The sequence below is a fragment of the Paenibacillus psychroresistens genome, assembly GCF_009728935.1.
Lineage (GTDB): Bacteria > Bacillota > Bacilli > Paenibacillales > NBRC-103111 > Paenibacillus_AC > Paenibacillus_AC psychroresistens.
The window spans coordinates 3,033,370-3,148,712 of sequence record NZ_CP034235.1 but is presented as its reverse complement, the minus strand read 5'-3'; the positions used below and the strand labels follow the sequence as shown (position 1 = coordinate 3,148,712).

Sequence of the window (115,343 nt, the reverse complement as noted above, 5' to 3'; positions counted from 1 at the left end):
GTAGTAAAAATAATTGTTGATCGACATATAAGGCATTGGATAAAAGGTAGTTGAATTCGCATAAGTTCTTGTTTCAATCTGCTCTACAATCGGCATTACACTCGAGGTTGCATTCTGAATATAGGAGATACTCTGTGTAGGTGCAATGGCAAGTCGATATGCATGGTACAAGCCATGCTTCATGACTAGCTGCTTGAGATTACTCCAATCCGCAAGCGTAGGAATCTGAATCCCTTCGAAAAGTGCCTTAACCTTATCCGTTGTTGGGCTATAATCGTTTAGCTCATATTTAGTGAAATAAGTCCCCTTGGCATACTCAGACAGCTCAAAATCCTTAAAACGGATATCTCGCTCTCTAGCAATTTCCATGCTCTTCTCAAGGGAATGATAGTTCAGCATCATGAAGAAGGCTCTTGCAAATTCTTTAGCCTCATCACTTTCATAGGCAATTAAGTTTTTAGCTAAATAACCATGAAGATTCATCGCACCAAGCCCAACTGAATGCAGTTCGGAATTGGCTTTAACAACTCCAGGTGCGTTAGCAACACGTGTCATATCGCTGACTGCTGTTAGAGCAATCATTCCTTCATGTACGGATTCCTTGATCTTCTTATGCTCCATTACATTGGTAATGTTCAGTGAAGCCAGGTTGCAGCTTATATCTCGACGGATTAAATCGGGCTGACCATAATCACCGATCTCCGAAACTTCCTGTAGTTGAAAAATCTCTGTGCATAGATTGGACATTTTGACTGTACCAATATCTTTAAGCGCATGATCTTTATTCGCATTCGATTTATTCATGATATATGGATAGCCTGATTCTAGCTGAATCGTTGCGATTTTGGTTAGCATATCACGTGCACTCATGATGATTTTTTTCTTCACTAGGGTGTTGGCTAGTAGTTCTTCATACATTTCATCTAAATCTAAATCATCCAAATGCTTGCCGTAAGCGGAATATACAGTATGAGGTGCAAAAATGTACAAAGGCTGATTCTCTTCAGCAAGCTTGTAGAAACGATTAGGTACGATTAGTCCTATAGATAACGTTTTAATCCGATTCTTCTCATCTGCATTGATTTTCTTACAATCTAGAAACTCAAGTACATCCCAGCCGAAAATATTATAATAAGCCGCTCCAGAGCCTTTGCGTTGGCCCATTTGATCCGCGTAGGAGAAAGCATCCTCCATCAGCTTCAAGATCGGCATAACACCCTTTGCAGCGCCTTCTACACCCTTAATAGATTCGCCACGGCCACGAAGCTTGGACAAATTGACGGCAACACCGCCACCTATCTTGGAAAGCTGCATACAAGTACCTAATCCGTAATTAATAGAGTTGAGCGAATCATCCACTTCTAGTAAATAACAGGAAACCATCTCACCGCGACGGCTCTTGCCTGCATTAAGAAAAGTAGGTGTGGCTGGCTGTACACGTTGCTCCATCATGGATCGTGTCAGTGTCTTAGCAACCTCAACCTCTCCACGTGCTAGATGCAGTGCTGTAATCGAAACACGATCTGCATAATGCTCAAGATAGGTCGACTGATCATTACTCTTCAAGGCATAATCTGTATAAAATTTCGATGCTGCCATGTACGATTGGAATTGAAAATCATAGCTGTTGGCAGTTGCATAGACGTCTTCAATCTCTGCTAATGTATATTTATCATAAAGATTTTCGTAAAAATCATTATCGATCATAAAGTTTACCTTTTGCTTCGTATCCGTGAAAGCTTTGCTTTTGCTATAGACGTCCTCCATGAAAACCACTACTGCTTCGCGATCCTTCTCTAGCTTGAAAAATCCGTTCTCATGTCTTTGCATCAATTCATTATTTAATTCAATATACCGCAACCGCGCTCACCTCTCTCCGAAAATATTCCACATCTGATGATGTCCCAGACAATTCAAATTTGCTTATTATAGGCACATTGAACATTTGCGCAATTCGATCTGCGCTTTTAGCGAATCCATCTCCCCAGTTGCGATTGCCGCTAGCCGACACACCTTTTAACTGGTTGTAATTCTTATGTAGGAAAGCTAAAACTTTATCTGGTATTTGACCAAATCCAGTTGTGTATGTAATTAAAACGAACGGTTCCGCTATAGCGATAACCTCATCAATCTTCACAGTACGCATTGCTAATTTATCAACAAACCTACTAACATTGCCTGTTCGTGAATCATAAGCTACCAACAAACCGCCCAACTCCTATCAGAATCTTCTTCGACAAATCATGCTGGCCATTACGTCTATATATAGTCGATAGACTCAAATTTATATCAATATATGGTGATTGTCAATGGGTCTCAAGGTAAATTTCTTTACAGAAAATTAATAACTAAAAGAAGAATTGCACAGCAAAAAAAGCCGTCCCTGTCAACTAGGGACGACCAGAAAAAAAGGTTAATTATCTTAATTATTAGGAGGGTTATCAGCCAATCGCTGCTTCCCAAATCTCAGCATTTGTCGCTTTCAGCTTGTCATAAACAATATTCTCACGAATGGAACCGGAGAATAAGAAAACATCCTGCTGCACTATTTCGATCTGCCCCTGCAATGAAGCCAGCTTAATTTGACTAATATCAATGTCGTCAATGGTAATTGTACCCGAGTCTATTTGGTAAAAGCGCGGTAATAAACAGCACAAGGTCGTTTTGCCTGCTCCAGACGGACCTACAAAGGCTATAGTTTCTCCAGTATGGATCTACAGGTCAACCTTCGTCAATATCTTAGCTTCATTCTCATAGCCAAACACAAACAAGCACGAACAACATAATTAACCTCATTAATAAATAACTATTCGAGCAATTTTGTGCTTGAATTTTATAGGAAATAAACTTGGTTTGCCGATACTGTTCATTGCTTTGTACGAATAACGCTTTTTCATGAGTTTCATTAGCAATTCATTCGGCGGAAGGCTATCATCATTTTACGATGACGATGAGCAATAAATGTATATCGATGAATTGTTCAGGAAACAACTCCGATCTCTAAAGTCTGGATACCCGAAAAATAAGTAGCCATATAGAGCTTATCCTGATAAATATCAATATCTGCAACTAAACAATCATTTTTAACTGAAATCAGTTGAATCTCACCATCTATGAATCCCAATCGGAACAAACCTTTATTTGTACAGAGGAATACATCATTTCCTTTAGAAATTAAATGGCTGGCAAAACATCTCTCCAAAACGCAATGCTTCGAAATGATCTCTGCTAGTCCCGACAATGAATTCTCCCTGATCTGTTGTTGCAATTAACTGATTATAGAAAACAGCTAAACTCGTTATCGAATGACCTTCATATAATTTTCCCCAGTCAAAGGTATCACGCTTATAAAAGAAAATCCCTTCCGATAAGCCAACGATCAGAAAATGCGGTAAGCTAATAAAATCATAAACAGTCTTGCCTGCGAATGCCGAGCATTTCCACTGGTGTCCGGATCCACACCATAAACCCGAAGCAGTAGCAGCAAAACCAAATCCCCCATTCTCGCGAATTTGATAACATGGAATTTGAATCTCCGTTGCTTTCCATTCTTGATTGCGATACAAGAATAAACCTTGAGATGTGCAAGCATAAAGTGTGTTATTGTACATTTGCAGTCGATTGACTGTGGTATTAGGCGGCCAGCCCTCAAGTAGCAAATCCTGTTTACCCGATTCCGCCACCTTTACTATCCCTCTTGAAACAATTGCTGCATAGACGGTAGCATCTGGACCTACAAGAATGGAATTATATTGAGAAACAAGTATTTCTCCTGTGTCCTGTTTGGTATTATGTAACATCGTAAAACTCCCTTCACTTTCCTAACTGATCTAAATGGGGGATAAAGCTTCATTTTTCATTGTAAATGATAATCATTCTCAATGCAAATCATTTTTACAATCCACAAAAAAGCCCCTCAACCAAAGTTGAAGAGCAAATTTTGAATATATGATTTTAACATGATTTATAGTTTAGCCTGCGATAATTAAGATACGGCTTTAGATTTACGCTTGCAATCGCCGCTTGTGCAATTATTGAAAGAGCCTGTGAAATCTAGCCGATGGTCTGTAACCTTAAAGCCAAACTCATTTTCGATCCGTTTTTCAATCTCCGATAACCAATCGTCCTTAATCTCTTTAACCAAACCACAATCTGTACATATTAAATGATGATGCATATGCGCATGGCTATCGTCCCTAAGGTCAAATCGAGCTACTCCATCGCCAAAATTCATCTTTTCGACTATATGAAGCTCACTTAACAATTCTAAGGTGCGATAAACCGTTGCTAATCCGATCTCCGGAAATTTAGCTCTGACTAACATGAATACTTCTTCTGCACTTAGATGATCATTCTCATTTTCAAGCAATATCTGTAAGGTGATCTCGCGCTGAGAAGTTAGTTTATATCCTTTTGCCGTTAATTGTCGGTTAATTTTGTCAATTTGCTCTAGTATGGTCATGGTTACTTTGACACCTCCCATAAATATATAAACTAAATTCGGAAATTCTCTGGTCATTTATTGAAACCCTTATAATTAGAATCATTATAATCTAAGAATAGCGCAATAAGCTGAAATATGCAAAGCTAATCGCTGAGATGTGATCCTTAATTGATTTCACCTCGTATATAAGCCAAACAACAGGTTTCCAATTCTGCTTTTGGTGAGGTGATTCACATGCGTTATGGCCCATTAGGAATCATCCTAATCTGTGCTTTCTTAGTCCTCCTATTACCCGCAAAAGCTTTTGCTCATTCAAGCGTTTTAACAGAAATTCCTATGCCCAATAGTATCTTAGCTTCCTCGCCTCCTGTAATAAAACTTACCTTTAATGAACGGTTGGAGAAGGAATTGTTCTCGATAAAAGTTATGGATTCTCAAGGGAAATCAGTGACTTCCGCTAAAACACAAATGAGCCTAACCCAAAGAGAGCTTAATCTTACCTTACCTCCATTAAATGATGGCGTATATACAGTTGACTACAAAGTCATTTCCGCAGATGGGCATCCAATTGAAGCTGATTATACATTTACAATAGGCAACGCAAGCAGAGCTTCATCTGGAATAAACGGAACGGATGCAAATAGCGAATCCAACTTATCTTCTAACAGTAAGCATTTCAATACTTTGCTTTATCTAGGCCGTTTTCTATTTTATGCAAGTTTACTGGGGCTGTGCGGTTGGATTTTTTGGACACTTGCCTATCGACCTATAGCGCAAGATTTAGTGAATTTTAATCGTAAAATAACGCTAGTCTTACAAATTGGTTTTCTATTTTCCCTTTTGTTGATGATATTCACCCAGCTCCAAGCGATTGCTGATCAATGGAGCTTTACTACAGTTAAATCTGTTCTGCTTGGAACAACGCTTGGCTACTCTTGGTTTGCTTCGCTTGGCCTCTCTATAATCGGATTTATTTTCTTATCACGTTCTAGAATATTTGATGGATTATGGGTTGTTTTACTGCTTACTGCCAAGGTAGGTAATGGTCATGCTATGTCTTTTGAGAATCATATTGGGATGGCTGCTCTCAATGTTGTCCATTTGTTTGCCGCAGCGATTTGGGTAGGTGGACTTCTCTATATTATTGCTCATTGGCGCAAATTTCATGACTATACGATTAAATTCCTGCCGCAATTTTCTAAATATGCTTTGTTAAGTATGTTGCTGCTCACAGTCTCAGGCACACTTTACACCCTAATTATCCTACCCAAAATCGAATATCTGTTCGAAACCCAATGGGGCATTCTGCTATGTACAAAAATTGGACTCATGCTGCTAGTCTTCGCAGTTGGCGGGATGCTGCGCTATTATATGAAGCGAAAAAAAAGCATCTCCATTAAGCAGCTCGTACGGATCGATATTAGCTTGATGCTGCTCATTTTATTAATCGTTAGTATTTTTACTTACCTTAACCCGCTGCCAGATAATCTAGCTTTGCAGAAACAGGCAATGGAATCGCAGTCCAACCATGAAATGATGCTTAAATAAGCGTTCATTATATACAAGAAAAGGGAGAGATTATTATGAAAAAACTATTCAGTGCTTTAACCGTTTCGATGTTTGCCTTATTATTGTTTGCAGGAGTTGCTAGTGCCCATGTAGTGGTTTATCCAAAAGAAGCTACACAAGGCAGCTATGAAAAATTTACTGTACGTGTTCCAACTGAACTCGCTGTGCCTACAATAAAAGTCCAGATTGATATCCCAAATGAAATTACCGTTTCCAGATTCTTACCAGTCATGGGTTGGAAATATGAGCTAACTAAAGATGCCACTGATAAAATCATTAGTGTAATTTGGACAGCTACTGGTGACGGACTTTCTAGCACAGAATTTGGTGAATTCAATATGCAGGGTAAAATCAGCGATAAAGCTGCCTCACTTGTCTGGAAAGCTCACCAAACCTATAAAGATGGTACACTAGTAGATTGGGTAGGTGCCCCAACAGACGATAAACCCGCTTCTATTACAACCGTTAAAGCAAAGGCAGCTCCCGTAGATATGAAGGAGTTGAGTACAACTGACTCAAATATGGATAAAACTGCTGATGTCTCTCTTTACATATCTGTTGTTGCTCTAATATTAGGTTTGTTAGCAGTTATCTTAGCTTTTCGTAAAAGAGTAAACTAATTTATTATATTTATCTAAAGCAAAGAGCCAATCCTTATTAGCTAAGGATTGGCTCTTTGCTTAATCTATAAAACTACATTTATCTTCTTCTACTATAAAAGAAGCCGCCGCCGCCAAACAACAATATAACAATAATTATGATTAGTAATAAGTTCATGATTATTTCACTCCCTATGTTTGTATTTTGCAATACTTAACTATACACATAGATGAGCCTGTTGAAACATTGGGTTAAATAACCAATTGGATTCCGATCTTATTTGGCTGAAAGTGAAACCGTTTGTTTAAGCGAATGCGGGTGAGCAGGACGCTTTAAGCCTAGATTCTCTCTCAATGTCTTCCCTGTATATTCCGTACGAAACAATCCGCGACGTTGCAGCTCTGGCACTACTAAATCAACGAAATCCTCAAGTCCTCCAGGTAAATAAGGCGGCATAATATTGAAGCCATCCGCTGCTCCTTGTGTAAACCATTCCTCCAGCTGATCCGCAATTTGGACAGGTGTCCCTAAGATCTCCCGATGTCCGCGAGCTCCGGCAATTCGTTGGTATAGCTTGCGAATCGTGAGGCCCTCTCTTTCAGCCAAATCCTTCAGTAATGTAAATCTGCTTTTCCCTCCGTTGATCTGCTCCAATTCTGGTAAATTCGGTAATCGGCCATCAACAGGATAAGGCGAAAGGTCAAAGCTAATTAGATTGGAAAGCAAGCTAATCCCTGCTTCTTGTGGAATCAATTCTTCCAGCAGCGCTTTTTTCTCATATGCTTCCGCTTCAGTTCTCCCGATGATTGGAAAAATGCCTGGCATAATTTTCAGATCGTCCGGTGAACGTCCATATTTAGCCAATCTTCCTTTTACATTGGAATAAAAAAGCTGAGCTTCTTCTATAGTTTGCCAAGCTGTGAATATTACATCGGCTGTTCGGGCCGCCAGTTCTTTTCCCGGCTCAGATGAACCCGCCTGAATAACAACCGGATGGCCTTGGATGGGTCGAGCTACATTCAGCGGACCACGAACTGAAAACCATTTTCCTTTATGGTTGAGTGTATGCAATTTGCTCCGATCACCAAAGGTTGCGCCTGCCTTATCGAATACAAACGCATCATCCTCCCAGCTATCCCATAATCCGGTTACGACATTGAGGAATTCCTCAGCCCGCTCGTAACGCAAGGAATGAAGCAGATGCTCATCTTTGTTGAAATTAAGCGCTTCTGCCGAATTGGCAGATGTAACTACGTTCCAAGCAGCGCGTCCCTCGCTTAAATAATCCAATGATGCAAATTTTCTAGCGACATGAAAGGGTTCGTTATAAGTTGTGGAAACCGTGGCAGCCAGCCCCACATGCTCAGTCACAGCCGAGAGTGCCGATAGAAGCGTAAGAGGCTCTGGCCTTACCGTAACCGTTTGTGCGATCGCTTCTGGAAAATTCTCAGATACAGCCAAGCCATCAGCAAGAAACAGCATATCAAACTTCCCGCGTTCCGCAGTTAGCGCAAGCTTTTTATAGAATTTGAGGCTCAATACTTCCGATGCTTCTGTATCTGGATACCGCCATGCGGCAACATGGTGCCCTGGGGTCATTAAAAAAGCGCCTAATCTAATTTGTCTATCTCTAGTGCTCATGAAATTACCTCCCGTTTTTATGACAAGTCAACTTATGTTAGCGGCTTAATAAATAGCGACAGGCTTAGCAAATTGAGCTTAAGCTTACTTATTCGTTAATTGACTGCTTCCAGCCAGTTAATCGTTTCTCAATGGAAACTAATATAAAATTAATGATTAGACCAATCACAGATATTGTAAGAATACCTGCATACATGTCCGGAATAAGAAAGCTAAATTGAGCGTATTGAATGAGGTACCCCAGCCCTTCCCTCGCACCAACCATTTCTGCAGCGACCAGAACAAGAATCGAGCTAGCCCCAGCTTGACGAATACCAACAAAAATCGTTGGCAATGCGGCTGGAATGATTACTTTGCGAAATAAACTAATGGAAGATAACCCCATCGAACGAGCCGATTTAATTAAGAGCGGATCAACGTTCTTCACACCGCTAATGGTGTTAAGCAAGAGCGGAAATGCACAAGCGTAAAGCACAATAGCAATTTTTGATGTTTCACCAAGACCCAGCAAAAGAATAAAAACAGGCAGGATCGCTAAAGCAGCCGTATTCCGCATCGTTTCCAGCAATGGGTTAAGATACTCGGATACAGGCTTCCACCATCCGATTGCTAAACCAAGAGGAATAGCAATCACAATGGCTAAGAAAAACCCACCAAGCGATCTTGATAAGCTCGCTAAGGTATGATCTGCTAAATCTCCCGACAGCAGCAGCTTCCACCAAGCCTCCAAAACTTCAGTTAAAGGAGGGAAAAAGGTAATATTAACGATGCCTATTCTAGGCGCCACTTCCCATACAGCAAGTAAAGCGATAATCACAATCGATTTTTTAAAAGCTTTTCCAAGCTTCGCTAATGACCATCCAACAAGGTCAAAACTACTTTTTTCTTGTAAAATTAATGCTTTCCCAACACTCCCACTAGCCATTGTTAGCCACCCCTTTTGAAGAAGATTTAACACCGCTTATGGCACTTAAGCTCTTACTCTTTTCTTGCTCTTGTGCTTTCGTTACTTCATCTTTAAGTAAATCCCAAACCTCATGGCGTATTTTTACAAATTCCGGATTTGATCTCAGGTCTTCATCACTTCTTCTCGATTGAAAAGGAATATCAATCACTTGTTTGATCCGTCCAGGTCGAGAGGTCATTACAGCAACTCGCTGCCCTAGATAGACAGCTTCTTCAATTCCATGCGTGATAAAAATAATCGTTTTTTTCGTTGCTTCCCAAATCCGCAATAATTCGCTTTGTAAGGTTTCGCGTGTCTGAGCATCTAAGGCTGCAAATGGTTCATCCATCAACAGCACCTCCGGATCATAGGCTAAGCTTCTTGCAATCGCGACTCTCTGTTTCATACCTCCAGAAAGCTCATGTGGATAACGATTCTCAAAACCGGAAAGACCTACAAGCTGGATAAATTCCAAGGCAATCTTTCTCCGTTCCTTACGTCCAACACCTTTGGCTTCCAAGCCAAACTCTACGTTACTCAATGTTGTTTTCCAGGGGAATAGCGCATATTGCTGGAAGACAATCCCTCGATCAAGATTCGGACCTGTTATCGGCTTACCGTCTAATAGAATTTGACCGCTATTAGGTTTGGTTAATCCGGCTAATAAATCAAGCAGGGTTGATTTTCCGCATCCACTCGGCCCGACTATAACCATAAACTCGCCTTGCTTTACATCTAAGTTTATGTCCTGCAAAGCTGACAATGGCTGTGAATCCTCTTTGAGATGATTCAAATTTCGCTTAATCCGAAACGATTTTTGTACATTTTGAATGCTAATTTTTGCAGTCATGTCCATGCTCCTCTCTACTTTTCACTTATTTTTTTTCATTAAGATAAGGATTAAATTCATTGGTATAGAGATCTTGAGCCTTGAAGTCACCTTGTTTTAAATTTCCTTCTTTTACAAGCCAATCGATCCAAGTATCGAATTCTTTATCGGATATTAGCCCACCTTTTCCTGCAACCCCTGTGCTCTTCCATAATTTAGCTGTATCTGCTGTTTCTTTTCTGCCGCGTGCATCAATAATTTTCACAAAACGTGCAACTACTTCATCTCGTGGTGTTGTACGCGCCCATTCAATGGCTTTAGCAGTCGCTTCAATGAATTTGCCTGAGGCATTTGGATTGTTTTTGATGAATTTTTCTGTTAAAACATAGCTTCCTGCACTGAAAATTCCGAATAAATCCGAATCCTTAAACAATGGATGAATTCCACCGCGTTCTAATGCTTTATCTCGTAAAACACCGCCTAGTGCTGCTACATCAATTTGATTTGCTCTCAATGTTTGTTCACTTGTTACAGGAGGTACAACAACTAGGGTAACATCTTTAATTTCAGCCGCAGTTAATCCCGCCCTATGCAAATATTCCTTAATAACAAATTCATGATGAGCACCCAATGTATTGACTGCTATTTTCTTGCCAATTAAGTCCTTCGCGCTTTTTATTGGGCTGCCATCCAACACATAATATCCAGTCCACGTATTCTCATCAACCCCATAATAACTAATGACGGATTTGATTGGGGCTTTAGCTGCAATCAATTTAACTATTGCACCGTTAAACGCTCCTCCAAAATCTGTATCACCTGTCACAACTGCTTGAATATCCTGTGGTCCACTAATCGTATTCCCGATAAATTTCAATTTCAGCGGTGCCAGATAACCTAAATCATCTGCCAGCTCTGGGAAACTAACCGAACCAACGCCCCCTTGATATCGGAGCTCAGTCACTTCAGGTTTTCCTCCATTAGTTGAGCTTGATGCAGAAGTATCTTTCTCCCCGCATGCTGTAAGAAGAATTGAAGATGCAAGAAGAAGTACAACGGATGCTTTGAATAATTTGTTTACTGAATTTTTCATTTTAATTACCCCCAAAATATTTTTTGTGTTCAAAACTTTAAACCTTTTAATCCTATAGACTTACTGAGTATTTGTTAATATAATTGACTATATAGTTTGTTGCATTGGAGTGTCAATAGAATGACGACAAGTGACCATGTATGACCATGAACGGCAATCAATAGCATTCATATCCCTTCATTTGTTTAATAAAGGAGACAAGATCTTAATGTCAAAGCAGCGATTTAATTTAATATCTTTACATGAAGCCATTGAACTGCTTGATGTAAGCAGATCAACCTTTGATAGATGGCGTAAGCAAAGGCAGCTCCCTTTTACCAAAATCGGCAAAGAAATATTAGTAGATAAGCACGAATTAGAACAGTGGGTTCGCCATCATTCTTCCGATAGGCAGAGGCCCGCTATCCAATATAAAACTCTATCAACCTCAATTCTTGAGCAGCCAACCACTATCTCAGTCGGTTATCAGAGCAGATCTGCTCAGACGTGGACCTCGTTAATTATGAAAGAGCTTGGTTGGTTTGAAGAGGAGCTTTCTAATATGATCTCTGATCGTTCTATGCTTGTTCGATGGATCGATGCTGCGAATGGTCCTGAGCTTGTTCAAGGCTTAATCGGCGGGCATATCCAATTCGCCTCACTAGGTGATTATCCGATCGCACTCAGTTTTTCACTTAGCCAAGTTCTGCCTGCCTTTCGACCGCTACTCCTTGCATTCGATGGAAAAACCGCTCAGGGGCAAGGTATTTCGTTGGTCGTTCGCAACGACTTACATATTCGTCATGCTTCAGAATTAGCCAATCGGACTATTTCAACAGTCGCACAATCAAGCGCGGGAGATCGATTATCGAAGCTAATTCACTCTTTAGGCATTCAAGATACCCGAATACTTCATAAGGAACAGGATGATAGTATGGAAAGCATTATACGACGGAAAATTGCAGGCAGTGTCATAGGCGAACCCTATATAAGTCTGATTCAGCATCTTGACATAGGAAAGGTGCTTTTCCAAGAAGAATTAGGCGAGGATTTCTTAACAGGGATTGTAGTAGAGGAAAACTGGGCGGACAATAACCATGCTATTACTATTGCATATTTGAAAGCACATCTCCGAGTTCATGAACTCGTACGCAAAGACCCTAATCGAGTTGCTGGGCTGATTTCACGTATTAAAGATATTCCTGCTGAAGTTGCAGCGAGTGTAATTTCCAAAGTAAGATGGGATTCAGCCTTGTATACAAAGGACCTAAAAACGTTGAGCTTACTGAATCCAGACTACTCCAGTTCAACTGGCGGTCATTTTGTGAGCGACAGTGGAATCAAATATAGTCCGCAATATTTGCATCAAGCGATTAAAGCTTTAAAGCTGCCCATACTTGGTGATGGCTTATTGCAGGGGGATTGGGACCGCGATCAAATTTATTGAACCCGATAAATTTGGATATGTCACCACAGAGACTACATTATTATTATTTTCTTAAACCCAATCCATATTTCACCTGATACCTCTGCAGAATTCGAATCCACATGGAACCGAATAGAGTTAAGAACAACACATTACTTAGCGCATGAGCCAGATCGAAGTAAAAGCTTGATGCCGTTACTGCAATCCAGGTACTCCAGCTAATTCCAGACATATAGCCTAACAGATAAGTAAGATTCATAATCCAGCCGAACAGAAAACCCCAAACAAAACCAAAAACTGCTCTTCCCCATTTCAAGCTCATTAGATATGTATGCCGCATAAGTCCTGCTGTAAATCCCATCATCCCCCAGCCAAACATCTGCCACGGTGTCCAGGGTCCTTGTCCAAAAAACATATTCGAGACAAGGGCAGCAGTAGCACCAATGAAAAATCCTGCTTCGGAACCGAATACCATGGAAGAGACAATGATGATGAATGAAGTTGGCTTGATACTAGGGATGGATGCAAACGGGATCCGACTCGCTGCAGCCAATGCTGCCATTGAAGCGACAAGCACCAATTCTCGGGTATCAGGAGGCTTACGCTCCAACCGTATATAGAAAGGGACCATTGCAGTTACAATTAAAACAACACTAATCAGCAGATAATGCCCAGAAAGCGCGTCCCACAAGGATGCAGCAAGGCCAATCACATATAACAGCAATACACCAATTAGTTGGTATTTTCTAGACCGCATAGTTCAACAACATCCTTATCTGTAATAGCGTTAGGGTACCAATCCCGAACAAGCCGATTTATAGCAGTCGTATAGAAATAATTCCCGCTGAAAAAACCAGCTGGTTCCGCATCTGCAACAATTCTGCCGTCAAACAACATTGCACAGCGATTAGCGTGAGCAGCAGCGAACTCTATATCATGGCTTACCATAACTATGGCTTTACCACTTGATTGCTCCTTATTTAACCTCTGGGATAAAATTTCTTTGGATCTGGGATCTAGACCTTTAGTTGGCTCATCCAGAAACAAGATACTGGGCTTCATCATCAAGATACAGCCCAAAGCCAGCTTTTGTTTCTCGCCACCGCTTAAATCATAGGGATGCTGCTGCAATAATTCGGAAAGTTCGAATTCGTCTATCGTTTGCGCTAAATCCACTTTTATATTTAATTTCAGTGCGCGTTCAGCAGCAGAATTTAACTCTTTCTCAACTGTCTCTTCAGTAAAGTGCAGCACTGGATTTTGCGAAAGATAACCAAAACGAGTATAGCGAAGTGTTTCTTCAATCCGTTTGACTGCCTTCCCTTCAAAAAGCACCTCTCCACTCTGTTCTTTCAAGAGGCCACACAGGATCTGCAAAAGCGTGGATTTACCGCTCCCATTCGCTCCGAATATCGTCAGAAAGTCACCTGCATGGATATCTAGCGTTACATGCTGCAATATTGGATTAGCTTTTTTACCATATTGAAAATAAATGTCTTTGCATGTTAGAATAGGCGGTTCTTGTCGCAGCATGCTGCTGTTTTGCTTAGAGTTTATAGCAAGAAGTTTGATTTGAAGGTCTGCATGCCAACTCGCAAACCTCAGTTTAGCATCTTTAATACTTAATAATGAGCCCTCCGACATGCCTAGTTTGCGGAATAGTTTACCTACAGGAGGTAAATAAAGCTCTATCTCCGCCTGATCGGAATGGATAAGCTGGTCTGGGGTTCCATAGGCTTTAATTTCACCATTCTCCATGAGGCATATTTGATCGGCGAGCGGCCATACATCCTCCAGCCGATGCTCGGCCATCAAAACTGTAATCCCAAATTCTTCATTCACCCTGCGCACCAGCTGGAGAAATTCCCTAGCAGCAACAGGATCAAGCTGAGCAGTCGGCTCATCCAAGAGCAGCACCTTAGGCTGCAGTACCATCACAGCTGCAAGATTGATCATCTGACGTTGTCCACCAGATAGCTCAATGATTGATTTAGTCAATAAAGGCTCCAGATTAAAAAACTGGGCAATCTCCGCTATTCTTTTTCGCATTTGGAGTGGTGAAATACCGACGTTTTCCATCGAGAAAATCAGTTCCTCCATGACCCGGTCCATGACAATTTGGCTTTCCGGATTCTGCATGACCATACCTATGTTTTGTGATAATTCAATATGTTTATAGCTGGAAAGCTGCTTTTCTGCAAAGGTAATATTCCCTGTTAACTCCCCAGCAGGAAGCAGCTCAGGCTTCATCAGCTTAAGTAGACTTGATTTGCCGCTCCCCGTTTGTCCGCAAACGACAACAAACTCCCCTTCTTTTACAGAGAGATTTATCTCGGTAAGAGCAGCATGCTGCTGCCCTGGATATGTATAATTTATATTCTTCAGTTCAAGCTGCGCCATTTGATCCAATCCCTTCCTTCCATTAGCAGTGGAACTACAAGATAGCTCAAGTAGCAAACATAGATCAATCCATCCGATAATCGAAATGATAACGATTCTGGGAGCGTCGGATAAACTTCAAATTCAGCTAAGCCGCTGAACCAACCAATCATGCAGCCTATACCCGCAACCATAAATAAGCTCGTAAATAGAGTGTCTTGCTTACGCCAAATATAAGGCCAAAAGGCTGATCTTGGTCCGCTTCCATAACCTCGGGCTTTCATAGAATCTGCCGTTTGCAAGCCTTCCTCCAACGTCCAAGTCAGCATGATTTGCACCAATTTCATCCCATCCCGAAACCTTTTGCGGATAGAGCCCTTTAGTGGATTAACGCCTTTGGTACGCTGAACAATCGCAATTTGTTGAAAACGCTGGGCAAGCAATGGAAAGCTTCGCATGGCCATTGATAATAACAAGGCACCTTTTGAAGATAGAGATCCAAATAAATGGAGGATTTTTTCAGGACCCAGCACTTGCTGAATCGATAAAAACCAGATAAGAGAGCCAAATAAAGATGCTGCTGCTATAACCCCGAAAACCATGGACTCTAATGTCATCGGCTGATCCAACCAATAAAACAAAATATGCGTCCCGCGATGAGAGGTCAACGGATTAATTAAAAAGGTAATAAAGCTCATCATTAGGAAGAAAAACAGCAGTTTTTTTCGAGCAGCTAGGTTTCCCTGCAAGTAATTAAGCAGCAAGCCAGCTACAAGCGAAGTAAGGATAAAATAGGGATGCTTGAACAGAAAAACCAAGCTGATCGCACCTATATAATAGCATAAGCAGGCAACTGGATGAATAAACCGCATGCCCGAATTCATCGTTTAGCTCCGATGTCTTTGCCTAGGTCTAACGTGTACAGCCATTCCACTTGGTCGCCCGCCTTTACTTTATGAGAGCCTGCACCTTTATCGGAAAATACGCCATTCACTTTAAAAAGCCAACCGCTTTTTGCACCACGATCAAACTCATATAGATTCGCAATTCCTTTTACATAAGCGAAGATTCCCTTACCGGAAGATTCCATTTGAATTTTTTCCTTTCGAGTCTGCTTTTGAAGAAGTGTTATGACACTGACCTCTCCCTCCACTTCAACAAGAGTAGATTCGAGAATGACACCTAATTTATCGTCCCCAGTAATACTTAACAAGATGCCTTTTTCCGATGCTGACGGCGTAGGAGCAGAAGTTGGCGCTAGAGATGCTGGGCCAGATGATATTGGGGCTGCTGTTGTTGAAACTGGAGCTGGAGATTCTGTTGCTGTTGCTATTGTAGAAGGAGATTGTTCGCTTACTTTTGGACTATTTTCGATTGGAGATTGCTCAGGCTTGGACAGATCTGTTGGCAATGGAGATGAGGAAATCATTGCACTCTGTATAGGAGCGGATATTAGATCCGCAGTTTTTTCATCGCCGCATGCTGCCATAGATATCATCATTGTGAAAACTAGTAAAAGCTGAAGTACGGACTTGATTATGCCAAATTTACTCATGATAGCTTCCTTTCTTAAAAAAAAGATCAGTACGAGTATACCATATTAGACTTACTCTTCCGCAAAAATAGCAGAAAAGGAGCCCTAATCGGACTCCTTTCCTCCTGATTTAATGAATGCTTTGGTATGCCCGTACTGCTACTGCCGCCAGCATTTCACGAGTAACTAAACCAAGCGGGTTGAAATGCGTTTCGTCTACTCCGGTTATTAGCTCAGCTTCCACCACTGCAATTAAAGCTGGAATCGAAGTTTTCGCGGCTGTATCTGCATCACGGAAAGCAGTAACGCTATCCGTTGGAGCATTGAGCTTAAGCGCTCTTGTCAGCATTAAGGCCAGCTGCTCACGTGTTACTTTTTGATCAGGAGCATAAGTGCCGTTACCTATTCCAGACACAATGCCTTGCTCTTTAACAGCAGCAATGTAACCTGCATACCAGCTATCAGCGGCAACATCTGTAAAAGTGTTTGTAGTTTGTTTAGGAATTGGCAGACCTAATATTCTTACTAGGGTTGCCGCCATTTCTGCACGAGTAACTTGCTTGGTTGGTGAAAAGCCTTCAATCCCTGTTCCCTGCAATAATCCTAATTTACTGGATTGTACAATGAAAGGCTGTGCCCATGACGCAGCTTTATCATAATCTGCATAGATTTGCAAAGGCTGTACAAAGCGCAGCACATTAGGTGATGCTTGGTTCTGGTAGCCCGTCACCACAACATTGTAGCTGCCATTAGTTAGCCCCGCAGGAATATTAAGCGTACCGTCTGTTTCGGTTACATAAGTTTTACCATTTAATTCAACTGTAAGACCTGCTCCTGGCTTCGCCGCACGCTGGTTCTTATCCCAATCCCAGGTTTCTTGGGTCACGGCGATTTTAAAGGCTTTACCTGCCTTAGGTTGCTCCGGAATGAAATTAACGGATTGTACCAATTGCGCCGCAAATCCATAGTAGATATAAATTTGGTCATTCGGCTTAAGCTCAAATTGCCCAATCCCTAAATCTGGATAAATCCAAATGTTGCCGCGAAGCACTTCAAACATCCAGCCATCATTCTTATCGGCAGAAGTATCTCCGACTGCGGAAAGATATTTACCATAGGCTGAATCTGTAATCTCCAATGGGATGTTATTCAGAAGTGCCACTTGCTGCAAAGCGTCGATCGCATACACAGCAGATACAACGCCAGTAGCAATAGGCTTCTGAGGCCCTTCGATATTAACTCTTACATTCACATGATCGGAAGCAATTTGGAACGAATAAGTGCTCTTTACAACAGAAGGTGCTGCATCTGCCTTATAACCTGTAATAACTGCCTTTATCGGACCCGTCGTATTCTCACCAATAAAGCTGGCAATTCCTTGCTCATTGGTCGTTTGTTTCTGTGCGCCAACCTGGACGTCTACGCCAGCTGCCGCTGAGGCTGTCTCCTTATTAGCTGTCCAATCCCAAGTGGATTGTTCAACTGTTACGGTAAATGCTTGACCTACCTTAGGCTGGGTGGGAGTAATTTTAATTTGATGGATAAGCTGAGTACTTCCACCATAATAAATGGCAACCTGATCATTAGGCAGCAATTGGAACTCAGCCATGCCGACTTGTGGATAAATCCATCCATGATTTCTTTGAACTGCATAAGCCCAGCCATCATTGCCAGCTGATTTAATGTTCTGAATGCTGCTTACGTATTTGCCATATGTCGAATCGACAATCTCGACGGGTACATTCTGCTGCGCTGCCAGCTTTTGCAAGCCTTCCAGCACATCGGCAGCTTTTACAATCCCTTCTGTTACGGAACCATGTGGTCCTTCTATCGTGATATTTATCTCTGCCGCTGCTTTAATATTATTGTATAAAGTACCTTTTTTATCAGTAAATAATTGACTGGCAACTAAAGCCTGCAGCGCTTGTTCGGAAGACATCGCGTTGGAAGGTGTCCCTACAGTATGAGCATAACCACCATCTTTTTGTCGATAGCTGCTAAGTGCATTAATTACGTTCTTCGTTTTTGTAAAAGTGGGTCCTGCAGGATCTATCCCTAAACTGGTTAAGGCTATTATGACCTGGGAAACACTCTCACTGTTTTCACCAAATTCATTGAAAGCCCCACTCGGCTTTTGCTGTGAGGATAACCAGCTAAGCGCTTGATCTGTTGCTTTTTTGACAGCTTCATTCTTCGCGTAATAGGGAGCAAAAGCGGTTAACGCCATTGCCGTAACATCTATACTGCTTGCTTCATCGGTAACATAAGCCCAGCCCTTCGCTGCTTCTTGATGATCAAGCAACCATTGAATCAAGCTTGTTTGCGTATTAACCGCCGTAGCTGGAATAGTATAAGTCCCGCTATCTAGCGCCAGTAATCCGTAGATAACACCCATTGATCCTGATTTAGCAAGATCAGAATTACTATAAACGGACTGAACCAAATCGTACCCTGCAAAATGCGTCGGATCCAATCCAACTGCCTTTATGGTAAGCACCAAACGCTCGGCATCTGTAGCGCTGCTAAAAATGCCCTTCTTTTGTTTAACCTGAGCTTCAAGCTGATCCAAGTAGGCTGCCTTAACTGATTTTCCAGCTCGCCCTAATGCAAATGCGGTCCAATCCGTTGGATTTCCTGCCAGCTGTTGTAAATAAGCAGATGTTCCTGTAATTTCTGATTCATTAACCGTTGAATTAGCTGAAGCGGTATTAGAGAATGTTAGTATGCCAACCGTTTGAACTAATAGAAGCAATGATAATAAGGAAAGTATAAATTTCCCCTTCAGGCTTTTCTTAACTAAATCAATCATGATCATTTCCCCTTTAACCTTTTTTTTGAATAAGTACAACAAAAAAAGCACTCCCTCAGTTGGGAATGCTAGATTATGCCAGCGAAAAATAAAAGAATTCTCTTATCTCTTCATTCGCGCACATAGCCTATTCCTCGTAGGTTGATGTTACTGAAATAGGCAGGTCTCCTGACTCATGAATCATCGCTTCTCACATCGTCTTCCCGCTTAGCACTTGCAGCAGTGACCTGATAATGGAGAGCTACTCATTTACAGTGGCGGGACCGTGTCGGTATTGCACCGAACTTCCCTATTAAGCTGTTACACAGCACCTTATTTCATTTAATATGCAGTTGATTGCTCATTCATATTATCACTAGCCTATATTTTTGTCTACAACTCCTATATATGCATTTCTAATAGAAGTTATTCAATGACGATACTTTCGTTATCTTGCTCTTACATTCGAAAATGCGTACAAACGTTCACTTATGGGCTATACTTTTTATAGAGGTGATCGAAAATGGAAAATAAACGGAATTTGCAGCTATATTGGACACGATTAACACATGAGGATTGGAACATTCATCTTGCCGCAACTTCGGAAGGAATTTGTTATGTCGGCTCGCTTAATCAACCTTTCGAGGAATTAACAAACTGGTCGGCTGTCCGGTTTAAAGGCAGTACACTGATTCGAGATGACGAAAAACTGCAGCCTTATGTGACGGAGTTGATTGAATATCTACAAGGATCAAGTAAAAGCTTTAAGCTGCCATTCGATTATGCTGGCACACCTTTTCAAGTGGCAGTGTGGAAAGCGCTTTGCAGCATCCCTTATGGGCAAACTAAATCTTATTCGGATATTGCCATTCAGATTAAAAAACCAGCCGCAGTTCGTGCAGTTGGCACGGCTATTGGCGCCAATCCCCTGCTAATTACAATTCCCTGCCATCGCGTAATCGGTAAGAATGGAGCTTTAACTGGCTACCGTGGCGGCTTGGACATGAAAACAAAGCTATTGCAGCTGGAACGGAAAGATGTATATGATGAGGGAGGTATACAACATGGCAAATTCTCTCACTGAGCGTATAGTTGATTTGGATTGGAATTCTCTTCAGCAGTCATTAGATGATCACGGGCATGTAAAGCTCCCCGCTTTGCTGAATCAAACAGAGTGTAATCAAATCATCGACACTTACGAGGAGCAAGGATACTTTCGCAGCATCATTGATATGGCTAGATACCGTTTTGGAGTTGGGGAGTACAAATATTACAATGCTCCGCTCCCCAATTTGCTGCAACAGCTGCGTGAAGGCTTCTATCCGGAGCTCGCAAAAACAGCCAATCGCTGGCTTGTCCAATTGGGACGTCCTGCCGAATACCCGGAAACACTTGAAGAGTTTCTAGTTCAATGCCATAACGAGGAGCAAACCCGCTCCACTCCCTTGATTCTTAAATATGAAGCAGGCGGCTATAATTGTCTGCATCAGGATTTGTACGGGAAAATATTCTTTCCCTTTCAGGCTGTATTCGCGCTCAATCGAGATGGGATAGATTACAGCGGAGGGGAGTTCTTGCTTGTTGAGCAGCGTCCAAGGGCACAAAGCCGTGGTCATGTGATTACACTGAAGCAAGGCGAAGGTCTTATTTTCCCAACTCATCATCGTCCTGTTTCAGGAACTCGCGGTTATTATAGAAACACGCTTCGACATGGGGTCAGTACGATTTCTTCAGGAACTAGATATAGTCTGGGTATTATTTTTCATGATGCTAAATAGGGGGTTATTGCGATGAAAACGGAATACCTAGATAAATATCCAAAAACACTTTTGAATAAAGGAACTGGCTTTCTTTCGGGCTACAGTCATTCGCTGAATCCCTATACAGGCTGCTCCTTTGGCTGTTCCTATTGTTATGTGCGGCAAATGCCTGTCTCTACTTTCCGAGATGCAAAGTGGGGAACATGGGTCGATGTCAAAAAAGGCGCAGCGGAAATATTCCAAAAAGAATTGCGGAGAGCCAAAACAAAAGGATCTGTCACTATCTTTATGTCATCGAGCACCGATCCTTATCAGCCTATTGAACATAAAGAACAAATAACCCGCTCCTTATTGGAAATTATGGCAGCTGATTCACCAGATTTTCTATTCGTCCAGACACGAAGCCCCCTTGTTCGCCGAGATATTGATCTATTATTGCGACTTGGAGATCGGGTACGTGTAAGCATGACAGTGGAAACGGACCGTGAGGATATCCGCAAGCATTTTTCACTAGATGCCCCGCCTATTAACGCTAGATTAAAAACGCTTCAGCTGCTAGCTGAAGCCGGTGTTCCGACACAAGCGACAATAGCGCCTATGCTCCCAAGCAGCGAACGGTTTGCGGAAACATTACGGTCCATTGTCAGCCGTGTATGCTTGGATGATTATTACATGGGTGACGGCAGCGGGGGAAGACGAACGCGAAGTTTAGGTATTCATACTTTGTATAAGCAGCTGGGCTTAGAAGAATGGTATGACCCCACTGCCTATCACAAGGTTCATGAGCAACTGAAACAATTTTTTTCCGAGGATCAGATTTACATAAGCCAGCAAGGCTTTGAACCTTAAGCCTAATTAAACTTGCTGTCTATTTTCGTTTCATGCTGCGAATCCAGCTTTTAGTTTCCTGATCAACACGCAATGACTCTGTAATTTTCTGCAAAGCTTTGTTGTAGGTGAATTTGTCCAACGTATTGTTGATTAAATAGCTTTTCGTAGCTACAGGAAGTTTTATATAACAGATGGATACTGCCCAGGCCACAGCCATTTGCACATAATAAGCCTCATGCTTTACATTATCCAAAAGCAGCAAAACTCGGCTAATGTAGGCTTCATCCAAGTAAAAGTTAAGCAGCATAACCACGCCAAACCGGATGTCATATTCAAGCTTAGACACCAGATAGGGCTGTAGAAAATCCCATACTTGTTCCTTGTTTGTTTTAGTAAACTTAAGTCCCGCACAAAAGCTGTCACATACCGACCAATTATCAATTTTAAGAACAAACCCAGCCACGCAACGCAGCCGCTCATCCATACCTGTTTCTACACAACCAATAACCATGCCCTGCAGCATAACTTCCTCAAAATATTCACTTTCTGCATTTTCAAGATAGCTGCGCCAATCGGCCTTAGCTATGTTGTTTGCAAGCTTGCGCAGCTCTGGCAGCCTAACACCCAGCACATTATTAATAGTAGGAATTAAAGCTGCAGTAAATTTTCTATACTTCTCATCAGATAATTCCAGTAATTGATTTTTAATTGTTCTCTCCATGCCGTTTGCTCCTAACATTAATCTTTTCCAATGAATTTTCTCACCCTTACTATACCTCAAGCTGCCCCATATGTCCGATTAATCGAGTATAAGCGCAAGATGAGGAAAGGATCCTATAAAAAAGAGACTCTTCCCATCTGTAAGATGATTGGGAGAGCCTCAGCTATTTAATTCTTTAAAACAATCTCATAAACGGGTACAGCCACTATTGAATGGATCTCAGCAATTTGTTCACTTGAGGTTTCATTCCAGGCTGCCATAGTTGAATGGCTGCTTACTACTGTACCTTTTTTAATCGGGGATATATAGAGGTACATTCCCTTCTCATAGAGCCTTTCTTCAAATCGCTTAAGCCCAACATCCCAAGTAGTATTATTGCTAAAGTTATCATTGATCATATCCCCATCGATAAAAGCATAGCCTATATCTCCAATATAATCGGTTTTTAAAAGCACTTCTTTCACGCCAGCAAATGCACCTTTAGCAAAGCTAAGATTTGCTTTATCACTATTGATTTTCTCCAAGTTAACGGAAATTACTACTTTGGGTATTCTAAATGTATAGACTGTGAATAAACCTTTTTTCTCTTTACTGACAAGCTCTCCGCCTATAACCGCGTGTACATCTACAAAATCTGGAAATACACTAAGTGTTACAACTTCTTTATTAGTTGACTCCAGCTTGATTTCATTTCCAGCTACAAGCAAATTGGCCTCTGTTAGAAGGATTCGTTCTCTTCCCCAGACCTCAGCTTTCCAGAATTCCAAACTCATCTCATCAGTGAAAGTACAGATATTTATTATTCTACCTTCTATTGAAGTAAGTTTAATCAGACTTATATCGTTAGGTACATGAATGATTGTTATTTCGCCGCTAATTTCTACAGTTGCTTTATCCGTCCAATACTCGGATATCCCTTTGGATTCCAAGCCATACTCACCATTCATTCCATCCGGTATATAGAAAAAGTAGTAGCTCTCGCCCTCAAAATCTATTTTGGTGATTAGCTGTGTTGTGGCATATTTGAGTCTAATCCCTTCCAGGTCGAAATTATAGGGTAGCATACAAAAGCTATCTTTCCCAAGACTTAATTCTCCGTTATGTGGTATTGAAATAACCTCGTTTTCTAGCGTTAATTGAACATTGAAATTATCCATGACTTTGGTTTCTACATGATCCTGAAAATTATTGATAAATAGGAAGCCTGCTCCATTATGAGATCTAGCCGCATAACGCAAAGTGTCTACATCATAAGGATCCATTGTTGAAGTATCGTAAGGCAAGATTGTTTTGGTTAGACAAAACAGCTGCTCAAATTGCGTGAAAAAATAATGCTGCAATTTGATTCTTTTATAGGACTCTCTTATCTGCCCGAATTCACCAATAGCCGCATTAAAATCATAGGATATTTTAGGTGTAGCTAGATCATTCATGAACGTATTTTGCGTACCTTTAGGGTTGGATCCTCCATGAAACATATAATACCCCAATATATTACAGCCCTCGGCAGTCTTGATACCAGTCATGGCTGGAACGCTTTTGTAAGGAAACTCGAATCTATACTTATAGAATTGCAGCATTCCTCCTCCCATCTCGCAGCAAGCATAAGGGTAATCCTCTGGTGTATAAAAGGGTTCAAAATTATAGCTCTTAGGGATCGAATTGTTATGCTTGTCACGATAAATATACTCGGGCGTAGCTGGATGCTCCTTTATGTTTTTGAAACGTTCCTCTTCATAATAAATCCATGGCCAATAAGAATACCCACCCCATAAAGGCAGCATTTCATCAGTAGGCGTGCTCGCACCACCCCAGCCTGTACAAGTATAAATCGGGGTATCTATACCTGCTTCAATCGCCATCTCTTTAAGCTTGAGCATATGAGCATTGCCGTCGCTCCCGCCATTTAACCAAAGGTTGTTTATTCCCGTTGTCATTGCCCATTGCGCGGAGGAATGATTGTGTTCGTTTTCGATTTGCGTACCGATAATGGGGCCGCCTTCTTTGTACAACAGACCTGTAACCTGAAGGCTGATTTCACGATAGAGAATTCTCGCATAGCCTAGATAGCCTTCATCATTCGATCTAACCTCAAAAGGTCTGCCAAATAGCCAATCAGGTAGACCGCCATTTCTAATCTCTCCGTGATCAAAGGGTCCAATTCTGATAATGACATAAAGATTATGTTTACCGCAAAGCTCGACAAAAAGCCGCAGGTTTTTATTGCCCTCCCATTCAAACACACCTTGCTGCTCCTCATGAAGATTCCAAAAAATATAGGTAGAGATAATATTAATTCCACACATTTTCATCTTAATGATTTCATCTTCCCAATAACTTACATCATATCTGGAGTAGTGAAATTCCCCGCAAATCCCAAAAAACGGTTCCCCATTCTTCTCCATATAATAATTAGTAAAGCTCAATTTTTCACCTTGGGGATTAGTGCCAGTCTGTTTGATATGACCCGAGAAAATAGCTTTTTTATCATCCTTTATGATTAAATTATAGTTTTTCATTGAGGCAGCTCCCTTAAGATTGGTATCGTTAGAAAGACCCCAAAGACCATTTCTGACCTTTCGGGGCCGCTCTGTTATTACTATTTGGCTTTATTGGCTAGAAAAGCAGCTGCCTGAGTTTCATATTCCGCTTTAACCTTGTCAATTCCAGCAGATTTTAATTTGTCAGCCAGAGTTTTAAATGCACTGTCTACATCTTTAATCTGCCCCACATAGATCGGGTTTCCGTATTGAGTGGCTACTGTCTTCATATTGGCAATTTCTGATTTAACCTGATCTATATTAAAGTTGAAGCCTAAATATGTCCCAGGCTTTAGGAAATCTTTAACACCGTTATAATGGGCTACATAATCATCTGTCCATGACGCATCTACTTTAAAATAATTCTTATCGACGAACCAGAAGCCTGCTGCATCTGGAGGATAAGTATTCGTTTCAGCTGTAACGCCATCTGGCAGCTTAAGCTTATTGTCCGCAGTAACTGCATAGTTTTTACCTTCAATGCCGTAATAGATCAGATCTACATAGGATTCATCCTCAATGATTAAATCTAAAGCTTGCATAGCGCGTTCCGGATTCTTCGAATGGGCAGCAATAGCTACCCCGTTATTAGTCCAGTTGTTAGCTCCACCAAATCCTTCTGGTGATAGATTAGATACTATATAAGTATCTATTCCTTTTGCTTTGCAAGCCGTCATTGTCGAGGCAATATCAATCGTATTACCGAAGGCGACACCTGATTTTCCTTCACAGATATTTTCCTTGGAGCGTGTCTTGTTAGCGTACGGATTCTTATTAACATAACCGGCAGCGTACCATTCTTTCATTTTGCTGGCTGCATATTTCATAGAGCTTAGATAAGGATCTTCCGTTACCATATTGTAGACTTTTCCACTTGGATCCGACCACGGGGAGGCGACACCAAGTCCCGTTTCTAGTGACCAAGTGAAAGGCATTTTCTCATTGGCGAGCCAGCCGAATGGAGCACCAATCTCATAGGTAGAATCCAAGTTAAGTGGAATCATATCTGGATAACTCTTTTTAATCTCTGCAAAATAAGGCTCGAGCTGTGACATTTCAGTAATGTTAGTTAAGCCTGCCTTTGCCATAACATCCTTGCGAAGAATCATGACATCTAGCTTGCGATCTGGTGTTAAAGTTGGAATCATATATTGCTTACCCTCAACCTGGGCTGACTTATAAGCGGCTGGATCCTGCTTCGCATTATAATGCGGCATAAACTGCTTTAATAAGTCAGGAGTAACCTCATAGAAAGCTCCTTTTAATGCCTGTTGTCCGTACATATTCCAATCTGCTGCATAAACAATATCTACATTATCTCCAGCTGCCAAGATAAGTGGATACTTGGATGCTACATCGCCCCAGCCAATGTAATTTATTTCCAGTGTAGCATTTATATCTTTCTTAAGCTTTACATTTAGTGCAGCAACCACTTCTGGCATTCCTTTTGGCGCATCCCCAAGTACATACGAAACTAGCTTAACCTCTTGGGAATTATCCGGTTTGCTGGCATCAGGTGCGGTTGTGCTAGTTGCTGCTGTCTCTGCAGCGTCAGGTCCAGGAGTAGAAACTGCTGGAGTATCCGTACTAGCATTAGGAGCGCTTGTGGTGTCCGTACTGTTGCTTTTGCTGCATGCTGACAGAATCATGATCAAGATTAACAAGCTTGTAAAAACGGGAAACAACTTCTTTTTGGATACTTTCATTGTGATCTAACCTCCCTATTAATTGGACAACCTATCATAAATCCCGTGGAATTCAGCTTCACTTCCTAACGGATAACTAGATTATAAAACTTCTACAATCTACATTTAACTCCAATAACCTTCGATTTTCTTCGATTTTCTACGTTTTACTAAATTAGAAAAACATAGCAAAAAACCTCCCTTTCAGGAGGCTTAGAAAAATCCGACTATTGCTTATTTATTAGTTATAAATGCGGCAGCTTGCTTTTCGACTTCATCTTTCACCTTGTCAATCCCAGCAATTTTCAGCATTTTATCCAAATTATCAAACGCCTGATCGACGTTATCAACGGCACCAAAATAAATCGATTGCGCATACTGAGTAGAAACGCTTTTGATGTTAGCGACCTCGGACTTGATGTTCTCTGAATTGAAATTAAAATCCTGATAAAGGACAGGTTCAAGGTAACTATCCATCTTATCATGCAAAGAAATATAGGAATCCGTCCACGAAGTCATCGGTTTAAATAAATCTTTATTAACAAACCAGAACCCTGAAGCATCAGGCGGATAAGTATTATTCTGGCTGGTTACTCCCTTGGGCAAACCTAATTTGTTGTCAGCGGTAACGATATAATTCTTGCCCTCAATCCCAAAATAGGTTAAATAAACGTAAGCTGGATCCTCCATGATCAGATCCAATGCCTCTAATGTACGCTGTGGATTCTTCGAATTAGCGGCAATCGCGACCCCGTTATTCAACGAGCTTGGTTGTGCTGCTTTCCCAGATGGATATAACATTGGCAAAGCAAAAACATCGATTCCTAATTCCTTACACGCAATCATCGTAGCGCTAATGTCTGTGGAATTGCCAAAGGCAATCCCTGATTTACCCTCACAAAAATTATCTTTAGAACGCACTTTATTAGCGTAAGGATTTTTGCTGATATAGCCTTTGTCATACCAGCCTTTCATAATAGTTGCAGCATACTTCTGAGCACTAAGCATCGGTTCTTCGAGCATACTTACAATTTCCCCATTTGGATCCTCATGATCTGCAAGTACACCTTGAGCCATCGGGTCGCCGGAATCAAACGGAGCACCTGGCCAAGCAACCTTCTCATTTAACAAATGTCCATAAGGAGTAACCAGATCATACTGGGAATCCAAATTTAGCGGGATCATATTGGGAAAGCTTTTCTTGGCTTCAGCTAAATAAGGTTCAATTTCGGAGAAGTGCTTGATCTCTTTAAGACCCGCTTTTTCCATAATATCTTTACGAAAGAGCGCAACATTCACTTTACGATCAGGAGTGGATGTTGGGATCATATAGCTCTTTCCGTTGATATAAGTCGCTTTGAGCGCAGTTTCAGACAGCTTCTTCATATGCCGCGGCATATACGTATTCAGCATTTCGGGATTAAGCGGCATATAAGCGCCTTTAGTGGACTCAGAAATGTAATAATTCCAGTCAGCGGCAAATATGAAATCGATATCCTCTCCTGATGCAAGCACTAGTGAATATTTAGATGAAACATCGCTCCAATTAATATAGTTCAATTCCAATGTAGCATTGATATCTTTTTTCAGCTTTACATTCAAGGCATCAAGTACATCAGGCATCCCTTTAGGCTCATCACCTAGAAGATAACCAACAAGTTTGACTTCTTTAGAGTGGTCTCCAGTAAATAAACTAGCAGCAGGTGACTTATCACGTTCTAAATCCGCTATAGGCTCGTTGCTTTTGAAACAGGACACCAATAAAAAAGCCAGTACAACGACCAGCATAACAATTAGAAGTCCCTTCCATAAACGCCTTTTCACATTGAAACCCTCCATTATGCTGAACAAGCCTAAGTCTAGCAATTTATAACAACTACCCCTTTACTGCACCAATAGTAACCCCTTTAACAAAATATTTTTGCACAAATGGGAAAACTATGGCGATCGGAAGCGTCGTGATTACCGTAAGTGCGAGCTTAAAGGTCTCCTTGGGCTGGATCAAAGTACTATGTGAAGAAAAAGCAGCGGATAGATTGATAGAGGATAGCATTTTGTATAGCAGATATTGCAGAGTTACATAAGCGGCTTTATCCGTAAACATCATCGATGTCCACCAATCATTCCAGTAGGCTAGCCCTGTAAAAAGCCCAATCGATGCAAGAGCTGGCTTGGAGAGCGGTAGAATAAGCTGCATGAAGATTCGGAAATCTCCTGCCCCATCAATCTTCGCTGATTCAACAAGCGCTTCTGGAATTGAGCTGCGAATGAAGCTGCGAAGAATAAGGACATACATCACATTGAACATGGGAACAAGCACTAACACCAAAAAGGTGTTCTTCAGATGAAGCGAGCTAGTGATCCACATGTAAAAAGGTGCAAGACCTCCATTAAATAACGTGGTAAAGAAGAGAAAAAAAGCCAATGTATTGCGAAATTTCACCTCTCTACGATACAACACATAAGCAGCCATTGTCGAGATGAACAACGAAACAAGCGTGCCAATCACAGTTACTAGAATCGATAAACGAAAGGCATTCAGTACCTCAGCTGGATATCGAAATATAAATTTATAAGCATACAACGAGAATTCTCGCGGCCAGAACCAATACCCGCTTTTCAGCACAGCAGACTCCGATGAAAGCGAGCCAGCTACTAGTACGATAAAGGGCAGCAAGCAGAATAAAGCAATCAACGCAACGATAGTATATGAAATAATTTGAAATAGTGGGGCTTCTCTCTTGCTAGTATCCATAGTACTCACTCGCCTTCTTCCTAGCTTATTAGAATAATGCATGTTCCTTGTCATAACGTCTAACGAGATAATTGGCAAAAAGGATAATAATTAGCGTTAGTGCGGATTGATAGAAGCCCACAGATGATGCCATTCCAAAATCCAGTGAACCCACGAGTGAGCGAAAAACAAGAGTGTCAATAATATCCGTAGCATCCATTAAGGTACCGTTGTTGCCAATTAATTGATAGAACATGTCAAACTCGCCCCGCATGATTCTACCTAATCCCAAGAGAATGAGGATAATCATCGTCGGCTTTAATAAAGGCAAGGTGATTTTCGTAATCTTCTGCATTTTTGAAGCTCCATCAATCGTAGCAGCCTCATATATTTCCTGATCAATTCCAACAATTGCGGCTAAATACAGCACACTTCCAAAGCCAACCCATTTCCATACATACAGTAAGGGGAGCAAGAGATACCAGTAAGAGGTCGTCGAATAAATATCAATCGCTTCCATATTCAGTGATTGTAGAATCCGGTTCACAATTCCATATTCATAATTCAGAAAATTATAAACAAAGGCAGAAACGGTTACCCATGAGATAAAATAAGGCAAAAACATCAAGGTTTGAACGGTTTTCTTAAACCATTTGGTATACACCTCGGAGATCAATACAGCAGCTAAAATCGAGAAAAAGGTATAAGCTCCTAGAAAGACAATATTGTAAATAATCGTATTCCTTGTCACGAGCAAAGCCTTACCGGAATTGAAGAAATAGTGGAAATTATCAAAGCCATTCCATGGACTGAGAAAAATACCATCCCGATAATTAAAATCCTTGAAAGCCATGACAACTCCAGCCATTGGTATATACGCAAAAAAAATAAAATAAATTGCTATAGGTGCAAACATTGCATATAGCACCCATCTGACACGAAGCTCACGAAGAATACCCAAGCTCAATCACCACCCCGTTTATATGTAGCTTTATTATAGTTGGGAATGGATAGGTGACGTACTAGGAAAACCTTCGATTATCTTTGAATTTCCAAGCTGATTTCTCTTCTGGTTTCTTGTGCTGGAATACGAATAACCACACATGTCCCTTTATTTAGTACACTCTCAAATTTCAAGCCATAGGCTGCTCCAAACGCAAGCTTCAATCTTTCCTCGATGTTGCGGACGCCATAGCCGCCTCCTTTGGCTTTCGAGCTATTTCCTTTGTAAATATCCGCTATGCGTGTCTGATCCATACCTATACCATCATCCTCCACAGCGATTAAGATATCACTGTTCTCCATCCGAGCTGAAATCCGAATAGTTCCTTGCTCAGGCTCTTTTTCCATAATGCCATGGATAATCGCATTCTCCACCAAAGGCTGCAGTAGAATTTTTGGCAGGATGAATGCATATAGATCACGAGATACTTCGAGCTGTAACAGAATGGAATGGCCAAATCTCATATTCTGAATCCGCACATAGGCTTCTACGTGTTTAAGCTCACTTTCCAGGGTTACATACTCATCACCATTTGACAAACTAAGCTTATAAAAAGTCGCAAGCTCCATGACGACTTTTGAGATATCAGATGTTCCCGATTCAATAGCCATGACGTTAATCAGGTCTAATGTGTTATACAAAAAATGAGGATTGATTTGAGCTTGCAGCGCTTTTAGCTCTTGATTCTTGACTTCACGCCCTAGCAGATAAGTCTCATCCATTAAATTAGAAATATTGTTGACCATGCCATTAAAGTTGCGAGTTAATTCTCCAATTTCATCTTCATTCGCAGGCAGAGGGGCAACCTGAAAGTTCCCATGTTTCACCTTTCGAACATAAGAAATTAAGCGTAAGATCCGCTTTGAAGCTGATGCTGCAATAACGAAGGATAGAGGAAATGCGAAAGGAATAATCCATAAATAGATAAAAATAATTCTATTTCGAGCTTTAATACTGCTATCTAGAATGTCCGAATACGGTACGATTAAAGCAACCTTCATATCACTATGAGGGATGCTGCGTACACCTAAAAGATATCGTTTGTTATGAATAGAATAAGCTTCGTTCCAATAAACTTCTTTACCAGAAAGCTGATAAATTTGATAAATATCCTGAATAGGATTGGCTTCCAAAGGGAAATGAATCGAGGAGCTTAACAAATCCCCGTGTTCATTGAAGAGTAATGCCGTAGAATGCGGTGTGAAAATCGCATGATTGAGAACGGACTGCATAGCGTCTTTCTTAATTCGTCCGCTAACAATCCCATCGAATTGTTGAATGTTATGTGAATTGGGAACCTTCCTCATGACCGTTATTTCTTGGTCACTTGCGCTTTTATCTATGAAGGATGAGGAAAACCATCCAAAGGCAACATTCGAGTCTTTAAATGGCTGAAACCATGGACTGGCTTCAAGCTTCGACAAATTCATAAAGTCAATATTTTCTGTCGCTCCTGCTAAACCGCGTTTCATATAAAGCTGAATTTTCTCAATATCTTCATTATAACGGAACTGATTAATTAACCGGGTGAGCTGCAAAGCATTCATATGCCACGAATTAATATCCTCATAGGATTTCGAATCCGCCGCCACACTAGACTGTACCAAGCTATCAAATGCTATGTAGTTTAGTATTTCAATAATGGCTTGAGATTTATATTGCAGATAGGATTTGGTTTCCTCAAGCATTTTCTGGGCAGCAAAAAAAGCAGCATCTGTGTTTTCTTTTTGAGTGGTGTGGATATGAATCGATAACAAAATAAGGAATGGAATGGTAATGACCACAACATAAGAGGCAAACAGCTTGTAGCGGATGCTTAAATTAGAGAAAAATTTCAAGTTTCGTTTCATTAGGTCAACCGCTCCCGATACTCGGATGGAGTCGAGCCTTCATAACGCTTAAAAAAAGTAGTGAAATAATTAGCATCCTCAAAACCAAGCTGATCTGCTACCTCATATAACTTCAAGTCCATATTCCGCAGCAATTCCTTAGCATTATTTAATCTCAACTCTGTAATGTACTCTTTAATTGTTATCCCCTGCTGCTTCTTGAAATAAGAGCTAAGATATGTTTCACTAAGCTTGCAGTGATCGGCAATTACACGGATAGTAAATGACCTTTCATTGCAATGCAAGCGGATATATTTAATAATCTCACGCATTTTTCCCATCCCAATAGAATCTTTTTCAGTCATACTCCGGACATACAAATCAAGAAATTCTAACACATACCTTTTCAAAGCTTCGAGGCTGGGAATCCGCTCCATTTCCTTCCAGATATAGCCTCGTTCCATGTCCTCTGTTTGTTCGGCATAACCTAGCAGAATGGCTGTTTCCACTATTGTAAATAGAAACTGAAAATACGTATCCTTAAGACGGATAATATTCAAATCCAGCTGCTTATGGGCATACAGAGTCCAGTCTTGGATCATAGCCCTCGTTCCCGCAATATCTTTATCCTTCAATTTTTCACGCAAGATGCGAATTTTTGTCCAATCGGTTTCAATGGGTTGGTTATTCCCCACAGCATCGAAAAACATCGGTTTAGCCGCATTTCCATAGAATTGCAAGCTGCTAGCGAGCAACGCACTTTTATAAGCATTCGGAATATCCGTAATGGAATGTGCCGGTTTTCCAATACCCAATCTGAGATTAATTAAATCGCCAACTAACGTCTTTAATTCGGATGTGACTTCCTCTATAAATTCGCGGCCTTCCCGGTACGTACTTCCATATGAACCCGGTATGATCAGAACCATTAAATGATGAGCATTGAAACCACACAATATCTTCTGAGATATAAAAAATGTGTTTTGATTAAATGCATCCAACAGCAGCTCCTGTACGAGAGCTGGTTCTTGAGGCAAATCACTCGGATTCCAGAATAACATAGCTGCTGCTACCGTATAAGGTCCTTCACTTGGAAGGAGAAAGGTATCCTGACTGCGCAGTGCTGGGGCAACATGCTTAGAGGAAGGGTCCGTTATGAGCTTGCGGACCATCTCTCGGCGCAGAACCGGCAAGCTGCGATCATAATCCTCCAGCATCTTCGTTTCCTCTGTTTGTTTGACTAGTTCAATGCTCCGCAGTTGAATTGCCGATTCAACCGCGGATCGAACCTCATCTAGATTGACTGGTTTTTCAAGATATGTTTGAGCCTTGAGGTGGATCGCTGACATTAAATATTCTTTATCTGAGAAGCCACTTAGAAAAATAATTTTACAATCCACATCATGCTCCCGATATTTGCGAGCAAAATCAATTCCGTTCATCTTCGGCATTAACACATCACACAGTATTATATCGGGCTTCCATTGCATCGCTATTTCAAGCGCAAGCAAGCCGTTTCGGGCTGTTTGGACTTCAACAATTCCTATACTCTGCCAATGGATATGATTTCTCAGCAGCTCTCTCGTCCTGGTTTCATCATCTACAATTAGCAGTTTTATCGCCTTCAACCCCCCAATTAGAGAAATAGCTCCTTTCAATTTTACACCACCTGATCTAAATAAACAGGCTAAAATCCTACTATTTCCTTAGAAAACCTAAGGTGCGATTCTTTTCTCCGAATATCAGAAAGTATATAATTCTATACTTTCCGCAGATATTCCTTGGCAAACGAATCCGTCCAAAAGATCGGCTTAGCCGTTTACCCTCGAATCATAGCAAATCAAAGAAAATCGTAAGTTTATAAGCTTAATTAAGTCCATGAAAGCGTTTTATAATGTGTGAGTAAGCTCATTATAGACTTTTTTATGATAACTAGGAAAGGAGATATTTGTAGAGGGCATACAGTCCAGAATTGAAGTTATCCCAAATTGAAAGGATGTTAACCATGAGAAATCAAGTTAAACTCTTCACCCTGCTCCAATGCTTTCTGCTGCTCTTTACTGCCGCTTTTTCCCTAGGTGCCACAGCCAGTGCTTCAAGCCAAACGCTTACCAATGATGTGTTCTGGAAGGACACTTCAAACAATCCGATCTATTCGCAAGGCGGCCACGTGCTTAAGGTTGGCAGCACTTACTACTGGTATGGTGTCAAGTATGGCGGCGCTGTAACGTATTACAATAATCCAACAGCTAAGAACAGCGATACCAGCTTTAGTGCGGTCACCTGCTATTCATCCACGGATTTGGTTCATTGGACGTTCCAGAACAACGTAATCACTGGAGCCACGAACGGCTCTACTTGGGATGCCGATTGGGTAGGCAGACTTGGAGTCGTATACAACAGCACTACACAAAAATATGTATTACTCACACAATATGCGGGACCAGCTGGCAGTGGCGTAGCATTCGCTACTAGCAGCACACCAACAGGAACCTTTACTTTTGATCATGTTCAAGCAAACATTACAAATGTAGTTACTGCTGGAACGGGAGATCAAACTATTTTTATTGATACCGATGGTAAACCTTACTTAGTATTTAGTAATGCACAAGGACGCAGCCACCTCTATGTGGCACCTCTTCGTACCTCCGATTATCTTAATATTGAACCGGCAACCAATGTTTTTAATAGCTCATTAGGAGGCCGTGAAGGCAATGCCATGTTTAAATACAACGGAGTCTATTATTTAGCTTCCTCGGATTTGCATGGTTGGAATGCTTCTCATGCGTACTATATTACAGCCACCAACATACTTGGTCCCTATTCAAGCGAAGCGGTTATGAATAATACGGATGCCGACTTCTCGCATGTAACGCAAACAGGGCTTTTCGTCAGTGTTCAAGGAACCTCGGGCACAACCATATTATTCGGAGGTGACCGTTGGAGCGACTTCGCAGGCAATGGAATTGGCTACAATCAATGGATGCCAATCTCATTTAGCGGGACAACTCCTACTTTAAATTCCTTAAGTCAATTTAATCTAGACGCTGCTGCGGGTACTTGGACCGTAGGCAGCGGCAACAACTATGCGCGAAATCCGAGTTATGAGGCTGATCGGGTATCGCAGATTGTTTTGGCAGGATGGACTAATTGGAAGAACGTAACAACCGATCCTAACAGCAATATTGCCGGAGGACATACCGGTAGATGGGCATTACAGCAGAAAAGCTCAGCAGCTTACAGCGCCAGCTCCTATCAGACTCTCACCAATCTGCCGAATGGAACCTATACTTTGAAAGCTTGGGTTCAAAGCAGCGGTGGACAGACTACGGCTCAAATTTATGTTAAGAACTACGGTGGAACGGAGAAAGACTATGCCATCAACACAGCTATCGGCAGCTGGACACAGATTACAATTTCCAATATCAGTGTGACGAATGGCTCTGCGCAAATTGGGGTTTACTCTGTGGCTAACGCGAACAACTGGGTTAAGGTGGATGATTGGACTTTTATCAAGAATTAGTCTCTAGTTAAACTCCTATTGAATCCTGCTTAAGCGATTTTTGCTGGGCAGGATTTTTTTGCATACCGCACTAAGCAAATTGTTTACGGTATTGCAGAGGTGAGATTCCGTTTTTCTCTTTAAATCGTTTGGAGAAATAAGGCGTGTATTGAAATCCAACCGCCTCGGCTATATGTGCAATAGATCTATCTGTTTTAATCAGAAGCAGCTTAGCCTGCTCCAGTCGATAATTAATTAAATATTCAATAGGCGTGCAGCCATTAATACTTTTCATGCATCTCGCCAAATAGTTTGGATGGAAATGCAGGACTTCAGCCAAGCTATCATTCGTAATCTCATTCCGATAATTCCCCTTAATATAAGCTTCAATTTTATCAGCTACAATTACTGCAGGTGAACTGTAATCCGCTTTCTGCCCTTTATCCATTGTTTTCAGTAATTGCACAAACAAGATCTGCTGCTGCCAAAACGAAGCAGATCGGCTCAGGTAGGAAAGCTCCATTAACTGCTCTAATAAGGTATAAATTTGTTCAGGAATCGTCATTGTTTCGTATTTTCGTATTGAAATAGCGTAAGTTTCTCCAGTTAAACTACGATCATTTGGCTGCGCTGGAGATTTGTTTAAAAGAGAAGCAGCGTTAGTCAGAATTTCTTGCCACTCCCCTGTTACTTGAAAATGAATCCAATAGAATACGGTTTCTTCTTCAATCGGTTTAACAGAATAATGATATTTATCCGGAAGTAAAATTAAAGATTGACCTGCAGATACTTCAAAGCGTTGATCTTCCTCGCCAATAAAAAGGCAGCCTTTTATAACAAAAATAAAATCAAACACACCTAAATTCTTGCGATCTGGATGCTTATCACCAGGTTGATAGGTAACCTTTCCTATATCCATATAATAAGGCATCGGTGGCGATATTATGGTTAATAAGCTGTTTAAATCCATTATCAGTTACCTCCGTAGAGTGTTAAATAGTATCAATTCAAGTTCAAATCCATGCTATTTTTCCTTCATGATAAGCTATAAAATAATATTTAGAAAGCAAAATTTAGTAGAACAGAAGAAAGGCAGTTGATCCCATCCATGTTTACACAATCGAAAGCTGTCCCCCTCAAGCAGGTAAGCATCAACAATCATTTTTGGTCTCATTATACAAAATTAGTTAGAGAAGTCGTTATCCCCTATCAATGGGAAGCGCTGAATGATCGGATTTCCGATGCCGAGCCTAGTTATGCGATTCAGAATTTTAGAATTGCTGCTGGTTTAGCGCAAGGTGAATTCGGAGGCATGGTTTTTCAAGACAGCGATATTGCAAAATGGCTGGAAGCCGTTGGATATTCTTTAGCTTTAACTCCCGATCCGCATTTAGAGCAGCTGGCCGATGAAGTAATTGACATTATTGCTCTGGCACAGCAGCCAGATGGTTATTTAAATACTTATTTCACCTTGAAGGAACCAGGCAAACGCTGGACTAATTTGTTCGACTGCCATGAATTATATTGTGCGGGACATATGATCGAAGCTGCTGTAGCCTACTATCAAGCAACTGGTAAAAGAAAGCTTTTGGATGTTATGTGTCGTTATGCAGATTTAATAGATTCCGTTTTTGGATTGGAAGCTGGAAAAATAAAAGCTTACGATGGTCATCAGGAAATAGAGCTTGCGTTAATTAAGCTTTATCATGTAACTGGAGCGGCGAAATATCTTAATCTTAGCAAATACTTTATTGATGAAAGAGGAGTTGCTCCATCCTATCTACTTCAGGAGTTTGAGAAAAGAGGAAGAATTACACATTGGCAGCCCGGTATAGTCGTTTCAACGCCCAATTTGATTTACACGCAAAGTCACCTTCCAGTTAGAGAACAAAAGGATGCAGTAGGACACGCTGTAAGAGCTGTTTATATGTATTCGGCAATGGCAGATTTAGCAATCCTAACAGAGGATCAAGAGTTAAAAGAATCCTGCTTAAGGTTATGGAAGAGCATGGTGCATAAACAGATGTATATTACTGGCGGTATTGGAACTACTCATCATGGAGAAGCCTTTACCTTTGATTATGATCTGCCTAACGATACTATTTATGCAGAAACCTGTGCGTCAATCGGCCTAATATTCTTCGCACAACGTATGCTGCAGCTCGAAGTAAAAAGCGAATATGCTGATGTAATGGAACGAGCACTCTACAATAATGTCATCGGAAGCATGTCACTGGACGGCAAACATTATTTTTACGTCAATCCATTGGAGGTTTGGCCTCAAGCGAGTGAAAGCAATCCTTCGCGCCACCATGTAAAAGCTGTACGCCAGAAATGGTTTGGATGCTCTTGCTGTCCGCCAAATGTTGCTCGGCTAATTGCATCCTTGGCTGAATATATCTATTCTTCTAATGAAGATACTATCTACACCCATCTATATATCGGTGGAGAAGCAACAATTGAGCTTAAGAATAATCAGATTCAGCTTCAGCAGGAGTCAAATTATCCATGGGATGGCAGCATAAAGTTCATAGTTTCACCTCAAAACAGCCAGAATTTCACCCTAGCTTTTCGGATTCCAGGCTGGTCTGACCGTATAAAGCTTCATGTGAATGGCGAGCTTATAGAAAACCTAAAGATAGTAAATGGCTATGTACTTATTAATCGCATTTGGAATGATGGAGATACCGTTTTACTGGACCTGCCAATGACGGTTCAGCTTATTCAAGCTAACCCAAGCGTGCGTTCGAACGCTGGTAAAGCAGCGATTCAAAGAGGACCGCTTGTATACTGTCTGGAGGAAATCGATAATGGTCAGCAGCTTGCATCGATTTCACTTGCAACGAACTCCAAATTAACGGCAGCATTTGACGCTAATTTACTTGGCGGTATTGTTGTTATTGAAGCTGATGCTTCCGTTGAAGCTGCCGAGGATTGGAGCGAGGAGCTTTATCGGCCTTTGAAGAAGAATGTCGCACCACTACGAATCAAAGCTATCCCCTACTATCTTTGGGGCAATAGAGCTGAACCTGGAGAAATGTCTGTGTGGATTCGGACTGTATAAAGTCACATCGAATTGAAGCAAAATAACCTCTATGGTCATTTACTGATCATAAAGGTTATTTTTATATTTAAATGTTATCATTCCATGCAGAAAAAACAGATGGAAAATTATCCTTGTTAATATAATGCCACCGTGTAACAATAATATTAAAATTGTTCAGGAGCACTGGCCTTTATGTTAATAGTTTTCATCGTTTTGTGGTTGATTGCGGCTGTTTTTTTAATATTGGATACAAAGTCTATCGTTATGCGTTGGTTAAGTGTGTTTGTCTTCACTGGTGGTTGTGGTGCTTTGGGAGCTGTGCTCGATAACGATCTAATTCCGTATATCACAGGACTGGATACGGGTCATTTCATGTTACCATTGCTCACTCAATTAAAAATTATCTGTTCATTAACCTGCTATTACGGACTACCTTATAGCTATATGATGCTAGCGCTTTATTATCATTCGACACTCGTCAGTTATCGGATTCGTAAGCAATTAGCTTATTTTCTCCTGATACCAATCGCTGCATGCTTGTTATTTACCCCTGCCTATACACTGTTATATCCCATCACCTATTCGATCGTTGTCTGGTGGGTGATTCCCTATTTAGTGGCGGGATCGATCATCATTGCCCTTCGCCAAGAAGTGCTCCCTATTCAGAAGCAGCGTCATCTTATTACGTGTATGGTACTTTTTCCTCCTGTGCTTGCTGTTGCGATTTTTAGTTATGTCTTCCCAGCTATTGGTTTTTTACAAATGTGGCGATATAATATCTGGGTATTATTGTTCGTGGTTCCATACTTCGTCTATTCGATAATAAAGAATGGCTTCATGGGTATTCAATTGTTTGTTGAAGCACGTAAATTAGATTCTACATTAAAGGCAATTACCTCGGGAACGGCACTCATGAATCACAGCATAAAAAATGATGTCGGGAAAATGCGCTTATTCGGTGCTAAAATACGAAGACAATCCCTCGAAGCTGGACACACCGAGCTATTAGCTGATCTTCAGGTGATGTTATCTTCGACTGAACATATTTACGATTTAATTAATAATGTACATAAGCATACAAAAGATGAGTCACCCGTGTTTAGCGAGGTTGCACTTGCGCCACTGATTCAAGAGGTTCAAGATACGATTTCACCTTACTTGGAAGCTTATACTGTCCAAGTCTCAGTGCCTACTGATGCTGTAATCCGTGCGGATGAATCGCAAATCAAGGAAATGTTAGCCAATTTATTGATCAATGCCACTGAAGCGATGCCACACGGCGGATTTTTGACACTATTGCTGACTTATATTAAGAAAGGTTTCATTCTTGAAATCAAGGATACGGGAAAAGGGATTAGCAAAAATGATTTACGCAAAGTGCTGGAACCCTTTTATACAACCAAGGGCAGCAGTGGCTATAACTTTGGTTTAGGTTTGACCTATAGCTATAATGTAATGAAAAATCATGGAGGATCCCTGCAAATAAGCAGTGAATTAGACAAAGGTACAAGCATTTATTTGGTTTTCCCTAAAAAAGCATAGGAGGTTGGTCATGCAATCTATTCGCATTTTTTTAGTTGAAGATGATCTGGATTGGTTGCGAGGCTTAAGTGATTTCTTGCAGCAGCAAGCTGACTTTACATTAGTAGCCGCCGCAGCCTCATCTGCAGAAGCTAGGAGTATTATGCAACAAAAAGATTTCCAAGCTGATATTGCCTTGTTTGATATAATGCTGGATGGTCTTCCGGAAGGTATATTATTGGCTGAAGAAGTCCTTCAGCTAGTTAACCTGAAAGTGATTATGTTGACCTCGATGGAGGAAAAGGATTTCATTTTCCGTTCCTTTCAAGCTGGAGTACTTGATTATCAGATTAAAGCAGATTTTGTGAGCTTGCCTGATATTATTCGTACCGCATTTCATAAGAAAATACCCATTAATGCAGCAGTTGCTGAACAAATGCGCTTAGAATTTCAACGGTTAAAACAACTGGAGACCGCATGGCAGCATAAAGAAGTCCGCGATCTAATTACCCCATCTGAACTGCAAGTGCTGCAGCTCATCGAGATGGGCTTAACCCAGACAGAAATCGCGAATCGCTTTGTGATATCCCTTCGCACTGTTAAAATTCACGTCGGTCATATTCTCAAAAAACTTAATATGACCAACAGCAAGCTTGCCGCTCAGAAGGTAAAAGAAGCTGGTGGATTTAGTCCGGAGAATACAAAGAAAGGTACTATAGAAAGTTAGTACTTTTTGCAATATTGGTAAACTCATACAATAGAAGTATAGCGATGGTGCTAGCAGCCATCCATTGTATGAAGGGAGCCAATGAACATGTTTAATACGCATAATTCAACAGATTTTGTAATGTTCTCAACCTCTCATTTTTTAGCTTTAATCCTGTTAGTCTTACTTGTTTTCTCACTGTACTTCTTTAAAGCTGCCATTCGCTCGAATGATTTATTAAAGAAATGGATTAAATATTTGATTATAGGCGCACTTGTAATACCAGAATTATGTTTATATATCTGGAATACGGATCAGAGCTTGTGGGATGTTACAACATCCCTGCCCCTCGAGTTATGTAGTTTTACTCAGCTCATTTCCATCATTATGCTAGTAAAGCCCATTCGAATCTTGTATCCCTTTGTTTTTTTTGCTGGGATTGGCGGTGCTATGCAAGCCATGATAACACCTAATTTGCAGTATGCCTTTCCTCATTTCATTTTTTTCTACTTTTTCATTACACATATTTCCATTATTCTGGCCCCATTCTACTTAACTTGGATAGAGCATTATAGACCGACTTGGAAATCGATAGGAGTCACAATGGTTTTATTGAATATTTGTGTCCTTTTTGTAGGCATTATTAATTTAATCTTAAACTCTAACTATATGTTTCTCATGCATAAACCATATTCAGCTTCTATACTGGACATATTAGGTGAATATCCTTATTATCTGATTTCCGAGGAATTCCTCGCTTTGTTTATTTTCGTATTCATGTATTCTTTCTTCTTGTTTAAGTCTCAGAAGGTTTAAGAACTATCTACGCGGCTCATCGAGTGAAAATCACTTTCTGAGCCGATGGGATACAATCTACGGTATGACTATTAGTCGTAATACAATTCGCGAGTTGCCTTAGTCCATTTTGTATTCTAAAATATCTCCAGGCTGACATTCTAAAGCCTTGCAAATCGCCTCTAAAGTGGCAAATCGAATCGCTTTTGCCTTTCCATTTTTCAATATGGAAATATTAGCCATCGTTATGCCAACTCTTTCTGTAAGTTCTGTTACACTCATTTTCCTTTTAGCCAGCATTACATCAATATTGATTATAATGGACATGTTAGTCACCTCAGACTGTTAAGTCATTTTCTAATTTTATCTCTATGGCATTTTTTAAAAGCTTTTGAAGAACAGCAGCAAAGACGGCAATTACAAATGAAGCACAAGGAATGACCATACCGATTATTATTAAGCCTGGAGCGTCGTCTGCATCCGCAATAATATATAAGAGTGGCAAGACTGCCAATTGCAAAATACTGATTGTGAATGCACAGTATTTAATATTCTTTAAAGCTCTTACAGATAAATCCGAGAAAGCTTTGTTCTTGTCGATATTGCTTAAAAGTCTAAAAGACTGATACAATGCAACGAAAAACGGTACCACTGATACATACAAACCGATTAAGGCAGGATATAGCCAAAAAGTTGAATATTCTTCTTCTACTTCTTTTGCTATCCATGGCAACCAAAATATACACAAAGCAATAATCGGAATTCCAATAAAGCATACAGTTACCTTTAATAATAGCGTTGATCCTCGTTCCATTAATTGCACTACACTACACCTCACTTAGTTATTTACATTTTGAATTTACCATATTATTTATTGTTCTGCAATATATTTTAACTGTTATGTAATGTATTTTAATTGTTTTTACACACACTCATCAATGGATTCAATTATGCCCCTATCCATGAAAAAGACGTCCCTTTAGCTGAACTAATGTTTTGAGCATTAGCGCTAGAGACGTCTTCATAAATAATCAGCATGGTTATTGTATCAAACTTTAAGGTCTTTCAAACTGGTAGACACATGCTTATTCATTTCCGTAAAAATATCATTATGCGAAGAAACATAAGCCATCCCTGGTGCTTCCGGATCCAGATAGCGTTTGGCACTATTGATCGCCAGGATCGCATCATTAAACGCCCCAGCTATCAATCTTACCTTGCTCTTATAAGTCGTACAATCTCCTGCAGCATAAATACCAGGCACATCTGTCTCTGTCTGATCGTTTACAGCTAGTACCCCATCGTCGATAACGAAGCCCAAATCATGGAGTGTTCCATAATTGCTGCGGAACCCATGACTTACAATCACAGCATCAATATCCAACACAACGCTATCCTGACGCTCAACATGAGCAATTGTGGCACTGTGAATGGTATCATTGTCTCCATGCAATCTAACAATTTCATAAGGTGTACGGATATCTGCAATTTCTTTCAAAGTTTCGACATTTCGTTCCATGGCACGGAAGTCCCTCTTCCGGTGGACGACTGTTATCTTCCTGGCTACCTCTGCCAGTTCAATTGCCCAATCGACTGCAGAATCCCCCCCGCCTGAAATTAAAATATGTTTACCACGAAAGCTGTTTAAATCCTGTACAGTATAATAAAGATTAGTCAATTCGTAACGGTTCGCACCTTCTATTTCCAATTTTTGCAGTTCTACTATCCCCCGACCTGTCGCTAAAATAATCGTTCGGGTATAATGCGATTCACCTGTATTGGTTTTGAGTACGAAAGAACCGTCAGTTTGATTTTGCAGCTCAATTACATTTTGATTAAACACTAAAGTCGGCTCAAAGGTGCGCGCCTGCTGCGCAAGCCATCCAATCAGCTTATCGCAGCGAATTGGCGGTATTCCTCCTACATCCCAAATGGTCTTCTCCGAGTAAGTATGCAAAAATCCTCCTAATTCTCCTGTACCCTCGATCAGCTTGATCTTCATATTCCGCATCCCACCGTAAAAGGCTGCATACATGCCCGCTGGGCCGCCACCGATTATCGTGACATCGAATAATTCATTTTCCTGCATTTCGAGAATTCACCCTTCCTAAAGTTCCTCTTAGCGCCTATTTCATCCTTTTTTATTATTTTTAAAAGCCTCAAGAACCGCATCAATCGCAAAGCTGTTAGCAAGCGGGGACATGCCAAGATTAAACCATTCTTTTCCGCCCATCATGTAAATGTGCTTCTCTTTTACTGCCGTTAGGTTTTTCCATAAGGAACTATTCATCATTTCTTCAAATCTATTCTTTACCTCATCAGATTCATCATCAAGCTGTACGATCAGATGATCCGGGTTATACTCAGGTATGACCTCTAACGAAATAGATAATGTATTCTCTGTCTCAGCAATTTTGGGAACTGGTTGAAGCCCTAACTGAACATGAATTAGGTTTCCACGATCACTCTTAATACCGTGAATGATAACTTCCTTCGCCATGACTCTCATATACATAACCGTCTCGTCTCCAACAAGATCATCCAACGTTTTCTTGGATTCTGTTACTTTGGTCTGCAAATCCGTAATGACCTTCTCGGCTTGGTCTTTCTTGCCAAAAACTTCCCCTATATCGCGCAATTCATCGCGCCAATCATCATGCTGTGGTAAGAGGACCGTAGGAGCAATTGCTGAGAGCTGATCGTAATCCTTTTTCGACCACCATTCAGGAGCAATAATTAAATCTGGAGTCGCAGCCAAAATAGCTTCAAAATTAGGTGTTTTGGCAATTCCCATCTTTATTGTATTCTTAAAAGGCTCTGCAAGATACGAAGGGAAGTCCGTATGATAATTTTGTTCCGCGATTGGCACTATACCAAGCGCATATATAAACTCTGGATATACAACAGAAAGGCCGATCACCCGCTTAGGGTCGGTTGGAATGCTAATGTCTCCCATTACAGTTTTGACAACTCTTTGTTTTACAGTCTTGTCCGAATCCGTATCTTTAGAGCCTTTTGACGCAGTTCCGCAAGCAGTGATCGCCATACATAAAAGGGCAATAATTATTCCTTTAATCCAATTGTGTTTCATTCTCTAGTACTCCCCCTGAAAAACAGATCATTAATGACAAGACCCAATTAGTATTGATAATCATTATCATTATTGTCTTCAGTAGTATAAATGAATTCGTCTTTGCAAAACATTGACGATAGCGCCTTTATTCTATGTACGATTCCGCCATAGCTTCATCGCCTCATCCAAAATGATATCATGTGTGAAAGCCGTGTACTCCATCCAAGGGCTAAAAGCCTGCTTTTCGCTCATATCTTTCAAGCCATACCTCCCCTACTTCCTTTCTTCCCAGAAACTGTGAAAGCAAGTTCAATTGCATGCGCCAATCCGTATCCACCCAAGGGACAAGAAAGACAGGTGCAATATCACTAAGCCTCTCCCGCTCCCCTATAGAAGCAAGATTGTCAAAACCAATAATGAAATCGGGAGAGGCAAGCTGGAGCTCTTCCCACTTTAGAGATTCAGCTAGGCTCAACGGAAGCACATTGTCCGTTTCAAATTTTCGATTATAATAATGGGTCCAAGGATGATTGGCAGGTGCGGCAAAAGGGATAATTTGCAGAGCAAGCAATACCCCGATACTCAAAGAGTGATAAGCTGCGATTTTTTGCTTGCTATTCCGCTTAAAGGCTGCCGGGGGAATACCCGAAATTTGTTTAAATTTATGCCTGAAGTAAAAATCATCGTTGTAACCAACATACCGTGCAATATCCTTAAGCTGATACTGGCTGCCCGCTCTAATAAGCTGCTGAGCCTGCTTAATGCGGTGAATGGTTAAATATTCAATTGCGCTGCAGCCGTATCTTTTTTTAAACAAACGCATGAAATGCCGCGAGCTGATTCTAGCCACTTTTGCTAATTGTTCAATCGTTAATTCTTGCTGATAATTCTTCTCGATGTAATATTTAACATACTCCAAAGATTCATCTGAATCACTGACTTGTAAATGAAGAGCATCCTGCAACAAAACGTATAGCAGCTCTTGAAAGTAAATTTGACCACGAAAACGCTGCAGCCGATTCTCGCTCCACAAATGCTGACAAATATTCTCACACAAGACTGTAATGGTAACTGGGGATAAGATAGATATCCTGTCTGCAGCAGGAAACTGGCTATTTTGCTTGACAATTATCATATTATCCGCAGAATTTCCGTCTTCCTCAATCACATCGAAACGGATGTAATACAGCCCTGTTCATCAAAAGAATGAACGAGGATCTCAATCAGTTGACCAGGAGAACAAAAATAAGCGTTGCCTTGCCGAAGCTCAATAAATCGGCCATCCATGGTGAGCCAGCCTTGGCCGCTTGTCACAGCAAGCATGAGATGCGACTCAAGAAAATGAAGCGGTAATGTCCACTCGTTGGACGAGCTTTTAATATGTTCTATTTCCCTTAGCTTGAAATTCATGTTTTCCATTGAAGCATATTGAAGGTTTTCATCCTTTTTTTCCAGGTCTATCAAGCAGGTTGACCTCCCTTGTGATTATAGGTTCATTCTTATAATTCGATAAGTTTAATAATGCAAAGATCAAATGATAATCATTATCATTCATTGTAACGGATATATAAAATAAGTGGAAGCATTGCATTAATATCAAACAAAAAAAACTCCCGAAATCAATTAAGATTTCAAGGAGTTTTCTGGCTTTCTGATGCGCGTAGAGGGACTTGAACCCCCACGGTTGCCCGCTAGATCCTAAGTCTAGTGCGTCTGCCAATTCCGCCATACGCGCGCAACAACAAGATTTATAATACGATAAAATCAAACAGATATCAAGCCCTATTTAAAATTATTTTTCCAGGTTGGTTTCGATTCCCAATTTCCCTTTCAATAATCTCAGTGTTACAGCCGTATTTCGCCAGAAATCTACGTCTCCATCGGGATCATGAATAAAGTCTTCTAACGCAGCTACATCAAATTCATCGACAAACCACTGAGGTGGAGGTGTCGGCTCCAAGACACTAACTGTTTTGAGCAGCTGAGCAACTTTATTCTCCAGCGTTACAATACGTTTGATCATATCTTCCATATCTTCCTTCGCCTCCAAATCATAGGGATGAAGCTTATATTGTTCAATTATTACAATTAGCTTATCCGCATATCGTGGGTCTGTTGCATATCCAGCATTTTGCAGTGCATGTGCTGCTCCTTTGTAATCCAAAGCTTTGCAGCGCTCAAAAAAACCAGCCTTGGCATAACGTGTATTCTCAACAAGAAACCTGCTATGATCACTTACACTTTCACTCCACGAATTATAAACGCGAAAACCATCCTTGATCGTCACCCCTTCTCCATTGATGAATTCCTTTGTATCTAATTCTTGACCTTTGCCTTTAATTCCGAATAAATTATTACCCGGTGCACTGGCACCGGATGCACTCTCTAGAATGCTTTGAGCGATGGTGATGCTGGCAAGCACAGTCGTTCGCTTCTGATCAGCTATGGCTAAAGGTACCATTAACGAAATAAAATCGATTGTCTTCACTTGAGAATCCCTCCATCCCTAATTTGGCTTAATCACTTATTTAATATTTAGCTTAGTTGCAATATATGTGCCAATAATACCTAAGGCTACCCATAATATCTTTTCAATAAAAGTGTCCCATTTATTCCCTGAGTAAGATTTCATAGCCTCAAGTGTAAGCGAAATGGTATCCATTCTTTTGTATATTTCTTTGACATATACCTTCATTTCTGCAAATTCCAACTCATGGCCTTTCAATTCCTTTTCTAGCTTTTCTTGTCGATCCTCTACTCTATCAAGCCTACTATCGATCTCTCGGAATCGTTGCTCCATTTCAGCTCACCTCCACATAGTATTCTATGAAACAACTCTATTAAATTCCTATTACAAATCACCCTATTGCAAAAATAAAAATGATAAAAAGCCCGCTTCATGGTAAAATATTAGCTAATAGCTAGTTTCACTGGGGGATTAATGGCGATGCAAGAACTAATTGGAAAAATTGTTAAATATGATGTGATGAATAACGTTGGATTGGTTATCATCAAAGCTAATACCCCTATATTGCAAGAGCATTTGGACTTGGCTAAACGTCACCGCATTAACACAACCGATATTATTCTAGATAATGGCATTGTTTTCGCAACCTCTTCATCCAATCCTATGAGTCCTATTAATTTAATGACTAGGCACGTTGTCGATCAATCTATTCGCTTGTTTCGTTCTATAGAATTTAATAAAGAAATTCCTGTTGCTGAAATCGAGAAAACTATTCTGCCAACCGTTCAGAAAATTTCAAATGATGCCAATATCTTCAACTTATTCGAAGCCGTCAGAGCTAAAGATGATTATACTCATCAACACAATATTGGTGTTGCTGTTTTGGCTACACTTTTAGGTAAATGGTTAAAAATCAGTGGAGATGACTTAGCTACCCTTTCACTCGCGGCAATTCTGCATGATGTAGGGAAGGTTAAAATCCCAGTAGATTTGCTCAATAAAGTAGAAAAATTAACAGTAGAAGAATATAAAATTATCCAACAGCACACCGTTCTTGGCTATCAGATGCTGCGTGAAACACCTGAACTCACCCATCAAATAGCATCTGTTGCACTCCAACACCACGAAAAAGAAAATGGAAGCGGTTACCCACTAGGATTAAAAGGCAATAAGATTGATTTATTCAGTAAGATTGTCACCGTCGCAGATATATTCCATGCCATGTCTTCTAAACGGCCTTATCATGATCCAATCCCCTTCCACTCCATTGTTAAACAAATGAAAGAAGGGATTTTTGGCGAGCTTGAACCGCAAATCGTATCCGTTTTCCTAAGAAATATCACTCGTAAATTAGTTGGAACTCAAGTGGTTTTAATGGATGGCCGAATTGGAGAAATTGTCTATATTAATCCACATGATGAATTGAAGCCCATGGTTAAAATTAATGATTTATTTATTGATCTGAGCAAGGAACGACATCTTCATATTAAGGAAATTGTATGCTAAGCTTTTCTTTTAAAAGGAGTACCTATGGATATCCAGTATTTTATAACCTTCCGCGAAGTTGCACGCAGTCTGAATTTCACTAGAGCCGCCGAAAGGCTTGGATTTGCCCAACCGACCATTACGGTGCAAATTCAGAAGCTAGAAAAAGAGTTTAACATTCATTTATTTGCACGAGCTGGAAAATCATTGAAATTGACGGCTGAAGGCACCAAACTGCTTCAATATGCAGATCGAATTGTAGATGCGTATAGAGAAGCAGGTGAAAGCTTTACAGCATTAGCTCCGATGGATATCAAAATTGGCACCATAGAAACATTAGCAGCCTATTATCTCCCCCCTTACCTGCAAATCTACCGAAAAAATTATCAGAATAACAATATGACCATACTACCTTCCTTCCAAGAAGATATTATCGAAAAAGTAAAGCAAGGCTACATTGATTTTGGCATTATCATAGACTCCCCTTTTTCCAATCCAGAGCTGCGTACGGTTACGATTCGTAAGGAAGAATTGGTTGTTATTTGCCCGCCTGGACATCCTTTCGAGCAGCTGAAAGAGATTACTTTTCAAGAAATGCAAGACAGCTCACTAATCATGACCGAAAAAGGTTGTACCTATGGAACAGCTTTAGAGAGAGCTTTGGATAATGGCCGTATCAACTATCAGGTCGTTTCGGAGTTAGGCAGTATCGGAGCGATTAAACAATGTGTGATCTATGGATTAGGCGCAGCCATGATTCCGCGAATCACTGTTCTTGAAGAAATTAAACAAAATCAGCTCATAGCCATTCCACTTAAAGATGGCCTACTGCCGCCTTTCTATACGCAAATTATCATTAGCACTAATAAGCATCTTCCCCCTGAACTTGAGGCGCTGATAACTTTATTGTCATCTGCCGAATAAATGATTTATTTTGAACGCAAAAAAACCGTTGATTTTTACGCTCAACGGCAGGCGCTCGGGATCCACAACCTTATATTCAGCTCCGATCACTGTTGGAAAGGTAACATCCCCTCGCTTGTGTTTACCCTCACAAGGAGTACGAATGCAGATGTACCAAGGGAGGTCGTGGCCTTTATCTGAAATTAGGGTTCAATACTACTGTACAAGATGTGCCTCGGTAAATACAAGATCCAAATCGTCCTTTTTATTGCTTTCAAATTTTATTCTGAGCTTAAGTACCCCTGTAAGGTTAACTTCCACTCGTAACGGCTCATCTCCACCTTTTAAACCAGGTGAGGTATAGATTTCTTTGCCGTCTCCATAGATGTGAACTTTGCCTACAGCAAGGCTATTCTTATCGTAGTCGTCTATACCGAGATATCCGTAAATTTGTTTATAATTTCCCTTGAGGTTGTAATCTATAGAGCCCCAGCCCTCCGACAGTTCCCCCAGATATATCCCTAGACCGTGACTATATGAGGTTCCCGCTATTACAAACTCACTGCCATAAGCATGGCTTTTATCATCCTTAGCATTCCATTTATCAAAGGTTAAATAATCATTCAGCGCTGCACCGTCTACTCTAGCATAATTCATATCGCTTAATAACACCGTTTTCCCTAGCTTCTTCCCCACCCAAATTGTATCCGTTTCTCCATCCCAGGTGACTTCTTTTCCTAATGCTTCACTAATAAATCGTAAAGGGACATAGGTCGTTCCACTATGAATAAATCCCTGATTTACAATAGGTTTCTTCTGTACCCCATCTATCATATATTTCAGATTATTGAAATAGACTTCAATCTGTGTGCTATCCTGAGCATAAGCTACGGATGTCGTCAGAATAGCGCAGCACATAAAGCCAATAATGAACCCCTTGAAGCCTTTAAGTGCCTTTAACATTACTCGATCTCTCCTTGCATTTCTAGGATGGTGTTTCTAATATGACAAGCATTTGCTTAAAAAAAGCTTCAACTCCGAGATGCCATTTGGGATCCTCTGCATATTTGCGATTGATCCACTCTAAAGGATGGATATCGTAGGGACGCCCTTTTATTAAAGTTAATATCGTTTTCGCGGCAATTTGTGTAGAATCTGCAATATCTGTATTATACTCTTGCCAGCTATGATGCACATTAAACGGATTGTTCGCTATTTGAGCTGCCTTTTTATTTGAATTTGGGACTAAGGATTGTTCTTGGCCTGCAATCGCGAGCAGCAAAAATGGATGGATATTATATTGTTTGGCTGTTGCGATAATCGTTGATAAATACGGTTCTTGCGCCAGCATAGAATCGCGCTTTTTTAACCATTGGCGAATAGGCTCCATTTTAACGGATGTATAGGTATAACGAGAGGTTAGCGCGTTGTCTAATGTTATTGGAGCCTTGATTATTAATGGCTTTATAATAAACTCCGCTTGTGTTCTAAGTGCAGCTGCATATGTTACTATTTCCTCTGAGCTTAATGTTAGCTGCTGCGGTTGTAATTGGAATATAGGTGAAGCAGGAGGGTAATTAGGCTTGAAACATAACGAAAGCAGCAACACTAATAAGATAATGCCCACGTTTCTTCGATTGTTATCCCAAAGCTTGACATACCAGTGTGTCTGAATCGGAAAATATAGTGATATTTGAGCATGCTCAGTCTGGAACATCAATTGATTATGTTGATACAATTCAGCACACATTTGCATCTTTTCGATAAATGGTGCTATTTCTTCGCTCGATTGGTTCTCACTTTGCAGGCGCACCCATTGCTCAAGTGGTTGAAGTAATTCAATATTGGCTGAACTCAATTCCAAACAAGCATTAAAAATATCCAAAGAAGCAATGCGGAAATTATTCTGGCTATAGGCATTCTGCAGAAGCTGAAGCCGTAAACGCTCCTTAGTTTCCTCATCTAATAAAGGAAGATACGCATCCATATGACGGTGTACGGAATTGGCTAGAATACCGGCTCTTCGTGTTGCTGAATAAGTAGGGAATTTCTCGGCAATGTACAGCTTCATACTCCGAATATTCGCATTTGTCAGGATCGACTTCTCTGCCAACGACATCCATAGAGAATCCATGCACCTACACCCTCCTACCATCCATTAAAATGCATCCAAAACATTTCGACCTATTTTTCAATATTCGACAGCTGGAATCAAATCCCTCTCAATTTCGTAAAAAAGTAATCTGTTTGTAATATGATTAACATCAACTGGTAATTGATTAAGCCTATAATAAGGGTACCTCCTTTTTTTATAAATAAATTAAGACCTACAGCCAGATGACTGTAGGTCTCTTTTTGTGCTATTACTTTGGTTCAAACTTCAAGCATGCTTCACCTGAGGATTGCAGAACAACGGTTGAAGGCAGCTGTTTAGATTTAAAATTGAAAAACTTACAGCCTCGAGGTGAATTACTATCCCAGGTGACATAGAAATATTTGCATTTCATACAATCAATTTTTGGAGCAATAGGTGGCATATTGGACAGACCTCTTTATTAGAATAATAATAGCTTGACTATTCGATGGCTTGGCGACCGGAAAAACCTTCCTGCCGACCGTGAAAGTAACCAATTCTTGCTTCACCTTGCCGCCAGCAGAGTAAAACCTCATTCCCATTGATAATAGCTGGAAAATCTACCAAGCCAATATCGATATCTTTAATCTCAATCCCTTTATTTTCAACAGAGTTCATATGTGACTTCGCTTCAATTTGCATAAACTCCAGTTCCGTTTCCATTGTAAAAAACGGATCTTTATCAGAGGAATTGTTTTTATTTTCACTAAATGCTTGCTTCTTCCGTTTTAAATCCAAATACTTCTCTTGAAACTCCCTTTTTAGTGCTTGAAGCTTAATTAATTCCTGATCAACAAAAGGAAGCAGCAAATTAGCTTCATCTAAAGTGAAATATCTGGTAGTCATCCTCATTACCTCCTGAACGCTTTCAGTTTGTATTGTATTTCATACCTTTATCCATTATGCTTTCAATATTACTGTTAACGGGCAATATCTTACCCGTTGACAGTAATACAAGATTGACACGGAGGTCACCAGTATGAAAGCAGCCCTATACGCCAGAACGGGCTCATTGGAGCACGAAACTCAGAATCAGCTTCAGCAATGTAGGGAATATGCGCATAGTAAGGGCTGGCAAGTCGTTAATATCTATGAGGATAAAGGCATTAGTGCACATGAGCTCGATAGAATAGGAATGAAACAAATGCTTGTTGATGCTGAATCACATAAATTCGATCTGATTATTATCTCGAGCTATGATCGTTTATTTCGCAGCCAAAGCTTCATTGAAGAGCTTTTAAATAAACTTTATTCGTATGACGTTGTTGTTGTCGTTGCTCCCTCAATTGTAACCTAAACGATTCAGAAATTAAAGTTTCCTCATTGTGATAAGGAGGTAGATCGGATGATACATCGTAGAATGACCTTACTTATTCTGATATTTAGCCTTTTAATGCCTACCCAAGGCTTTGCTGCTACCACTACTACGGATAACTCTGTGCTATCAAAAACTCTTGTAGCTCATCTGCTTAATCAGGATCGAAGCTTTTCCATTACCATTGCCAATAAAGCTCAGCTTAAACAACTAGATACCCTAATCAAAGCAGCGATAAAAGTAAACGACTATACGCACTACATCATCGGTGGTTACAGCTATTCAGCCAAAGAAACCAAATCATCCGGGATTAAAGCCACCTTTACCATCACCTACTTGGAGAATAAAACCCAAACTGCCTATGTAACCACTCAGGTTAAACAAATACTTAAAGACATTATCAAACCGACAATGGATGATTTTCAAAAGGAACGAGCCATTCACGATTATATTGTTTCTCATATAGCTTATGATACGAATCTCGTGAATTATTCAGCCTATGCCGCCTTAACAAAGGGAAAAACAGTCTGCCAAGGTTTTGCTTTGCTTACTTATCGCATGTTAGATGAAGTTGGGATAAAAAATCGGATTGTGGAAGGTCATGCTGGAGGAAGATCACACGCTTGGAATTTGGTGTTCATTGGAGGCAGCTGGTATCAGCTTGATACCACCTTTGATGATCCTGTACCTTTTGAGAAAGGGCGAATCATTGATACCTACTTTAACTTGACGGATGCTGAGCTGGGGAAAGACCATACTTGGGTTCGGGGTAATTATCCAGCAGCGACAACTATCTATAAAGATAAAACAAAAGTAGCTGCAAAAACGGACAAAGCAATTAAAGCGGAGACAAAAGCTGAGGTAATTTCTACCGTGCAAGGCCTTAAGACAAAGATCGAAGCTGCCATGTCCCGAAAGGATCCAAAGCTAACCTTACTCTATAAACTCGCATCTCGAAATTTAGTCAAAGATTTGCAAAGCGCAGCCGTCAATAAGAAAGAACTAGGTGTTAGAACAATCGAGTATTCCGCGCAAAGAGACAAAGATGGCATCACAACTCTAGTTTTATACTTTAAATATGCATAGCTTTGTAATCTAAATGTAACCTAATCACCATCTCCTGATAATATAATAGGTGTATATTAGAACTACCCCCTTTTTTGAAATATAAATTATAAAGACCTACAGCGGTTTTGGCTGTAGGTCTCTTTCTGTCTAATAGGGAGAAATTATTTGGTAGGAAACTCTTTGGTATATTGCTCAACATTCATATTTTCGATTAAGGTTAGAATAAATTGGGTATCGATGTCAGTACCATTTCTAGATGCTTTTATTTTGTAGTATTCGTAAATTTCTTCTGTAATGCCCAAAATAACATTTATTCTGTCATGGTTATCTGTCATTCTACCACTCCTCCACAGGCTAGAGATATCATACGTGCTACGATTTATATACACACAATATGGGGGAACTAAACACTATAAAGAATTTAATTGGTGTTTCAATCATAGACTAATTGGTTATATGTAAATATAAACGAAAACAAAAAATGATGGAGGTAATGATTATGCCCTTGTACGCAATTTCACGAGTAGAACCCGTTACTGCGCCAACTGTCCTAAATACATATACTAGAGATGAAGAAAACTCACCATTTTTCAATAATTACATAGGTCGTACGAAAGCATTTATTGCCAACCCGAATAAAAACCCCTACAGTACACTGGATAAGATTGTTTATATGGAAAAAAGCGTTCAAGAAAATCTCGGACAACATTTAAATATCTTCGGCTAGGCTGTAACACAAATGTAACCTTGCGTTAATCTCCAGTTAATTATCTAAGTGTATATTATAAATACCCCCTTTTTTGAAATATATAAAGAAGCCTACAGCCAAATGGTTGTAGGTTTCTTGTTTTCTTAAGCAAAAAGAAGCCCTTCTCAGGACTTCTTGTTTAATGCAGCTTCAAACATATCTATAATTTCTAAAAAGCGCTCCGCTTCACGAAAAACGTGATCCGCCAACAGTGGATGGATAATGCTTTTAATTTTGCATTGCTCGATTAAGTCTCTTGCTGTTTGTTTGAAATCACGTAACGATTTGACTGATACTTTATTCTGATCGAGCATTTGAGTTAATAACGGAGCCGTTTGCGATTGTGGTCTCATAAAATCCAATTCTTTGGCTTGATATAGAAGCTCATCAAAGTCATGACTGAACTCGCGCGCTTGTTCCACTAGCTTACGTTCGGATGGATCTAGCAAATGCCCAATAAATTTAGCATGATCTGCCATGATTCTTAGGAAAAATACATTCTCATCAATGATCGCATCCTGAAGCGGCTCAAGCTTCCCTTGATTCAGCTCCACCAAACGATTTCGGAAGTAATTAGCCTCTCTGCTAGTATGATCCACTAACAACGGAAAATTGTTCTGCCCAGGAAGTCGGCAGGTCAGAATCAAATCTAAAATTCTGCGTTTAAAAACCCATATATGTGAAACTGCTGAATGTACCTCAATATTAAATTGTTGAATGGTTGTAGGATCTACATCGCCTTGGAAAGAATGAGATCGCTGCTCGATACCTTCAAAAACCCTGTAGAAGTGATTCGCTTCGTTGATGAGCTGCGTATCCTCACAACGAAATCCCAATCTTAAAAAGAATGAATGCTCCTTCATAATCCTCGACCAAAACCGGATTTCATCCAATGATTGAACCACAAACCGATCGCTCATTCCGCTTCCTCCTGTAATAAGACCTACTTACAGGGTATGATCGGGTTTAGAGGGATAGACTTTTTTGTTAAATTGCATTGTAATTCACGGCGATTTATTTCCTTAGAAAGCAATAATAAAAAAGGTTCATCGCACCCTATTTGTTCGGCCATTTCAAGAGTTTGAATAAGTTCATAATCATCCAAAAATTCCATTAGCAGTCCCCCCATTATTATAATTCGACCTTAAGGTCGGTTCTTCTACAAAAATCGCAAAAAAAGAACATCTGTTTCCATTCATTATATACGAACATATATTCTAAATTCAAGCGAACAGAATGTGAATTAATAAAAATTGTTTTAAACTATCAAATTTAGTTTATACTAAATTAAAGTGGCTTTTTTGAGCTAGCTAGATACATTCAAATGTCCGGGAGGAATAGGGATGATCGATCAAATTAAACAAATAATTTCTTTCTACAAAGCCAACCCAATTACCGATTCTAAAGTTGCAAAAGACGTTAACATGCTGATTAGTTATATTGAGCATTTAGAAGGTAGTAAAATAGATTGTAAACAAATATTGTACTTGATAGAGCAAGGAGAAAGAGAAGAATTTGCAAGGACAACAACTGATCTTGTTGAAGCCAAGAAAGCTAAATGGAACGGTAAAAAAGTAATTGCCTATGACGGCGTATATGTTACAAAATTTTAATTTTAGTTGGCTTATGGAGCTCTGAACAATGAAAGTCCTCATCATTTGAGGGCTTTTTATTTTGCTTTAGTTGTGTAGAAACAGTAGGTGAAATTGATCGAAAAAGTGAAATAAATAGCTAATTCTATCTATGTGAAATGCCAAATTGTTTAAAAATCTCTAATTAAGGTTAATAATATAACCAGAGAAGGAGTGAGACATATGTCATTGAAAAAGAAAAAAATTATATTCACAATTGTTTCCGCTTTAATTTTAACAATACCGCTTGGGTGTTCTAAAGAAAACAACGCCCCAAACCAAGCCCCTACTGCAACAAGTAATGTTGAATCGCCAAACGCTACTCCAACCGCTATTAACACAATAGAACAGGATCAAGAATTAACAAAAAAATTAACAAGCGAAAAAATCGTTCAAAGCGGCAAAGTGTATTTGACAGGGGATAAAGCTGTCGCCTCTATTACTTTTAAAGAAGGAACGGACGAAAAAGCTATTAAAGAACTATCCACAAAATATGCCAATACATTAAAACAAAAATATACTAATAAGAAGATCGATGCGTATGGTATTTTGAAAAATCAAGTAGTTTTAAATATTTCGCTCTAATTCAAATAGAGCACAATCAAGTAACCCATGGATTAATTCATGGGCTTTCTCATATTTTTTTGGTGCAAAAGATTAAATATTTTAATTCACAACTAGAACATTTGTTCTGTTTTTGGTATACTAGAGCTATATTTCAGCTTTACGCTAAAACAGGAGGCTTTATATTGAAAATTTATTATGATCAATTGGATGATGGGTTATTAGCTCCCATCTGGATGCTCTTGCCTATCCACACTCTTGAATGGCAATTGGAGCGCTTCTATGTGTCGTTTAATTCTCCATATGAACAATTTACAACCAATGTTTTTGATGCAAAGCCTTTATACATAATAGTACAAATGGAAGACCTTTTTCGTAATTGGAAGGAACGAGAAAGTATTGGCATTTCCCTCCATTCTATTCATAAACGATTTAATACCAATAATGAAGAACTCATAATTTCAGATATAGAGTATATGCTGGTCCGCATCTTAGATATTGAAGAAGTGCTACAGATGAATATTCAAAGCCTATTTAGCTTTGTAGAAACTAACAATGAGATGGCATGTCTAGCAAAGTGGTAAAACGTGTAGTAATTAAGTATTTTTCATAAAGAAAGAAACCTTCTGTCTAATGAAATTATATGGTATTAATTACCTATATCTGATAGACTAATTTTTACAAGAATAGAGTAAATCACCTTTTGCTAAATACCCCTTCACCCATTTATTATTGATTTTTTTAAACGTAGATGAACTAAGACAAATAAGTAAATAATAAACAATTAGGAGCAATCGATGTGATCAAGAGAAACCCTTTTTTAGCTGCATTATTTTCATTAGTTACACCTGGTACCGGACAAATTTACAATGGTCAATTGAAAAAAGGTATCGTTTTTTTATTTTTTCCAATGATAATCGTCATAATATTTTCTGTCAGTAATTTACTTACTTCCTTCCAAGGTTTTATCAATATGATTGGAGTAATACTGCTATTCAATCTTTACATATTGATTGATACAATTACAATTTCAATAAAAAGAAAATCCATCCAAAGAACCGCTTTAAATAAATGGTATATCTATTTACTAATCATTCTTGTGATGCCCCTTGTCTTTTTTATGTCAGAACGAAATATAGCGGGTCTTCGAACATTTATTACGGATGGGCCTTCTATGCAGCCAACTTTAATTGCTAATACTAGATTTATGATTACTACAAATACTAATAACCTAATGCACGGTAACATTATCATTTTTAATGCGCCTGAAGGGAAAATGTATGTAAAAAGAATTATTGGTATAGGCGGTGACACTGTAGAAGTAAAAAATAATAGTCTTTATTTAAATGGCAACGAAATTAATGAGCCCTATCTAAATGAAAAAGATAATATGGATTTTGCCCAATATACCGTTCCGGAAGGCGCGTACTTCGTGATGGGAGATAATCGAGCACAGAGTCATGATAGTCGTGCTATGGGTCCGATTACTAAAGATAATATAATAGGGAAAGCGTTGTTTGTTATCTACGATAATGGAAAAATAGTATTCAATAAGAAATTGTAAATTGGAGCTGCAATTAATGAAAAAATTTATTCTTCTAATAATATTTGTTCTAACCCTTTCAGCTTGTTCCAAACACACAGCTCCAGCGAGCCCATATATTCCCCAATCAAAGCCTGGAGTCATAGAAACTGGAACTGAAATTGAAGGTAACCAAGTTCAACCTACTTTGGCTGCTACAGAATCCCCGATTTATCTGAAATAGATGAAACAAAAAGGAGGAATGACAAAATAATAAAAGTCGTAGAAGGTGCGATGGAATTAGTTGTGAGTAGTTAACTTTAAGGTAGGTGGATATCGATGAAAATGGTATTGTGGGTATTTTTGTGTTTTATTTTATTTTTAGTATTGATTGGCATCGTAAAATTTATTGCAAACAATTCATAAGACTCTTAGGCTACCTTCAAATTAAATTCAGTATTCAACCTTTATATTAAATGTACCCATAAACATATGTGTTTAATAAAGTAATCTTCAGACATGTTGCTGGAGATTTCTATTTTATCAGGAAATCCTCATGTAAAATTAACTAATATATAATTAAATCCTAATTCAACGTGAAAAGCTCCCTATAAAACTTCGAATTTTTGCAGAATCTCCGTTTTTCTAAACTATTAGCGATAGGAATTCCATCTAAATGCTCCATATTTGCATTTTATCGTTAATTATAAGGAGGTTTTCCAGTAAATCGAACTAATTCAGTATGTAAAAGTAAAAAGCACCTCAATCATCCAATTTTTAGTTATCCTCCTGAGCGAAGGTGCATATACAGAACCCTTGTTTGACTTTTTTTGCTGGGGTTAGGATAATAATTTAGTTTGCTGCTACGACAATGGGGGTCTTATTAAACCGAAGCGAATTACTGAAGCGAAGATTGTTCTTGCAAAAAAAGCAGAGGTTAAGCAAATACGTTTACAAGATTCGAGGTACTATGCAAAACGAGGCTGTATTAATCATGGAACAATCGATAAATGCATCTAGAAATCCTACAAAACCTGTGGATAACTAATTCTTGTTATCAAATGTTATCAAATTTTATTTTGAGTATGATTTTTAGTGATTTATATGAGTCTAGTAATAACCCCTAAAAATAAAAAAAGCCTTATAGAATAAGGGTTTTTCTTTGGTGGGCCTTGAGGGACTCGAACCCCCGACCAATCGGTTATGAGCCGACCGCTCTAACCAACTGAGCAAAAGAAAGTGCATTATTAAGTTTTGATAAGTCCATAAATCCATATTCTATAAGGATTTAGCCTATAATTACTATTACACATTTTAAACAGTTTGTTACCATTTACGTTACCATTTTTCATATATAATCGTTGGACTAATAATAATATAAAAATAAGTTATTAATTTATTTTAACACACGTTCAGTTCCATCGCCTATCGTTTTCACCTTAGCTCCATTTTACATTGTGAAATTACCAATCAATATCTCCCTCATCCCAAACCTCTACCTCTTTAACTTCGGCCTTAAGAATATTTCTTAACGGTACCCACTCGCATTCATCTTGTTCAGCATAAGGATCCTCAAGAATAATCTTGACCATTTGCAGCATTAAATCTAATTTTAAAACTATGCCTGAAATATTCCTCAGCTCGTATTTGCCAAATACCGTTAGAATAATAGTTGCATTCGTTTTTATTGCACTTTCAATTGCCTGGTTAATCACAGCAACCTCTTGCTCATCCAACACTGGTTTAATTAGCTTTTTAATTGCCTTGTTCTGTTTAAGAATTTCCTCCCTATGTTCTGGCAGCATCATTCTACTGCTTTCCCACATTCCATTACCTTCTAATTTTTTTGCCATATCGCTACCTCACATTTCGATTGGTCTACATCTAACAACTCGCACATTTTCATACTTGCTTGTATTTTAAGTGTTTCAGAAAGGTAATATAGTGTGTGTTCTTGAGCACGGCAACTAAACTTGTACTCTACCCCATCTGCAATCTTCTTTTTTTTATAAATCTTTATTCCTCTTCCAGTCAAAAGAACTTTGAGGTTGAATATATCTTTAAATATTAAATCTTGTCTCTGCCGGTACATCCCTTTTATTATTGTTGGGAATTTAAAATTAACTTCGTCGACCTTTTTTACTTCGTGGTCAATCACATCCGAGACCACAGATAAGGTAATATAATCGTAAATCATCCACATTTCTTCCTCTGTAATCATATTCTCCATGTAATCACTCCGAACGTTCGTTTCCTTTAGTATATGTATTATATGCGAACATGCATTCTTATTTCAATAGATATTTTTATAAATAAGAACCCCGATCTGATAATAATTTTTCCCAAATAGAAAAAGGCCTTTCCCAGTAGCTCGAATGAAGGCTTATACCGTAACCTTTAGTAAAAGAAAAAGGAACTACTCAGTATCAAGCAATTCCAGTATCGTGTTCCGTTAGCATAGAAATGGAACTATTATGCTGTGGTTGTGAGTATCAGAGATGAGATTGTAAGAAAATTCAACCAATTGCTTCGTATCTATAGGTCATTATCATCTTCCAAGTATTGAATAAATTCATTCAACTTGGGAAATTTATTTTGATTACTATCGCATATTTGTAATTCACCTAAAAGAAAATAACTGTATTCCTCTAAAATTAGTTTTTTAGCTGCATCTTGTGCTTGGCACAATCTACATTTGTCAAGCCACATACGTACATTCACTCTAAGAAGTAAAAAAATTATTTTTTCAAGTTCTGAAGGTCGTTTAACAGGATGTTCGCTATAATATGTATCTTTATAATCTGATAGTTCCCGCATTGCTTCCTTTAGAGTTTTTGAAAAACAATTGAATTTTTTCCTAAGATTATCTGGCTCCATTTGTAAATAATTTTTCTCAAGTTGATAGTTGTGTAAGTATAGTAATAGCGCAGTAAAGTTTGGAACAAAGTCACGATACTTATGTAACACTTCAATAACTTCCCTATCAATGGTTGATACCACCCTCTTTAAATTAGATTCAAATTCCATTGAATTGAAGGAGGTAATAGATTTAAAGCTTTTTTGATTTCATTTAAATTATTATGGAATTCTATTTGGAATTTAAACAGTTTTGATTCAACTTCATCGTCTAGAATTTCAATTTTTTCCAGGAAATTCATTTCAAAATAACGCCCTTCAAATTCATTTATTACATTTTGAACTATCCAAACCCATTCATCTTGAAAAATATGATAATCAAATATTTCTTTTTTGGGAAAAAAAACAGGATGTTCATAAATTTTCATATCATTTCATCCCTTCTTTTATATAATAACTATATTGGATATTCTTGATGACCGTAAAAATCAGTTTTTCATTCAGTAGAAATTAGCAACAATCTTTTTTCAAATCCTCCACGATCTTCTCTCTTCTTTATTCTTATTTCCTCAAACTCCTCAATGGACACACCTTTGTTTTCGAGTAACGCAAACACCAACTCAACTAGGTCTGCTAACTCTTCAACCTGGTCACTTGGACTTGCAGTTAAGTACTCATCAAGCTCTTCTTGAAGCTTTTCGTTAAGCTTTTTTGAATACTCATCTTCACTTAACTCAGAGACAGAATACATAACTCCTTTTGATTCCATGATTTGAGGAATTTTATCACGAATTAGTTTATTATAAATTTTCATCTAATTCTCCTTTAATATAAATTTAGTCATATAATAAAAAATGATGGATATGGGGCCATCTGGCAGTTGCTAAAAACCATCAGCTTTTTCAAAACTGGGTTCCCATTCAGCAGCTTTAAATGTTTTAGCAAAAATAAATCTTCTTTCTAGAAAAGTCTTCCGGTTATCCGAATTCAGTCCAGTTCTCATTATTAATGTTTCCTTTAGAGGGTGATTACTTTCTATTAAGTACTCATTTCTTTTATGAAGTCTCTGTAATAAATCGTATTTTGGTAATCGTGCAAATTTGCCATTTTCTTCGCCTCGATTACAGTCAGAACAGGTTAACACTAAATTCCATACGCCATTTAAGTCTAAATCACTGGTAGAATTATACTGAACACTTAATGGAATAAAATGATCAACATCGCAAGTATTAATTTCGTTGCTATTTATTGAAATTGGACCATAACAATAAAAACATTTCCCTTTTTGATATCCATTCAGTGGTTTTCTTACAGGGGTTAATGAAATCCTATTGTGGGAATTTAAGTAACCTTCAGGAGTGACCGGTCTAAAAGCAAACAATTCTTCTAAATCAAAATCATATTTTACTTCTAAATTTGTATTTTTTTCGCTCCATGCTGCCTCAACTAAACTCCATCTTCCTTCAATTTCCTCAAACATATTTTCAACTTGAGTTCCTTGATTTAACATATATAGGTCGTCAGTTAAGGTAATTCCTAACCTCCTGCCCTGTATGTCCTTTTTAAAAAAATAGTTCTCCAAACTAGTATTTGGAAGATTATGAAAAGCATCTATCACATTATTGAACCCTTGTTTTTCAGTTATTAGTAGTAATTGATCATAAGTTATTTGATTTTTATCAAAGAGCTGACAAGCTTGAATAAATTTTGAACTACTACTTGTAATTTGCCTTTTATCTCTTCTTACGTGTTCCAACATATGCTTAGCAAATATTGGTGATAGTTCCTCTAAAGATACAAATCCTTTATCAGATTGTCCTAGTTCTAATAAGGATTTTGCTAAGGCAAATTTATAAGTTGCAACGTTCTTACCAAACAAAAAGATAGATCTAAATTGGCTTTCTAAAGTTTTATCATTTTTTAAAAACTCGTTCATAATATCATTCCTCTTGGAGAATTATTTCGGAGATTTTTACATTGTTCCTTTTAGCAATACTTTCGTAAATTCTACAAAGTAAATATTAAACTATCCTCCCGTTAGCCATTCATGCACTGCGAGACCAGCGTAGCACACAGAAGATGAAAATGAATTTTCGTGGTAGTTTAACACTTAGTTTAGTCTAACATGTTTATAAGATACTTTGAATGGTTTATATTATAGTAATACGAACTTCGGAGGTGTTTAATATGTGCGGACGATACACAATTACTGTTTCAGAGGATGAACTGATAGCTAGATATGCAGCTGAGGAACCAACAAATAGATATCACACACCGCGCTTCAACGTGGCACCGACTAATCGGGTACCTGTTATCTTAAATGATGAGGGTATTACTAAAATCGATGCCTTTAGGTGGGGGCTCATTCCGTTTTGGGCGAAGGATACAAAAATCGGGTACAACTTGATAAATGCAAAAGCAGATACAGTTGCAGAAAAACCATCTTTTCGAAATGCATTTAAGCAGCGCAGATGCTTAATTCCAGCAGATGGTTTCTACGAGTGGAAAAAGAATGGGGCGGAAAAGCAACCATATCGAATATTACTTAAAGATCAGCTCATCTTTTCTATGGCCGGTTTGTGGGAATCATGGACAAGTCCTGAGGGTGAGGAAATTAAAAGCTGCACAATAATTACTACAAATCCGAATGAACTTATGATTGATATTCACGATCGCATGCCGATGATATTGAGTGTTGAGGATGAACATAAGTGGTTGGATAAAAGTCAATCGGTAGAGGAATTAAAGGCAATTCTGCAGCCGTTTCCTATGGATAGAATGAGGGCTTATCCGGTGAGCAAAGATGTAGGCAGTGTTAAGAACCAGAACGCGGAGTTAATCGAGGAAGTAAATTAAACAAACTCGCATAAAAAAATATAGGGGCCAGCTCAAAAGAACCGACTCCTATACATTAATAACTATATTTTAATCTTCCCAGACATTGTCCATTAAGTACGCAATTTCCTTTGTCCTACTCTTTGTCTCAGCTTGATCGGTAATCCAAATACCATCTACGAGACAAACGCTATCACCTGGTTTAACATTGTTATCAACATCAGATTTTGTAATATCTTTAGTTACGCCATCTATTTCAATAACTACAAATTCTCCTTCAAAACGATCAACTATTCCCTTCATACATATAACCCTCCCTATTTTTACTCACACGCAACACCGTCACCATCTCTATCGAGTTTGCTACTATATCCTGGATCTCCTTCATAAATCGGGTCTGCTCCTGCATCCCTAACAGCAGTACAATTTTTATAGTACACATCCCCTTGAACAACCGCAGGTTTACTTGTAGGCTTTGCAGTGGCTTTTGGTGTAGGCTTAGTGGTTGCTTTGACCGTAGGCTTAGCTGTTGGCTTTTGCGTTACTACACCTGCTTTTTCCGACTTCACAGTAATATCTTTACCATTTGATGAAAAAATAATATTACCTTGTGTATCGTTCCTGTATATCTTTATTTTCTTATCATTCAACTTCTTTAACACTTCCTCAGTCGGATGTCCGTATTTATTGCCTTTTCCAACTTGAATAACGGCATATTTCGGGTTAACGGCTTTAAGAAAATTTGTGCTCGTTGAAGTTTTTGAACCATGATGGCCAACCATTAGAACGTCGGACTTTAGATTTACCTTCGATTTTAATATATCCGCTTCGCTCAAAGCCTCGGCATCACCCGTTAAGAGGAATGAGTTACTGCCATAGGTTAAATGGATAACAGCGCTCATTTCATTTGTATCATCATAAGTACCAACTGGGGCAATCATTTCTACATTAATATCTTTTTCCCAATCAAGTACTAAACCTGATTTGGCTGTTGTGACTTTCAAGCCTTTCTTTTGAATTGAGCTCAGAAGATCTTTAAATGTCTCTGTGTTTGCTTGTATCTTAGGCATATAAATTTTTCCAACGTCGAAATTGTCTATAACTGCATCCAAGCCACCAATATGATCTGCATCCGGATGTGTTCCGATAAGAATATCTATTTTTTTAACATTTTCTTTTTTCAAGTACTTTACGATCAACTCTTCTTTATCGTTGTTTCCAGCATCAATCAAAATCGTTTTACCGTTTGGTGAAACAATTAATTGTGAGGCACCTTGTCCTACATCTATGAAGTGAACTTTTAGGGTACCTTTAACTGCTGCTGCAAGCTTTGTTATCCCGCTTGCAGAAACATCTGCTTTTGCTGTTTCAGCTTTAGCATTAATTACTGGCGATGTCTCAATTTGATTAGAAACTGTCTCTTTTGAATCCACTGCACCGGTTGAAGTACACCCCAGTAATAGTAATGAAATTGATATCAATAGTGCTAGCATTTTACTTTTCAACATTTTTTTGATTTCTCCCATCTATTTCTGCAATCTAACTACTTAAGGTTATTGTATTCCTGCATTTTGGAAAATTACCGCATCCTAAAAATACACCCCGTGGACCGGAACGGCGAATCATATTTGCACCGCATTTGCCGCAATTTACATCTTCAATTATTGGATCGGCAAATGTTTGTTTTTGAATTACTAATTCTGGTACTATATTCGATATTTCCTTTGCTGGCTCAATTGGAGCAGTGGGGTTCATTATTAATATCATTTCAATTAATTCATTTCGAGTAATCAATCGAACGTTATTTGACTTAGCTAAACTATAAGCTGCAGTTGTATAATCACTATTAGATACTACCCAGGCTTCTGAAGCGCCATAATAAGACATTGATGAATGCGCTTCTTGAACAGCTTTAAGTCCTACATTCTTACTGTAGCGCTTTGCTTGAACTACTATTTTCTTACCATCTTTTGAGATTACGAGATCTGCACCAAAGTCTCCTGCAGCTTGCGTTACTTGCACAGAATAACCATGTCCTTTAAATAAATGACCAAGATAATGTTCGAACTCACGGCCATCCATTTTATCAATGTCGGCTATTCCTGACTTCATTAATTTTTCTTCTTGCAACATTCGGCGGTAATATAGTATGCCTAGAATTATAACAAAAACAACACCATCCGAAATTAAACTTATCTTAATAGATTTCGTTGCAATGAGTACTAAGAAAAATGTAGCTAATAATAACATCATTAATAGACTTTCAATTAAGTCTACTTCTTCCTTCTTTCTTCTTCTCGCCATTAATGCCATCCCTTTTCTCAATTAGTTAGTCACCTAATATTCGACAAGAGATACCATATTCCTCCATAAGCTAACGGTTAAATTAAGAATTGAATATTTAATTCAAATCTCAATAGTTCCCAGTAGTGCTAATCTGAGTTATTTCGGTGAGTAAAGGTGGGGAGTTAATCGAGGAAGTGTAAACACAAAAATCCCCCACCTATGATAGCGTGAGGGCTTTAGTTTTATTTAAAGAATATCAACATAGCGTGGTGTACTGCCCTCTCGTTCTTCCCTACGTTCTCCGCTTGATTCAATCCACCTGATTGATTTGCTAGTATTGTCGAGCTCCCACCGTCGCCATTCAGTGCCATTACAGCACCCTTATCCAACATGTAAAGAGCTTCCTCTTCAATGGTTAGGCCAATATCCGAATTAGTTCTGCCGTCAGAAATAGCAAGCAGCAAATCTCCATTCTTATCTATTCCCACAAATGTTCTCTGGCAGCGGATCAGATTGCCTTTAATATCCTTGCCAATGTCATGAGCTGTTTCCTCGAGTTTGTTGTAATAATCCCAACTAGCTCGACCATTGCTAACTACTAACGGAGAACCTTGGACAACAAAATTACTGTCACTCATTTGGGTTAAGTCACTTATAAAGAACTCTCCCAATCGAGAAGATAACTCTTTCCATTTTAAGGTTTTGCCTGATGCACCATTAATAAATTTAGAGCCATCATAAACCGTACCGATAGGAAGCTGAGACTTGGAATCGAAAAAAGGGAAATTGAATCCATAATCCGCTTTAAATTCCTTTACTAGATCCGAGACCTTAGCTCCTTTACGAGCAACAAATTTAATTGTTATCCGGGACTTGTCCATCTTCAACAATCGGACATCCGTTGCTTTTGTGGCGTAAGGTTTACCAGTTGTTAAAGGGATATATTTCAGCTTTCCGTTCACCTCAACAATCCGTTCCTTGGTGATATGAGGATTATATTTCATAGGAGCTCCTTTATCGTAACTATCGAGATTGTAATCTGTTATGATTTTCAAAAGCTTTGACGCATACTTCGGATCAGTAGCATAACCTGCTGCTTGTAGTGAGAGAGCTGCTCCAATATAATCAAGTTTTTCACAACACACGAAGAATCCCGCTTTAGCATATCGAGTGTTGCGGATCAGAAATGCACTGTGGTCCGCGATACTGCCTGTCCAATCCTGATAGACAATAAACCAATCTTGGATTTGAACATACTTGCCGTTTACATATTCTTGTGTCCAAAGATACTGGCCGGAATTTGTCGTGCTCTTAATACCAAATAAATTAAACCCAGGAGCATGAGCACCAGAAGCACTTTCGAGAATACTTTGTGCAATCGTAATACTAGAAAGCACCCTTGACCGTTTTTGATCTGCAACGGCGAAGGGTGCTATTTGTGCAATAAATTCTTTTGTAATCATTTCCCTCCGCCTTTCTGCTTCTCACTTCGTTCTATTTTCGCTTGGATTTCTGAGGAAATATAAATGAGAACTTTGTTCGGGATCCACCGATCCCACCCAGCACGCGCTGAGTTTGCAGTAAGACTCTCCGCGCTATGCCGCGCCAACATTAAAGTAAGAGCGTAATAGACACAACCTGGCTGACTAATTTTAAAAACATGAACAGATATCATATCCAATGCAAATCCTATAAATGGTATCAATAAAATAAGTGTTGTTCTAAGGACTCCTGAAATACCATACTCGCTTGAATATGTCCCATCCTTCCTAGCAGCTGCAGACCCTGAGATCCAATCACCAATAATAATCAAAAACAAAAACAAATAACACCAAAACTTCCCCGAGGAAAATGCCTGCTCTAGAAATGGGGCTGCAGCAGCTCCAACCGCACCGGTTGCTACATTCTTATATTTAAGCAATGTATCCAAGCTTAATATCGATTTTAAATAACGGTCCATAGTTTCTCCTTTCTACTTCAATTATCATAAAAAATAGCCCCGAATGAACGGGGCATGAGTTTTGTAATTATGCTGCAGGAATGAGAGCAACGATCTCTTGCCATTCTGACTCTGTTATTGACTCTCTCGCAAAGGCTGCATCGATCTGAGCCAATGTAAATGTGTTGGCACTATAAATCTTCACTTCTGCAACATAGCCAGCAGGGATGGTTGCAAAGGTTCTGGTACCATCGATCACGATCATGTTAGCATAACCTCGCGCCATTCGTTCTCTAAGTGTTTCAGACATTCTATCACCTCCCCTCTATGACAGGTTTCTAAATTATTTCAGCTGCAATAAGGGCTTCTAGGATAAACATTTGGTCGTCCTGTATTTGGGCATCCCTAGCGGCGAGCCTTACGGTTTCTGTTACAAGAGCTGCATTTTCAGCTTTTAGAGATGCTATTTCTTGCTCAGCTGTTGGCGGAACGGGCGGAGCGTTCGCTTCTTCGTCTTCTATCTCTTGATCAATCTCAGCTTGAGTTCGAGCCGTAAACACACCACTAATTACCCTGTATTTACGAGGGTTACTTAGCGCGTCCTGCCATTGTTCTTCCGTAATTTCTATGGCGGTTTCGGGAATCTGTTCTTCTGTATGCACATCATCGTTATAAAATCCGATGATCTTTCCGTTAATGTCTGCATTCGCGTAGTATTGGTTAACCAATTTAAAACCTCCTTATTAATACCCTATTGCTACATAACTGCCGTTCATCGTTGCGCCAGTAGAAGAATAAATATTAGTATTCGTTGTGCTAAAATTTGCGGCGCTTATGATTGGTGATGTAGGTCCCGATGTAAGATTTGCTACTACTGATGCACATAAAGTTGGAAAAGCAAGCGGAAAAGTAATAACACCGCCTGTCGCAACTCCTGTAAAATTGCCCCATTGAATAATTAAACCGCTCGGGAACTTTTGATAACCGCTAGCAGCTTTGCTTATTGCGCTGGTATTATCCCCCCAGGGGTTAATAACACCTGTGTCCGGGGAAATTACACCCCCCGAAGAAGTTGCCATGTTTGTAACTCCTGAAGGTTGTCCGCTTTGTATACCTATAACGCTCGATTCAATAGCGAATAGCCCTCGGGTATTTCCAGTACCTGAATTTGAGTAACTATAAAGGCTCCCAACTCCCGAAGAAGCTATTCCGTTGGCTTTATTGGCGAATGTACCGCCTGACACTATTACCTTTGACCCATAACACAAAACGCCGCTACCCGTGGCAGTAATGCCCGTGGATTGACAGGATTGCAAATATACCCATTGACAATACTCGATATAAAAACCGTCTAACGTAGTTGTAGCGGCGTTTATGCTGTTTAGTTGTAATCTAACGCCTACACTGGTCGTTTTCACGTTGTTAACGTTAATCACAGTCGCCGCCGTTATTACTAAGTTACCCGAACCAGATAAACCCGTAATGTTCACTGTTTCAGCATAGGTACCTGCTGCTATGCTAATGGTATAAGTATGATTCAATATTTGCGGAATCATAGAAACGGCTTTCGCTATCGTTAAGAACGCCCCTCCTGCTGTATTACCTAAACCTGTGTTGCTGTTACTTCCGTCCGTCCTAACGTAATACGTCATATCCGACGTCGATACTTTAGGGGTAGTAACGTTTAACGTTTCCAGGCTTACTACGGGTAACGTATACCAATTCACCTTACCCGTTATACCTTTAATCATATTACCCAATTGGCTCCATAATGTTGTAGGTGCTGCGGCTGCTCCGCCTGTCTGCGCGGTACTGTCTACGATGGTTCGGGTACCGAACATTGAATCTGTAACGCTAGAAGCTGGGATAGAAAGCGTGTTGCCCGTTTTGTTTAACCCCGCGCCAGCTACTACCGAGCCTGGTCCATTGAATAAAGTGAAAGTCAAAGCTGTTGTTCCGAGTACGATTGGATCAGCAGTAAGTAAACTCCAACCATTCTTGCCGTTTGCAGTACCTTCCTCAATATACGTGTACATTCCGCTCGTTACTTCAGCTGAGGTGTCGGCATCAGAAGACCTTGCCCATGCTCCAGCAGCGACCACATATATCCCGTTTTGACTAGCAGTTGTTTGACCGGATACCAGGATGCGGTTCCCTACAACCAAAACAACACCGTCTACGGTTTGTGTGCCGCTTAAAGTAATGTTTGATGTGGCTACCGCCCTACAGGATACTTTTGTATCCAACCCTAAAGCATAAGCATCCACATATTGTTTAGTGGCTGCTTGGAGTGCTGAAGCAGGATCTTGCCCCAGTGTGACTGTTCCTGTAAAAACAGGATTTGAGATAGTGGCTCTTAATCCCATTGCGGTTAATAGTGCTGCCAGATTCGTAGTCGCAGCTGTAGCCCAAGTAGCTCCACCAGTTATCTGTTTTATCATATTAGCAAGCTTACTAAATAGATTTGTGGGAGTATCCGCTCCAACAACTGCGGAAACCGTATCGACAGGTGTTCGGTTGCCAATAACTGTATCCGTAGCCGCACCAGCCACCATTTGTCCAGCACCGACTGTATTATCTGCTATTTTTGCAGCTGTTACAGCTTTTGGTGCAATCTTTGCGGTTATCACTGATGAGTCAGGATGATCCAAAGTAGCTGCATTTTTATGTGTATTAAAATCAGCAACAGTAGTAAAAACCAAAGATTCATTGATAGTTGCACTAACTGTTGCGACATTACCTACGATTGTGACGACATCGATAAATTTCTGAACAATATCCGGACCGCCGCCTGCAGGAATATATTCTGCTCCTGCACCAGCATTAGCATAACAATAAAGAATCTCTCCCTCGTCTGGATCCTGCGCAAAGACCCCAAGTTCCCTAAAATAAAACCCAGTTACTATATCGCCATTAGAAAAGCTCCCGCCTACAACTGCCTTTCCTGCTCCCAATGTCCGTAACTTTTCAATAGCCAAGGTTTTCTTTTGGCTAATTAGGCTATTTAGATCTGCAATGACCTGACTTGTGATAGTACCATCACCCATTGCTATGCGATTAAACACAAGAACAACCCCTGTCTGAGCTTTCGCTTGAAGAGCCCGACCTTTGTTGGTTATAAATAATCCACCGAATGCACCCATTATGTCACCTGCTTTGCTGTAATAAAATCGCCAATATATATCACGTTTCCAAAATATAAATTTAAATCGTCACTAACACATATTTGTATACTTTCTAACCTAGAGCGGACATTCTTTACTGAATTAATCGCATCTAAGAATTGTTGGGCATCTTCATCGGTAGCAGCTGAATTCACGGTTGTTACTCGGAATGTGTAGGGATCACCACCAAAATCGTACCATTCGACAACAGTACCATCGCCGAACATTGTCTCTAGAAGTTCTTCTACAGCAGAAGGTGTTCCTTTCCTACGGTGCCATCGATCCGAATTGTTTATTAAAGCCCTCTTCTGCTCGATAAGAAGTGTCTTATCGTAAAAATCTACATGTAAAGCCCAGGCTAATTCGTCTAACCAAACATCATCGAGTTGATCAATGGAATATAGAAGATCTAGGTCTTTTATTTTTCCGCTCACAATTTGAAGCTCGGCATCAATTGCTTGGGCAGCTGCTTGAACCTGCGGGTCCGATGTTAATGAAGGTGGCAATATGCCCAACAGTGAGACGGAATAAATATCACGCACTGTCAACACCTCCATATGTCATCGTAGCGCCTGTATCGTTTGCAACCTCTGTATTGTCTACTGTTGTATAAGTGGGAGCTGTAATCGTAGTTCGTTTTGCTCCAGCGTTTAAAATCCTTCGAGTCAACTCAGAAGGGTTTATGTCTCGGCCAAGTTTCGACTTTTGCCATACCCTATATTCTGCAACAGCTGCTGTTACTGCGATTTGTATATTGGCAGCATCTGAAGCATCTTCGAAAGCAATGTGGTATGAACCGGTAACAACATAATTAACTGGATCCGGCGCAACTACTTGAACTTGATCTGTAAGCGGCCGAATAGTTTTATCATTACACTTAGCAAGCACAGCAGCTAAAACATCTGAATCCGGTAGTGCTCCACCTTCCATTAACGGAATAATTTCGACAACCCCATTACTAGGGGAATGCACGAATACGTCAATTATTTTTAGATCAGCTGCTTTCGCCCAAAATTCGTAAGCTCCTGTTGGACCAGCTACTGAAAAAGCTTCTGGCGCCAGATATATTCTTTCTCGGTAATGATCATCGGTTTCTATTTCAGCACCACCGGAGCTAATAGTTGTATTCAATACAGAAGCGACAAAGGCGATGGGATCCACCAATATATTAATTTGCCCTGGAACAAATCCATTCCCTTCTTCACCATCAATCAAACAGCTACATACAACATACGTGTAGAGTTCTCCAGCAGCAATAACATATGATTTATTAGCAGAGAAAAACAAAGTCCCATCCGGACTGACCTTCGTGCCAGCTGCAACTGTTATATTAGTTAATTGCGGTGCAGATAAAGTAAATCTCATCGTCACATCAGCTGGCTGTGCACCAATACGCTCTGTTTGAACACGGGATCCTAAATGATCCAGCACATCACCCAATGCATATCGCAACAAATTTTGCTTAGCAGTCATGTTTATTAGGACTCTCTGTTGCACGATTATATTAGAAACCGACAACAAAAAAAGCCGCACCGGATCTCCCGGATACAGTTTCTTCTCTGCAATTGCTTCATAGACTGCGATAACAGAATCGCGAATTGTATCTGGATTTGTATCAATAAACTGTATATCAGGAAGCGATGTTAAACTCATAGGCTCACCTCATCGATATTTACCTTAACAACGGGTTTGATAACACCATTAATAACATCTGAATTATATTCGACACTGATTAATTGCGCCCGCGGTTCGTATATACTTATAGAATCAGCGATTCTGGCGGACATCCGAGCTTGAGCTACATTAATGGGAGCATCAATCTCTGGAGACCAAGCAAATTCTCTAAACATCGGACAAGAAAATGCAGATGTTATTAGGATCATTCTTACATTTTGAGCAATCTCATTAACTCCCGTTGCACCAAAGTTGATCTCCTCTTCTTCTGCAGTAATAACTACTTCAGGCATAATAATAAGACCTCCTAAACATATTCCTCTAAACTGATCTCTAGATCGGCTTGCAATAGATTGCCTTTGTTATCAATATTTTTCCACTTGTGGACCAAACCAGTAATAATCCACTTATTAACGCCTAAAGCCTTTCCACCAATTATTAAGGGGGCTGCTTTTCCGTTTCGGGATAAAACCATTAAGGCTTCCATTTCTTTGCGAGGACTCACACCTAGGTTAGCATCAAACCGCATATTAAATGTGATTTGATCTAGACCAGGACCAATAAATTCTTTTTTCGGTTTCTGGCCAATAATCTCATGACTCTCCCAACGATCTGCATTGTTTCGCACAAAGTCATCAAATGTCCTAATTTTATCGGCAGAAACTTGAAATATAACATCACCAAAACTACCAATTACCCCAAGTTAAGCACCCCCATCAGGTTCACCGGTATTACCTGATCCAGTCGTTACATCAGTGTGAATATGATGTTTAAGACTGATACCATCCGCGATTACATCACCAATTACATTGACATTGCCTGTTGCCACTATATTAATTTCTCCAACAGCAACAATATTCATAGTACTCGTGGCCATATCGTATTCGATACTTGTACCATCTGGAAAGGAGATATAGCGTTTAGTCTCATCTACTACTGGAGGCGGATTATTTTTCGAATAGAAGGATCCAAGAATAAAACCCTGTGCGCTACCGTTCGGTAAGAATAAACAAAGTACCGGCTCATTAGGTTCTGGCATCCAATAATCTTTAGCGGCCAAGGATCCACGTACAATAATAGGCAATTCTAGCGTAACGACTTCCGATTTATCAGCGAATGTTACTCGAGCTGCGGCTTTATCTGGAGCAATGGAAGATATATGTCCAACACGAATTAATTCTTGCATCAATAGCCCTCCAAACATTTTCTAAGCTGTAACTTTGTTTCAAATCCACCTTGCTGCCCATGAGTAGCTTGGGTGATAATATATTTCCCGTTAAATTTACCGAAGTTCAATAGATTGACTGTTAGACCCGCGAGATAGGTTGTATCGCCTGGAAGACCTAACTGGAATGTACATGCAATTTTGTTGGCATCTCTAAGCCGCTTTTTAGCAAGCAGCTCAGCTTCCTTAACTGTTGTTACTCGCTCATTAATAACTAAAACCCGTCCTGTTTTTGGCGGGTTAGGTGGAGTAAATGTATGTTTAATCGTTATATCATCATTGGCATTGTTGTATTCCACCCGACATGAGTGATATGACCCGTTTAAAGTCTTTCGACCGGAGTAACTCTTAATTTCAGTAAGCCCTCTGGTAATGTCCGCAATTATGGGTTTTACTTCATACTTCCGTTCATCGAAAACAACAATCTGAGCATCGGTAATCTTTAAACAAAGCCCAGCATCTGTGCAGATACGCATTAAGAATTGTAGGTCCGTTTCTCCTGACTGATCAATCCGATCGTATTCAGGATTGTCTTCCGTATCATAAAAATATTTCAATTTAGATCCAGCGGCGACATCCCGAATAACAATGGAAAGTCTACTCTTCTCCCAAGCTCGGTTTTTAACCTGGCTCCGAAGAGATGAGGATTGTGGAATCGATGTGGCTTTAATCGTTACATTGGATGGCGGATACTCAACTTCAATTTCATCGATCTCAAATAGTCCGAGAGATAATTTATCCGAAGTATACTCTTTCAGCCAATCTTCTCGGATAACAGTAGCAGTTAAAGCAGCTCCTTCGTCTGGCATCCAATCACCTATCCAAAGTTTTGCAATGTCCTCCAGAACAATCTGTAAATCATCAGCTTCACCGCTCATATTGTCAGTGAATGTCCAACTTTTAAGATGAGGTTTAAGATCCTCATAGATATTAATTTTATTGTATTTCAGCTCAAGATGAGCTCGCCTGGTCAATCATTATCACCACGTTTCCAAGGTGGAAGATTTGAAGAAGTGGGTACCGCGATTACCGGAATATTTAATACTATGTTGGCGGGAAATATAACCCTCGTTTGTTGACTTGGATTTGCTTCAATCAGCTTATCCATGTAGCTTTCATTTCCAAAAACCTTCATTGCGATTCCGTCCCACATGTCACCCTGTATGGTGCTATACGTTTTATTTTTCATAACTCAGTCTCCATTTCTGATTCAAAAAAGCATTGATGTTATCAGTAAATAAAGTTTGTTGCTTTTGTAATTCTGGTATTATACTTGCATCCGAACCATGAATTACTGGTGAAAATGTAATTTGATTTACGATACTTTGGCTAGGACCGTTTGAAAGAAATTTTTCATTAAAATTCTTCCATACTGAGTTTTGAGTGTTGTTCGGATCACTTTTTGGCATAGATTCAATTATTGGTAATAACTCATATGACTTCTTACCTTTTAATTCTTCAAATGTCATGTTTGTTTTTTTGGATATTTCAACTAAGAATTTATCCCATAAAACAATTTGATCTGCAAATGGCATAGAATGGATTGTATCCACTGGGATCCCAGACCAACTTGACTCATAAGCTGTTACATCGTCAATTTTTTTTACAGTTTGGTTAAAATTTGCGTTTGATGCGCCAACACTTGTACCAACAACGCCAGTGACTCCTCCAGCGACAGCTCCCCAAGGTCCTAATCTAGATCCTTGAACAGCCCCAGCAGTTCCAGCTAAAACCGTAGCCAACAATTGATGATCTGCCAAAAATTCTTGCAACCCGTCCCACATACCTTGAGCCAAAGATACACCTAGTTTTATACCTGCTTCAGTGATAGGCACAGCGGATGCAACAATTCCTGCTGCTAAGCCAGCTGTTAATCTTGCAGTCACGTTTGAAACGTAACCACTACCAGTACTGTCATACCACGCCGTGAATGTCTTCCACAGATCGTCAAACACGAAGCCTATTTTTGCTGATAACGATAGACTTTGAAATTCAGGATTGTTTAGAAAATGTGATCTTAAATAGTCTTTAGCACTGTTTACTCCTCCCTCAATCGATTCACTCAAAGCAGGCCCTATCTTCTCAAAATAATCTGCTGCTTTCACAGAACCTTTTGCAATATCTTTAAAAACAATATTCAATGCGGGTAAAAACACTGACCCTAAGGCAACCTTTGTTTCCATGAAAGAATTTTTCATTAGTACAATTTGGGCGCTAGTTGTTTTTAGCCTAGCATCATACTCCTTATCCATTGATCCTTTTGCTTTTTCATCACTAATCAGTGCAATCTCTCGCCGATATTCACCTATGGCACCAGCAATAGCGGCGATATCGTCACCATATTCTTTTCCGAATAATCCAGTCGTAATGGAGGCCTGTCTTTCCTTTGGGAGTTTATTTATTGCACTCAATACATTCAAAATTGTACCTTGTGCATCTTGAGTCATCCCTTTATTTACCTGAGCAGAAGTCATTCCCAAGGCTTTTAATCCTTTTTGAAAATCCTTCGGTTGTTCCTGAGCGATAGCAAGTTCACGAATTAGAGCTGTAGTAGCTGTTGCTGCCACCTCTTCTGATTTTCCCAATGAAAGGAAAGTACTTCCAAGCGCTGCCCCTTGAGCAGCCGACATGTTAACCTGCTTTAATATTCCGCCAGTTCTCAGCAATACAGCAATAATATCTTGACCTCTTGATACAGAATTATCATCTAAATAGTTAACGGTATCTCCAAGTTCTTTTAATTTTGTAATCGGTATTTGCATAACATTTGCAATCTTACCCATGTCATCTGCAACTTCGGCTGGAACCATCTCAAACGCTACTGACATTTTAGAAATCAAGGTAGTAAACTCGATTAATTGCTCTTTAGGAACATTCATTCGAGAGGCTGCTTCGACCATTCCGGCAATATCATTAGTTAATATCGGAATGTCACGACCTAATTTTTTAATTTCAGATTCCATTTGATAATAAGTTTTGGTCAATTCGCCATTTGAATCCCTGGCTCCTTGAACCTGTTTAGCCACGCCTAGCATAGCATCTTGAAAATCAATCGCATCACCAATTGCAGATACTAGTGCAAACCCTCCACCAATTGCAACAGCGCCTGCTCCAACGGAAAGGGTATTCCTTACCGATCTAGCTGCTGCTCGAGTAATTGCTGAGGTTATGCTCTGCTGTTTTTGTAAACCTCTATTGAATAAAGCTTGAGCCGCTTCCGTCTCTCGAATTTTACGAGTAAGCTTGCTTTGTTTATCACTGTACTCCTCAAGAGGGACGGTGCCTTTTTTATACTGAGCGTTGAGCTGCTGAACTTCTGTTTTGAGTTTATTAACATGAGTGGTAGCGTAGTCAAACGTGCCGCCAAAGCCGCTCGCCATTTTTCCAGCAATTGCAAAACTAATTTCATAGACTTTCTGCGCCACGTTAACCAGCTCCTTTTGTGTCTAACATTGATTCTAGCCATTCTAACAATTCAGGAATCGGCATATTTAACCAAAACTCCAGAGAAGTGAATGATGATTTTGACATGTTGAGTGTTACCCTTCGGAGGGCTCTTGAATCAATCCCGGCAAGACCCATCCGTACAAAAAATTGCTCACCGTATTTGTTACCATTAGAAAGTCAGGCGCGGATAAGCCAATTATATCTTCTGGAATATGCCCAGAGGCCTTTGCTGCAATAATTGCTAGTCCACGAGATGAAAAAAGAGGGTTTGGGCTAGTTTCTCCCATCCCTCTCGCTTCAACTTCTGCTTCAATAATTTGGTATCCAGTCAACTTCACAAAATCAATATCGAACTCAGTTACTGTTACTTCACCTTTATTAAAGGGCTTTTTAAGTTTAATTTTCATGCATTTACCCTCACTTTATTTTTATGTTAGGCCTAGAGCAGTCTTGGTTGAAGCCAAATAATCAACTCCATCAATCACACATTTATAATTCAGCTTGTCAATTTCAAGAACATTTACTCCATCGATATCGATCTTCAAGTAAAGAACCTCGATTTCAGTGGATCCACCGCTCGTGCTGCTAGTATCGAATTTACCTGGATCGACTTTCGTTGGTGGACCTTGCACCACAATTTTTATACTTTGAGTAGAATACGTTCCAGCTGCGGCATCATAAACCTGATTAACACCCCGGCAATCAAACTTTTGAGATTTTTGCGCAGTAATTAGCAGCTGTTCCTTAGTAATTGCTCTCCAGTTCATTGTCAGCTTCATGCTGCTGAATTGGCCTAGAGTCGGGGATTCGTATTCACCCGCAATCCCTGCACCTTTAACCGTATCTTTCATCGGTTCTAATGATGGTATTTGAATATCGCTGATACCTTTGTAATCAGTCGAGTCATCTCCACTGTATACACGAAAAGCAGTTAATCGCTCAGGGATCGTATTAATAGCAGGTTTTGTCACAGCACCTTTTAACTGTGGATTTATTGGAAAAGCCATAAATTTTCCTCCATCTACGCGAACAACGCGTTCAAATTATTTACATCGAATTCAAGTGCAAAATTAATTTCTTGCATTGGTACAGGTGGAGTAAGAAATACATGCAGATTTACTTTGCCTGCAAGCAAATCCGTTGAAGGGTTTTCACTTGTCCGGAATTCAACATGACCTCCTAATAAAGCTCCACGTGCTGTTAAACCGTTTAACCAGATATTTAAACTATCGACAATGGAATCTATTGTCCGTTTCTTCATCGGGCTATCTACTTTACTCATAAAAGTAAGGATGATTGTATTCCCCACCCAATTGAACATGCGACGAATAGATCCAAACACATCCTTTACATCCGTACTCGCAGGAAATGCCCCAGTGTAATTGCCCCAAAGTTTCCAACCGCCAATAAAATTCATAGCCGTGATAATACCATTACCATTCAAATACGCTGCTTGATCAGGGCCAAGTGAAACTTCTAAACCAGCTGCTGTAACTGCTGAAACTGCCTGTAAGTTTTGGTTACTAGGACTTACATATGGGATATCATCATTTAGGGCATCCGTTTTACTTATTAAACCAGCCAACTGAGAAGACATGTAATAAATGACATCATCCAACATAAGCTTGGGCCAACCTACTAACTGAAATGTGCTGGAATAGTTGTTGGTATTCTTCCAAGCCGGCACTTCGGTATAAAGATCAGCTCCAGCGTTTGTCGCATCTACATCTGTAATTGCGATCGCTTTAAACAACCCATTGATACTACTAGCCTTTGCTACCATTACCGCTGCAACTGCTGAATTATGACTCCATCCCGGTGCAACAATTTGACCAGGCACTAACTGGAATAAAGGAAATACTTTATTGATTAGCTCCAATCCAGTTACAGCGCCAGTCGTTCCATCAACCCCACCAATTATATCCGCTGAGTCAACAGCTGCTGCATCTAAGTAATCATAAGAAGCAACAAAAGTGGAGTTAGCTGCTACAAGCAGACCACCAACGACTCGCGTGATCACAACTTCACCTGCACTATTAAACGCCGCGGTATAATCGGTGTTTTTAACTAGAAGAGTTCCTCCGACTGTTAATTTTAAGACTAATGTATTAAGTAAAATGCCCGTCTGAGCAAGTTTCACGATACCACCAACAAGCGTTCTGGCTGTGTCGACAATGGCAAGCTTGTGATCAGTTAGATTCAATACATTTACGAAAACAACTGGCGCCACATTAAACAAATCGAAATATGAAACCATAAACTCACACAACGAATACTTTTCCCAATCCGAAGAATAGCCAAGAGCAGCAATTGCTTCTTCCTTTGAATAAGCTAAAAAAGGTTTGTTTGCATATTGCTGATCCGCTCCAAGGTTAATTGGAGCGGTACCAAAAACAACTGGTAATCCTGCGGTAGCTAAAACCGGTGGAATGATTGAGGTTGGTATCTCACTAACAAACACTCCATGTTTATACGCCATTAGATTTCACTTCCTTTATAATTTGAGATTTCTTGGAACCACACGTGTTGAGCGGAACCTTGTTCTGAGGTTAGTTGAATTGTGTCAACCATTTCTGCAATAGGAACAAATAAATTCTTGATTGCAGGACATTGCTCTAAATGTTTGACCAGATGAATTGGAAATCCATTCTTATAAATCGTGAATTGATTTAATAACCCGCCCTTAAGATGCGGACCACAATAAATTAAAGCTTCTTGTTTTTCTAGCACAACTTTATTTTTAATTCTCGAGGTCACTTTGGTACCCTCCTTCTTCATAAATCTGTGGCATTACCACGCTTATCGTCATAAGTGCCACCCATTCCGGATAAGGCTGCTCCTCTGGTAGCTCAGTCTTAATGGGCTTTTCAACTCTGAAACAACCGCCGATTATACCCTGTTTAAGCAAAGCCTGCTTTATCCGAGTAATAACGTTCATTGCATCACGCCATCCGTCTTTAGCATCTTCGCTGTAAGTGCCTGCCATAATTCGAACCTTTGCATTATTACCATCCTGTTGATCATCATCTTCTAAATATCGAATAATGACATAAGGGAAATCTGGTGGGTCTTGTTTTGGTCCAGGCTTCTTCTCGTCCAGGTATCCTCCCAAAACTTGCGGAGCCTTTTTAATATCTGGGTTATTAGACTGTAGCTCGAAATTAACAACAGCCATTTCAACAAAGGCAATTAACGAATCGATCAATATGATCGGTGTCATCCTTCAAACGCCTCCAGTTCCCTGCTTATTTCGTGATCGATCCTATCATTAAGCTTCTCGACTGCTTTCTGTTCAACCCAGGCTGCAACTGTTTTATTTCCAATCATTTGTGGAATAGGCGGTCCGTAAAGTGTCCGTACAGGTATACGTTTTTTACCAACACGTTCATAAATATTTGTCATACCATAAATTTTAGCCACAAATGCACGCTTAATAGGGCCGCCTTCTCCACGTTTTACTTTAACAATTATCGGTGTTTTTCTTTTAGGAGATATTTGCTTTGGGGTTACACGAAACGCATATAAAGGCGTAGCATGACCACGTGAAGTGACCCTAGCAGATAATCTACTATTTGTTGCTTTTCGAATCCTTATGGTGGAAAGAATAGCGCCGTAATCGATATAATAGGTTTCCCTGACTTTGCGTGCTGCTTCTGTACGAGCAGTATCTGCAGCACGATTGATTGCACGAAATATCGCTTTAGGTGCTGCACCAGGAATATGATTCAGCAGTTTGATTGCTCTATCTATTTGTGGTGCAGTAACCTTAATCACGCTTCATTCGCCTCCAATCCAATTTCAAGCATCCCCATATTCTCATTGCAACTTGAAACGAGATACAACTTGCCGTCCAATCGAAGATGCTGTTCAATTACTGGACGGTCTTCCATATCGGACTCTTTTACATAAAGAATAATGCTACCAATGGAAACTCCACTAGTAGCATTATAGAGATCAGTTGGTTGACGTGAGCGGCCCTTAAAGGCGTCATTATCAATCATCACTGAAAGAGTTTGACCGTTTACATCATGATCCTCAAAAAATTCATTATTGTTTATAAAGGTGCCTATATCCTTTGCAATTTGTTCTCGTAAATTCAACTAACCACCTCATCGTCTTGAGCATCAAACCGGCTGAACACCCTTATGCTGGACGCTACACCTCTTAACGAAATGATCTCATAGAATTGCTAGATATTGCTCTTGTTTGCTCCATTTTTCACGGTTTACACCTTAATATGTTTAGGCTGTACGAGATTTTTCTTCAATGCTTCGATATATTCATAGGGTGATAGGTCATAAATACTCCCATGGATCCGTTGTTGATTGTAATCTTTTATGAATTGAGAAACGATCTCATAGACCTGTGGATACGTTTCAAATTCATGGCGTTGGTAGCATTCCGCTTCCAAAATAGAATGAAATGATTCAATGTGAGCATTTTTATTTGGTGTTCTAGGCGGAATCCGCTCATGAATCATTTGAAAGTTCTCGCATGCATCTTCAAACAGTTGGCTGATGAATTGTGGACCATTATCGGAGCGTATAAAAGGTTTCTCTTCCTGTGGTTTCCCGAATAATTGACGCTTCATAAGGGCCTCCTGAGTGATCTGAACCAGATGTTTAGCCTCACAGGTTAAGCCAAGATGATACGAAATAATGGCACGATCAAACACGTCTATAATGCTCATTATGAAGAAGAAACGGTACTCGCCAGCAATCCATCCGTACTTAATATCGGTCTCCCACAATTGATTGGAGCCGGTGATTAAACGGTTGTTAGCAAGTCTTCTTGGATGCTTATTCTTTAACTTACGCTGTGGACGTAGGACGTTCATAGACTTACATAGCCTATAGACTTTCTTCTTGTTAATCACAAGTTTGTGGCGTCTTCTAAGAAGCACAGTGAGCTTGCGGTAGCCGTAGGCTGCTCCCTCACCCGCTATGAATTCCATCAGCCATTCTGTGATCTCTTCATCACTTACGGGCTTGCCATCTGCTGTATAAGATAAACCAGGTGCGGGGCGACCGACCCTGTGGATAGGTTTTAATTCCGCTTTATTCACATGTGCATAATACGTCGAGCGTTCGACTTCCACCACACGGAGCACTAAGGTAATACAATGCCCTTGGACAATATATTTGTGGGCAATCTCTATTTTATCCGCAAGTTTGGGTTCGTTTTTTTTAGTAGGTCTTTGAGAATTTCTCTTTCCAGAGCTTGTTCCGCTAGTAGCTTCTTCAGCTTTTCATTCTCATGCTCTAACTGTTTATAATCATCAGGGGTAGGTATAAACTGGGCTTGTCTTTTGCTAGCACCATCTAACTTATCCACATCCTTACGATTTAATTCTTTTGCCCATCGCATGACCATCTTGGGATCCAGTTCGTGCTGCCTGGCTACTGCTGTAAAGTTCCCAATCTCTTTCCCTTTTCGAATGATATCCATCTTAAAATTAAGATCATACTGTACTCGCTTCATAACGTTCCCCTCCGTCTAATATAATTATATTTGATTAAGGGGTGTACTGTCCAAGTCTCCTAGGGGGCTAAATAGAAACCATTGTGTATATTGTTGAACACGAAGGTCTAGTTTCGAAGCTGGATCGATACCTAACAATAGTAACTGTGCTTTTTGCTCATCCGCTTTCAAGTCACTAAATTGCTGGATAGTGAGAATATCGGAATCATTTTGACTGTTGCCATCCAATGTAAAAGAGTCCTCGGTTACATAAACCACCGGGACCCTTTTGGCTTTACCTTTATCGATTAATTCCTGTTCTTCTTCCTCAGAAAGCAAGTCAATGACCTCACCAGCTGGATACTTTATGCCATTGTGCTGGATATTCCATGCACTCGTAATCGCCATTTTATATCACCTCGATGATGTACCAGCTGTCAACTTCATGTGGTACCGGTAAAGGACGACTATTAATTTGTAGAAAACGTTGAGGTGGTTCAATACTTACCCAACTTTGCGGTATACGGTCACCTTCCACGGTATAGAAGTCTTTCGTATCCGGATCCACAAGCGTAACAGCTCCATAATACGTACTGAATTTCGCTTGAGTCGATCCCAACCAAATATGACCTGAGGGTATCATCGGTTGTTCGGTCGGATTTAGCGGATCGGTATCCTCATCGAGAAACCACTCGTCATAACTATAAATATCCAAACCAAGCGCTGACAGCGAGCCAATATAAGTTGCGCCATTCGGTAATTGACGAGGATTAATCATTCCAAGTTCTACTCGACGAATATCCAGTAACTCCTTGATTTTTGGATGAGTGATAAAGACTTGAACGACATCACTTGCCATAAGTGAGGTATCAGGGTTTACTCCGGAGTTTTTGACAACGACTCGTCTGCGCTCATATAACTGTGCATATGGATCACTTGCAGCATTGTCCCATTTATCCGTTCCAGACAAAGTATCTTTTTGCGTGAAGTTAAAGTCCAATAATTCATCCACACCTTCACCAAGCATATGAACTTGGCCGGAAAACAAAACCTGAGCATACATCCATTCTTCACGACGCGTTATGGAATCATCCAGTTCAACAATATCACTTGCAAGTAATTCAGCTGCTCGATCTGCTGGTGATTTCCGAGTGTAGAGAGTATCACCTAAACTGCGTTTGTTAATGTTCTCTCCATTTATTCCCCTTAGCGGTTTTAGCTGCGGAGGTGTATAGGTTTTCGTAATAAATCCCTCACGCGAGATCACTTTTCCCGGCAATCGAGGTGAAACAAAAGGCGCCATCTTGCGACGAGATTTATAATAATCCACATCAACAAAAGGCGTATCAAACGTTTTAACCTCGTTGAAAAACATTTTTTTCAGGAAAGTATGTGCTGGTGGACGATTGATAATAGCTTCATACATAACGCGTGGGTCATAGATACTAATTTGAGCTGGCATATTGTTTTCCCCTCCCTATCCTTGCAACGTCTTAGCAAAAAGACTAAGCGCACGCAGGGCTTTCTTATGAATTGTAATCGTGTCCGTACCACCAAAAATTAGCTTTGCTGCATTAAATTCGCCTGTCATGTAAACTACAGCAGGCGTGTTTACCGAAGTAGCATCCGTATCTTCAGCTAAAATGGCATATGCTACCTGTGAGCCATCTGATTTTGTAGAATCAACTTTTACAGCAAGTGAAGTCGCTGTAATGACAGCAAGAACACTTCCACGCAAATAAGCAGCTCCACTTTTTAATGTCACAATATCTGTAACGATTGGCATAATACCACCGGCAATTAAATTATCCTGCTCGAGTGAAGCTGAAGAAATTAAATTTTTTGTCATTATTGATTACCTCTTTTCTTTTTAATAAAATTAAGAAGACTTTGCGATGTGTCTTTAATTTTATCCTCTTCTGTTTTTTCTTCTTCAGGAGCAGCTGTATCAAGTTGGTTCATACCTGAGTTAGATGCATCTTGTAGAATCTTTCCACCCATGCCTTTGCGCTTTAAATTGTCTGCTTTCAGAATCTCTACCGCAGTCTCGGCTGCGCTGGCTCCCGTTTCGTACTTGGCCTTATCAATGATGATTTCGTTACCGGGCATTACTAAATCATTAAGAGATTTAATACGACCACGTTCTTGATCCACACCACTTTGAACAGCTGCTTTGTAAATTTCCGGATGTTTTGTTTGCAATTCATTCAAATCTTTCACTGTTTCTTCCTCCTTATGGGACTCATCTTCTGTATTTTCATGAACCGTTTCTGGTGTTTCAGACTCCGTTTGCTGTTGATTTGAATCCGTTTCTTCCTCTTTAGTGACCGTTTCCGTCTCTTCTTCGCTCGCTTTTGGCAAATTCGGAATCATTGCAAAGGCTTTTAAACTGAATTTTTGACCATTAAAGACAGCAAAACCATCATTTATGGATGCTGAAACCATGTATTTTCGATCAACTTCATCTGCAAAACCTTGAGAAACAGCTTCATCCGCAGTCAACCAAGTCTCTTTATCCAGTAACTTCTTGATGTCTTTCGGATCCAATCCAGTCCGATCCTGATAAACACTGATTAGCGATTTAGCTACTTGATCCAATACATCCGCTGTATGTCTTAAATCTTTGGATTCGCCCATTGCCATCGTCCAAGGATTATGAACCATCATCATAGCCCCTGTACCCATTACAATCTTATCGCCAGCCATCGCAATAATTGAAGCTGCTGAAGCTGCGAGTCCATCAATACGAGTAGTAATCGATGCCTTATGGTTTTTGAGTAATTCGTAGATGGTTAAACCCGCGAATGCACTTCCACCCCCACTATTGATACGGACTACAATTTCCGTAACATCGCCTGCAGCATCCAATTCTCTCATTAAAGATTTTGGGGTTACTGAATCGTACCACCATGATTCTTCATCATCGATAGGGCTATAAATGGTAAGTTCTGCGCTATTATTCGTCGTCTGTTTCAGGTTCCAGAATGTTTTTGTTGTTATTGGCATTTTTGTTTTCACCTCCTTCATCGGATAAACCAGCTTCACGCCGCATACGTTCTTCACGCATACGCTGCCGTAAGTTGGCCTCAAAGCTACCACCTGTTAATTCCGAAGTCTCTCTTTCACGGGTGCTGAAACCTTCTTCGACTCTGATTTTTGCTGCATTCACTTCTTTTAATGGATCGATTTGACCTTGCGCTGGTCCATGCCACTCCGCACGTGTGTAAGCTTTTCGAATCAAAGGATTATCAAAAAAGCCGTAAGCTGGGATACGTCCCTTTGCAACAGCTTCAGTAAACCATTCTTCATAAATGGGTTGACAAAAATCATTAGCCAACCAAACCCGACGCATCCGAAACATCTTCCATGCTTCCAAAAGAGCTGCGCGGCTAGCTGAATAAGATGATGTGAAATTCTTGACTAATAATTCGTATGGGATTTCTAAAGCAGATCCAACTTGCCTGAGTATAGCCGTGACAAAACCATCAAACGCTGTATTGGGCCGTCCGGGATTCGCTGTTTCTACCGATTCATTAGGCGCAAGACCAACGATGGAACCATTACCAAGCTCATACGAACCTTCATCTTGTTCATCAATCAAGTCTTCCATCGGGATACTTTGACCAATTGGACCATTCTCAGGAGTATTCGTCTTAATAAACACAGTAAACATGCCGCTCACTAAGGCAGCCATTAATTCAGCTTCTGTATATTGACCCAGTTTCTTTAGGGATTCGATAACTGGTGCTAACAAAGGAACGCCCCTACGTTGCTCCGGCCGTTCTGACTCCATCAAATGAAGTACATTGCGCCTTCCACTTTCTTCACCAAAGGCTTCAATTCTTACCCACTCTTGTTTATCAGCTGTCATAAAAACCTGAGGATAGTTTTTGGCAAACCAATAAGCCACAACAGCTCCGTCCGCATCCATTTCAACGCCACCCCGTATATCCTTGCCGTTAGGGTTAATCGAACTGTCTTGCCCTGGATTGCAGCATCGATCGGCTTCTACAAGTCGAACACGCAGGTCATACACCGCATGTTTTCGAGGGGTAACGGGGAGCATTGCAAAGCAATCCCCACTCATTAATTGAGACATAAAAGCAATTTGCTGAAGTTCAAAAAAGTTATTCATTCGCATCGAATCACAATCGAGTGATTCCGACCATAGCGCGAACTCTCGTTCAATACTGGCTTTCAGCTCAACTTCTTCTGCCTCAGATAGATTTAAAAAAGCGGCATCTAGAGATGGTTTTAATCGCAACCCGGTACCCACTACATTAGTTCTAGCCGTTTTTAATGCGCCAGTTGCTAGCGCAGCACCTCCCATATAGAGATCCCTTGAACGCTGCCTAAGAATGTTTAGATTCTTTGTAATATCTTCATCTGGTGAACGACTGAAATAATTCCAACCTAGCATGGATTTCTTGGTTGTATTGGCTCCATGGTTGGAATAGCCACTATTGAGGATACTTAATTTTTGTCGAGCAGCCTGTCGTTTCAGAGCCCAGCTCGGAGATAGTGTATTAATTATGCGATCGATTGGATTCATAAGTCACGCGGAACAACACGCATTACACGCATCCCTTGCCGGCCGCTTTGCAACTGCTCTACCTGTCGATTCCAGAATAACATTTGCTCGCGAATATCTTTCAAATCAACACGTCTTAAGGACCGTGTCCCAATTCGATATTCTTGTCCTGTTGCAACAGCTGCCTCAGCATCCAACCACATCTGCAATCTTTCCTTAGCTTGTACGAGTGTCCATCCTGCCATTTGTTCCATTCACCTCCTTTCTTTATCAGAGTCCTTTACTAATGACCCCACGTCGTTTCTGTTTTTTCACAAACGAAATACCACCTTCTGGTGGTATGGGTACATCTAATTTTGGATTCAATATTTCCAACGCTGCAGTGTTATAAACCCGTAAATCTAATGGCTCGTTTCGATCATAGACTTGCTTCCAAATTCGAGAAGCAATGCCTTGTTTATAACGCGTAATTAATTTCTCAGCAGTTAGTCCTTTAAAATAACTCCCGTTGTAACCACGATCCAAAGGGAAGTGGCAGAAGCCCGGTCCGACTTCATTAATTTTGAGACTGGATAAAACTTTGCCCTTCCCTTCATCTACACCTAAGTTAAATAAAATAGCACGCTCTCGTTTGGTTCGTGTATTTCCGTTGATAAGTGGTATATATTCACCATTCTGTGTTCCTTGCCCTTTGATAGCAAAAATGCGCCGTGATTCTCTAGGTGCGCAGAAGCGATACACCTCTTGAGTGAAATGGCCGCCTGAATCAACACAGACACAAGCAATACCAAGCTTTAGATTTCCTTTCTTTGACCAGCTGCGAGATAAGAATTCATCGAGCTCTTGCCAAATCTTTGGTTGCCGCAAATCACCAAAAATCTTGTGATAGAAAATCCCCCATGATTCTTTACCCTGCCCCCAGCCAACCACCTCAATCTCAAAGCGATCATCCTGGACATCAACAGCTGCAGTAAGTACCGCAACCTGATCGGGTACATCTGCTGGATATCCTTCGCAACGTTTCAAGAGTTGTTCTTCTTCGACTTGCTCTCCTTCTTCTTCCCAAGTCTCACCCAGTACGGTATTTATCCAAACTTTCATTTTTTCTGGACCGTCACGTTTCGCAATAAGAAAGGATTTTACGATTTCGGTCCAGGTTGACCACGGACTAATAAGTTGATTGAGGTGAAACCCTCTTCGACTGGAATGCTCTTTATGTGCTATCCATTCACCTACACCTCGTTTCCATTCTTTTTCATTATGAAGAGCTCCGCACATTTTACAGGCATGCTCAACTTTTTTGATAATGAATTCTCCACTTACTGACTTCTCATATTTAAACTTAACCTGCGCCCATTTCAACGGCTGCATGCCATCGCAGCTCGGACAATGCATGTTCCATTCTTCCATCGTGCTATCATTATAAAGCTGTTCAATCCGCGATGATTCTTTCAATGTTGGTGTCGAGACAAACACGTGCTTGCGATTTCTAAAAGTAGTTGACCGTTTTGTAGCTAGCGCAATAGGGTCACCTTCAGTTCCAGAACTTACCGGATAACGGTCCACCTCATCACAAAGCACAATACGAATAGGCCGGCTGGAAAGAGATGCTGGAGAATTCGCTCCAACGATTGCAATATAACCACCTGGAAAACTCTTTTCAGAAATTGTATTGCTAGCATCTCGACTCTTGGATTCGCTGACTTTGTTTCTTAACCTTGGACTAGCGGTTATCATAGTTGCTAATCGCTTCTTAGAAAAAGACTCAATCAAATCTTTATTCGGCAGCATGAAAAGAATCGGTGCAGGATCCACATCGATATGATAACCAACCATATTCAACATAAACTCCGTTTTGGATATTTGAGCAGAAGCCATAATGACAATCTCTTCAACACCTCTATCCGTAACTGAATCCATAATTACGCGTAAGTAGGGGACGCGTTCCGTCCGCCACAATCCTGGTTCAGCACTTGTTTCCGAGGTGAGAAATCGATGCCTATCTGCCCATTCTGATATTGTGAGATTTGGTGTAGGTGCCCAAAGCTTGGCTAGTTTCGCAAAGAGATCAACGGTTGTGATTTGGGTACGCCGTTTCAATCGTCAGGCTCATCTTGGTTAACAAATAATGTCGGTGAATATTCTGATAACCCTTTAAGAGCCTCGTTAATCTCATTTGAAATAGCCGTTTCAATTACCAATTCTGTTTCATTCTCAAGTTGAGGTGCCAACCGAAAAGCAATCACCTGCAGCTTTGCCTTAACAGTTAAAATCATTTCCGTCATTAGCTTTTCAATATCTTTCGTCGCATGTAAATCCCCCCTCATCAGTTCTAACTCTAAGGTAGCCTTCTCTTTCTTAATTCGTTCATGTGCTGTCTTTTCATCAATAAAACGTGGTTTATTATCAGTCTCTTTTCCACCTGAGACATGTTGGATGTATGCCTGGACAGATTCACCTAATATATATCTGCCCCTTCCAACCTGCATCAATATTCGATCGCGGGTTAGTTGACGAATCCACTGTGGCGTCTTCCCCACAATTTGTGCCAGCATATTCGTTAATACTTCTGCTTCATGGAACTGCACCTCTTTCGCTTTTTCCTTTGGCATTAACCTACACCGACTTTCGTTTATGATTCAATTTTTCAAATTTTCGTTTGCACGCTTCTATAGAAGAAACAAAATCAAAAAGCCTTCCGTAGGAAAAAACTACGGAAAGCGAAAGTGAGTTTTTTTGAAAGTAACTGGACACATTTCGGGGTCGCGCGTACCCGCACTACAAAAAGTAGCCAAAGGACCCGCGGTATACCTGGATTTGGTACACCTTGTATCGAAATTCACACCCTATTAGATATCATTTAATGAGCAGCGAATATAGGGAAACCACAATACGAGGTATGCTCGTATTGTGGTTTCAGATAATTTGTAAGCAAGTTTAGTGTTGCCTAAAGACATAAATCTAAAATATCTACAAAAACAGCATCACCAAGAGTCAACCTTCTATTCACTGGATCGATACTTTTTAATTTCTTCCAATCAAATACAGTGTCGTACAAATCATACTGTTCACCTAATAAGATATATCCATTCGACGCGAATAATTTTGTGATTATTTCTTGTGCGTTTATTAGAAACTCTGTTTGAGGTGGTCCCCATGTATTTATTTGACTAATAATAGTATTATGTCTAATCCCATAACAAAACTCCATAGAATACACTGGTATAATTTTTGAGATCCGAATTTGAACTTCTTGCTCAAACATAAAACTGCCCTCACCTAATACTTTTTTTGAATTTATAAAAACTTCTGTAGAGGGTGAGTATCTTTCCCTTATATCTATATCTAAAACATTAGGAATTGCATTAATTTCTAACGGAATCACTACTTCTTGTTGACAAATTGAACTGTACCAATTGTCTAGTTCTCTCTTAAGGTAGAGTTTTTCTAATACATCTCCAAACACGGGAAATTCGTCAACAAATTTTAAGCCATGTTTCATTTAATAGTCCTCCCTACTGCGATATATCTACATTCACCATCACGGCTAGCCCCATGCACAATGTAACCCATCCGCTGATGATTCGTACTATAATGTATTAATCTACCAAATTAAGGATGTGGACATGATCAAAAGTAAATATAGATTTGTCTTTTATGCCTGCATCATAGTCGTAATCATCACCTTCATTGGATATGGAGATCATGGGAAACGATACTCAGGAATCAACGATAAGTTTAAACTAAGCAATATCATTGAATTTATAGTTGGTGGAATAGTATTATTAACTATTATTCTAATAATAGAACGTTTTTCAAAGAAACGATAGTTTCATCATCACTATCTCAAAATTGATCAGCAAGATAACACTGTATTCGCACGAGGTATTGCAACATCCTCCTATTGAAGTCACGCTCGGTGGTCCTCGCTCAAAAAAAAAAAAAAAGACAACATATTTAGTGAGCTGGTTTGGATGATGTATCTGGTTGCTGTCTATCCGATTGGTCTTAACAATCTTTTGAAAAGGATTGGAAAATCGAAAAGACCGAAGTGCTACAAGCTATTAAAAGAATATATGAAGCGATCTTTTTAATAGATTTCAGATTTGCTCAAAATAGGTCAAAATCAGTCAAATTATGAATATGGGAGATATCCAAACACGCGAATACTTGTTCTTACTTCGTTTTATTACGAATTCCATCTTTCCGTTCTAGCCCTCATCATGTTGATGCGTTGTTGTTTCTCTTCGAGTATCAACGGAAGCAAATGACTCGAATCTTCCAACTTCTTCTTTAGCAGCATCACTTTAATTTTCTTCCCCTGGATGCGTGTCAAAGCTTCTTCATACTTTAGGATATCATCCGTGACACGATATTCTTTCTCTTCGATTTGTGTAATGACAAGTTGTTCCTCGGGCATAACCATGAATTGTGTTTTCCCATTCTTGTCTTCATATTGCTGCAACGTTTTTATGGTTCGACGCTCCTGCAGCACACGCCTCTGTTTTTCATTCATACCATTACACAAGGACTGAATACGCTGCAGCATTCGTCTTTCTCGTATCGTTAATAATCGAATCTCTTCATCAAATTGCAACCGAATATCTGTCTTAATCTGAGGATATAGATTAACCTCATCTGCTTGAAGGGTATCCAGCCAGATGGTTTCGTGTTCTCCTGTTGTTATCGCATGTTTATTCCCAATGGCAGCACCATGCCCCCCACGATTACCAAGAGCATTCTGATTCATCGGAGGTGCGCCTCCTTGATTGCCAATGGCATTTTTATTGCCGAACGGCGCACCTCTGTGAGATTGTCTTTCATTCATTAGATTTCACCATCCATTGTGTTGAGTTTGTTTTCAAAATTGATGAAGCTCACTAACAACAAAAAATAAGGTAAGTTACTCAAAATAAAAAACACCGCAATTAGCGATGTTATAACAATTATCTAACAAAACTTTTTCTTATTTCATCAAAGTCAGACTTTTTAAGAGTTTTCAAAAAATCAGAATCAGCAACTAGTTCAAAATTTAGAATAATAACTTTTAACTGTTCATTAGTGATTGTGTCTCTATAAATGGCTGTTATTGTATGCCCTAAATATTCAATAACTTTATTCTGTTTCTCATTTTCAATCTCACTGATAGTTGTTGTTTTATTTAAGATAATAAGTAAAAACTTGCCATCATAAAAATTAACCTTAGACGTTATATTAGGGAACGCATCTGGTGTTGCTGTTGGTGCTGCTGTTGGTGTTGGTGTTGGTGTTGGTGTTGGTGTTGCCGTTGGTGTTGCCGTTGGTGTTGCCAAAGGTGTCGGTGTTGGACTTGGAATCGATGTGTTTACTGGATTTGAAAAGATATTTACTTCATTCGATTTCGAATCCCATTTTACTTCTTTCCCTAAAGATTGACTGACGAAGCGCAAAGGTACCATCGTATGCCCTTTTATTAATTGAGGCGGTACTTTAAGAATTACATTTTCTCCATTTACTAATGCATTTAAAGAATTAATAATCAATATGATTTCTGTATTGTCTTTATTTGCCGTGACCTTATTAGATTCCGGGTCCCATTTGACTTCACAGCCTAATTCTTCAAAAATGCTTCTAAATGGTACCAGTGTTGTCCCCTCAACTATTAAAGGGCTACTATCAAAAGAAATAGATTTTCCATCAATAACAATTGTAGGAGGTTTTATATCTGCTGCTTGAATTGGAGTAGTGAAAATCATAGTAGCACCACAATAAAGGACAACGGTAGATATAATTATTAATTGCTTTAGTTTCAAATGATCAATTCCTTTCCTATTAACTTCCTTAATATACCACAATTTAATATACTTCATTTTAATAATCTTCTTTCTGCAGCTCCAGATCAATCTCAATTAACTTCTTTAAATCCTCAACCGATTTAATCTCAATCCGTCCATCTTGAAAGTCCTTCACCCAACGGGCAATACCGGCTTGAATAATCTTCCTATACTTTGATTTAGATTCAAGGATACCTTCCATGAGTTCTATTTCATGCCTTAGTAATAGTTCTTCTTCATGCGAACGTTTATTCGTATTTTCTATTGCAATCACCCCTAACTTCCCTTAAAATGGAGTTGAGATCGTGTCTTGCATCCGTGGCCACGGTTTCACGATCTCGCCAGGGGTGATCCTGGTGGCTAGGAGGGCGTTGTTAGCGTCCTCCTTTTATTTTTCCCAATAAAAAAACACCGCCAAAAGCGATGTCAGTCTTTACCATCTGTTTGATTCGATAAATATTTCTTATACCTGTTCTCAGAATAAAACCAAATCGCAATTGCAATCAAAATTCCTGTAATTAAATGTTGAATCACCCTACTAAAATTATCAGTTAGATATTTATGTGCAAAAAGGGTTATTATTGCATCTAAAATAAAAGTAGCAAGAACAAAAAATAATGTTCCTAGTATAACAAATACAAAAAAACCACGCTTTCGAAATTTAGTCCATTGTATAAATTCTTTTTCCTTCAATTATTCCCACCCCCAATTTACATAATATTCTATGGGAACTGTAAAAATCCTTTATTCCTGCTATGACTTCAAGCAGCTTGTTCAGCACGAAATAAAAGAACCGGCTCAATGCCGGTCCATTCGAAGTAACGCTTTTTAATAACATCACAGAAGATCGGGTCAAGCTCCATTGTTCTGCAAGTACGGTCCATTTGTTCACATGTCAATAAGGTGGAGCCGCTACCACCAAAGAAGTCGACAACCTCGTCACCTTTCTTACTGCTGTTTCCAATAGGGATGGCTAGGAGCTCCAATGGCTTCTGAGTGGGATGAACGTACTTCGTAACATCACCGCGCGATACTTCCCAAACCGTCTCCGGCTCCGGATTCTCCACTGGCAATCCAGACTTCCAAACCGTAGTTTGTTTAAAGTCTCCATACCAGGCAGGTACTTTCTTGTTTAGATAAGCATAGAACACTGGTTCGTGCTTATACTTATATTGAGCAAATCCAAATGAAGATACATTCTTCACCCATATACATTGGCTCCGGACTACAATGCCAGCAGCATTCATAGCATCTTCAAACTCTCGCTGCGTGGAAGAAGCATGGAAAACGTAAATGGCAGCATCCGGATTCATGATATCTGCATAGTTTTGAAAGACAGGTCCAAGAAAACCTTTAAATTGTTCTTCTGACATATCATCATTCATAATTTTTCCGCGGCCATCAGCATTTAATCGGGATGATTCACTTTTCACTGCTACATTATATGGTGGGTCTGTTACAACTAATGATGCTTTTACCCCATCCATAAGTCGTTGAACATCTGCTAAATTCGTAGCATCGCCACAAACTAGAATATGTCTTCCCAGCTTCCAAACATCGCCATACTTTGATTCTGGTTCCTTTATATCATCCAAAGCTTTCTGTACATCGAAATTGTCCTCAGTGACTGGATGTTCAATTTCATAATCAGTTGGTAAACCGGCCAAGAGATTATTTAACTCATCAGGTAAATAACCAGTCTGCAAAGAAATCTCTTCAATTGAGAAGTGATTGGATAACTCTCCAATTAATGAGATTAGCAGTTCCTCATTTGTATGCCCTCGAAGATGGCTCAGGCTTATCGTGAGAAGCATTGCCTCTTCATCGTTGGATTCTATTACAACACAAGTAATCTCAGCTAATCCAGCTTCTTGTGCAGCTCTCCAACGCTTTTCGCCCTTAATAATGGTCATATCTGAGCGAATCAAGATAGGCTGGAGCAAACCATGAGTCTGAATACTTTCCACTAACGACCGATAAATATGATCATCCATTTCATTTGGGTTCCAACCATTTGGTTTGATGCTTGATAATTGTACCGTTTCAATTCTCACAGTAATTCCCCTTTTATTTTGTGATTGGTGTTTCTCGATATAAAAAAAAGGCACGCTGTTACGCGGCCTAGTTATAGTTTTTAATTAGTATTTTTGTATATCTTTCATAAAATCCATATCTTTCAAACAACAGAATTTGTTGTTTTTCATTTTCATTAGCTTTATATATCAAAAACAATTCTGAGTCTGAAGTATGAATACTAAGTATTTGGGCAAGAACTTTTTTTTGATTATCATCAATGTCAGAACCATTTATAAATTGTAATATATAAAAAAACGTATTGAAGCAATTGTTCATGTGAGCATCAATATCTGAAATATCAAGAGTTTTTTTCGCAATGGCTTCATGAACTGGTAGAAAAGCTTTCTTTCCATTAAGTGTATTATTCTCAAAAAGGATATCAATATCATCTATGGAATTCCGGTGAACTGAAATAAGATTATTTATAGACGTCTGTACTGTCTGATAATTCATCAATTTACGCTGCATTTCCAACTGATTTGCTGATCTAGCTATCTCATCAACTTGCAATTGTAAAACTTTAGTTTGTAAATTCAAATCTTTCCTTTGCAGAGTAAGCTCATCTTTTTGAAGAAGTATAGTATAAATGATTCCGGCGAAAGCTAAGCCAGCGAAAAGAGAGTTTATAGCACCAAACGTATCCCCAAAAGTTCCTCTACTATCCCAATCACAGATGACAAAGAAAATAATAACGTAAGATAACACCCAAAATAAAAATATTCCCAAAGCTAAATACAAAAAAATTTTTATGTTTTTCAATTAAAGTCCCCCATTCACTACCATAATTCGCTATATAGGAAGGATTTACCTTCTTTGTGTCGAATTTTGGTTTTAGGGGTGAAATTAATGTACAAAAGCGGAACTAAGTTACTAACTACTGCAGACTTCGACAACGCTATGATGTTTCAATTGAACATTGAAGTCTATCAAATAACTGGACCAATTGACCAGGGTGGTTTAATAGAAAGCCACACTGATCTTTCAGTTACTATAGGAAATGGTAAATTCATTAAAGCTACTTGCGAATTCATAGTTCGTTAGGTGGCTTTTTTCTTGCAATCACTTTACGTAACTTATCGTTAAAATCATATACATGAATGCTCATACCATTAAATGCATTACTCATTTTAAAAAGTTCAATTATTGCTGCCTCCTTTGTCATTGGATTTCCAAATCTTCTCCCCTTATAAGCGATGTAATATTTCAGTTCATCCATCCTAAACCTTAATACATCATGTTACCTAAATAATTACAAATTACCCCTTTTGTTGCAATGTAATTCGTTCGTCAAAATACGACAATTTATTTATCACACTATTGTAACAATGGTTTCATTCGCACTGTCCTACTTAATACAACCTATTAGGAGGGGATTCCATGTCTCACGGACAACTTTTAAAAACAGATGTCGACTTCAAGAATGCTATTTTGTTTCAAATCGTTATTTCTATTACCCAGGATGGTGAACATATTGAAAGTGGGGTTATTTTGTCCCAAAGTCACCACTGCATTGAAACAGCCAATGCTTACTATTTCAAAGATGCATGCGAATTTAAAGTTTTTTCGATGGTGCATTAATACATAATGATCAAATAATTTGTAACTCAACACTCTCTCAACCTGTCCTAATATATATCAACCATTAGGAGGCGAATTATGTTAAAAGGACAAGTCTTAAAAAGCGATTTAGATTTCGACAAAGCTATTTTGTTTAAAAGCGAAATTGAAGTAACTCAGGATGGCAAAGTGCTAGGAAGCGGAAAAGTCATGTCACATACCCAATATTCCGTCAAAATGGTGAATGGCTACTTTTTTAAAGATGGATGTGAATTTATGGTTATGTCAATGGTTCACTGACTGGATCGACTTAATAATTCCCTTAACGATCACAGGCAGCAACTCTGTGATCGTTTCGGATGCCTTCTGCTCGTCAGATCTTGAGCCCATGAGGGCTTTTTCATTTGAAGTTTTTATCGCACAACTTGGCGCTCTCTTTCACCTCTTACCTCTTTAGATCACAGTTCCTGGGAAGGCTCAGCATATTCGGCAAAACCTCGGCCAAGAGACTATGTAATAAGAAAAGGAGTGTTCAAAACAAAAGAGCCACATCTCTGCAGCTCCTCAACCCAGCTATTCAATTCTTCCATAGTACAATAATATCACGGTAAAAATGGATTATCATCCCCATTGCTACGCCCTCTTTACGGACACAATTCCGCAATTCCACTAAGCATTGCATATTCTTCTATTGCAACTGGTCTCCAACGGTCATAAGTTTTGCGAGAAATACTCAGTTCATAAGCAATATCATCCACTGGAGCTTTATCAATATACCGCATCCTCAGCAACTTACCATGCAAAGGCTTAATCCATTCGACAGTATCCAGAGCCAAATCCATCTGTTCAATTTTCCGCTGTAAATCCTGAAGCTCGCTTATTCTTTGCTCAACACCTTTAATTCCGTAGGTTTGTCCATTACGAGCATCGATAACTTTTGCTATTTTGGATTGCAATTTTTTAAGTTGCTTCCGGTCCTCGGAATCCCACACTTGAATGCTCTTGACCTCATTCATTTGAGCTTTAGTCCCAAGAGGGTAATTTTCTAAATAAGCAAAGGCTATCGATTCCAGCTCCTGTTCAGATTTGTTCAAATACATATGCGAAGGCATACCTTTCAATTTCCGATGGAGATCCTGTAGTTTATCGTCCTTGTTATCTGAATCCAAGTACATCCCATAACCGATCGGGGTTTTCTCCAGAATCTTAATCCGTCCGGAAATAAGTTTATATTCACGCAGCTGCTCAATTACCAATTGTTCATAATTCATTCGTGTGATTTCCATTCCCCTTCACCCCTCACAGTGATATAATCGGAATAGGAATATACATTCCCCTCGCTGCCCTGGAAAGTGTGCGAGGGTTTTCTTTTTAATTACATATTTTGTTAGTTACTGTATAATGATCCTAAAATCAACAAAGGGAGAATTTTCATGTACCACTTTATGCACTCTACTATAACACCTTTGATCAGTTTTTTATTTTTAGGAATCATCCCCTTTTGTTTTGTTAAACGTAAACCTGCCTTAATCATAAGTTACTCGATTGGAGCATTACAATTGCTTTATATTGTTTCAGATAAAATCTCATCAGTAGATTCTCTCATAAACATTATTCTAATATTTTTTGTTTACTATCTAACACTTTATATACTGTTTAGAACCATCATTCAAAAGCAATATTACCTAATCGTATTTATCATCTTATTGGTATTAAAAGTTTTCACCTATTTTTATTACTATATTTTGGAGTGATATTGCATGTTTCTAGTTAAACAAAATCATGATTGGTTCAATTGGTTTCAAATCATTGCTTTCTTGTCCCACACTTTTATCTATAAACTTTTATTTATTGTTTGCGCAGCATCTTTCTATCCATTTGTTTGGTTGCGTAATCAATATGTTAATGCAGAACCAACTAAATGGGGAAATGTATTAACCAAAACTGAGAAAATTGGCACAATAGTTGTAAGAACTGTAGTTTCAATTATCATTGTTTTTATAATTTATTTAATAGCCCGATCAATATTTATTTAAGAGAATATTAAAACATCAATTGCAGCCCGATCTTCGATATAGCCACTGGATTAATCCATAAAACCTCAGTGCGAGGTTGGCCCATAACTGGTTTCCCAGCAATTTCTCGTCTAGTCCAATGTTTCAACCGATCATCGTATAGTTGATTTTCGTATCCTGTTAACAACACCGGCCCTGGATGTTCATTTAATAAATTTAATAAATTAATGTGTTGGTCATTGGACATCTCATTTTTATAAATTTTATCGTATCTCGTACTCAGAACGTACGGTGGGTCTGCAAAAATTAATACTTCTGCATCACGATACCTAGGCAATAATTCCTCTGCTGGAACATTTTCAATTTGTACCTGTTTCAACCTCTCAGCTACCAAACCAAAACGATCAGGTAATGAACACCATTGTTTAACATGAAACGCATCACGTATAGTCGATCTGCAGCGCCATCCAGATTTCGAATTTGTCTTTGGTCGAATTGCTTGCCAACAACGAACTAAAAAACGCCTTGCACGCTCTAATTCATCATCCGAAATATCATGTGCTGCGTTGTATTCATCACGTGCATACGGAGTAAGTTGTATTAATCTTGCAATTTCTTCTGGATAATTTCGTATCACAGTAAAAAGATTAACAATCTCTCCATCAATATCATTAATAGTTTCTATTGTTGACGGGGCCTTATTAAAAAGAACAGCCCCGCTGCCGAAATAAGGCTCCAAGTAAACTTTGTGTGGTGGCATATGTGATATGATCCAATCAGCTATACTCCACTTGCTTCCTGGGTAATGCAATATACGCGGTATTGCCATTAATACACCAACCTATAAGTTCAAATTTAAGATTAATTTAATATAAAAATAGTTAGTACAGCTCTATAGGAGATGATAACTTAGTGCACATTTTCTTTCCAAAATGGTTCGTTTTTCTTGCGTTTGCTTTACCAATAATGATTATTGTTTTAACTATCTCCTCAATTGTTCTCTTCATAAAAAAAAGTGGCTCTTTGCATTTATCAGTGTAATAATTACAATAATCATGATTTCAGTAATCGTATTTTTCATTTATGCAACTCAGTCTTAAAGCTATATTGGAAAGGAACAGCCTAAGCTGCTCCACCCATCATGATGTCTTTGACCTTCTTTTTGTATTTTGTATACGCAGTGCCAAGCTTACCAGAAGATTCATTAATTGAAGTAGCTATTTCCATCCAAGACTTACCTGACTTCTTAATTGCAAGCAACGATGGGAAGTCGAAAGGAATGTCTTCAAATACTGGCTTTTTCTCTAGAATAAATGATTCAATATCCTCTGCAGCCGGCTCGACTAACTCTTTCTCACCTTCCTCTTGATTAAAGCTAACTTCTTCATTAAGAAGTGTCCCTTCTCCCACAGATCCTTTATCCAATTCTATTTGATCACTTTCAACAATTTCAGTATCGGGTTCATCTGATTCTGTAACTGATTCCTTATTATCAATCACAGTTCCTGGAACTTGGCTCTCTTTCCACTCAAACCACTTATTAGCTAAAGGTGCTATTCGTGCCCGGTACTCATCCAATATCCGAATCATCTCTGCAGCTGTTATGCCATAATCTGAGGAAATTCGATCATACGATTCACCATCTTTTAATCGTTCTGCAAATGTGAAGAAAGGATAAGGTAAATCCTCGTAAGGCGGCGCCATTAGATTGAGTATGAACTCATCCACAATTTTTCGGTCGATTTCTTCTGGAACTTCAATAACCGGTTGTTTATCCTTTGGAATACCTAAGTCTGCTTCGAGCTGCTCACCTTCTGGAATAACCTCAGTAACTACCCCATCTTCACCTACCTTATAATGCTTGATAGGTTTTTCAGTCTTTGCATTAATTTCCACGTTGTAATTGACCACAAGTGAATCAAGTGTAACTTCCGCTTTATCATCAATCATATTGCCAAGAGCATCCATGCTGCCACGCAGCTGACTAACTGTCGTCTCTAGGACTATTTCCACAACACCTTTAGGCTTCATATTCACTTTCTTGATTATCGGATTAATACGGATATAACTCATTACAATCACACTGCCTTTCGTCTATTGGTTTTTGTTTTACCTTTTATTTTAGCTGCAATTGGAGTTTGAATTTGCTTAATGACTTCTTTCTGCAAGGCGATTAAATGGACCGGCTCATGAATAGCTCTGACAATCTGAGCAAGTACAAAAGCGTCGGTTATATTATTACTTTTACTTTGAAATCCCCATCGTTTATAAACCCCAACAGCAACAGCCTCTTTTGCAGCATTCCCACCTTCACCCGTAAACTTTTTCAATTGTGAAGGAGCGATGTCTTTATACCTCACACCTATATCATCAAGAGCAACCCGCAGCAGCCAACCTATACCGCCCAGCAAGAAACCGGATTGTGACGAAAAGCCAAACCCCTCAATGGCAACTTCATCGCCTGGTATGACATATGAAATGATTCTGACAACAAGTCGTTTCATTTCCTTTGAAGTTGGGCTTTGACCATTCAGGCCAGTATCAATCTCGATGGCTTCCCAAATCTCCCCTGCTTCGTCCAGGACGACTAACCCCGTCTTTGTTGAAGGATCAATACCTACATAACGGCTCATGCAATCTTGCCCCCTATCCCCATCTTTTCTTATAATTATTTTTGTCGTAATTTGTCGAATTAGGCGGTTTTGTTTGCTCAACATGTGTCCGATCCAAGTTTACAAACTTGTTATAATTTTTAAGGAAAGCGAGCTCAACAGAACCTACAGGACCATTACGCTGCTTAGCGATGATAATTTCAATGATTCCTTGTTTTTCGGATTCCTTGTTGTAATAATCATCCCGGTATAGAAAGGCTACAATGTCAGCATCTTGTTCAATGGATCCGGACTCGCGTAGGTCCGACATCATCGGTCGTTTATCCTGTCGCTGCTCTACGCCTCGACTTAGCTGAGAAAGTGCGATAACCGGTACCTCGAGCTCTCGAGCGATTTGCTTTAAAGTACGGGAGATATACGAAATCTCTTGTTGGCGATTTTCAAGTTTACCGTTACCTGCAATGAGCTGGAGGTAATCGATGAGAATCAAACCAAGACCTTTTTCTTTCTTTAAACGCCGGCATTTAGCACGAATTTCATTTACAGTGAGAGCTGGAGAATCATCAATATAGATATTTGCATGAGACAAAGCACTAATACCTACCGTTATTTTTTCCCAGTCATTCGGCTCAAGTAACCCTGTTCGAATCTTATTTGCATCAACATTAGCTTCCGCGCATATCATCCGCATAATAAGCTGCTGGATTCCCATCTCTAGACTGAATATAGCAACTGTTTCCGCCGTTTTAATACCAATATTTTGAGCAATATTTAATGCAAATGCAGTCTTACCAACTGAAGGACGCGCGCCAACGATGATTAAATCTGACTTTTGAAAACCCGCAGTCATTTTATCTAAATCGGTATAACCTGAAGGTAGACCAGTTATTCCATTCACTGCTTTTGTGTAATATTGCTTCTCCATGGTCGAAAAGCAGTCTACCAAAGCCGTATAGATAGGTGTAAACTCCACTTTCTTCACCGATCGATCTGCTATTCTTTGCGTTAAATTTTGCATATCCGCTATAGCTTCCGCGGTACCATCAGCTCGCTCGGCTTTACGCAAATTTACTCTAGCTTGGATAATAAAGAATCGTTGATCGGCTTTGTCTTTCACATTTTTCACATAAAACATCACATTAGCAGCTGTTGGTGTAGAATTTGCTAGCTCAGCCAAATAACTAACACTTCCGATAATATCTAACTGGTTTTTATCCTGCAGCCTAGCCGTTAAGGTTATAAAATCAACTGGCTCATTGAGTTCCCTTAGTTCACACATGGCATCGTAGATGGTTTTGTGTTTGACCAGAAAGAACTCATCACCTCTCATGCTGTCACTTACGAAATCAAAAGCTTCTGGCGCCCTGGGATCAATGAGAATGGCTCCAAGAATAGCTTGTTCAGATTCAATGCTACTCGGTAATGGTATTTCTTCCGACATGTCCATCATCGAATGCTTCTCTAAATTTTTTGTCAAGATTCTTCAAAGCCTCCTTCACATGACTCGGCATAGGTACCGCAGTTAATTTCCACTCTTCGATTTGTGCAGTCATGTTAATTGCTTCTTCCCGCAGTTGTTCGTGCTGGGTTTGCTCTGCTAACTGTCCGCGAATATGAGCCACTGTAGGTGCGTATTTTTCCGTCATGATGTGCTGATCCACATTGTATTGAGCGAGCTCAAACGGGAAGTCTTGCAAGTACTTGTGATAATGTTCAACAACTTCAATACTTGCGTCGAAATTTGGATAATTACGCTTGATTGGCTTAAGTAACTCGGCTACTTCCGCTTTGTTCACGCCGCTTTTCCTCCTCGATGATTTTATCTAAATCGTCTAATTGTCTTTGCTGCTTGCTTCGGAAAAGAGGCTGGGTAGGTGAACCAAAGGCTACCAACGATGACGGCACATCAGAGGTTATGGTTTTCTCACTTCTCCAGGCTTCGTAAATGGCGTTCTCGTAGTATTTGAAAGTGCTAGGAGGTGAAAATACTAAACCTTCTTCCTCTTCCCTTCTACGCTTATCGTCATAGAGCTTTAACATAGTCCGGATGATAAAGGGTGATAGCACACCCCCGGCGATCATCTTACCCATGATCTCTCTTTCCTTGACTCGAACATGAAAATCTAATTTTTTATGCAACTCACAAAAAGCATCAATCACGAGGAGCTTCTCATATTCTAGTTTTTTTAATTTCATTTTTTCGATTGAAGCTGAATCAGTAATAGTAGTAATAGTAGTATTAAGATCTTTTAAATCTTTAAAGTCTTTTAGAGCGGCCACATTTGGCCTATCACTTTCGTATGAGTGGCCACTTTTGTCACTTTCCACGCTATGACCGGCCATATTTGGCCTATCACTCTCACTATGACCGGCCATATCTGGCCTATCACTTTCACTGTGACCGGCCATATTTGGCCTATCACTTTGCAGTGAGCGGCCACTTTTGTCATTAAAATGCTTAATATTATTACGAACTTTTATTATTTCTCCTCGAGCTGTACGAATAGAGACGACATAATTCTCTTCCTTTAGGCGATCCATATTGCGCCTAACCGTTCTTTCACTCGAGTTTAATTCCTTAGCAATCAGCTCATGTTTAATGGGTATTCCGCCTAGTATGAGTCCCCAGCACTTTCCTTGCTCATCGATTTCCTCACTAGAAATGCGGTCAATGCACCAAAGAAACTCCCAAATTGCTGGGCCTATCCGCTCACGATGTTCGAAAAGGCCGTTAGAGACTGGTATTATGTGATTTTGCTGCATGCATAGTCCGCGCCTCCTTGCCTTTTCGAAGTAATTGAGAATCTTAAATAGCTATTACTTTATTCGATCCTGTCTGACGATGTTGAATATGAAGCTGCTTGTTCACATTTTTGACGATAAGCCAGTTATTATAATTAAGCTTTGCTTTCTCAATTGCTATCTTTTGGCGCCTTGTCGGATTAAGGCCGTGCTTCATATCGCTCTCTCCTTCTTCAACATCTCTTGCCACTCTCCAGGATATCTGCAGCCCTTGACTGGTTCCTCATAGTGACGATTTCCTAATACGAATGAAACAAACCTGTTAGTTCCCCTCTCGTAATAGAAACCATTTAGACGAGGGGTACCGGTAATAACTATTGGAATAACCTTTTGAGTATCAAACATATCAAGTTGAACAGCTTTCATTTGCCAACACCCCAACAATTAAATCAAATCACTATTTTCCTTTTTAAGATAAATAATTGGGTACTTTGCACGAACCACCTTGTAACCAGGCAGACCTAATGCAAAGTACCTTCTTACCTCATTAATAAATTCTGCCTGATTTGTATCTCTTAGCCTCCAAATTCGATCACCAATCATGGATTGAAGTAATCTCTTTTCACTCATGCCACTTGAATATTTATGCCAGCATCTGAGTTTTCAAAGTAAATCCGTTGATCAAATACAGACTGCGCTTCTTCTATATGTGTGATAACTAACACCTTCTTAAAGCGATCGGCTACTGCTTTGATAGATTCTAAAACTAACGCACGGTGCTCACCATCTTGCGAGCCCAGCCCTTCATCAATCGTTAACCACTCCACTTTAGAGCCAGCTCTGCAAGCGAGTAATTCAGCAAGAGCGAACCTAATTGCAAAGTCGATACGTAACTGCTCCCCACCAGAAAACGTCTCGTAGGGCCGTTCTCCGGACCAATCGCCTATCATAATATCCAGCGTCTCAGCAATGCCATCCTTAGATTTAAGTTCTCGCTGCGTCTCAAATCGAAGTGAATGTTTGCCCTTACTCATTTTCCCAAGAATCTCGTTAGCAATCTTCTCAAGTGCCGGCACCGCATTTTCAATAATTAAAGCTGGGATACCATCTTTGCCAAATGCTTTAATTAATGTCTGGTACCTAGTCCATTCCTTCACTAGAGGTTCCATGTAAGTAGTAATGCGTTTTCGCTCAGCTTCAGCATCTTCAAATGCTTTAAGCTCTGTTTGTAATCCACCGATACGAACCTGAAGAATTCCCTGCTGCTCTCGAGCAGCTTTTATCTGCTGCTCATAAACAGGTACCATTTGCTTCTTCGCTTCAAATTCGATAGTCTCTAAAACAAGCAAAGAAGTATCAACATCATACCCATTTCGACGATTTGTTTTATTGGTAACTTCCAGATCAATGGCTGCAATACGTTCAGTCGCTGATCCTCTTATTTCAATAGAGGTAGCAAGCTGATCTTTTAAAACAGCCCATTCCATAATCTTGACTAACTTTTGTTGAAGATCAGGCAGCTCAACGAGCTCCAATAGCAAGGCTCCACTTTCCTCATTGAGATTATGCAATCGAACCTCTGCAGCTAGCTTGGATTCTTCAAACCTCTTCATTTGTGCCTCAAGGTTTGTTAAAAGCTCCACCTTAGCATCCAATTGACCTGCTTGTTCAGATAGAGGACGAAGCTGATTAACGCGTTCCTTTAGCTTCAAATGAACCATTTGATCGTAGTCAAGAGCCTTACGTTCATTTAACAATAGTTCATATGCATTCTCTAAAATATTGCATTCGATGGGATCAAGTTTAGCTACCTCGTCATTAGCAAGAATAAGTTCTGCCTTTGCTTTTTGAGCATCCGAAAGAAAATGGCAAGCTGCTATCGTCACGTCAATACAATTGGAATCAGCAAGCATGACTGTCTTGCCGGTTAATACTCTAATCCGTTCATCAAGTGCCTTCTTTTTATTTTCAAATTGAAGTCGTGTACTACTAGATAACTCTTGTGCCACTAATAAGGAAGAGTGCTTCTCCTGATCCAACATCTGCAGTTTATCCAACTTTTCTAGACTGGAAATAGATTCGACAAATTCTGCAGCTGCAACATCAAGAATAGATTTATTCGCAATTAACTTTGTTAGCGAGGCAATCTGTCCAACAATAGGAATAGAATCCGTTTCAATTTTAGTAATTTCAGCTTGAATACGAACTTGCTCTGCTTGTATTTCTTGAGAGCGCGGCGCCTTCGTTTGTAGAATGGTTATTTTTTCTTGAACCACAAGAGCTTCTTTTGATTTTTCAATAATTTGTGTTTCATACTGGAGGATTTTCTCTGCTCGATCTAGCTTGGCAACAAGACCTGAACGTTCAGAACCTAATAGGGTTATTTCTTCGAATAGTACAAAGGATTGTTTAGCAAGCTCCGCTGCTTTAGTTGATTTTGCTTGTAGCTCTATCACTTCTATCTGCAGTAACTTTAAATCCGCTTCATATTTATTCAAGTTTTCACTTGTCTCTGCGAGCTGCTGCTTGTGTTCAGCAAGCAGCTCATCCTTTTCTTCTTTGACTGCCAATGTTTCATTTAAATCAGTAAGCTTCGATTTAGCCCTTTCAATTTCTATATTTAAAGTAGCGGATTTATGTCTCGCACTTTCTAACAATTGATCGTAGATATTTAAGCCGAGCACTTGCTGCAGAATCTCTTTACGTTTGCCGGCAGTCTGAGCGGTAAACTCATTTGCTTTACCTTGAAGAATCATGCTTGAAGCAGTAAAGGTTTCAGCATCGAGATTAAGTAAGTTCCGGATAATATCCTCTGTATCCTTAATCTTCTCGGCCGACCTACTCTCCCATTGTTCATTTACCTTTTGCTGAAGTTCAAGCGTGCTTTTACCATTACCCTTTATGGACCGAGTACGAATGGTTCGATAAATACTGTCTTGATGTTCGAAAGTAAACGTAACTGCCATTTCTTGGGTACCTTTACGAACAAGGTCATCCATGCTTATTCCCTTTATCTTATCTCCAAAAAGAGAAAAAATCGGAGCAAGTGTGAAGGCTGAGCTCTTTCCGGCTCCGTTGCGGCCACATATCGCAGCAATCGTAACGCTGCTTAAATCTATCAAGGCATAAGGTATAGCACGGAAATTAACAAGTTCAATGCTGATTGGTATCATCAAAGCCCTCCCGCTTAAAACCTGTAGTTGATTCAAGCCAATCTAGAATTTCACTTTGCGTTTTTAATGGTGGTAAATCATTTAATGCAATTTCAATATTCCGTAATCTGATATTTTCAAACGATAAGCTTGCATTTGCATCAAAGAGATTTTGGTGTGAAGTAACTATAGACCGTAATTTAATGATTCCGGTATTATCTAAATCACATCTCAGCTCATCTTCAATGATTTGTAATTGGGGCATTGATAAAATTACACTCATGGGGCCACCCCCTCAAGCAGCGTTGATGTCATACTCTGTAGCATAATAATCTCCGGAGTTTCAATCCCTTGATTTGTTGCCCATTTCTGCAGAGCTGTGAGAGGACCTAAAGCCTCCGTAACTTCTACATCACGTGCTCGGTCGGTCCGTTCGATATCTGCTTTAATCTCGTAAACGAAATAAGCTCTAGCACTATACAACGCTTTTTCTAAAGTTTGACGATCAAACAGCTTTTGTAATTCCTCGCTGCAGGAGTAATGTACACGAACAATTGAAGAATTAACTCCATCAAAGGTATCCAATTCACCATCAAGCCAGGCTTGGATATCCATATCACACCATCGAAGTGTTTTGAACTTACGAGACTTGGGGTTTACTACATATGTGTGAACCCATTCAGCAGGATGTATTTCGTGAATCCAGAAACCAGTTGCCGTTTTCTCATCACCAAAGTTATGTCTTTCAGGTGCACCACTGTAATAAACATTAAGTCCAGCTTTCTGTGGCCGGTGAATGTGCCCGAGTGCTACGAGATCAAATAACTCAGTAGCTTCTTGCAATAAAATAGGTTCGTTTTGCAACAGAGCATCTTCAAATCCGGTATCAGCTAAATCAAATGTTAGATGCGACATTAAAATAGTTGGGTACATCGCATCACACTTGGACCGGAGCTCTTTGCATTGTTCCGTTATCCGGTCCGTCATAATTTGGTGAATCTCGTGAGCTGGTAAACCGCGAATTTCATCATTTGCAGCTATATTGCTGCGATTCATACCCGGTAAACAGGATATATTAATATCATGTAAGATCATATGACCTGGATCGGTGAAAACATGGATACGCGGAATATTCATTTGTTGAATGAGAAAATAGGCACTAATCGCATCATGTGAAGGGGTACCACTTATAACAACAACATCAATCCCTGCTTTAGATAACTTTCGTAACCAAGAAACAAACTCAGTGATTTCTAAACTGGCACGGTCCAGAAACACTCGAGCATCCTTGAATGCGTCTCCCGCGAACAGAACTAATTTACAACCTTCTTCAATAATCCGATCTGCAGCATAATTCATAGAAGCAATGATATCTTCAAATCTAGAAAAGTGATTCGGACCAGGATAACCTAGTCCATAGTGACAATCTGCAATATGCGCTATTTTCATTGCTCACCTCTTAATTCAGGTGGGAGATTATCGAAATCAAGCTCGTCCTTGTTTTCTGCAAACGCTGCTCGGCTCTCAATTAACAAATCTAAATGCTGGCCCACTGCAATCCAATCTGCATCACTCTTCAAATCATCCATTACTTTCTTAATGGGTCTGCCTAGAGCTTCGGTAGCCTGTGCGGCAAGACCGTTCCAATCAAGTACTGCTGTTTTCATTAAAGCTAAAACTCTATTTTTATTTAAAGGAGTAACTGGTTTAATTGTTGTAGATGATGTTATAGTAGTTGCACTAGGTACTGCCGTATTTTTGGCAGCTGCCGCTTTTCCACCACTTTCTCCATCCCCACCCTCTGGATCATCTCCATGAAGATAAGCCTCAAGCTCTTCTTCTGTTTGAGTGAAGATACCACTAGAGCGAGTAGCAGCTAATGTTGCATCAACAAGCGCACGCTTCTTTGCCATTTTCAGTACTGTATTCCAAATGGAAAACATATCATCGTTATCCATGCGGTATTTATAGTATTTCGAACCACCAGTTCCTTTAAATTCTTTTACAAAAAGGTCCTCCTTGTGTATTCCTTTCGGAATATCTTTCTCATAAAGCCAGCGCCAGCGGTACCGACTTTCAAAAGTATTAGCACAGCCTACACCCTCTCCAATGACAACTCCTGTAGAGCGGTGAATCAAGCGAATTGTGATATCAACAGAGTAATAGCCCGTTTCAAGATTCTTTTCTTCAGTTTTGTTAGCAATAGTCGGAGCATAGTTATAAAACTCTAGTAATCCTTCTGCACCTGGTTTCCAAAGAGAAGGCTTGTCCGTTCCCGGAATAATTCCATAATCCAAACCTTCTTGCATAACCTCACGAAAGAATTCTTTCGTGAGATTAAGCTTTTGTTTCATATCGACAAGCTTTTTCCTTAAATCCGCAGCACTACCAAAGTCCAATTCAACAATCGAACCGCTGTTATTTTCTTGATGTTGCACAAGAGTAGTCTCATTCATTTAAGCAGCCCCCTTAAGCAAATCAACGACTGCTCTTAAAGCAATCAATTCATTTTGAAGACATGTAACTCCATAACGTTGACGATTCACCAATTCAGCTGCTTTATTAACGGAATTCTGCTCGATAGTCGTATACTGGCGCATTTGTGCCTCGCGAATCTCAGCATTCTTTCCATCAATCTTTTTACCTTGATCTTCCCAAACACCGATATACAAACCATCTTTTAATTGTTGTAGCGTATGCTGAGCTTCAAATAGATTATTTTGTAGATTAATAAGGTCCAATTCTGCAGCTATAATTTCAGTTGGTAATGCTAGTAAACGATCGACAATATCCTGTTTATTCAAGTGAATCCCTCCATATTAGTTTTAATTACTCAATTGCTTTAATTTCCGTAATGCAGGTACCACAAAGTAATTTACCGTTTTTCGTAGATTCAATTTGCTCAATCGATCCACAGAAGTTGCACCCCGGTGCATACTTCTTAAGCATGATTCGATCACTATCAACAAAAATTTCTAAAGCATCCTTCTCACCAATTCCTAAAGACCTACGAAGTTCAATAGGTAAAGTAATACGTCCCAATTCATCTAGCTTCCTTACAACACCAGTAGCTTTCATGTATAAATACTCCTCATCATTTTTTATTTTTTAACTAAATTTGGTACAGTGGGGATAATGTCACCAGTTTGTGGCGGTTTTTCACTCGTGTTGATAATAACATCCCTATCATTCCGTTGAACCCACATCAATTCTTGTTTCCATGGTTTTAATTTCACTGAACTTCCTCCTTGCTCTCAAAATCCCACTGTGGTACGATTAGATTAATAATATTTCCAATAGGCGTTACCGAATGATCACTGTTACTAGCAGTGGTCATTCTTGCATTTACCGGCTGATGAGCCTCAGCAATCTCAATTTCTATCTCATCAATCAAGGCCATAAATTCAATTTCTAATTCAGGATTCATATGCCCGAGCCGCTTTTGAAGCCGGTACATTTTGATATATTCCTGCTGTCTCTCTCGTGCAGCTCTGAAGTCGTACTCTATGCTGCTAGATAAGCGTCCCATGTACCTGACCTCCATTTTTCAACGAATTGTTCAAAAGTAATGCCGTAACGATCCATTACATTGAAATGTGTAAAATAATTACCTAGTCGCTCCAATAGATCCTCTGACATTCAAACCACCTCATTTCATATATTTCTTCACTTTCAATTCCCTACGATGTTCCTTCCATAGTGCCAACCAACTAAATGCAAACTCCTTACAAAGTACGGCTACGTAATGAGTTAGTGCTGTAATTGCCTCGATGCATTCCATAATGGCAGACTTGATTGCAATCATATCTACTTCTGTTAATTGGTCCTTACGCTTCGTGATAGGTACCAACCGCATTGCTGCTTGTGCTTCGCTGAGCTCCTCTTCTGTTTTCAATTGAACCGTAGATTTGTGAAGATCAGCACCATCAAGCCAAGGTGTGCATGCTCCATCAGTTACTTCCTCCTGAGCAGCCAGCATAAGTTGTGGATCGTCGTAGCAAGTGGACACTCGCTTCATAACAACTTTTGCAGCCTTTCTATCCCCGCTCTCTATTCGAGCAATAACCGATCGATCCATGGGTATCGCTTGCGCAAAATCTTGCTGCGTCATATTTTGCCTTTTTCGGTAAGCCAATATAGCCTGTCCCATACTCAAATTCTCTCACCTCCCTTCGTTGCACATCTGCATGCCCATTATGATGAAAACGACACATTGCAGTAGTATCTTTGTGACAAAGGGTTGATTTACAATGATGTAGTAAGCTTCTGGTTGATCCCCTTTCCCCTCAACCGCTGGCGCTGGATCCGTGCTAGCGGGTATTTCCTCATTTATTCACTTTCACTTTAAGTTGCTCTAGAGTGACAGGTGTCAAATGAATTGTAGGAATCTTCTTTCCGATAAAGTAGGTCTCTGCCTGACTTCGCAATCTAGATCGTTCTAGTTCACTTAATAATTCAGGATGAAAGCAATAACAATATCCATCAAGATCAACCTTAAAAATTGCTCTATCAATTGCAGAATCTACATCCAAGCTTAAACACTTCATCGTGACAACAATTCGAACAAGACAAGCGAAGCGATTCTTCCAGGCAAACATCTTAGTACACCGACACATCATACATTTGCAGAATATACATTTGAATCAAAATTGCCATGTTAGGACGGGATTCATATCGTTGGAGCTCTTTCTGGACAATCTCTTTACCTTTCTCAGTAAGGGTAAAAGAACCATCCTCATTCATAATTATTTTATTTTCTTCGATGAGTTGCTTGCGACTTGTTTCTAAAATACGAGCATCCAAATCATCGACTTGCTCAATCACTTCAACTTGTTCGACTGATGACAAAGTAATCACCTCCTTCAATTTGCTACTTTCCTTGTTCTAAGCCATTGATACAAATCAGACTTTAAAACATAAATTGCCTCGCCCTTCCTGCGATTCTTGTTCATAACTGGGAAGTCAGGGTCACGAGTCCATTCACTGATTGTCGATTTACCGATATTGAATAATTTCTCCATGTGTACAGGCCGAAGTATTTCCGGGTATTCATTGTTCATTCTTAATTCAGTTAACGCTTGCTCAAGCTGTGCATTATGTTCTGCAAGATCGGCTGCGAGTCGAAGAGCATCAGGTAGTGTTGTGGGTGTTTTCAATTAGATCACCTCCTTTGTTGCAACGTTCGAATTATGAACATTTATTTCAAAAAAAATGAAAACTTCATTTACAGAACTACCAAGAGCAGTTGCAATTCTATTCGCTTTCTCAAGAGAGGGTGTTGCATACCCTCTTTCGATATTTGCGATTAATGACCGCGAAACTGATGAGTTTTTTGCAAGTTCCTCTTGTGTCCAACCAATACATTCTCTAGCTTTAACTAAGTTCACTTGGGGTAGTAATTGATTAATCCCCATAAATAACACCTCATTTCTCTTGTTTTATTAACATCTTTGTTATTACTATACGTTCATTTTATGAACATGTCAAGAGATTTGTTCGTTATTTGAACGTTTATTTTATGAACAATTTATATTACACTTTAAGAAAGGGGTGAACCGTTATCGAAGCATCTTTTGGAGAACGAATAAAGCGATTAAGAAGTTCAAAAGGCATCACTCAGGAGCAGCTTTCACATCTATTGGATATCCCGGAATCTACTATTAGACGTTTAGAAACCTCAGATAGCTTACCTAGAAAAGAAAGAATCCATCAACTTGCTGATTTTTTTAATGTTAGAGTTGATTATTTAATGGGAAGAGCAGATTTATTAGAAGATAAAAAAGTAAGTGATTCGAAAGAAGAAATAAATATCGCATACTTTGGCGGAGCGAAAAATGATTTGACTGAGGAAGAAGCGCAGCATTTAGAGGAAAGCCTGGAGATGTTTAGGGCTCTGAAGGCAAAAAGGAATGCGGAGAAAAACAATTAACGACACCAAAGAAAGGTGTCGTTAATTGTCGCATATAATTAGTGGTGGAGTTGTTACTTAAATTCTTTGTTTTAAATGTTCGATATATTCATCAATTTCAATATTATTTTTTGATTTATATAGATCTTCATTATATATTTCATTTTCATTATTAATCAAAACTTTGAATTTATAAATTAGGTACATATATTGATATTTCTCAGCAAGTTCATTCCCATCGTTGTACCATTTATTAAATCCTTCTAAATTAGTCATAAATAAGAACTTGGTATAAAAGTAAATTGCCTCAACATAGTAATATTTAATGTGTTCTAATTCTGAGATAGCTTTTTCATATAAATTAATTGCTTTAATCTTATCATCCTCAAAAAATGCTAACATCAAATCCTTAAGACCTAAAGTATATGGATTTGTTGCAACTAATTTAGTTACTATTTTCTTATTTGTTTTCCCTAATTTTGCTTTAATATAATGTGTTTGCATAATTTCTATAAATTCAGTTTCATATAATTGATTAATATATATATCTAAAGCAGCTACATTTATTTCTCCTGAATTATACACGACTTCAAAATAAAAAAAGTTTAATTCTTTCATTTTTGATGAATTAAGTAATTTATAATAGCCTAATTCGAATAATATAGTCAATGCCATATTATCAAAAAAATCAAATTTAATGATTAACTTTAATGCTTGAAATGTATCACTATACATATAGACATTTAATACAGAGCTCACAAAATTTGATGAAATAACATTATCATCAACGAAGTAATTTCCAAGTTTATTTAAAGGAAATACATTAATAAGTTTGTTATACATTCTCTTGAAATCACCACTATAAAATTGATGTTTTAACACATAAATTTCAATTAAGCTTTCGGCATAAGGTATTTCACTAAAATAACTTTTTAGACCATTCAACTTTTTATAATGATTGAATGTTCTTTCAACTGAAAAAAAATCAATTTCCATTAAAAAATCAATTTTTTTATTTTTATCACCTTCAAAACTTGTGATATACTCAAAACATTTCATTATGTTCTTCGAATTCATATCAAAAACCCTGTGTCCATCTGATCGTTGTAATTTTGTTAGTCTTTTTATTGAATCGATAATATGTGAAATATAATTAAAAGAAAGTTCATAATAGTATTCCTTTTCTTTTTCCGATCTTGTATTAAATTGATATTCTGCAAATCTGCCAAGAATTGATTGT

133 protein-coding genes, 1 tRNA gene, 1 pseudogene and 1 riboswitch (2 of these 136 only partly in view) are annotated in these 115,343 nt (G+C 39.5%); of the genes and pseudogenes, 25 read left to right on the top strand and 110 right to left on the bottom strand.

Going from position 1 to position 115,343, the window contains the following annotated elements:
• From nrdE to fur, 6 genes and pseudogenes are all read right to left on the bottom strand, one after another.
• Positions 1–1,860 carry the 5' portion of a class 1b ribonucleoside-diphosphate reductase subunit alpha gene (gene nrdE / locus EHS13_RS14260; RefSeq protein WP_155700978.1) on the bottom strand. 225 nt of this gene lie to the left of the window's left edge, so 1,860 of the gene's 2,085 nt are visible here — the first part of the coding sequence; the start codon lies at positions 1,858–1,860; its stop codon lies off the left edge, out of view.
• Entirely contained in the window at positions 1,847–2,206 is a 360-nt protein-coding gene (gene nrdI, locus EHS13_RS14255) for a class Ib ribonucleoside-diphosphate reductase assembly flavoprotein NrdI (RefSeq protein ID WP_155700977.1), read from the bottom strand. The genes nrdE and nrdI overlap by 14 nt, the downstream gene beginning before the upstream one ends.
• Positions 2,207–2,450: 244 nt before the next feature.
• Positions 2,451–2,910 (bottom strand): annotated as a pseudogene (locus tag EHS13_RS14250) (ATP-binding cassette domain-containing protein); the annotation flags it as partial.
• A 70-nt stretch (positions 2,911–2,980) separates the two neighbouring features.
• Complete coding sequence (locus tag EHS13_RS14245; protein WP_162463109.1) at positions 2,981–3,124, bottom strand: hypothetical protein; 144 nt, start codon at positions 3,122–3,124, stop codon at positions 2,981–2,983.
• 43 nt (positions 3,125–3,167) lie between these two features.
• A complete protein-coding gene (locus EHS13_RS14240; RefSeq protein ID WP_155700975.1) occupies positions 3,168–3,800 on the bottom strand; it encodes a hypothetical protein in 633 nt (210 codons plus the stop codon).
• Positions 3,801–3,985: 185 nt separating this feature from the next.
• On the bottom strand, positions 3,986–4,462 hold the full coding sequence (gene fur, locus EHS13_RS14235) for a ferric iron uptake transcriptional regulator (RefSeq protein WP_193571529.1): 477 nt from the start codon (positions 4,460–4,462) through the stop codon (positions 3,986–3,988).
• Positions 4,463–4,678: 216 nt separating this feature from the next.
• Between fur and EHS13_RS14230 the strand changes: the two genes are divergently transcribed.
• Both EHS13_RS14230 and EHS13_RS14225 read left to right on the top strand, forming a co-directional pair.
• Positions 4,679–5,992 carry a copper resistance CopC/CopD family protein gene (locus EHS13_RS14230; RefSeq protein ID WP_155700974.1) on the top strand — a complete coding sequence of 438 codons (1,314 nt, stop codon included), beginning with the start codon at positions 4,679–4,681 and terminating at the stop codon, positions 5,990–5,992.
• Positions 5,993–6,027: 35 nt separating this feature from the next.
• Positions 6,028–6,633 carry a YcnI family copper-binding membrane protein gene (locus tag EHS13_RS14225; protein WP_155700973.1) on the top strand — a complete coding sequence of 202 codons (606 nt, stop codon included), beginning with the start codon at positions 6,028–6,030 and terminating at the stop codon, positions 6,631–6,633.
• A gap of 256 nt (positions 6,634–6,889) precedes the next feature.
• On the opposite strand, the gene EHS13_RS14215 is transcribed toward EHS13_RS14225, so the two are convergent.
• From EHS13_RS14215 to EHS13_RS14200, 4 genes are all read right to left on the bottom strand, one after another.
• Positions 6,890–8,254, bottom strand: a complete 1,365-nt coding sequence (locus tag EHS13_RS14215; protein ID WP_155700971.1) for an LLM class flavin-dependent oxidoreductase — start codon at positions 8,252–8,254, stop codon at positions 6,890–6,892.
• An 88-nt stretch (positions 8,255–8,342) separates the two neighbouring features.
• Positions 8,343–9,179, bottom strand: coding sequence for an ABC transporter permease (locus EHS13_RS14210; protein WP_155700970.1), 837 nt, complete (start codon positions 9,177–9,179; stop codon positions 8,343–8,345).
• Complete coding sequence (locus EHS13_RS14205) at positions 9,172–10,050, bottom strand: ABC transporter ATP-binding protein (RefSeq protein ID WP_155700969.1); 879 nt, start codon at positions 10,048–10,050, stop codon at positions 9,172–9,174. Before EHS13_RS14205 ends, EHS13_RS14210 begins: the two co-directional genes overlap by 8 nt.
• Before the next feature lie 25 nt (positions 10,051–10,075).
• Positions 10,076–11,122: an ABC transporter substrate-binding protein gene (locus EHS13_RS14200; protein WP_155700968.1), complete on the bottom strand. Its 1,047-nt coding sequence runs from the start codon at positions 11,120–11,122 to the stop codon at positions 10,076–10,078.
• Between the two features lie 208 nt (positions 11,123–11,330).
• Here EHS13_RS14200 and EHS13_RS14195 point away from each other — a divergent pair, with 208 nt between their 5' ends.
• Positions 11,331–12,548, top strand: coding sequence for a helix-turn-helix domain-containing protein (locus EHS13_RS14195; protein WP_162463108.1), 1,218 nt, complete (start codon positions 11,331–11,333; stop codon positions 12,546–12,548).
• A gap of 43 nt (positions 12,549–12,591) precedes the next feature.
• Here the strand turns inward: EHS13_RS14195 and EHS13_RS14190 are convergent, their stop codons facing one another.
• From EHS13_RS14190 to EHS13_RS14170, 5 genes are all read right to left on the bottom strand, one after another.
• Entirely contained in the window at positions 12,592–13,284 is a 693-nt protein-coding gene (locus tag EHS13_RS14190) for an ECF transporter S component (protein ID WP_155700966.1), read from the bottom strand.
• The gene (locus tag EHS13_RS14185) at positions 13,260–14,927 is read right to left on the bottom strand and encodes an ABC transporter ATP-binding protein (RefSeq protein ID WP_227014026.1); all 1,668 of its coding nucleotides are present in this window, start codon (positions 14,925–14,927) and stop codon (positions 13,260–13,262) included. Before EHS13_RS14185 ends, EHS13_RS14190 begins: the two co-directional genes overlap by 25 nt.
• Positions 14,909–15,790, bottom strand: a complete 882-nt coding sequence (locus EHS13_RS14180; protein ID WP_155700964.1) for an energy-coupling factor transporter transmembrane component T — start codon at positions 15,788–15,790, stop codon at positions 14,909–14,911. Before EHS13_RS14180 ends, EHS13_RS14185 begins: the two co-directional genes overlap by 19 nt.
• Complete coding sequence (locus tag EHS13_RS14175) at positions 15,787–16,461, bottom strand: DUF4430 domain-containing protein (protein WP_155700963.1); 675 nt, start codon at positions 16,459–16,461, stop codon at positions 15,787–15,789. The genes EHS13_RS14180 and EHS13_RS14175 overlap by 4 nt, the downstream gene beginning before the upstream one ends.
• 109 nt (positions 16,462–16,570) lie before the next feature.
• Positions 16,571–19,249 (bottom strand): S-layer homology domain-containing protein, encoded by a 2,679-nt coding sequence (locus tag EHS13_RS14170; RefSeq protein ID WP_162463107.1) that lies wholly within the window; start codon positions 19,247–19,249, stop codon positions 16,571–16,573.
• Between the two features lie 141 nt (positions 19,250–19,390).
• Positions 19,391–19,579, bottom strand: a riboswitch (cobalamin riboswitch).
• 172 nt (positions 19,580–19,751) lie between these two features.
• On the opposite strand from EHS13_RS14170, the gene EHS13_RS14165 reads away from it, so the two are divergent.
• From EHS13_RS14165 to EHS13_RS14155, 3 genes are read left to right on the top strand one after another with little or no spacing between them, the layout of a single operon-like run.
• Positions 19,752–20,312, top strand: a complete 561-nt coding sequence (locus EHS13_RS14165) for a methylated-DNA--[protein]-cysteine S-methyltransferase (RefSeq protein WP_155700961.1) — start codon at positions 19,752–19,754, stop codon at positions 20,310–20,312.
• On the top strand, positions 20,293–21,006 hold the full coding sequence (locus EHS13_RS14160) for a 2OG-Fe(II) oxygenase (RefSeq protein WP_155700960.1): 714 nt from the start codon (positions 20,293–20,295) through the stop codon (positions 21,004–21,006). The genes EHS13_RS14165 and EHS13_RS14160 overlap by 20 nt, the downstream gene beginning before the upstream one ends.
• A 12-nt stretch (positions 21,007–21,018) precedes the next feature.
• Positions 21,019–21,837, top strand: coding sequence for an SPL family radical SAM protein (locus EHS13_RS14155; protein ID WP_155700959.1), 819 nt, complete (start codon positions 21,019–21,021; stop codon positions 21,835–21,837).
• A 19-nt stretch (positions 21,838–21,856) separates the two neighbouring features.
• Here the strand turns inward: EHS13_RS14155 and EHS13_RS14150 are convergent, their stop codons facing one another.
• From EHS13_RS14150 to EHS13_RS14115, 8 genes are all read right to left on the bottom strand, one after another.
• Positions 21,857–22,540 (bottom strand): DNA alkylation repair protein, encoded by a 684-nt coding sequence (locus tag EHS13_RS14150; protein ID WP_155700958.1) that lies wholly within the window; start codon positions 22,538–22,540, stop codon positions 21,857–21,859.
• A 167-nt stretch (positions 22,541–22,707) separates the two neighbouring features.
• Positions 22,708–25,059, bottom strand: coding sequence for a beta-galactosidase (locus tag EHS13_RS14145; RefSeq protein WP_155700957.1), 2,352 nt, complete (start codon positions 25,057–25,059; stop codon positions 22,708–22,710).
• A gap of 80 nt (positions 25,060–25,139) precedes the next feature.
• Positions 25,140–26,786, bottom strand: coding sequence for a DUF3502 domain-containing protein (locus tag EHS13_RS14140; RefSeq protein ID WP_155700956.1), 1,647 nt, complete (start codon positions 26,784–26,786; stop codon positions 25,140–25,142).
• Between the two features lie 213 nt (positions 26,787–26,999).
• A complete protein-coding gene (locus EHS13_RS14135; RefSeq protein ID WP_227013937.1) occupies positions 27,000–28,589 on the bottom strand; it encodes a DUF3502 domain-containing protein in 1,590 nt (529 codons plus the stop codon).
• 52 nt (positions 28,590–28,641) lie between these two features.
• A complete protein-coding gene (locus EHS13_RS14130) occupies positions 28,642–29,520 on the bottom strand; it encodes a carbohydrate ABC transporter permease (protein ID WP_155705360.1) in 879 nt (292 codons plus the stop codon).
• 28 nt (positions 29,521–29,548) lie between these two features.
• Positions 29,549–30,415 carry an ABC transporter permease gene (locus tag EHS13_RS14125; RefSeq protein WP_155705359.1) on the bottom strand — a complete coding sequence of 289 codons (867 nt, stop codon included), beginning with the start codon at positions 30,413–30,415 and terminating at the stop codon, positions 29,549–29,551.
• A gap of 122 nt (positions 30,416–30,537) precedes the next feature.
• Entirely contained in the window at positions 30,538–32,352 is a 1,815-nt protein-coding gene (locus EHS13_RS14120) for a sensor histidine kinase (protein WP_155700954.1), read from the bottom strand.
• Entirely contained in the window at positions 32,352–33,989 is a 1,638-nt protein-coding gene (locus EHS13_RS14115) for a response regulator (RefSeq protein WP_227013935.1), read from the bottom strand. Before EHS13_RS14115 ends, EHS13_RS14120 begins: the two co-directional genes overlap by 1 nt.
• 347 nt (positions 33,990–34,336) lie before the next feature.
• Here EHS13_RS14115 and EHS13_RS14110 point away from each other — a divergent pair, with 347 nt between their 5' ends.
• On the top strand, positions 34,337–35,854 hold the full coding sequence (locus EHS13_RS14110; protein ID WP_155700953.1) for a family 43 glycosylhydrolase: 1,518 nt from the start codon (positions 34,337–34,339) through the stop codon (positions 35,852–35,854).
• 70 nt (positions 35,855–35,924) lie between these two features.
• Here EHS13_RS14110 and EHS13_RS14105 read toward each other — a convergent pair whose 3' ends face one another.
• The gene (locus EHS13_RS14105; protein ID WP_155700952.1) at positions 35,925–36,803 is read right to left on the bottom strand and encodes an AraC family transcriptional regulator; all 879 of its coding nucleotides are present in this window, start codon (positions 36,801–36,803) and stop codon (positions 35,925–35,927) included.
• 138 nt (positions 36,804–36,941) lie between these two features.
• Between EHS13_RS14105 and EHS13_RS14100 the strand changes: the two genes are divergently transcribed.
• The 4 genes from EHS13_RS14100 to EHS13_RS14085 all read left to right on the top strand — a co-directional run bounded on the left by EHS13_RS14100 (position 36,942) and on the right by EHS13_RS14085 (position 41,922).
• Entirely contained in the window at positions 36,942–38,897 is a 1,956-nt protein-coding gene (locus tag EHS13_RS14100) for a glycoside hydrolase family 127 protein (protein ID WP_155700951.1), read from the top strand.
• Between the two features lie 174 nt (positions 38,898–39,071).
• Complete coding sequence (locus EHS13_RS14095; protein WP_155700950.1) at positions 39,072–40,421, top strand: sensor histidine kinase; 1,350 nt, start codon at positions 39,072–39,074, stop codon at positions 40,419–40,421.
• 10 nt (positions 40,422–40,431) lie between these two features.
• Positions 40,432–41,127, top strand: a complete 696-nt coding sequence (locus EHS13_RS14090) for a response regulator transcription factor (RefSeq protein WP_155700949.1) — start codon at positions 40,432–40,434, stop codon at positions 41,125–41,127.
• An 81-nt stretch (positions 41,128–41,208) separates the two neighbouring features.
• Positions 41,209–41,922 carry a YwaF family protein gene (locus EHS13_RS14085; RefSeq protein ID WP_155700948.1) on the top strand — a complete coding sequence of 238 codons (714 nt, stop codon included), beginning with the start codon at positions 41,209–41,211 and terminating at the stop codon, positions 41,920–41,922.
• Between the two features lie 99 nt (positions 41,923–42,021).
• Here the strand turns inward: EHS13_RS14085 and EHS13_RS14080 are convergent, their stop codons facing one another.
• The 9 genes from EHS13_RS14080 to EHS13_RS14040 all read right to left on the bottom strand — a co-directional run bounded on the left by EHS13_RS14080 (position 42,022) and on the right by EHS13_RS14040 (position 47,774).
• Positions 42,022–42,228 (bottom strand): helix-turn-helix domain-containing protein, encoded by a 207-nt coding sequence (locus tag EHS13_RS14080; RefSeq protein WP_155700947.1) that lies wholly within the window; start codon positions 42,226–42,228, stop codon positions 42,022–42,024.
• Positions 42,229–42,238: 10 nt separating this feature from the next.
• On the bottom strand, positions 42,239–42,715 hold the full coding sequence (locus tag EHS13_RS14075; protein ID WP_155705357.1) for a DUF2975 domain-containing protein: 477 nt from the start codon (positions 42,713–42,715) through the stop codon (positions 42,239–42,241).
• Positions 42,716–42,949: 234 nt separating this feature from the next.
• The gene (locus EHS13_RS14070; protein ID WP_155700946.1) at positions 42,950–43,990 is read right to left on the bottom strand and encodes an NAD(P)/FAD-dependent oxidoreductase; all 1,041 of its coding nucleotides are present in this window, start codon (positions 43,988–43,990) and stop codon (positions 42,950–42,952) included.
• A gap of 42 nt (positions 43,991–44,032) precedes the next feature.
• Positions 44,033–44,992 carry an ABC transporter substrate-binding protein gene (locus EHS13_RS14065; RefSeq protein WP_155700945.1) on the bottom strand — a complete coding sequence of 320 codons (960 nt, stop codon included), beginning with the start codon at positions 44,990–44,992 and terminating at the stop codon, positions 44,033–44,035.
• A gap of 211 nt (positions 44,993–45,203) precedes the next feature.
• Positions 45,204–46,109, bottom strand: coding sequence for an AraC family transcriptional regulator (locus EHS13_RS14060; protein ID WP_155700944.1), 906 nt, complete (start codon positions 46,107–46,109; stop codon positions 45,204–45,206).
• Between the two features lie 29 nt (positions 46,110–46,138).
• Positions 46,139–46,393, bottom strand: coding sequence for a hypothetical protein (locus EHS13_RS14055; RefSeq protein WP_227013934.1), 255 nt, complete (start codon positions 46,391–46,393; stop codon positions 46,139–46,141).
• 236 nt (positions 46,394–46,629) lie between these two features.
• Positions 46,630–46,709: transfer RNA gene (locus EHS13_RS14050), tRNA-Leu, on the bottom strand.
• 57 nt (positions 46,710–46,766) lie between these two features.
• Complete coding sequence (locus EHS13_RS14045) at positions 46,767–47,462, bottom strand: glycoside hydrolase family 73 protein (protein WP_155700942.1); 696 nt, start codon at positions 47,460–47,462, stop codon at positions 46,767–46,769.
• A 36-nt stretch (positions 47,463–47,498) separates the two neighbouring features.
• On the bottom strand, positions 47,499–47,774 hold the full coding sequence (locus EHS13_RS14040; protein WP_155700941.1) for a hypothetical protein: 276 nt from the start codon (positions 47,772–47,774) through the stop codon (positions 47,499–47,501).
• A gap of 147 nt (positions 47,775–47,921) precedes the next feature.
• Here EHS13_RS14040 and EHS13_RS14035 point away from each other — a divergent pair, with 147 nt between their 5' ends.
• Positions 47,922–48,947 carry an HD-GYP domain-containing protein gene (locus tag EHS13_RS14035; RefSeq protein WP_155700940.1) on the top strand — a complete coding sequence of 342 codons (1,026 nt, stop codon included), beginning with the start codon at positions 47,922–47,924 and terminating at the stop codon, positions 48,945–48,947.
• A 24-nt stretch (positions 48,948–48,971) separates the two neighbouring features.
• Positions 48,972–49,850: a LysR family transcriptional regulator gene (locus tag EHS13_RS14030; RefSeq protein WP_155700939.1), complete on the top strand. Its 879-nt coding sequence runs from the start codon at positions 48,972–48,974 to the stop codon at positions 49,848–49,850.
• A gap of 195 nt (positions 49,851–50,045) precedes the next feature.
• Here the strand turns inward: EHS13_RS14030 and EHS13_RS14025 are convergent, their stop codons facing one another.
• The 3 genes from EHS13_RS14025 to EHS13_RS14015 all read right to left on the bottom strand — a co-directional run bounded on the left by EHS13_RS14025 (position 50,046) and on the right by EHS13_RS14015 (position 52,809).
• A complete protein-coding gene (locus EHS13_RS14025) occupies positions 50,046–50,792 on the bottom strand; it encodes an NPCBM/NEW2 domain-containing protein (protein WP_155700938.1) in 747 nt (248 codons plus the stop codon).
• Positions 50,793–50,814: 22 nt separating this feature from the next.
• Positions 50,815–51,963, bottom strand: a complete 1,149-nt coding sequence (locus EHS13_RS14020) for a hypothetical protein (RefSeq protein ID WP_155700937.1) — start codon at positions 51,961–51,963, stop codon at positions 50,815–50,817.
• Between the two features lie 441 nt (positions 51,964–52,404).
• Positions 52,405–52,809, bottom strand: a complete 405-nt coding sequence (locus EHS13_RS14015; RefSeq protein ID WP_155700936.1) for a DUF2203 domain-containing protein — start codon at positions 52,807–52,809, stop codon at positions 52,405–52,407.
• A gap of 133 nt (positions 52,810–52,942) precedes the next feature.
• Between EHS13_RS14015 and EHS13_RS14010 the strand changes: the two genes are divergently transcribed.
• Both EHS13_RS14010 and EHS13_RS14005 read left to right on the top strand, forming a co-directional pair.
• Complete coding sequence (locus EHS13_RS14010) at positions 52,943–53,260, top strand: recombinase family protein (RefSeq protein WP_155700935.1); 318 nt, start codon at positions 52,943–52,945, stop codon at positions 53,258–53,260.
• Between the two features lie 48 nt (positions 53,261–53,308).
• Positions 53,309–54,364: a transglutaminase domain-containing protein gene (locus tag EHS13_RS14005; RefSeq protein ID WP_155700934.1), complete on the top strand. Its 1,056-nt coding sequence runs from the start codon at positions 53,309–53,311 to the stop codon at positions 54,362–54,364.
• Positions 54,365–54,507: 143 nt separating this feature from the next.
• On the opposite strand, the gene EHS13_RS14000 is transcribed toward EHS13_RS14005, so the two are convergent.
• Positions 54,508–54,681, bottom strand: a complete 174-nt coding sequence (locus tag EHS13_RS14000) for a hypothetical protein (protein ID WP_155700933.1) — start codon at positions 54,679–54,681, stop codon at positions 54,508–54,510.
• A gap of 164 nt (positions 54,682–54,845) precedes the next feature.
• Here EHS13_RS14000 and EHS13_RS13995 point away from each other — a divergent pair, with 164 nt between their 5' ends.
• Positions 54,846–55,073: a hypothetical protein gene (locus EHS13_RS13995; RefSeq protein WP_155700932.1), complete on the top strand. Its 228-nt coding sequence runs from the start codon at positions 54,846–54,848 to the stop codon at positions 55,071–55,073.
• Positions 55,074–55,219: 146 nt separating this feature from the next.
• On the opposite strand, the gene EHS13_RS13990 is transcribed toward EHS13_RS13995, so the two are convergent.
• Both EHS13_RS13990 and sda read right to left on the bottom strand, forming a co-directional pair.
• A complete protein-coding gene (locus EHS13_RS13990; protein WP_155700931.1) occupies positions 55,220–56,014 on the bottom strand; it encodes a DUF2935 domain-containing protein in 795 nt (264 codons plus the stop codon).
• Positions 56,015–56,037: 23 nt separating this feature from the next.
• On the bottom strand, positions 56,038–56,208 hold the full coding sequence (gene sda / locus EHS13_RS13985; RefSeq protein WP_162463106.1) for a sporulation histidine kinase inhibitor Sda: 171 nt from the start codon (positions 56,206–56,208) through the stop codon (positions 56,038–56,040).
• Between the two features lie 229 nt (positions 56,209–56,437).
• Between sda and EHS13_RS13980 the strand changes: the two genes are divergently transcribed.
• The 5 genes from EHS13_RS13980 to EHS13_RS13960 all read left to right on the top strand — a co-directional run bounded on the left by EHS13_RS13980 (position 56,438) and on the right by EHS13_RS13960 (position 59,055).
• Positions 56,438–56,707, top strand: a complete 270-nt coding sequence (locus tag EHS13_RS13980; protein WP_155700929.1) for a hypothetical protein — start codon at positions 56,438–56,440, stop codon at positions 56,705–56,707.
• Positions 56,708–56,908: 201 nt separating this feature from the next.
• Positions 56,909–57,310 carry a hypothetical protein gene (locus EHS13_RS13975; RefSeq protein WP_155700928.1) on the top strand — a complete coding sequence of 134 codons (402 nt, stop codon included), beginning with the start codon at positions 56,909–56,911 and terminating at the stop codon, positions 57,308–57,310.
• A 164-nt stretch (positions 57,311–57,474) separates the two neighbouring features.
• Positions 57,475–57,873: a hypothetical protein gene (locus EHS13_RS13970; protein WP_155700927.1), complete on the top strand. Its 399-nt coding sequence runs from the start codon at positions 57,475–57,477 to the stop codon at positions 57,871–57,873.
• A 215-nt stretch (positions 57,874–58,088) separates the two neighbouring features.
• Positions 58,089–58,853: a signal peptidase I gene (gene lepB, locus EHS13_RS13965; protein WP_155700926.1), complete on the top strand. Its 765-nt coding sequence runs from the start codon at positions 58,089–58,091 to the stop codon at positions 58,851–58,853.
• Between the two features lie 16 nt (positions 58,854–58,869).
• A complete protein-coding gene (locus EHS13_RS13960; RefSeq protein ID WP_155700925.1) occupies positions 58,870–59,055 on the top strand; it encodes a lipoprotein in 186 nt (61 codons plus the stop codon).
• Between the two features lie 1,219 nt (positions 59,056–60,274).
• On the opposite strand, the gene EHS13_RS13955 is transcribed toward EHS13_RS13960, so the two are convergent.
• The 6 genes from EHS13_RS13955 to EHS13_RS13930 all read right to left on the bottom strand — a co-directional run bounded on the left by EHS13_RS13955 (position 60,275) and on the right by EHS13_RS13930 (position 63,603).
• A complete protein-coding gene (locus EHS13_RS13955; RefSeq protein WP_155700924.1) occupies positions 60,275–60,664 on the bottom strand; it encodes a YolD-like family protein in 390 nt (129 codons plus the stop codon).
• Positions 60,649–61,041 (bottom strand): YhjD family protein, encoded by a 393-nt coding sequence (locus EHS13_RS13950; RefSeq protein ID WP_155700923.1) that lies wholly within the window; start codon positions 61,039–61,041, stop codon positions 60,649–60,651. Before EHS13_RS13950 ends, EHS13_RS13955 begins: the two co-directional genes overlap by 16 nt.
• A 305-nt stretch (positions 61,042–61,346) precedes the next feature.
• Positions 61,347–61,838, bottom strand: a complete 492-nt coding sequence (locus EHS13_RS13945; protein WP_155700922.1) for a hypothetical protein — start codon at positions 61,836–61,838, stop codon at positions 61,347–61,349.
• Complete coding sequence (locus EHS13_RS13940) at positions 61,817–62,095, bottom strand: hypothetical protein (protein WP_155700921.1); 279 nt, start codon at positions 62,093–62,095, stop codon at positions 61,817–61,819. Before EHS13_RS13940 ends, EHS13_RS13945 begins: the two co-directional genes overlap by 22 nt.
• Before the next feature lie 68 nt (positions 62,096–62,163).
• Complete coding sequence (locus tag EHS13_RS13935; RefSeq protein WP_155700920.1) at positions 62,164–62,481, bottom strand: nucleoside triphosphate pyrophosphohydrolase; 318 nt, start codon at positions 62,479–62,481, stop codon at positions 62,164–62,166.
• A 69-nt stretch (positions 62,482–62,550) separates the two neighbouring features.
• Positions 62,551–63,603 carry an HNH endonuclease domain-containing protein gene (locus EHS13_RS13930; protein WP_155700919.1) on the bottom strand — a complete coding sequence of 351 codons (1,053 nt, stop codon included), beginning with the start codon at positions 63,601–63,603 and terminating at the stop codon, positions 62,551–62,553.
• A 251-nt stretch (positions 63,604–63,854) separates the two neighbouring features.
• Between EHS13_RS13930 and EHS13_RS13925 the strand changes: the two genes are divergently transcribed.
• Complete coding sequence (locus EHS13_RS13925; protein WP_155700918.1) at positions 63,855–64,523, top strand: SOS response-associated peptidase; 669 nt, start codon at positions 63,855–63,857, stop codon at positions 64,521–64,523.
• A gap of 69 nt (positions 64,524–64,592) precedes the next feature.
• On the opposite strand, the gene EHS13_RS13920 is transcribed toward EHS13_RS13925, so the two are convergent.
• From EHS13_RS13920 to EHS13_RS13720, 41 genes are all read right to left on the bottom strand, one after another.
• Positions 64,593–64,805: a DUF3006 domain-containing protein gene (locus tag EHS13_RS13920; protein ID WP_155700917.1), complete on the bottom strand. Its 213-nt coding sequence runs from the start codon at positions 64,803–64,805 to the stop codon at positions 64,593–64,595.
• A 20-nt stretch (positions 64,806–64,825) separates the two neighbouring features.
• Positions 64,826–66,010 (bottom strand): MBL fold metallo-hydrolase, encoded by a 1,185-nt coding sequence (locus tag EHS13_RS13915; protein WP_155705356.1) that lies wholly within the window; start codon positions 66,008–66,010, stop codon positions 64,826–64,828.
• A 31-nt stretch (positions 66,011–66,041) separates the two neighbouring features.
• Positions 66,042–66,827, bottom strand: coding sequence for a restriction endonuclease (locus EHS13_RS13910; RefSeq protein WP_319633425.1), 786 nt, complete (start codon positions 66,825–66,827; stop codon positions 66,042–66,044).
• 203 nt (positions 66,828–67,030) lie between these two features.
• On the bottom strand, positions 67,031–68,251 hold the full coding sequence (locus EHS13_RS13905) for a glucosaminidase domain-containing protein (RefSeq protein WP_155700916.1): 1,221 nt from the start codon (positions 68,249–68,251) through the stop codon (positions 67,031–67,033).
• The gene (locus tag EHS13_RS13900) at positions 68,248–68,748 is read right to left on the bottom strand and encodes a phage holin family protein (protein WP_155700915.1); all 501 of its coding nucleotides are present in this window, start codon (positions 68,746–68,748) and stop codon (positions 68,248–68,250) included. The genes EHS13_RS13905 and EHS13_RS13900 overlap by 4 nt, the downstream gene beginning before the upstream one ends.
• A 67-nt stretch (positions 68,749–68,815) precedes the next feature.
• Positions 68,816–69,037, bottom strand: coding sequence for a hypothetical protein (locus EHS13_RS13895; RefSeq protein ID WP_155700914.1), 222 nt, complete (start codon positions 69,035–69,037; stop codon positions 68,816–68,818).
• A 28-nt stretch (positions 69,038–69,065) separates the two neighbouring features.
• Positions 69,066–69,455: a hypothetical protein gene (locus EHS13_RS13890; protein WP_155700913.1), complete on the bottom strand. Its 390-nt coding sequence runs from the start codon at positions 69,453–69,455 to the stop codon at positions 69,066–69,068.
• Positions 69,456–69,470: 15 nt separating this feature from the next.
• Positions 69,471–71,870: a gp53-like domain-containing protein gene (locus tag EHS13_RS13885; RefSeq protein ID WP_155700912.1), complete on the bottom strand. Its 2,400-nt coding sequence runs from the start codon at positions 71,868–71,870 to the stop codon at positions 69,471–69,473.
• Entirely contained in the window at positions 71,870–72,433 is a 564-nt protein-coding gene (locus EHS13_RS13880; protein ID WP_155705354.1) for a phage tail protein I, read from the bottom strand. Before EHS13_RS13880 ends, EHS13_RS13885 begins: the two co-directional genes overlap by 1 nt.
• On the bottom strand, positions 72,426–73,544 hold the full coding sequence (locus tag EHS13_RS13875; RefSeq protein WP_155700911.1) for a baseplate assembly protein: 1,119 nt from the start codon (positions 73,542–73,544) through the stop codon (positions 72,426–72,428). The genes EHS13_RS13880 and EHS13_RS13875 overlap by 8 nt, the downstream gene beginning before the upstream one ends.
• Positions 73,541–73,858: a GPW/gp25 family protein gene (locus EHS13_RS13870; RefSeq protein WP_155700910.1), complete on the bottom strand. Its 318-nt coding sequence runs from the start codon at positions 73,856–73,858 to the stop codon at positions 73,541–73,543. The genes EHS13_RS13875 and EHS13_RS13870 overlap by 4 nt, the downstream gene beginning before the upstream one ends.
• Before the next feature lie 14 nt (positions 73,859–73,872).
• Positions 73,873–74,238, bottom strand: coding sequence for a phage tail protein (locus EHS13_RS13865; protein ID WP_227014025.1), 366 nt, complete (start codon positions 74,236–74,238; stop codon positions 73,873–73,875).
• A 30-nt stretch (positions 74,239–74,268) separates the two neighbouring features.
• On the bottom strand, positions 74,269–74,751 hold the full coding sequence (locus tag EHS13_RS13860) for a phage baseplate assembly protein V (RefSeq protein ID WP_155700908.1): 483 nt from the start codon (positions 74,749–74,751) through the stop codon (positions 74,269–74,271).
• Complete coding sequence (locus EHS13_RS13855) at positions 74,751–75,764, bottom strand: phage late control D family protein (protein WP_155700907.1); 1,014 nt, start codon at positions 75,762–75,764, stop codon at positions 74,751–74,753. The genes EHS13_RS13860 and EHS13_RS13855 overlap by 1 nt, the downstream gene beginning before the upstream one ends.
• Positions 75,761–75,979: a tail protein X gene (locus EHS13_RS13850; RefSeq protein WP_155700906.1), complete on the bottom strand. Its 219-nt coding sequence runs from the start codon at positions 75,977–75,979 to the stop codon at positions 75,761–75,763. The genes EHS13_RS13855 and EHS13_RS13850 overlap by 4 nt, the downstream gene beginning before the upstream one ends.
• Positions 75,969–78,215 (bottom strand): phage tail tape measure protein, encoded by a 2,247-nt coding sequence (locus EHS13_RS13845; protein ID WP_155700905.1) that lies wholly within the window; start codon positions 78,213–78,215, stop codon positions 75,969–75,971. Before EHS13_RS13845 ends, EHS13_RS13850 begins: the two co-directional genes overlap by 11 nt.
• 114 nt (positions 78,216–78,329) lie before the next feature.
• Positions 78,330–78,644 carry a phage tail assembly protein gene (locus tag EHS13_RS13840; protein WP_155700904.1) on the bottom strand — a complete coding sequence of 105 codons (315 nt, stop codon included), beginning with the start codon at positions 78,642–78,644 and terminating at the stop codon, positions 78,330–78,332.
• Positions 78,645–78,665: 21 nt separating this feature from the next.
• Positions 78,666–79,244 carry a phage major tail tube protein gene (locus EHS13_RS13835; RefSeq protein WP_155700903.1) on the bottom strand — a complete coding sequence of 193 codons (579 nt, stop codon included), beginning with the start codon at positions 79,242–79,244 and terminating at the stop codon, positions 78,666–78,668.
• A gap of 14 nt (positions 79,245–79,258) precedes the next feature.
• Positions 79,259–80,716 (bottom strand): phage tail sheath family protein, encoded by a 1,458-nt coding sequence (locus EHS13_RS13830; RefSeq protein WP_155700902.1) that lies wholly within the window; start codon positions 80,714–80,716, stop codon positions 79,259–79,261.
• On the bottom strand, positions 80,716–80,994 hold the full coding sequence (locus tag EHS13_RS13825) for a hypothetical protein (protein ID WP_155700901.1): 279 nt from the start codon (positions 80,992–80,994) through the stop codon (positions 80,716–80,718). Before EHS13_RS13825 ends, EHS13_RS13830 begins: the two co-directional genes overlap by 1 nt.
• On the bottom strand, positions 80,978–81,457 hold the full coding sequence (locus EHS13_RS13820) for a hypothetical protein (protein ID WP_155700900.1): 480 nt from the start codon (positions 81,455–81,457) through the stop codon (positions 80,978–80,980). The genes EHS13_RS13825 and EHS13_RS13820 overlap by 17 nt, the downstream gene beginning before the upstream one ends.
• Positions 81,454–82,011, bottom strand: coding sequence for a phage tail protein (locus EHS13_RS13815; RefSeq protein WP_155700899.1), 558 nt, complete (start codon positions 82,009–82,011; stop codon positions 81,454–81,456). Before EHS13_RS13815 ends, EHS13_RS13820 begins: the two co-directional genes overlap by 4 nt.
• Positions 82,008–82,337 (bottom strand): hypothetical protein, encoded by a 330-nt coding sequence (locus EHS13_RS13810; protein WP_155700898.1) that lies wholly within the window; start codon positions 82,335–82,337, stop codon positions 82,008–82,010. Before EHS13_RS13810 ends, EHS13_RS13815 begins: the two co-directional genes overlap by 4 nt.
• Before the next feature lie 125 nt (positions 82,338–82,462).
• On the bottom strand, positions 82,463–83,356 hold the full coding sequence (locus EHS13_RS13805) for an IS3 family transposase (RefSeq protein ID WP_227014024.1): 894 nt from the start codon (positions 83,354–83,356) through the stop codon (positions 82,463–82,465).
• A 35-nt stretch (positions 83,357–83,391) separates the two neighbouring features.
• Complete coding sequence (locus tag EHS13_RS13800) at positions 83,392–83,718, bottom strand: transposase (protein WP_155700896.1); 327 nt, start codon at positions 83,716–83,718, stop codon at positions 83,392–83,394.
• Positions 83,719–83,742: 24 nt separating this feature from the next.
• Positions 83,743–84,105 (bottom strand): DUF7210 family protein, encoded by a 363-nt coding sequence (locus tag EHS13_RS13795; RefSeq protein WP_155700895.1) that lies wholly within the window; start codon positions 84,103–84,105, stop codon positions 83,743–83,745.
• Position 84,106: 1 nt separating this feature from the next.
• Positions 84,107–85,159, bottom strand: coding sequence for a major capsid protein (locus tag EHS13_RS13790; protein WP_155700894.1), 1,053 nt, complete (start codon positions 85,157–85,159; stop codon positions 84,107–84,109).
• A gap of 15 nt (positions 85,160–85,174) precedes the next feature.
• Positions 85,175–85,546 (bottom strand): head decoration protein, encoded by a 372-nt coding sequence (locus tag EHS13_RS13785; RefSeq protein ID WP_155700893.1) that lies wholly within the window; start codon positions 85,544–85,546, stop codon positions 85,175–85,177.
• Positions 85,546–86,703 (bottom strand): head maturation protease, ClpP-related, encoded by a 1,158-nt coding sequence (locus EHS13_RS13780; RefSeq protein ID WP_162463103.1) that lies wholly within the window; start codon positions 86,701–86,703, stop codon positions 85,546–85,548. The genes EHS13_RS13785 and EHS13_RS13780 overlap by 1 nt, the downstream gene beginning before the upstream one ends.
• Positions 86,654–88,249 (bottom strand): phage portal protein, encoded by a 1,596-nt coding sequence (locus tag EHS13_RS13775; protein WP_155700891.1) that lies wholly within the window; start codon positions 88,247–88,249, stop codon positions 86,654–86,656. Before EHS13_RS13775 ends, EHS13_RS13780 begins: the two co-directional genes overlap by 50 nt.
• Complete coding sequence (locus tag EHS13_RS13770; protein WP_227013932.1) at positions 88,246–88,473, bottom strand: DUF6148 family protein; 228 nt, start codon at positions 88,471–88,473, stop codon at positions 88,246–88,248. Before EHS13_RS13770 ends, EHS13_RS13775 begins: the two co-directional genes overlap by 4 nt.
• Positions 88,474–88,498: 25 nt before the next feature.
• Positions 88,499–90,328 (bottom strand): phage terminase large subunit family protein, encoded by a 1,830-nt coding sequence (locus tag EHS13_RS13765; protein WP_227013931.1) that lies wholly within the window; start codon positions 90,326–90,328, stop codon positions 88,499–88,501.
• Entirely contained in the window at positions 90,325–90,840 is a 516-nt protein-coding gene (locus tag EHS13_RS13760; protein ID WP_155700890.1) for a hypothetical protein, read from the bottom strand. Before EHS13_RS13760 ends, EHS13_RS13765 begins: the two co-directional genes overlap by 4 nt.
• A gap of 335 nt (positions 90,841–91,175) precedes the next feature.
• Positions 91,176–91,730 carry a hypothetical protein gene (locus tag EHS13_RS13755; protein ID WP_155700889.1) on the bottom strand — a complete coding sequence of 185 codons (555 nt, stop codon included), beginning with the start codon at positions 91,728–91,730 and terminating at the stop codon, positions 91,176–91,178.
• A gap of 687 nt (positions 91,731–92,417) precedes the next feature.
• Positions 92,418–93,056 carry a hypothetical protein gene (locus tag EHS13_RS13750; protein ID WP_193571501.1) on the bottom strand — a complete coding sequence of 213 codons (639 nt, stop codon included), beginning with the start codon at positions 93,054–93,056 and terminating at the stop codon, positions 92,418–92,420.
• Positions 93,057–93,174: 118 nt separating this feature from the next.
• Positions 93,175–94,077: a stalk domain-containing protein gene (locus tag EHS13_RS13745; protein ID WP_155700888.1), complete on the bottom strand. Its 903-nt coding sequence runs from the start codon at positions 94,075–94,077 to the stop codon at positions 93,175–93,177.
• Between the two features lies 1 nt (position 94,078).
• Positions 94,079–94,312 (bottom strand): hypothetical protein, encoded by a 234-nt coding sequence (locus EHS13_RS13740; protein WP_155705351.1) that lies wholly within the window; start codon positions 94,310–94,312, stop codon positions 94,079–94,081.
• Between the two features lie 155 nt (positions 94,313–94,467).
• On the bottom strand, positions 94,468–94,734 hold the full coding sequence (locus EHS13_RS13735) for a hypothetical protein (RefSeq protein ID WP_155700887.1): 267 nt from the start codon (positions 94,732–94,734) through the stop codon (positions 94,468–94,470).
• 68 nt (positions 94,735–94,802) lie between these two features.
• On the bottom strand, positions 94,803–96,095 hold the full coding sequence (locus EHS13_RS13730) for a DNA modification methylase (protein WP_155700886.1): 1,293 nt from the start codon (positions 96,093–96,095) through the stop codon (positions 94,803–94,805).
• Positions 96,096–96,162: 67 nt separating this feature from the next.
• Positions 96,163–96,876 carry a hypothetical protein gene (locus EHS13_RS13725; RefSeq protein WP_155700885.1) on the bottom strand — a complete coding sequence of 238 codons (714 nt, stop codon included), beginning with the start codon at positions 96,874–96,876 and terminating at the stop codon, positions 96,163–96,165.
• 268 nt (positions 96,877–97,144) lie between these two features.
• Positions 97,145–97,333 (bottom strand): hypothetical protein, encoded by a 189-nt coding sequence (locus EHS13_RS13720; protein ID WP_155700884.1) that lies wholly within the window; start codon positions 97,331–97,333, stop codon positions 97,145–97,147.
• 161 nt (positions 97,334–97,494) lie between these two features.
• Here EHS13_RS13720 and EHS13_RS13715 point away from each other — a divergent pair, with 161 nt between their 5' ends.
• Both EHS13_RS13715 and EHS13_RS13710 read left to right on the top strand, forming a co-directional pair.
• Positions 97,495–97,695 (top strand): hypothetical protein, encoded by a 201-nt coding sequence (locus EHS13_RS13715; protein ID WP_155700883.1) that lies wholly within the window; start codon positions 97,495–97,497, stop codon positions 97,693–97,695.
• Between the two features lie 78 nt (positions 97,696–97,773).
• Entirely contained in the window at positions 97,774–97,974 is a 201-nt protein-coding gene (locus EHS13_RS13710; protein ID WP_155700882.1) for a hypothetical protein, read from the top strand.
• 344 nt (positions 97,975–98,318) lie between these two features.
• Here the strand turns inward: EHS13_RS13710 and EHS13_RS13705 are convergent, their stop codons facing one another.
• From EHS13_RS13705 to EHS13_RS13615, 23 genes are all read right to left on the bottom strand, one after another.
• Positions 98,319–98,960, bottom strand: a complete 642-nt coding sequence (locus tag EHS13_RS13705) for a DUF1492 domain-containing protein (protein ID WP_155700881.1) — start codon at positions 98,958–98,960, stop codon at positions 98,319–98,321.
• Positions 98,961–99,717: 757 nt separating this feature from the next.
• Positions 99,718–100,518: a DNA adenine methylase gene (locus EHS13_RS13700; RefSeq protein WP_155700880.1), complete on the bottom strand. Its 801-nt coding sequence runs from the start codon at positions 100,516–100,518 to the stop codon at positions 99,718–99,720.
• Between the two features lie 293 nt (positions 100,519–100,811).
• A complete protein-coding gene (locus tag EHS13_RS13695) occupies positions 100,812–101,762 on the bottom strand; it encodes a 2-methylcitrate dehydratase (RefSeq protein WP_155700879.1) in 951 nt (316 codons plus the stop codon).
• 5 nt (positions 101,763–101,767) lie between these two features.
• Positions 101,768–102,322, bottom strand: coding sequence for a crossover junction endodeoxyribonuclease RuvC (locus EHS13_RS13690; protein ID WP_155700878.1), 555 nt, complete (start codon positions 102,320–102,322; stop codon positions 101,768–101,770).
• 13 nt (positions 102,323–102,335) lie between these two features.
• Positions 102,336–103,778: a replicative DNA helicase gene (gene dnaB / locus EHS13_RS13685; RefSeq protein ID WP_405083561.1), complete on the bottom strand. Its 1,443-nt coding sequence runs from the start codon at positions 103,776–103,778 to the stop codon at positions 102,336–102,338.
• A complete protein-coding gene (locus EHS13_RS13680; RefSeq protein WP_162463102.1) occupies positions 103,714–104,097 on the bottom strand; it encodes a replicative helicase loader/inhibitor in 384 nt (127 codons plus the stop codon). The genes dnaB and EHS13_RS13680 overlap by 65 nt, the downstream gene beginning before the upstream one ends.
• Positions 104,066–105,064: a helix-turn-helix domain-containing protein gene (locus tag EHS13_RS13675; RefSeq protein ID WP_155700876.1), complete on the bottom strand. Its 999-nt coding sequence runs from the start codon at positions 105,062–105,064 to the stop codon at positions 104,066–104,068. Before EHS13_RS13675 ends, EHS13_RS13680 begins: the two co-directional genes overlap by 32 nt.
• Before the next feature lie 43 nt (positions 105,065–105,107).
• Complete coding sequence (locus tag EHS13_RS36400) at positions 105,108–105,260, bottom strand: DUF6906 family protein (protein ID WP_193571500.1); 153 nt, start codon at positions 105,258–105,260, stop codon at positions 105,108–105,110.
• Between the two features lie 227 nt (positions 105,261–105,487).
• Complete coding sequence (locus EHS13_RS36750) at positions 105,488–105,673, bottom strand: hypothetical protein (protein ID WP_227013930.1); 186 nt, start codon at positions 105,671–105,673, stop codon at positions 105,488–105,490.
• Positions 105,670–108,216 (bottom strand): AAA family ATPase, encoded by a 2,547-nt coding sequence (locus EHS13_RS13670; protein WP_155700875.1) that lies wholly within the window; start codon positions 108,214–108,216, stop codon positions 105,670–105,672. The genes EHS13_RS36750 and EHS13_RS13670 overlap by 4 nt, the downstream gene beginning before the upstream one ends.
• Positions 108,197–108,478 carry a hypothetical protein gene (locus tag EHS13_RS13665; protein WP_155700874.1) on the bottom strand — a complete coding sequence of 94 codons (282 nt, stop codon included), beginning with the start codon at positions 108,476–108,478 and terminating at the stop codon, positions 108,197–108,199. The genes EHS13_RS13670 and EHS13_RS13665 overlap by 20 nt, the downstream gene beginning before the upstream one ends.
• Positions 108,475–109,644: a metallophosphoesterase family protein gene (locus EHS13_RS13660; protein ID WP_155700873.1), complete on the bottom strand. Its 1,170-nt coding sequence runs from the start codon at positions 109,642–109,644 to the stop codon at positions 108,475–108,477. Before EHS13_RS13660 ends, EHS13_RS13665 begins: the two co-directional genes overlap by 4 nt.
• Positions 109,641–110,651 carry a hypothetical protein gene (locus EHS13_RS13655; protein WP_155700872.1) on the bottom strand — a complete coding sequence of 337 codons (1,011 nt, stop codon included), beginning with the start codon at positions 110,649–110,651 and terminating at the stop codon, positions 109,641–109,643. The genes EHS13_RS13660 and EHS13_RS13655 overlap by 4 nt, the downstream gene beginning before the upstream one ends.
• Positions 110,652–110,999: a hypothetical protein gene (locus EHS13_RS13650; RefSeq protein ID WP_155700871.1), complete on the bottom strand. Its 348-nt coding sequence runs from the start codon at positions 110,997–110,999 to the stop codon at positions 110,652–110,654.
• A gap of 25 nt (positions 111,000–111,024) precedes the next feature.
• Positions 111,025–111,273, bottom strand: coding sequence for an AbrB/MazE/SpoVT family DNA-binding domain-containing protein (locus tag EHS13_RS13645; protein ID WP_155700870.1), 249 nt, complete (start codon positions 111,271–111,273; stop codon positions 111,025–111,027).
• 23 nt (positions 111,274–111,296) lie between these two features.
• Positions 111,297–111,431, bottom strand: coding sequence for a hypothetical protein (locus tag EHS13_RS37185; RefSeq protein WP_264373585.1), 135 nt, complete (start codon positions 111,429–111,431; stop codon positions 111,297–111,299).
• Complete coding sequence (locus tag EHS13_RS13640; protein WP_155700869.1) at positions 111,428–111,724, bottom strand: hypothetical protein; 297 nt, start codon at positions 111,722–111,724, stop codon at positions 111,428–111,430. The genes EHS13_RS37185 and EHS13_RS13640 overlap by 4 nt, the downstream gene beginning before the upstream one ends.
• Positions 111,700–111,834 (bottom strand): hypothetical protein, encoded by a 135-nt coding sequence (locus EHS13_RS37180; protein ID WP_264373584.1) that lies wholly within the window; start codon positions 111,832–111,834, stop codon positions 111,700–111,702. The genes EHS13_RS13640 and EHS13_RS37180 overlap by 25 nt, the downstream gene beginning before the upstream one ends.
• Positions 111,835–111,844: 10 nt before the next feature.
• Entirely contained in the window at positions 111,845–112,345 is a 501-nt protein-coding gene (locus EHS13_RS13635) for a helix-turn-helix transcriptional regulator (RefSeq protein ID WP_227014023.1), read from the bottom strand.
• Positions 112,346–112,520: 175 nt separating this feature from the next.
• Positions 112,521–112,793 (bottom strand): hypothetical protein, encoded by a 273-nt coding sequence (locus tag EHS13_RS13630; protein ID WP_155700867.1) that lies wholly within the window; start codon positions 112,791–112,793, stop codon positions 112,521–112,523.
• A 1-nt stretch (position 112,794) separates the two neighbouring features.
• The gene (locus EHS13_RS13625) at positions 112,795–113,043 is read right to left on the bottom strand and encodes a hypothetical protein (protein ID WP_155700866.1); all 249 of its coding nucleotides are present in this window, start codon (positions 113,041–113,043) and stop codon (positions 112,795–112,797) included.
• A 14-nt stretch (positions 113,044–113,057) separates the two neighbouring features.
• Positions 113,058–113,351: a helix-turn-helix transcriptional regulator gene (locus tag EHS13_RS13620; protein ID WP_155700865.1), complete on the bottom strand. Its 294-nt coding sequence runs from the start codon at positions 113,349–113,351 to the stop codon at positions 113,058–113,060.
• Positions 113,352–113,609, bottom strand: a complete 258-nt coding sequence (locus EHS13_RS13615; protein WP_155700864.1) for a helix-turn-helix transcriptional regulator — start codon at positions 113,607–113,609, stop codon at positions 113,352–113,354.
• A gap of 146 nt (positions 113,610–113,755) precedes the next feature.
• Between EHS13_RS13615 and EHS13_RS13610 the strand changes: the two genes are divergently transcribed.
• Positions 113,756–114,124 (top strand): helix-turn-helix domain-containing protein, encoded by a 369-nt coding sequence (locus EHS13_RS13610; RefSeq protein WP_155700863.1) that lies wholly within the window; start codon positions 113,756–113,758, stop codon positions 114,122–114,124.
• Between the two features lie 57 nt (positions 114,125–114,181).
• Here the strand turns inward: EHS13_RS13610 and EHS13_RS13605 are convergent, their stop codons facing one another.
• On the bottom strand, positions 114,182–115,343 hold the end of the coding sequence (locus tag EHS13_RS13605; protein ID WP_155700862.1) for an SIR2 family protein. Its footprint extends 2,324 nt past the window's final position; 1,162 of the gene's 3,486 nt are visible here — the last part of the coding sequence; its start codon lies off the right edge, out of view — the gene reads right to left on this strand; its stop codon occupies positions 114,182–114,184.

Coding starts and splice junctions, on each gene's coding strand:
- EHS13_RS13710 (WP_155700882.1), top strand. CDS start 97,774: ATGTTAAAAGGACAAGTCTTAAAAAGCGATTTAGATTTCGACAAAGCT.
- EHS13_RS14010 (WP_155700935.1), top strand. CDS start 52,943: ATGAAAGCAGCCCTATACGCCAGAACGGGCTCATTGGAGCACGAAACT.
- EHS13_RS14120 (WP_155700954.1), bottom strand. CDS start 32,352: ATGAAACGAAACTTGAAATTTTTCTCTAATTTAAGCATCCGCTACAAG.
- EHS13_RS14230 (WP_155700974.1), top strand. CDS start 4,679: ATGCGTTATGGCCCATTAGGAATCATCCTAATCTGTGCTTTCTTAGTC.
- EHS13_RS13760 (WP_155700890.1), bottom strand. CDS start 90,840: ATGCCAAAGGAAAAAGCGAAAGAGGTGCAGTTCCATGAAGCAGAAGTA.
- EHS13_RS13655 (WP_155700872.1), bottom strand. CDS start 110,651: ATGAATGAGACTACTCTTGTGCAACATCAAGAAAATAACAGCGGTTCG.
- EHS13_RS14090 (WP_155700949.1), top strand. CDS start 40,432: ATGCAATCTATTCGCATTTTTTTAGTTGAAGATGATCTGGATTGGTTG.
- EHS13_RS14040 (WP_155700941.1), bottom strand. CDS start 47,774: ATGGAGCAACGATTCCGAGAGATCGATAGTAGGCTTGATAGAGTAGAG.
- EHS13_RS13945 (WP_155700922.1), bottom strand. CDS start 61,838: ATGGAATTTGAATCTAATTTAAAGAGGGTGGTATCAACCATTGATAGG.
- EHS13_RS14180 (WP_155700964.1), bottom strand. CDS start 15,790: ATGAATTCGGGCATGCGGTTTATTCATCCAGTTGCCTGCTTATGCTAT.
- EHS13_RS14060 (WP_155700944.1), bottom strand. CDS start 46,109: ATGATAATTGTCAAGCAAAATAGCCAGTTTCCTGCTGCAGACAGGATA.
- EHS13_RS14025 (WP_155700938.1), bottom strand. CDS start 50,792: ATGTTAAAGGCACTTAAAGGCTTCAAGGGGTTCATTATTGGCTTTATG.
- EHS13_RS14035 (WP_155700940.1), top strand. CDS start 47,922: ATGCAAGAACTAATTGGAAAAATTGTTAAATATGATGTGATGAATAAC.
- EHS13_RS13775 (WP_155700891.1), bottom strand. CDS start 88,249: ATGAATCCAATCGATCGCATAATTAATACACTATCTCCGAGCTGGGCT.
- EHS13_RS14085 (WP_155700948.1), top strand. CDS start 41,209: ATGAACATGTTTAATACGCATAATTCAACAGATTTTGTAATGTTCTCA.
- EHS13_RS13990 (WP_155700931.1), bottom strand. CDS start 56,014: ATGAGCGATCGGTTTGTGGTTCAATCATTGGATGAAATCCGGTTTTGG.
- EHS13_RS14070 (WP_155700946.1), bottom strand. CDS start 43,990: ATGCAGGAAAATGAATTATTCGATGTCACGATAATCGGTGGCGGCCCA.
- EHS13_RS13905 (WP_155700916.1), bottom strand. CDS start 68,251: ATGATTACAAAAGAATTTATTGCACAAATAGCACCCTTCGCCGTTGCA.
- EHS13_RS13995 (WP_155700932.1), top strand. CDS start 54,846: ATGCCCTTGTACGCAATTTCACGAGTAGAACCCGTTACTGCGCCAACT.
- EHS13_RS13675 (WP_155700876.1), bottom strand. CDS start 105,064: ATGCAGCAAAATCACATAATACCAGTCTCTAACGGCCTTTTCGAACAT.
- EHS13_RS14175 (WP_155700963.1), bottom strand. CDS start 16,461: ATGAGTAAATTTGGCATAATCAAGTCCGTACTTCAGCTTTTACTAGTT.
- EHS13_RS13870 (WP_155700910.1), bottom strand. CDS start 73,858: ATGCCTGAAGTAGTTATTACTGCAGAAGAAGAGGAGATCAACTTTGGT.
- EHS13_RS14145 (WP_155700957.1), bottom strand. CDS start 25,059: ATGAAAAACTATAATTTAATCATAAAGGATGATAAAAAAGCTATTTTC.
- EHS13_RS13795 (WP_155700895.1), bottom strand. CDS start 84,105: ATGGCGATTACGAGTGCATGGAATATCCAGCACAATGGCATAAAGTAT.
- EHS13_RS36750 (WP_227013930.1), bottom strand. CDS start 105,673: ATGAGTGAAAAGAGATTACTTCAATCCATGATTGGTGATCGAATTTGG.
- EHS13_RS13955 (WP_155700924.1), bottom strand. CDS start 60,664: ATGGCAAAAAAATTAGAAGGTAATGGAATGTGGGAAAGCAGTAGAATG.
- EHS13_RS13790 (WP_155700894.1), bottom strand. CDS start 85,159: ATGCCAGCTCAAATTAGTATCTATGACCCACGCGTTATGTATGAAGCT.
- EHS13_RS14240 (WP_155700975.1), bottom strand. CDS start 3,800: ATGTTACATAATACCAAACAGGACACAGGAGAAATACTTGTTTCTCAA.
- EHS13_RS13920 (WP_155700917.1), bottom strand. CDS start 64,805: ATGAAGGGAATAGTTGATCGTTTTGAAGGAGAATTTGTAGTTATTGAA.
- EHS13_RS14110 (WP_155700953.1), top strand. CDS start 34,337: ATGAGAAATCAAGTTAAACTCTTCACCCTGCTCCAATGCTTTCTGCTG.
- EHS13_RS13770 (WP_227013932.1), bottom strand. CDS start 88,473: ATGGCAGGATGGACACTCGTACAAGCTAAGGAAAGATTGCAGATGTGG.
- EHS13_RS13640 (WP_155700869.1), bottom strand. CDS start 111,724: ATGGGACGCTTATCTAGCAGCATAGAGTACGACTTCAGAGCTGCACGA.
- EHS13_RS14225 (WP_155700973.1), top strand. CDS start 6,028: ATGAAAAAACTATTCAGTGCTTTAACCGTTTCGATGTTTGCCTTATTA.
- EHS13_RS13715 (WP_155700883.1), top strand. CDS start 97,495: ATGTCTCACGGACAACTTTTAAAAACAGATGTCGACTTCAAGAATGCT.
- EHS13_RS13885 (WP_155700912.1), bottom strand. CDS start 71,870: ATGGGTGCATTCGGTGGATTATTTATAACCAACAAAGGTCGGGCTCTT.
- EHS13_RS13645 (WP_155700870.1), bottom strand. CDS start 111,273: ATGAAAGCTACTGGTGTTGTAAGGAAGCTAGATGAATTGGGACGTATT.
- EHS13_RS37180 (WP_264373584.1), bottom strand. CDS start 111,834: ATGTCAGAGGATCTATTGGAGCGACTAGGTAATTATTTTACACATTTC.
- EHS13_RS13960 (WP_155700925.1), top strand. CDS start 58,870: ATGAAAAAATTTATTCTTCTAATAATATTTGTTCTAACCCTTTCAGCT.
- EHS13_RS13630 (WP_155700867.1), bottom strand. CDS start 112,793: ATGTTTGCCTGGAAGAATCGCTTCGCTTGTCTTGTTCGAATTGTTGTC.
- EHS13_RS14195 (WP_162463108.1), top strand. CDS start 11,331: ATGTCAAAGCAGCGATTTAATTTAATATCTTTACATGAAGCCATTGAA.
- EHS13_RS13670 (WP_155700875.1), bottom strand. CDS start 108,216: ATGATACCAATCAGCATTGAACTTGTTAATTTCCGTGCTATACCTTAT.
- EHS13_RS13700 (WP_155700880.1), bottom strand. CDS start 100,518: ATGGCAATACCGCGTATATTGCATTACCCAGGAAGCAAGTGGAGTATA.
- EHS13_RS13635 (WP_227014023.1), bottom strand. CDS start 112,345: ATGGGACAGGCTATATTGGCTTACCGAAAAAGGCAAAATATGACGCAG.
- EHS13_RS13745 (WP_155700888.1), bottom strand. CDS start 94,077: ATGAAGTATATTAAATTGTGGTATATTAAGGAAGTTAATAGGAAAGGA.
- EHS13_RS13835 (WP_155700903.1), bottom strand. CDS start 79,244: ATGGCTTTTCCAATAAATCCACAGTTAAAAGGTGCTGTGACAAAACCT.
- EHS13_RS13750 (WP_193571501.1), bottom strand. CDS start 93,056: ATGAATGAAAGACAATCTCACAGAGGTGCGCCGTTCGGCAATAAAAAT.
- EHS13_RS13975 (WP_155700928.1), top strand. CDS start 56,909: ATGTCATTGAAAAAGAAAAAAATTATATTCACAATTGTTTCCGCTTTA.
- EHS13_RS14075 (WP_155705357.1), bottom strand. CDS start 42,715: ATGGAACGAGGATCAACGCTATTATTAAAGGTAACTGTATGCTTTATT.
- EHS13_RS13820 (WP_155700900.1), bottom strand. CDS start 81,457: ATGACACCGATCATATTGATCGATTCGTTAATTGCCTTTGTTGAAATG.
- EHS13_RS14170 (WP_162463107.1), bottom strand. CDS start 19,249: ATGATTGATTTAGTTAAGAAAAGCCTGAAGGGGAAATTTATACTTTCC.
- EHS13_RS13690 (WP_155700878.1), bottom strand. CDS start 102,322: ATGAGCCGTTATGTAGGTATTGATCCTTCAACAAAGACGGGGTTAGTC.
- EHS13_RS13925 (WP_155700918.1), top strand. CDS start 63,855: ATGTGCGGACGATACACAATTACTGTTTCAGAGGATGAACTGATAGCT.
- EHS13_RS13785 (WP_155700893.1), bottom strand. CDS start 85,546: ATGACAAAAAATTTAATTTCTTCAGCTTCACTCGAGCAGGATAATTTA.
- EHS13_RS13940 (WP_155700921.1), bottom strand. CDS start 62,095: ATGAAAATTTATGAACATCCTGTTTTTTTTCCCAAAAAAGAAATATTT.
- EHS13_RS14210 (WP_155700970.1), bottom strand. CDS start 9,179: ATGGCTAGTGGGAGTGTTGGGAAAGCATTAATTTTACAAGAAAAAAGT.
- EHS13_RS14160 (WP_155700960.1), top strand. CDS start 20,293: ATGGCAAATTCTCTCACTGAGCGTATAGTTGATTTGGATTGGAATTCT.
- EHS13_RS13660 (WP_155700873.1), bottom strand. CDS start 109,644: ATGAAAATAGCGCATATTGCAGATTGTCACTATGGACTAGGTTATCCT.
- EHS13_RS13875 (WP_155700911.1), bottom strand. CDS start 73,544: ATGAGTTTAACATCGCTTCCTGATATACAGTTTATTGATACAAATCCA.
- EHS13_RS13800 (WP_155700896.1), bottom strand. CDS start 83,718: ATGAAGCGAGTACAGTATGATCTTAATTTTAAGATGGATATCATTCGA.
- EHS13_RS14105 (WP_155700952.1), bottom strand. CDS start 36,803: ATGGATTTAAACAGCTTATTAACCATAATATCGCCACCGATGCCTTAT.
- EHS13_RS13830 (WP_155700902.1), bottom strand. CDS start 80,716: ATGGCGTATAAACATGGAGTGTTTGTTAGTGAGATACCAACCTCAATC.
- EHS13_RS14215 (WP_155700971.1), bottom strand. CDS start 8,254: ATGAGCACTAGAGATAGACAAATTAGATTAGGCGCTTTTTTAATGACC.
- EHS13_RS14130 (WP_155705360.1), bottom strand. CDS start 29,520: ATGGATACTAGCAAGAGAGAAGCCCCACTATTTCAAATTATTTCATAT.
- EHS13_RS36400 (WP_193571500.1), bottom strand. CDS start 105,260: ATGAAGCACGGCCTTAATCCGACAAGGCGCCAAAAGATAGCAATTGAG.
- EHS13_RS14000 (WP_155700933.1), bottom strand. CDS start 54,681: ATGACAGATAACCATGACAGAATAAATGTTATTTTGGGCATTACAGAA.
- EHS13_RS13915 (WP_155705356.1), bottom strand. CDS start 66,010: ATGTTGAAAAGTAAAATGCTAGCACTATTGATATCAATTTCATTACTA.
- EHS13_RS14185 (WP_227014026.1), bottom strand. CDS start 14,927: ATGGCGCAGCTTGAACTGAAGAATATAAATTATACATATCCAGGGCAG.
- EHS13_RS13840 (WP_155700904.1), bottom strand. CDS start 78,644: ATGAAAATTAAACTTAAAAAGCCCTTTAATAAAGGTGAAGTAACAGTA.
- EHS13_RS14065 (WP_155700945.1), bottom strand. CDS start 44,992: ATGAAACACAATTGGATTAAAGGAATAATTATTGCCCTTTTATGTATG.
- EHS13_RS13720 (WP_155700884.1), bottom strand. CDS start 97,333: ATGGATGAACTGAAATATTACATCGCTTATAAGGGGAGAAGATTTGGA.
- EHS13_RS14150 (WP_155700958.1), bottom strand. CDS start 22,540: ATGGAGAGAACAATTAAAAATCAATTACTGGAATTATCTGATGAGAAG.
- EHS13_RS13780 (WP_162463103.1), bottom strand. CDS start 86,703: ATGCCAATAACAACAAAAACATTCTGGAACCTGAAACAGACGACGAAT.
- EHS13_RS13665 (WP_155700874.1), bottom strand. CDS start 108,478: ATGAGTGTAATTTTATCAATGCCCCAATTACAAATCATTGAAGATGAG.
- EHS13_RS14205 (WP_155700969.1), bottom strand. CDS start 10,050: ATGACTGCAAAAATTAGCATTCAAAATGTACAAAAATCGTTTCGGATT.
- EHS13_RS13705 (WP_155700881.1), bottom strand. CDS start 98,960: ATGGAAATCACACGAATGAATTATGAACAATTGGTAATTGAGCAGCTG.
- EHS13_RS14125 (WP_155705359.1), bottom strand. CDS start 30,415: ATGTTTGCACCTATAGCAATTTATTTTATTTTTTTTGCGTATATACCA.
- EHS13_RS13860 (WP_155700908.1), bottom strand. CDS start 74,751: ATGCAAGAATTAATTCGTGTTGGACATATATCTTCCATTGCTCCAGAT.
- EHS13_RS13930 (WP_155700919.1), bottom strand. CDS start 63,603: ATGAACGAGTTTTTAAAAAATGATAAAACTTTAGAAAGCCAATTTAGA.
- EHS13_RS14095 (WP_155700950.1), top strand. CDS start 39,072: ATGTTAATAGTTTTCATCGTTTTGTGGTTGATTGCGGCTGTTTTTTTA.
- EHS13_RS14030 (WP_155700939.1), top strand. CDS start 48,972: ATGGATATCCAGTATTTTATAACCTTCCGCGAAGTTGCACGCAGTCTG.
- EHS13_RS13980 (WP_155700929.1), top strand. CDS start 56,438: ATGATCGATCAAATTAAACAAATAATTTCTTTCTACAAAGCCAACCCA.
- EHS13_RS13695 (WP_155700879.1), bottom strand. CDS start 101,762: ATGAGTTATATCCGTATTAATCCGATAATCAAGAAAGTGAATATGAAG.
- EHS13_RS13755 (WP_155700889.1), bottom strand. CDS start 91,730: ATGAAACATGGCTTAAAATTTGTTGACGAATTTCCCGTGTTTGGAGAT.
- EHS13_RS13895 (WP_155700914.1), bottom strand. CDS start 69,037: ATGTCTGAAACACTTAGAGAACGAATGGCGCGAGGTTATGCTAACATG.
- EHS13_RS14190 (WP_155700966.1), bottom strand. CDS start 13,284: ATGCGGTCTAGAAAATACCAACTAATTGGTGTATTGCTGTTATATGTG.
- EHS13_RS13850 (WP_155700906.1), bottom strand. CDS start 75,979: ATGAAAAATAAAACGTATAGCACCATACAGGGTGACATGTGGGACGGA.
- EHS13_RS14155 (WP_155700959.1), top strand. CDS start 21,019: ATGAAAACGGAATACCTAGATAAATATCCAAAAACACTTTTGAATAAA.
- EHS13_RS14020 (WP_155700937.1), bottom strand. CDS start 51,963: ATGGATTCTCTATGGATGTCGTTGGCAGAGAAGTCGATCCTGACAAAT.
- EHS13_RS14015 (WP_155700936.1), bottom strand. CDS start 52,809: ATGACTACCAGATATTTCACTTTAGATGAAGCTAATTTGCTGCTTCCT.
- EHS13_RS14005 (WP_155700934.1), top strand. CDS start 53,309: ATGATACATCGTAGAATGACCTTACTTATTCTGATATTTAGCCTTTTA.
- EHS13_RS14080 (WP_155700947.1), bottom strand. CDS start 42,228: ATGTCCATTATAATCAATATTGATGTAATGCTGGCTAAAAGGAAAATG.
- EHS13_RS14200 (WP_155700968.1), bottom strand. CDS start 11,122: ATGAAAAATTCAGTAAACAAATTATTCAAAGCATCCGTTGTACTTCTT.
- EHS13_RS13615 (WP_155700864.1), bottom strand. CDS start 113,609: ATGGGGATTAATCAATTACTACCCCAAGTGAACTTAGTTAAAGCTAGA.
- EHS13_RS14165 (WP_155700961.1), top strand. CDS start 19,752: ATGGAAAATAAACGGAATTTGCAGCTATATTGGACACGATTAACACAT.
- EHS13_RS13900 (WP_155700915.1), bottom strand. CDS start 68,748: ATGGACCGTTATTTAAAATCGATATTAAGCTTGGATACATTGCTTAAA.
- EHS13_RS14100 (WP_155700951.1), top strand. CDS start 36,942: ATGTTTACACAATCGAAAGCTGTCCCCCTCAAGCAGGTAAGCATCAAC.
- fur (WP_193571529.1), bottom strand. CDS start 4,462: ATGACCATACTAGAGCAAATTGACAAAATTAACCGACAATTAACGGCA.
- EHS13_RS13950 (WP_155700923.1), bottom strand. CDS start 61,041: ATGGAGAATATGATTACAGAGGAAGAAATGTGGATGATTTACGATTAT.
- EHS13_RS13935 (WP_155700920.1), bottom strand. CDS start 62,481: ATGAAAATTTATAATAAACTAATTCGTGATAAAATTCCTCAAATCATG.
- sda (WP_162463106.1), bottom strand. CDS start 56,208: ATGGAATTTTTGGATGATTATGAACTTATTCAAACTCTTGAAATGGCC.
- EHS13_RS14055 (WP_227013934.1), bottom strand. CDS start 46,393: ATGGAAAACATGAATTTCAAGCTAAGGGAAATAGAACATATTAAAAGC.
- EHS13_RS14140 (WP_155700956.1), bottom strand. CDS start 26,786: ATGAAAGTATCCAAAAAGAAGTTGTTTCCCGTTTTTACAAGCTTGTTA.